This is a genomic window from Pseudomonas sp. H26/SER47-MNA-CIBAN-0231 (assembly GCF_040310465.1).
In the GTDB taxonomy this organism is placed as follows: Bacteria; Pseudomonadota; Gammaproteobacteria; order Pseudomonadales; family Pseudomonadaceae; genus Aquipseudomonas; species Aquipseudomonas atacamensis.
Genome location: NZ_JBEOPW010000008.1, coordinates 168,760 through 267,750 on the forward strand (window position 1 = coordinate 168,760; position 98,991 = coordinate 267,750).

The following is a 98,991-nucleotide window of genomic DNA, read 5'->3' on the forward strand; positions in this document are numbered from 1 at the left end:
GGTGCCCTCTTCTTTCAGGCTTCAGCGAAGCGCTGCAATTGCATCTCCTGCAAACGGCTGAGGGTGCGGCGGAACGGGAATTCCAGATAACCCTCGGTGTACAGCGCATCCATTGGCACGCGTGCTTCTACATAGAGCGGCACTTTGCGGTCGTAGCATTCGTCGACCAGCGCGATAAAGCGGCGAACGCCGTCGTCATGCACCGACAACTGCGGCAACTCGCGATCACCGGCCACTACGCGCTCAGCGCCATCTTCGGTACCGCGTGCAATACGTCCTTCGCGTTTTTGTGCGCTGAGGTTCGGTACTTCGCTCAACAGAATAGCCCGGTAGCGATCGCACAGGGCAATGAAGTCCATGGCGGCGAAAGGTTGCTCGCACAAATCGCTGTAGCGGCACCACAGCACGGATTCGCTGGCTTGCACCACGTTGAGTGTGCGATGGCCCACGGCGACGGGTTCCTCGCTGACAGTCTCATCTGCAGCCTGCGATTTGAACACGGCCTCCAGTGCGCTCGGTAAATCATCCGCGCGAACAAAATAACGCTGCTCGATTGCCCCCGGATGCAAGCGATGATCCTCGGCGCCATTCACCGCCACTACGGTCATGTGTGCCTTGATCGCCGCAATCGCCGGCGTGAAACGGTCGCGGTTGAAGCCGTCGGCGTATAGATCATCGGGCGGCAGATTGGAGGTGCAGACGATCACCACACCTTCATCGAACATCACCTGAAACAGCCGGCCGAGAATGATCGCGTCGCCGATGTCATTGACGAACAGCTCATCGAAACAAAGCACGCGCACTTCGGCGGCCAGCTCTTTGGCCAAGGCGCGCAACGGATCGGCGATGCCACTGAGTTGGAACGAACGCTGATGCACCCAGCCCATGAAGTGATGAAAGTGTTGACGCCGCGCTGGCACCCGCAGGCTCTGATAGAACTGATCCATCAGCCAGGTCTTGCCGCGCCCGACCGGCCCCCACAGGTACACGCCGCCGACCGAGCGGGCGCCGGCGTGCAAGGCTTCATGGCATTTTTGCAAGGCCCAGACCGCGTGCTCCTGGGCTTCATCCTGGATGAATCCCTTGTGGTCGACTGCGTATTGCCAGGCACTGAGGGGGGAGTCGAAAGTCATGCGCGGGAGTATGCCACGGGCGCTTTTCCATTGCTGGTCGAGGCACGCTTGATCATTCCCGCGCTCTGCGTGGGGATGCCTCAAGGGACGCTCCGCGTTCCAGCTCTGGAAGGGACGCGGAGCGTCCCGGGCTGCATTCCCATGCGGAGCATGGGAACGATCAGAACAAGGGAGAGGCAGTAAAACCTGACCTTTCAGGCAGTTATTGCTCGTTGCCCTCGCCGCCCTCTTCCGGCATTCTGCGCACCCATTTTCTGACCCGGCCCCGCCTTGCGGCGCGCACCTCATCATGACCGCCTCTGACAAAACCCCGCGCAACAACGACCTGATCTACGGCCTCAACGACCGTCCGCACCTGACCGCCACGGTGTTCGCCGCGTTGCAACACGTGCTGGCGAGTTTCGTCGGCATCATCACCCCGACCCTGATCATGGGCGGCGCCCTCGGTCTGCACAGTGAAATCCCCTACCTGATCAGCATGGCGCTGTTCGTCTCCGGCCTTGGCACCTTTGTCCAGGCCAAGCGATTCGGCCCGGTGGGTTCCGGTCTGCTCTGCCTGCAAGGCACCAGTTTTTCCTTCATCAGCGTGATTCTCAGCGCCGGGTTCATGGTCAAGGCGCGTGGCGGTGGCACTGACGAGATCCTCTCGACGATCTTCGGCGTGTGCTTCTTCGCCGCGTTCATCGAAGTGGTGCTCAGCCAGTTCATCGGCAAACTGCGCATGCTGATCACGCCGGTGGTGACCGGCACGATTATCACGCTGATGGGCTTGTCGCTGATCAAAGTGGCGATGACCGACATCGCTGGCGGCTTCGGCGCCCCTGACCTGGGCGCGGCCAGTCACGTATTTCTGGCGGCGCTGGTGATCGGCACCATCGTTGTGCTGAACCGTGTCGACGTGCCGTTTCTGCGTCTGGGCGCGATCGTCATTGGCCTGACCCTCGGCTACGTAGTGGCATGGCTGATGGGCACGGTGGACTTCGCTTCGATGCCCGAGGTGCCGCTGGTCAGCGTGCCGGTGCCGTTCAAGTACGGTTTCAACTTCGATTGGGTGGCGTTCGTGCCGGTGGCAGTGATTTTCCTCGTGTCGCCGCTGGAAGCGGCCGGTGACCTGACCGCCAACTCGATGATCTCGCGGCAACCGGTGAAAGGCCCGCTGTACATCCGTCGCATCAAATCCGGCCTGCTCGCCGATGGTCTCAACTCGGCCATGGCGGCAGTGTTCAACAGCATGCCGATGGTGACCTTCGCGCAGAACAACGGCGTGATCCAGTTGACCGGTGTGGCCAGCCGCTACGTAGCGTTTTTCATCGCCGGGCTGCTGGTGTTGCTCGGTTTGTTCCCGATGATCGGCGCGGTGCTGCAATTGATGCCGAAACCGGTGCTGGGCGGCGCTGAACTGGTGATGTTCGGCACCGTCGCCGTGGCCGGAATCAAGATCCTCGCCGAAGCCGGCCTGCATCGACGCAACATGCTGATCGTGGCGATTTCGCTGGGCATGGGCCTGGGCATCGCGGCGGTGCCGGAAGTCCTGCGCGAACTGCCGCAAGCGCTGCGCAACATCTTCGAATCGCCAATCACTGTCGGTGCGTTGTGCGCTATCGTGCTGAACATCTTCCTGCCGGAAGAATTCATCGAGCTGGAAGAAGATGATTTCGACCCGGAAGCGTCGATTCTGCAGGTCATGGAAAACCCCGACGTCACCGCCAAAGGTGAACCCGGCCAAGCGGCGGCTGTCGCACAGTTGAACCGCTGACGTCGCGCCTTGGCAAAAAGGACTGCACCGGCAACGGTTCAGCCCTTTTTTGTCGAGAGATTTTTATGCGCCGCGTCCACGCCGTCATCCTGTCGCTTCTGCTGTTGTCGCTCAGTGCCTGCGCACTGTTTCCCAATCGCGACCCGGTGAACATCAACGTGGTCGGCCTCGAACCCTTGCCCAGCCAGGAACTGGAAGTGCGCTTCGCGATCAAGCTGCGCGTACAGAACCCCAATGAAACGGCGATCGATTACAACGGCATCGCCCTGGATCTGGAGGTCAATGGTCATTCGCTGGCTTCGGGTGTGAGCGATCAGAGCGGCTCGATCCCGCGTTTCTCTGAAGCCATTGTCACGGTACCGGTCAGCGTCTCGGCGTTCTCGTTCCTGCGCCAGACATTGGGCCTGAGCCAGACGCAAAGCCTCGATAACCTGCCCTACGTACTGCGCGGCAAACTGGCGGGCGGTTTGTTTGGCACGATGCGCTTTACCGACAGCGGCAAGTTGAGCCTGCCCAAGGCGAGTGCGGCGACTTGGTAAAAAGTTTTCTGATCGGGCACCGATCCCTGTGGGAGCTGGCTTGCCAGCGATAGCGGTGCATCTGCCAAAAAGATGTCGACTGACATGGCCCCATCGCTGGCAAGCCAGCTCCCACAGGTTCAAAACAAGTATCAAGGTCAAGTGTTGAACCGCACCCCCGGCTTCGCACGCTCATCAACGCTCAACTCGAACACATCCGGCCGCGCATAGTGGCCGACCACATCGTAGTCATACCGCGCGCGGATCAGTTCATCGGTGTCGATCTGCGCCGTAAGCAAGCCCGCTTCCCCGCGCAACGGCCCCGCCAGCACATCGCCCATGGGGCCGACGATCACGCTGCCACCGGCAATCAACGGTCGATCACCCGGCCAATTGGCAATCTCCACACCCAACGCATTCGGCGAGGCCTGCACCTGACAGGCGCTGACCACGAAACAGCGGCCTTCGTGGGCGATGTGGCGCATGCTGACCTGCCACATTTCGCGCTCGTCCACGGTCGGCGCGCACCAGACCTCAACACCCTTGGCATACATCGCCGTGCGCAGCAGCGGCATCATGTTTTCCCAGCACACCACCGCGCCAAGCTTGCCGACCTGGGTGTCGAACACTGGCAGCGTCGAGCCGTCACCCTTGCCCCAGATCAGTCGCTCGGTGCCGGTGGGCATGAGCTTGCGGTGTTTGCCGAGCAGCCCGGCCTGGGGATCGAAATACAGCACCGTGCAATACAACGTGCTTCCGGCGCGCTCGATCACGCCGATCACCAGATTGGCCCCGGTGCGCGCTGACAATCCGGCCAAGGCGTCGGTTTCGGCGCCAGGCACATCAATGGCGTTGGCAAAGTACCGCGCGAAGGCCTCGCGCCCCTCGGGCAGTCGATAACCCAACTGGGTGCCGAAACCCTCGCCTTTCGGATAACCACCGAGCAAGGCTTCCGGCATCACCACCAACGCGGCGCCGGATTCGCGGATTGCGTCTTCCCAAGCAAGGATCTGTTCAAGGGTTTCGCCTTTGCCGCCGGGCAAGGCACCGATCTGCAACGCCGCGACTATGGATTTGGCCATCGTGTTTACTCCATCAGGTTCAGGTGTTGCTGATTCTCCAGCGTCACGCGATCATGAATAAAGCCCTGCCCACTGCTGAATGATATGAGTCAAATGAATATCGCCGACATCGACCTCAACCTGCTGAAAGTCTTCGAAGCACTGCACGACGAATCCAGCGCCAGCCGCGCCGCCCTGCGCCTGGGCGTAACGCAATCGGCAGTCAGCGCGGCATTGCGCCGCTTGCGTGAGGTGTATGGCGATCAGTTGTTCGTGCGCACCGGGCGCGGTCTGGCGCCGACACTGCAAGCCAATCAGCTGAAACCGGTGATCAACGATGCCCTGAACAAATGCCGGCAAAGTCTGGCCATGCTTGATCCAGCGACCAATCAGTACGAGGGGCGCTCGGTAGCGATCGGTCTGTCAGATGATTTTGAAATTGCCTACGGTCGCCGCCTGATCGAGGAAATCGCCCGTCGTGCGCCGAAACTGCGGTTGATATTTCGCCAGACCCACAGCCAGATCGTCGCCCGCGCGCTGATGGAACGCAGCATCGACCTGGCGATCACTGCCGGAGGATTTGCCGAGCGCCTGCTCAGCCGTCAGGTGTTGGGCGAAGGTGGCTATGCATGCCTCGTCGATCCAGCCAGTCTCGCGCCAGGCCAACAGCAGATCGCGTTGCAGGAGTTCGTTGAACGCGAGCACATTCTGGTGTCGTCGGGCGGCTTTATCGGCATTACCGATGAAGGATTGGCGGCAGTGGGCTTGAGCCGGCGAGTCTGCGCGTCGACCACGCATTTTGCTGCACTGCCCTTTTTGCTCAAGGGCAGTCAGGCAGTGGCGACGATCCCGGCCCACGCCGCCGCAAGTATCGCGGCGCTGAGCGGACTGGCGCTGCTGCCCTGCCCTTTGGCTTTACCGCGTTATCCGGTGGAACTGGGCTGGCGCACCAGCACGCAGATCGATCCGGTGCTGGTCAAGGTTCGTGAGGCGATTGCCGCCACGTTCAGCCAGGGGTGAAACGGATTATTTGTTCGCCGCCATCAGGCGATTGACTTCACTGCGCACCATGTTGGCGAACTCCGGCGGCGACATGCCGTCCAGCTCGGCGCGGACCCACTCGGCCCATTTGCCCTTGCGCTTGGAGCGCTCCCCAAACAGGCGCGCGGCTTCGCCTTTGGCTTTGCCCAGATTGTTCTGCCAGAGCTCGAACAGACGGGATTTCTCGTCTTCCAGCGCTGCGCGCTCTGCGAGGGATTTGTCGGCCAGATTGAAACTCATGGGGATTTATCCTGCTGCGTAAAATGGCGACATCTTACACGCTCGGCACAAATCTCCGGTGCAGGTTTTTCCCTTGTCCGCGAATGACATGCAACTTTTCGCCTGCCGCTACACTCCATTGGTCACTGTCCATTCACCTGCAAGGAGTCACCCAATGGCCCGTAAAACCGCCTCGCAAGCTGCCGAAGAGCAAATCAAGGATCAAGCTTTCAGCGAGCTTCAGGCTCTGATCGAAGAATCGGACAAACTGCTCAAGAGCAGCGCTTCACTGGTAGGCGAAGAAGCAGAAACGCTGCGCGCACAAATCGCCCAGAAGCTGCAGCTGGCACTGGATTCGGTGTCCAGCGTGCGCGACCGCACCAAACCCGCTGTTGAAGCCACCGAGAACTACATCGGTGGCCACCCTTGGCAAACCGTGGCGGTCTCCGCCGGTTTCGGCCTGGTGGTGGGCCTGCTGCTCGGCCGCCGCTGAGTTCCAGCGCCACAAAAAAAGCGAGCCTTGGGGCTCGCTTTTTTATGCCTTGTGCAAACTCAGTCCCCCGCCAACTCCCGCAACTGCCCCAGCGTCTGTTCATCCAGCGTGATGCCCTGCGCTAATGAGCGGGCACGCTGCAAATGCCGCCGATCCCCCGGCAAACGCTTGAGCCCGACCCCGTGCATCTGCCGTACCAGTTCCTCGCTGCGTTGGGCAAAGCTCTGCCCCGCCGCTTTGCTCGGGTCGATGACGATCAACAGCTGGCCGGTCCATGGCGTCTTCGCGCCAGGATGGTTGGACCAGTCAAACTCGAATGAGAAATTGCCGCCGGTCAATGCCGCCGCCAGCAACTCGACCATCATCGACAGCGCCGAGCCTTTATGCCCGCCGAACGGCAACAACGCGCCGCCTTCGAGAATCGCCTTGGGGTCCTGGGTCGGTTGGCCGAGGCTGTCGACACCCATGCCGGCCGGGAGTTTTTCACCTTTACGGGCTGCAATTTGCACATCGCCATGGGCGATGGCGCTGGTGGCAAGGTCGAACACAATCGGCGCGGCGTTGGCCCTTGGCGCGGCGAAGGCAATCGGATTGGTACCGAACAATGGCCGATCAGCGCCATGGGGCACCACGCAGGTCATGCTGTTGACCACGCTCAGCGCCACCAGACCTTCGTCGGCGAAGGGCTCGACATCCGGCCACAAAGCGGCGAAATGATGCGAGTTGCGGATCGCCAGCACCGCGATCCCGGCATGACGCGCCTTCTCGATCAGCAGTGGTCGGGCCGCTGACAACGCAGGCTGGGCAAAACCGTTGCCAGCGTCAACCCGGACAAACCCCGGCGCGACGTCTTCAACCTGGGGCACCGCATGGCCATTGACCCAACCACTTTTCAGCGTCGAGACATAACCGGGGATGCGAAACACGCCATGACTGTGAGCGCCGTCGCGTTCGGCGTTGGCGCAGTTGGCGGCCAGCACCCGGGCGACGTCGCTGGAAGTGCCGTGGCGCAGAAAAATCGTTTCAAGCAGTTGCGTCAGTGCCTCGAGGGACACTGTGGACGAGCCATGATCGTGTAGCGCAGACATCTGAAGCTCCAGAATGATTATTGGAGGGAACAACAGCGTACGGTCGAATTTGCCCACCGATTAACCGCGCCCGAGCTGCCAGCTGTCAACCCTTCGATTGATCGGCATCCGCTGGCGCGCCCAGATGCACATTTCACGGTCAGCGTGTGCGGTAACTATCTACCGCAAGTGCTCCAGCCTGCGCATCTACTGTTGAGTTCCAGCCCAATGGCGCCCCGTTCAGAGTTGCAATGATGTCCACCCCGACTGCCCCGCTGTTGTTTCCAGTGATATTCGATTCACCCGGCCTGCACGCTGCCCTGGGTCCGGCACACGGTCTCAACAGCAAAGACTTCGACTGGCTCGCCCATGCGCAACTGGCGACGCAATCGCTGCGCAACAAGCAGACCCCACCGATGCTGGCCGAACGCATCCTGCTCAACGCCGAAAAGCAACAGGCCGTGCCGCTGGCGGGCAGCTTCATGCTCAGCGCAGGGCCGGATGACAACGGCGTGTTTCTCTATACGCCCTACGATGGCCTGAAAAAATTCGCTGACCGCCAAGCACTGACGGACGCCCTGCAGACACGCCTCGACAATGCCGGGGAAGCTGATGATCTGCTGGCTTTCCTCTCGGTTTCGCTGCGCAAGGAACTGGTGGAAAAACGCGGGATTACCCTGACCTGCGAAACCATCGAAGGTAATGTGTTCGAGGACCAGCAAGCGGCTATCGGCGAATCCCTGGAGAGGTGCGCCCGTGACCTGCTGGACGAGCTCAAACGACTGCCATCCCTTGCAACGTTGCTGGAAAAGATTCTCGACGAACTGCTCGAAGCGCATTTTGCCGCGTTGCAACAGTCGCTAACCCGGGTCGGTTTCTATTCGGCGACCTCCTCTGCGGACAAACAGTGGGTCGACTCGCTGTCGCTGAGTGACGCGCTGCTGCTGCACTTTCATCGCCAAGGCTGGCCGCACGGTCAGACCGTGGAATTTACCCATCCTGCTCGTTCGGTCAGCGAAGACGATCAGTCTGCCTGGACCCAGGCGATCGAGTGCGCATCGGGAAAATTGACCATGCTGTTGTTTCGGCAGCTTGAGATCTATTGGAATGGCGCCTCATTCGAGGGCTCGCCCAGACGTACTTTCTTCAGCCAGACGCTACAGGATCAAGCGCGAGCCGATCTGATGATCAAGCGCGAAACGCAGATCCTCACTGCCAGCGAATTCGACGCCCTGCACTGTCTGGTCCGTGAGCCAAGCGTTGCAGTGCGGCGGCCAACGTTCGAAACCGTGTGCCTGAGCGAAGAGACAGCCTGTGTCGAGCTGGCCGGTTCGCTGATGATCAATCATGACAAGGCTTATCTCTATACGCCCAGCCAGGGCCTGCAGGTGCTCACCGACTACGCCGACCTCAAACAGACACTGACCGCCAAACTGCGAGCTGCCGGGCACGAAGATGAGCTGTACGGGCTGATGAACCTGCAAGAGCGCAATCGCTACCTTGGCTTCACTAACGCACAGGTATCCGGGGAAAACATTGGCGGTGAGATCATGACGACGCTGTTCGAGACCATCATCACCAAACAACGCCAGAACATTGAATTCGTGTTGCAGCGCTTTCGTCAGAGCAAACGCACCACCGATATCCATGCACTCTTTGATAAGGCATTGGATATCCGCTCAATGATTCATGAACGGCTGCTCAAGCTCGACGTCAATCAGCGCTGGAGTACCCGTCCGTTATTCACCAGCACTCCGCCATCGTCACTCGTGCAAGCGGACAAGGCTGCGCAGCAGGCGACGAGTCTGGGACGGACGCTGGATAATCTGACCAGCCACTTCAAAGACCAGCCGACCGGCCACGGCGGCGAACAGCGGGTCTTTCTCGAGGGCATTCTCTGGAAGCTGGCCCAGGCGTTCGAAGATGGCCTGCGCGGTGAGGCCTACCTGCGCAGTCTCAGCGGGTCATGGCTGGAGGCGGAGCGAAAGATCGTCGACACCGTGTTCGATGCCACGCATCCGACACGCAGGGAGCGCCAGTCACTCAATGGTTTTCGCCCCGATGCATGGTCGCTCACCCTCACCTGTGCCGAGTTCAAAGGTGCGCTGCCGCTCGCTCACTGCGTGCTCCTGACCGAGCGCGGCGGCATGGATGACAAGCATTCCGGACGCGCCATCCTGTGGACACCGGCCACGGGGCTGGAACAGTTCGAGAATATCGCCGTCGCGCAGAAGCAATTGCAACAACGCCTGGATGACAACAACCAGAGTCACACGCTGCTGGAAAATCTGCCAAGAGCTCAACGTCGACTGGACCAGCAATACACCCTGGGCAGTTTTCAATTGATTGAAGACCGGGTTTCCAGTAATCGCATGCAATCGGGCATTGAACACTTCCTGGCCGATTCAGAAGAGCTGCGCGTTTGTATCAAGGACCAGGACAGGTTGCAGACTTACCTTGAGCAAATGAAAAGCGCGGTGATCGATACCAATCTGCGCCGCGCCGTTGACCTTGCACGAACCCTTGCCAGTCATCTGGATTATCCCGACTGGTTGCGCATGGCCTCGGCGACCGAGCAGCGCACGCAACTGGCGTTGCTGGATGAACTGCGCCGCGCGTTCATCGACGGCAAGGATTTCCTCGATGAGGTCCCGGCGCTGGCCACTCATATCGAGCAGACACTCAAGACACTGCTCGATGCGCGATTTCCAGGCAACGGCCTCAAGCCACAGGACATCCGGATCACCCCCAACCTGACACTGGCCGGCCCTGCCTGTGACTTGCTGGAGTTTAGCTTGCATCACTACAACGTCGTGCAGGACAGCGGTTTCAAAGTGGCATCGACAACCGCGACGGCACTACCGAAGGATTTTGGCCAGTCCGCCGTACGGCAACTGCTGCAATCTCTCGACGTTGCCACTACCTACACCGCGAAAGTGACGGAAGCGCTGACAGCTGATAGCGCGTCAGCACGCCTCAGCAAAGAACGATTCTTGCGCCAGCTGCCCTGGCAATTGATGCAGCACGCCCACTCGATGAAGTTGCAACAGCAACTCTCCGATACCGGCTACGACTATATCTGCCAGGTCCTCGATATGCCGGACGGGATAGCGCGGGCGATGGTCGACGGTGCTCACGCCATCGCTTGTCCGCTATCGTTGATCAAGACTTCAGGCGCTGATTGCGTAGATGCGCTCGGACTGTATGTCTTCGGTCCGGGCGCAGGGCAAACAGGTCCCCGGGTCCTTTATGCGCCTTACTCAAGATGGATATTTCGCGAGTTCGAGAACGAAGCGCAGTTGATCGAGGCACTCAATACCCCCGGCCACTTTCAGGACTTGCTCATCCGGCGTCTGCCTGACGCGCAGCAGGCCGTATTCAAGAGCCTGCTGAAAACAACGATCGGCAAAAACAGTGAAATCACCCTTCATGACTCCCCCATAAAGGGCAACGTGCTCGAGCGGTTGCACAAAGACACCCTGAGTCTTCTGCCACAAATGCTGCGCAGTCAGCCACAGATCAATGCCCAGGCAGATTGGGAAGCAGTGAAGTTTCTGTTCAGCCACGGCGTCCGCCTGGTGCCGCACGTGTTGCCGGGCAAACTCGCCTGCGGATTTTTCCTTTGGCGCAGCTATCAGGATTTCAAGGCCTCCGCTGAAGGCCTGCAGGATCACCACTGGGCGAACGCCCTGAAAAGCTTCATTGCAGGGGCGATTACCCTCTTCAGCCTGGGACGTCTGTCGTGGGAAAGCGAGGCAGAAACGGTCAGTACCGAATTCGCCGCAGAGGCGCACGCACCTGAGGGTACAGCCACGACGGTGCAAGCAGCCTCTCGCTGGGCAAAAGTGTCACCGGTAACGCCCGCCCGCGTGGATCTGCAGCCCTTCGAAAGCAGCACGGCACTGGAAAGCCTCAAGCTCGATGCCAATAAGCTGGTCTATGGCGATTCGTCGACGACGCAGAAATACGCCGCCATTGCCGGCAAGGTGTATCCGACGGTCCAGGTCGAAAAGACCTGGTATTTGCGCAAAAAAGACGGCAGCCCGGGGCCGGCACTCGAGGAGAAAAACTCCCGTCTGGTCGTCGCAAGCACCGGCCAGCAGGTGTATCGCTGCCGGTCAAAAAAACGTGACCCTGTGCAACACGAAGTCGAGGAAAACCGTTCCATAGAAATGTATATCCAGGCCAGAGGCATGGCCCAGATCAACCGTCGCTATCCGGCTAGGGCGTTCGTGATACAGCAAGCGGTAAATCGTGCAAGAGAATACGCAGTCAATTGTCTGCATAACTACGTTACACAGCGCGACAACCTTACGGGCACGCGGTTAGAGACGGTTTTGAAGAAGTTCTTCGAGGTGTCGGTAATAACGCCTACGCTGCTCAGGAAATTCGAGAAGGTGATTATTCCTGTTTGCCGAGAACTGACGAACCCGAAAGACGATCTGCTCTACACCGAACGCTTTTTTACTGGTCTGAACGGGCCTGGCAGCGGCAATACCGTGGCATTCGTTTTCAAACAGGACAAACGAAAAATCATTCATCTCACTGAGCTGTTTTTCAACCCGGGACTGGATAAATACACTGCGCATTTGCCTCCTCGGTTCAATGTTGATTCCCATGCCCGCGCTGTAACGCTGATCCATGAGCTCTCGCATCTGGTTTGCGACAGCGACGATATTGTCGCCGTGCAGGCCATGGCGCCTTATCTGGACCTCATCGACACGAGGACGACCTCGGGCAAACATGCCAAGGAATCTATTGAACGTCATCGCAGCTTATTGTCGCGCTACGGCAAGCACTTGTTTGCGGAGAAGACCGGCAAACAGGTCTGGACCGACCTGGACAAAGTGCCGGCGCATGCCGGCAATTACCAAAAAATCCTCAGCCTTACCAACACCACAAACCTAGCAGATGCACGCCTGGCGTTTTGCCGCCCTGATTCTGCAGATGCAAGGATTGACGTCATGCTCGCCAACGCCGATTCGATCGCGTTGCTCATCAGTGAACTGGGCCGCCAGCTCGACCCGCTTCCCGCCCCTCTATCGTCAGCGGCGCCGGGGTCGGATCAGGCAGGAGCCTCGCAAGCGCTGCCGTGAAGACAAAAAAATGCGCTGACGTCGCGCCAGCGCATTGTTCAACACAACAATCAGCGGTGTTTATGCTGGGTTAATCCTTCTGGTCCCGCAGTACATTGCCCGAGGCGCCGTCGATGCGGAACTCATAGACACTGCCATCGGCCTTGCGCCCTTCGCCTTCCCAGTAGCCGTCATTGTCGGCGCCGATCTCATAGACCTCGACATAGCCGGCCTTGGTCTTGGCGACCTCGATGGCTTTTTCGATGGTGATCCAGCCTGCGCCCGGCTTGTCCGCCAGAGCGGCACCGGCGCTGAGCAAACCGGCGGTGGCAATCAGGGCTGCGAATGTCTTTTTGATCATTTTTTCACTCCATTTATGGATAGTAGGCAGTTGCTTCCTGTTTTTTTGGGCGCCACAGGGAAAAATAAGTTCCACGTTGATGGGTAAATGCCATGACGGATGTTCTCGGCAGCCTGCCGGCGAGGTTAGAATGAGCGAAATCAGGACGAGTCAATGACCCAAGACACTCTCTCGGAAGCCGAATACGATGCGATCACCGATGCCGCCGCGCACTGGTGCATGCGTCTGCACGCCGCTGACTGCACGGACGAGGAGCGTCGCGCATTTGAAGACTGGCACGAAGCCCATCCGCTGCATGCCTTTGAATACGAAGCCATGCAGGAAATCTGGGAAGTCGCCGGAGATCTGCCTCGAACCGAACCCGAGGCGCTCGCGGCGCAGCGCAAACCCTTGCGTTCGTGGCGCAAGTTCGCGGTCATCGCCGGCGCCTGCGCTGTCGGCTTGCCGCTCGCGGCCTACAGCGGCTGGAGTCTGGGCTGGGTGCCCAACAGTTATCAGCATTACGCCGCCACCGACAGTGTGCGTCAGATCACCCTGAGTGACGGCAGCCAGCTGGAACTCAACCTGAACACCGACCTGACTTTCAGCAATTACAAGAATGAACGTCGCGCGACTCTGAACAAGGGCGAGGCGTTTTTTAATGTCAGTCATGACGCGTCTCATCCGTTTGTGGTGCGCGCCGGCGATGGCAAGATCCGCGTAACCGGTACCCGATTCAATGTGTGGATGTATGAAGATCAGGTTCGGGTCAATCTGGTCGAGGGTTCGGTGCTGGTCAGCAGCAATCGCGATCTTCCGGGCGACGGCCTGCGTCTGAGTCCATCGATGCAGGCACGCTACCGACATGGCGATTACACCCCGCAAATCAGTCAGACCTACCCCGGCGATACCTCGCTGGCGTGGCGCAGCGGCCGACTGATTCTGGACAACCTTGCGCTGCACGACGCCCTGCCGCTGATCAACCGTTACCTCGACAAGCCGTTGATGCTGGCCGACACCAGTACCGGCGCGATCCGCGTGGGCGGTGTCTACAACATCAAAGAGATGAACAACCTCGCCAACAGCCTGCCAAAAGTGCTGCCGGTCTACCTGACCCGCAACAAGGAAGGCAACCCGGTAATCAATTCGATGCCGCAGCGCCCGCCGAAAAGCTGAAGGCCGCGTCCCTTGCGGGAGGCGGCCTTCGTTTGTTTCAGGCGACGACTGTTTACTGCGCTGCCACCTTCCCTGCCTGATCCTGCTTGATCGTCTGCACCTGATATTGCGGATCCGCCTGGATCTGCTGCTCAGTGAATGGCAGGACACTCCACTGTTTCTTCGAAAACGCCTCGGTCTGATCGCGTGAATATTTCGACGCCGGATCACTGGATAACGAGAACGCCAGCAGCCCTTGGGCATGCGGGCCTTTTTCGTCGAAGCTCACCACTTGCAGATAGCTGGTGCCGCTGACCACCTCAAGTTTGCCGTCATCACGGGGCACGCTCTGCATTGCATTGTAGATGCCCAACGTACCCGGCCCGCCATGAATCGGCGTTTGCCGCCCGCCACTGCTGACCACCTGGATATCACCCCAGCGCGTTTCAGGTTTCAGGCCCATTTTTGCGACCCGCTCGACCGACGCCAGCATCGCTTCACGCAGCGCCTTGGCCACGGCCGGTTGTTCGAGCGCCAGGCCGTGCGGAGTGTGTTGCGCATCGGCCGGATTGAATGCAACACGCCAGATATCCGGTGATTCAAGCAGCGCCTGCATGATGTTCTGGAAGTGCACCAGACCGATCCCGGAATCCAGACTGGCACGACCATCCCAGGCTTCGAGGCTGGCGCAGACCGGCTTCAGCGTGGCCGCATCGCTGCCCAGATCGGCGCCGCAGAACTTCAGCAGATCGGGCATGACCTGCGCGGCCAGATAGACCTGATCGTCCATGACCATGTGCTGCAGATCCTTGACCGCCAACGGGCCTTTTTTGCTCAGCTCAGCCAAACGATCAAGCGCAAATCGCGAGCGCAGGCCCAGCGGTTGTCCGTCCTGACTGATCAGCGGTGAATAGCCAGTGAGCGGTTGCGCCGGGTTGGCCAGCCACGCTGAATCGTTGGAGTGCTGAACGAAATCCTTGCGCAGCAATTGCGGTAACTGGCTGGAGGCGAAGATGCCCTGCTGCGCCGCTTGCGGATCGACATCCCAGGCACAGCCGCTGTTGGCACCGTCCAGGACAATCATGCGCAGACCGAGGCGTGGATCGCTGCACTTGGCCAGTTTTTCCGCGCTGACATTCGGCACCACCGACAGGTTCATGTACAGCGTCTGGCCCTTGTCATCCACCGCCAGAGTGTTGACCCACGGGATGCCCTGGATCTTGTGCACGGCGTCTTGCAGATCCTTGAGATTGCTAGCCTGGTTCATTGCGTACCACTGTTTGAGCACGCGATCGTTGTCGAGGTTGGCATCGCGCAAGCTGTAGGCGTACTGCTTGTCCCAATCGAGCTTGCCCGGCCATTGCACGATCGGGCCGAACTGCGAACTGTAGATATCGCGTTTCACCGGCACGACCTGGCCGTCAGCCTGCTTGACCTGCACGGTAACCGTCTGTTTGTTCAGCGGCAGCGACTTGCCATCGAGCAAATACCGGGTCGGATCCTTTGGATCGAGTTGCAGGCGATACAAGGTGAAGTGTTTCGACGAGTCGACAGTGTGGGTCCAGGCCAGATGCTGGTTGAAACCGATGTTGATCATCGGCAGACCCGGCAATGCCGCGCCCATGACATCGAGCTTGCCGGGGATGGTCAGGTGCATCTGATAAAAGCGCATCCCCCCGACCCATGGGAAATGCGGGTTGGCCAGCAACATGCCGCGGCCGTTGAACGAACGCTCGCTGCCGACTGCCACGGCGTTGCTGCCGCGATCCAGGGCGAAACGTTGCTGACGGGCGTCGGCCAACTGGAACGCCTCGGCATCGTGCTTGACCTGTGCGGTCGCTTGCGGCGGCGTGGCGCCGGCCAGAGCCTCGGCGAACTGCCCTACCCCGCCTTCCACCAACAGGCGCCGTGTCAGTTTGACCAGATCCTCGGCACTGATATCACGTACCCACTCGCCCTGGCATTGCTGCGGCAATCCTTGCTGGCGCCGTTCGGCCAGATAGCGGTTGTATCCGGCGGCATAACCCTCGACCAGGTCGCGGACCTGCGTCGGTTGCGCCTGCCAGAAGGTTTCGACCGCTTCTGGAGTATTGAGCCAGGTGAAGAACACATCACTGACGCGGTTTTCCCGTTGTTCGACAGTGAACTGCTCCGGGCCGAAGTAGCGTGAGCGCTCGCCGTTGACCGTCACAATCTCGTTGGCCAGCAAACACAGGTTGTCCTGGGCATAGGCGTAACCGATGCCGAAACCCAGCCCGCGTTCGCTCTCGGCGCGAATGTGCGGCACGCCGAAACTGGTGCGGCGAATATCGGCGCTGGTTTGTGCAGACGGGCTCAGTGCATGGGCCGACAGGCTCAGTCCGAACAAGGTGCTGGCGAGGGCCAGCCCGGTGAGTTGCCTGGAAATAATCACGCTTGCTCCTGATCGAAAGGTCGATTGCCCCTGCGTCCACGCGCAATGAGCCTGACGAAGAAACGAAGCGGAGGAAAAAAATTTAGCGGGCAATTCTTCGGGACGAGGCCGGCATCACAAGGCCGAGACGAATTTGCGACGAAATTTCTACATCTTTTCTTTCATGATTTGTCGTGCTGAAACGTCTTGTTTAGAGAGCGCAACAAAACCTTTCCCGATCTGGCTCTGAAAAGGAGTAATCGCATGTACAACTCGCAACTACCATCGGACGGTAGCCAGACGCCACAGGGCGTTTCCATGGGTTCGCACACCGGCAATTTCACCCAGCGCGGCGAGCGTCCGGGCAACGAGCGTATTCGCGTGCTACTGAAGAGTTTCGGCCTGCGCACCAGCCTGATTCGTCTGAAAGTCATCGACGCCCTGCTGGTGGCCGCACAGAGCAATCGTCGCCTGGGCGTCCGTGGCGTGCATAGCCAGTTGCTCGATCTGGACGTGCCGTTGTCCTTTCTCAGCGTGCGCGAAGTGCTGAAACGCTTGTGCGCGGAAGGCGTGATCACCTTCAACGCCGACAAGAGTTACAGCCTGCACCCGCAGGCTGCAGCGGTCCTCAACCACGAATGAGGCAACGGGTGCTCGCCGTTACGGCTTGACCTTGCGGCGCATCACGCCATTGATCACCACCACAACCACGGCCACGCCGATCGCGACGTACTGGAAAGTTTTCTCGGTGATCATGCCGGCGTTTTGCAGCCAGGACAGGCCCAGCATGATCGCCAGTACCGACAGAGCGATCAGAATCGAATAAATCAAGCGTTGCTTCTGGGTCATTGCGGTTTCCTGAAACGTTGGTATGTATGCGTTTGCAAGCCATACGCTTGCCGAATTACGGGGGCGTGCCGGGGCAAACGGAGTGCCATGTTACAGCCGCGGAAGATTTTTCGCTGCATCGCCGCCCAACCTGGAAGCGCGGTACGCCCGGTCGATTTACCGCAAACAATGCCCGCCCTGTCGCGGGCATTGTTGTTTCTGCCGCAATGGCATCCAGCTGAACATGTTTGCGTTCCGCCCGCCCTTTAAACATGCCGTAAGTTTTTGAAATCTGCTGACGCAGCAAACGGCTAGGTCTGCTGTGCGGCTGCGCCTAGGCTCTGCGAACTTCCTACCACTCATAAAACAGGGATGTTCATGCAGAGAACACTTATAAATATCGGCCCCAGGCAGGTTGCCGGTTTCTGTCTCGCGCTGACCGCTTTCGAACTGCTCACTTACATGGCCAGCGACGTGATCATGCCAGCGATGCTGGACGTCACTACCGACCTCGAAGCGGACGCGCGGCATGTTCCCCATGCATTCAATCTGTATCTGTTGGGTGGCGTCTGCCTGCAATGGCTACTGGGTCCCTTGTCCGATCAATTCGGGCGCAGGCCACTGTTGTTGATCGGCAGTGCACTGTTCGGTGTGTCGTGCGCGGCAGCTTTCAGCACTGACAGCATTGAAGCGTTCAACCTGTTGCGTCTGTTGCAGGGCATGGGGCTGGGATTCGTCGTCGCCGTGAGTTACCCGGCATTGCAGGAGGTTTTTTGCGAAGCCGACGCCGTCAGGCTGATGGCGTTGCTCGGCAATGTTGCGTTGTTATCGCCGTTGCTCGGGCCGCTGCTTGGCATCCTGCTGCTGGAATGGCTGAGCTGGCGGGAAATTTTTCTGCTGCTGGGATGCACAGCAGCGCTGGTCTGGCTCGGCCTGTTGCTGTGGATGCCGGAAACCGTGGGCGTCGAGCGCCGCGACGGTCAACAAACTCGCCGGGTGTCCTTCTCCTGGCGCCTCATTTGTCGGCGCTACGGTGCGCTGTTGGGCAATCCGCGTTTCCTCTGCGCAAGCCTGGCGCTCGGCCTGATGAGTCTGCCGCTGATCGCCTGGATAGGCCTGGCGCCATTGCTGCTGGTGCGGGTACTGGAAATGCCGCCGCTGGAATATGGCCTGTGGCAGATACCGGTGTTCTCGGCAGTCATCGCCGGCAATCTGATTCTTGACCGCTTGCTGCAGACTCATTCGCTGACGCAATTGATTCAACTGGCGCTCTGGCCGTTCTGTCTGGGCCTTCTGTTTCTGGCCGCGTGCGCATTGCTCGGTGCGGGGCTTGGACCGGTGGTGGCGAGTCTGTCGCTGTACGCCGTCGGGCTGGGCATGAGCAATGCGGCGGTGTATCGCCTGGCACTGTTTGCCAGCGACGACAGCAAAGGTCTGGTGTCGGCGCTGACCGGCATGATTTCGATCGCCGTCATGGGCCTTGGCGGTTCGCTGATTGCTGCCATCGGTGGCGGCAGCCGTCTTGAATACTTCGCTCTCTGGGCCGCATTCGGCGGGCTGATGTGCCTGCCCATGGTTTACCGGCTCCTGCAAACCACCACATCTGATGTGGCCTCGCCTCAGTAAGGAACACTGATGACTCACCTACCCTATGCCGACGCGCTGTGCGCGTTGACGCAACCCTATTGTGCGGATTCAGCCGCGCCTGATCTGTTTGATCGGGCGATGACTGAAATCAGCCGCTTTCATTGCGAGCACACTCCGGGTTACGCCCATTGGCTAAACGCCCATGGACTGACGCCGCAGGACCTCGACAATCTCAATGACTGGTCGCGTCTGCCGCCGATCTTTGCCAGTTTCTTCAAGCAACACCTGCTGCTGAGCAGCACCGGCGCAGACGCCCTGGAACTGACTTCGTCGGGCACCAGCGGGCAGAAAAGCCGGATGCGTTACGACGAACGCAGCCTGGCTCGCGCGCAGTTCATGGTTGCGCAGATCTTCCGCCATTACGCCTGGGACACTCCCGATAGTCCGTGCAACTACCTGCTGTTGAGCTACGAACCCGAAGGACGCATTACCTTGGGCACCTCGTTTACCGACCAGTTTCTCTGTCGGTTTGCCCCGGTCAATCGCGTGGTCTACGCCTTGCGTAACACTGGTCGCGGCCATCAGTTCGATGTATTCGGCGTGATCGCCGCCTTGCAGTCATTCGCTGAAGAAGGCTTGCCGGTACGGATTTTCGGCTTCCCGGCGTTTCTCTGGCAGACCCTGCAACGCATGCAGGCTACCGCTGTGCAGGATGTGCAATTGCCCGCCGGTTCGCTGGCCTTTTTTGGCGGTGGCTGGAAAACCCAGGCCGCGGAGGAAATTCCCAAACAACAGTTTTACGCCCATATCCATCGGCAACTGGGCATCGAACCGGCCCGCTGCCGCGACGGTTACGGTGCTGTCGAGCACGCCGTGCCTTACATCGAATGCGCCCGTCACCGCTTTCATGTGCCGGTTTATTCGCGAGTGCTGATTCGCGATCCGGCGGATTTTTCCCTGCTGCCCTTTGGCCAACAAGGCCTGCTCGGCTTCGTCTCGCCTTACATCTCCTCCAGCCCGGCCCACGCCGTGGTCATGAGCGACCTTGCCACGCTGCACCCGGGCGCAAGTTGCGGCTGCGGGCTGACCAGCGACTGGTTCGAACTGCACGGCCGCGCCGGGACCACAGCGGGCAGAAGCTGCGCAATGGCCGCCGCCGAATTACTGGGAAGTCACTGATATGTATTTGATCAATGGACAACTGCACCACGCTTATAACCTCGACCAAGCATTGCAAGACCTGCAACAGGCGTTGCCGCAACACTTGGCGAGGGCGCTCGACAGCCGCACAGTCATCGACGCAGTCGCGGGATTTGCCCGGCAGCTGCATGACGCGCACACGGATCTGCCCCTCGACAACGAGCAGCGGCAGGCCCTGATCGATTTCTGCCAACCCGAAGCGCTAGCCTACAAACGCCAGCGTGAGTTGGGCGCCGAAGCCGATTGCCTGCGTCGTTTCGATTATCGCCAGCCACGCTTCGAAGCCTGGCGCCCACTCGGGCTGGTGGTGCACATCACTCCGGCCAACGCGCCGCTGCTGGCCTTTTGCGCGGTGGTGGAAAGTCTGCTCGCCGGCAACGTCAACTGGTTGCGCCCCAGCCGCAGCGATCAAGGCCTGACGGCGCAACTGCTGCGCGCGTTGGTCGACTGCGATGCCAGCGGACAACTGGCCGGACATGTGGCGGTGATTCCAGCGAGCACCGAGCAGATCGGCAAGCTGTGTAAACCCGCCAACGGGGTTGCAGCGTGGGGTGGCGAAGCGGCCCTGCAAGCGATTCGGCAACAGTTGGTGCCGGGTTGTCGCTGGATCGATTGGGGGCACCGCATCAGCTTCGTCTATCTCACCCCGGAATCGTCTACGCCGGAGGCGCTTGATGCCGTCGCCGACGAAGTCTGCCGACTGGATCAGCAGGCCTGCTCCAGCCCGCAATGGCTGCTGGTGGACAGCGATGATCCGCAGGTTTTGCGCGATATCGGTGAACGCTTGGCGCAGGCCCTGCAACGACGCGCCACGCAATGGCCGGCTCTGGTACCGACAATTCAGGAAGCCTCGCAAATTACCACGCACACGCAGATGGCCCGCCTCGGCCAGAGTTTCGCCGGTCATACCGGGCAAGTGTGGAGCGCCCCGGGCTGGCGGGTGATATGGAGCCATGATCGGCAACTCGCGCCTTCACCGCTGTTTCGCAGCGTACTGCTGCACCCGCTGCCGCAGGCACTGCTGACAGCCACCCTGCTGCCGTGGCGCAACGTCCTGCAAAGCTGCGCGCTGATGTGTGCGCAACCGCGCATTGCCGAGCTTACCCATGCGTTGATCGCTGCCGGTGTCACGCGTATTGCACCGATCGGCAGCATTCACGACGGTTACGCAGGCGAACCCCATGATGGCGTCTATGCGCTGCAACGCTTGAGTCGGCGGGTATCGGTGAGTCTGGCGGCCACGCAACTGCCGAATCAGGCCAGTCTCGATTCACCGCCACTCGCGGCGAAGTCGTGCGCTGCGATCATGAACAAAGAGGCGTTCGTCGCCCAGCCCATCAACGATCAGGCGCAGTTGTATTTCCGCTCCGGAGGCAGCAGCGGCACCCCTGCTCTGGCCGGCTACAGCTATCGCGATTTCGATCGACAGATGCGCGCAACCGCTGACGGTCTGTTCGCCGCTGGTCTTGATCCGGCGCGGGATCGGGTCATGAACCTGTTCTTCTGTGGCGGGCTGTACGGCGGTTTTCTCAGCTTCAGCAAAGCGCTGGAATTGCTTGAGGTGACGCACCTGCCCATGGCCGCCCCCGCTGATGACAATTATCGGGAGATTGCTCAATTGATCATCGACCAACGGGTCAACGTGCTGGTGGGAATGCCCGCCACAGTGCATCGCCTGTTTTTGAATGAGCAGCAGCGGCTGCGCGCTTATGGCGGGGTTGAAAAAGTCTTTCTGGGTGGCGAGCACCTGAGCGAGCAGAACCGTGCATTGCTGCGCAGTTGTGGCGTGTCGAGCATTCGCTCGGCGATCTACGGCAGCGTCGATGCCGGCCCGCTAGGCCATGCCTGCAGGGCTTCGGCGGATGGGGTTTTCCATCTGATGAACGTGATCCAGCACTTGGAAATCGTCGCGTTCGATGAGGATGTGCCGGTGGTCGAGGATCAAGTCGGTCGGCTGCTGGTCACCTCGCTCGCCCGTGAAGGGGGCCAGCGCGTGCAGCGTTATGAGATTGGCGACACCGGGCGCTGGCTGCCGGGCGTCTGCGCCTGCGGGCTGACGTCGCCACGCTTCGAGCTGTTGCAACGCCACGGCAAGCTGTTGCGCATCGGCACTGACTTCATCTCCCTGAGCGAATTGGCGTCGCGGCTGCAAGTGCCGTTTCAGTTGCAGCTGGACCACAGCGCCGAGGGCGTGGAGCGCATGCAACTGCACTGTGAACTTGCAGCCGACATCGCTAAACACCGTCTCGCCGATTACCTGACCCTGACGACCGTCATCGACAGCGGATTGCTGGTGCTGCAGATCGAACAATGCCCGCCCGAGCACTTCGTTCAAAACAAACACAGCGGCAAGACGCCGCTGGTCATTGACGCCCGCCGCTGACGCTTGCCGTGAGCTGGCTCATTCGAATCAAGAAGAATACACCGTGAAAACAACCGACCCGATTAGCGAATTGATGGGTTTTGCCCGCAAGCATTCGCCCTTCTACAGGAACAGCCTCGCCGATATTCCCGAGGCAATAAGCTCGCTGTGCGAACTGCCACTACTTGATCCGGCAGACTTCTGGAAAGACAGCGCGGATCTGGCGCAATGGCCGGTTCTGACCGCCCCGATTGCCCACGCCTTGGTCTTCAAGACTGGTGGCTCAACCGGCGGCGGCAGGCTCTCCGTATATGCCCGCACGGAATGGCAACGCACAGTGGAAGCTTTCGGTCGCAGTCTGAGCGAGCAATTCAGCTCCGGCGACCGTGTCGCCAATCTGTTCTTCGCTGGCGACCTCTACGCCAGTTTCCTGTTTATCCACGATTCACTGGCCCATGTGGAAACGGCTATTACCGAGTTTCCGTTTACCGGCGAAGTCGACCCGCCAATGCTGGCCGATGCCATCGTGCAACACCGGATCAACGTGTTGGCTGGCTTGCCTGCGCAACTTTTGACCTTCGCCAGTTGGCTCCAACACCGCGGCCTTGCGCTGCCCTTGGTTGATACCGTGCTTTATGGCGGGGAGAGTCTGTTTGCCTCACAACGCCAGCTCCTTGAGCAAGTGCTGCCCAACGCGCGCATTGCCTCGATCGGCTACGCCAGTGTCGATGGCGGATTCATTGGTGCCAGTCATCGTGACTGCATCGAAGGAGAACATCGCACACCTGACGGCCACGTGCTGCTGGAGATTGTCGATCAGCACAGCGGCGCAACGATCGAGGCCTGCGATCAAACCGGTCTGCTCGTATTGACCAATCTGCATCGCCGCTTGATGCCGTTGATCCGCTATCCCGTCGGAGATCTTGCGTGCTGGCGAGAGCCGTCGGGCACTGCGCAACGCAAATTCGCCCTGCGCGGGCGCAGCGGCAGCAGCCAGCGTGTGCGGGTCGGCATTCTGTCGCTGATGACCGATGAAATCAGCGAAAGCGTACGGAGCATCACTGGCAGCAACGATTGGCAGTTATTGATCGAACACGACGACGGCAGGGATCTGTTGACGGTGAAATACGTAGTCAACGAAGGATCGACCCGCATCAAGGACAGACTCGAGGCCCGCTTGATCGAACTGTATCCGCAGATACCACAACTGCGAGGCGCCGGGTTATTGCAGCTGCGTATACAGAGCTGCCGCTTCGAGGACCTTGCGCGCCATCCTCGCGCAGGGAAAAGCCTGCGGATCGTCGATTTACGCTGCTACGACCGACATGACAGGGAGGTGCGTGATGGAAGCGTTGATCCTGCGCAATTACCGTGACACCGACGCCACGGCAGTCAGCCAGCTGTTTCGCGAGGTCTATGGCGATCATTACGTGCAAAGCGACGTCTACCTGCCCTGCCTGATCAATCAGAACCACGCAGCCAAGCGCTGGCACTCACTGGTTGCGGTCGAGGGTGAACGGATTCTTGGCCATGCCACTTTGTATCGGCAGAGCGAAAGCTCGCACGATGCCGAACTGGCCTTGAGCGTCGTACATCCCGATACCCGCGGAAAGAACATTGCCACGCGCCTGGGCGCGCAACTGCTGACTCATGCACAGGCGTTGGGTTGTCGCAGCGTTTCGATCAAACAGGTCACCCACCACCCCTATACCCAACGCATGGCTATCGGTCTCGGTTTTCATAACACCGGACTGTTGCCGGACTATGTCCGCTCACCCTTTGGCGGCAAAACACCGGAGTCGATCGTCTTGGGTGTCCGCGCCATAGACGGCTATCAGCGTCCGCTGCCGGAGCAGCCGTGGCCAACCCGCTACCGTGCGTTCATGGAGCGTATGACGGCGGCGTTTGGCTGTTCGCCCAGCGCAGCATGCTGGCGCGGGCCCTCGGTTCAAGTTGAACAACACGGCAATCGCCATGAAATGCTCGTGGAAAAACTCGAACCGGAACTGCTCGATCAGTTGCGAACGCTGCCCGGGCATTGGCTGATTTCGATTCGTTTGCAGCTGTCTCGACAGTTTGCCGTGGATCTGCACAGTCTTAACGCCATCGGTTTTGCTTTCACCGGTCTGGCGCCTGCGCAAGACAATCGAGGAGGCTGGCTGACGTTGTTTCATCGCGGTTACCGCACGCGCAAGCTGACATTGCATTGCCCGCACATGCAGCAGTTACACGACCAGGCACAACGTCAAACCACCGGGCGAGCCATGGCTGCGGTGTAAACAGCCCGAGCCCGCACACGGATGAGCGGGCTTCACCAGCCGATGTCAGGCCTTGGCTGTCAGGCCTTTGTCGGACGGAACTGCCGCATTGCCTTCACCATAGGTCTTGAGATTCTGCAGGACGTAAATGGCTTTCTTGAATTCGGGGATCAGGCTCTTGCCGTAGTAATTGCCATTGAGACTGTTGGTCTGGATGGCATCGAGCTGCGTGGCGAAATATTCCAGCGCGTTGAACTTGGCGTCGGGGTCTTTCTGCACACCGAAGCGGTCGAATTTGTCGCCGGCATTGAGCAAGGTGATTGAGGTGATCTCGGAAATCAGGCCGCGCCCGCGCAGGAATTCGCTGAGGTTGCCCAACTGCTTTACGGAGACGTTGGCTGGATCAAAGCCCTTGATCTGCTTGCGCAAACCCTGTTTGTCCATCTCCGCGACGTTAAGCGCATTCGGATCGTTGCCGACCAGGGTCAGCATCTGCTGCACCTTGACGCTCTGCGAAACCTGCTTTTTCGCGCCGGTATCACGGACCATTACGCCCGCCTTGCTTTCCCAGGCGCCGGTATAGCCGATCGTCATGCGAGGATTCCTTGTGCAATGAGCATGAAATGTCCTTGTTCCAACCAATTGAATGGGCGCGAGTATCGGCCGCTTCGCCTGATCCAACCAACCCTTTTGTGCGCTTTTTTACAAATCTCGTACATTCATGACACTGAGCTTAAGGCCCGCAAACATTGCTTCAGAGCCGTCATCAGGATGTAACAACTGTGGCGATTGCGGGGGATGTACCAATCCCGATACCAACCGGTCATCGCCCTGAGTTCTTTCGGCACGCAAGTACCTAAAGCTTCCGCCCGTAACGACGATACGCTGTGATACCCGCCCTGTTTTATTCCTGCCCTCCAACAAAAAGCCGCTCAAGGATCAGTTCCATGCCCGCACTGCGCACTATTCAGGCTCGCTACACGCTGTTTCTGATTCTGTTCATCCTGTTGTTGTCCGTGCTGACCGTGGTCGGCATCAGCCAACTGGTCGCACCGACCCTGCGCGATACCGAAGAGAAGGTCGTGCTCAACCGCATCGCCGAAGTCGCCGTGCAGATTCAGGGCGAACTGAACAAGGTGCAGGCGCAGCAACGCAGCATCACCCAGACCATCCCCCTGCTCGACAGCGCCGCCATCGACGTGGTGCTGCCAGGACTGGTGGATCAGTACGGCGAACTGAAAGTCTTTGGCGGCGGTATCTGGCCGTTGCCGGGCCAGCGCGAAGCCGGGCGCAACAAGTTCAGCACCTTCTGGCACCGCGATGCCTCGGGTCAGCTCAAGGTCAATACCTTCTGGAACAGCGACGCCGCACCGAACTACTACGACCAGAGCTGGCACAAGGGCGGCATGGCCACCCCGCGCGGCCAGTGCGCGTGGGCCGCTGCCTATAAGGACGACGCCAGTGCCGAGCCGCGCACCAACTGCGCCATGGCGATCTACAAGAACGGCAGTGCCTGGGGTGTTTCGACCATCGACGTGACCCTGGGCTTCTTCAACGATTTGGTAGCGCGCAAGGAAAAAGACCTTAACGCCGAAATGCTCATCGTCGAGGCTGACGGCAAGATCATCAGTAACAGCTCGCGCATCAGCGGCCCGATCGTGTTGAAGAACATCAGCGAACTGGCGGCCAGCTCGACCTTCATCAATCAGATCAAGAACGGCCTGCAGAACCGCGATAAAGCGCAACGCGTCGAGTTCGACAACAACGGTGAAGACGCCACCTTCTTCATGCGCCCTATCGAGGGCACACCGTGGTTCCTCGCCACTGCCCTGCCGACCAAGATGCTCACCGCCCAGCGTGACGATGTGCTCAACAGTCTCAGCCTGATCCAGATTCCGCTGGTGATCCTGCTGGTGCTGTTGCAGGTTTACGCGATTCGCAAACTGGTACAGCGCATGAAGGCTCTGAAAGCCAACATCGATTCACTGTCCAGCGGTGACGCCGACCTGACCCGTCGCATCACCATTCGCGCTGAGGACGAACTGGGCGCCATCGGCCATTCGGTCAACACCTTCATCGTCTATTTGCAGAACATGATCGGCGAAGTCACCCAGGCCACCGGCGCCATGGCTTCCAGCCTCGACAACCTGCAGCGCACCTCGGCACATACCGGCCAGATTCTGCTGCGTCACGCTTCGGAAACCGATCAGACCGTCACCGCCATCAACGAAATGAGCTCGACTGCTGAAAGCGTCGCGCAAAACGCCGCTGAAACCGCTGCGTTCACCCAGCGTGCCAATGAGAACGCAGACCGCTCGCGCGTTGTCGTCGGGGAAGCGACCAACAGCGTGGTCGCGCTGATCGACGAAGTGGCCAGCGCTACACACAAAGTTGAAAACATGCAGCAGGACGCACAGCGCATCACCGAAATCCTCGGCGTCATCGGCGCGATTGCCGGGCAGACCAACCTGCTCGCCCTCAACGCCGCGATTGAAGCGGCCCGGGCCGGTGAACAGGGGCGCGGCTTTGCGGTGGTGGCGGATGAAGTCCGCGCCCTCGCCGCCCGCACTCAGGCCAGCACTTCGGAAATCAACGAAATGTTGACCCGTCTGACCCAAGGCGTGAGTTCGTCGGTCAGCGCCATGGAAAACACCCAGGCCAGTTGCCAGTCCGCCGCTGACGCCACCGCCCGAGTCAACTCGGGGCTGGACGAAATGGCCGGTTCGGTCAGCCACATCAACAGCCTCAGCACGCAGATCGCCACCGCCGCCGAACAACAAAGCGCGGTCACCGAAGAGATCAACCGCAGCATGGTGCAGATTCGCCACATGGTCGATGAACTGGTGCAGAGCGGCCACGCCAGCGAGCTAAATACCCGCCAGTTGCTCGAAGCCAACAGCCGCGTGAGCGCGATCATGGGGCGGTTCAAGGTCAGTTAAGCCAACCGCGACCACGGGGTTTTGGCCTTTACGCCAGTCCCCTGTGGGAGCGAGCCTGCTCGCGAAAGCGATTTTTCAGTCACTGTTTCTGCGGCTGGTCGACCGCATTCGCGAGCAGGCTCGCTCCCACATTGGTTCGGCTGTCTTGTAGCAACTGGAAACACTCAGTTGATGCCGGGATGGAAAAACCGGTCAAAATGCGTTCTTGCTGACCTTCACCGAGTCGAGAGCCCATTCCCATGCGAAGCCAACTGCGTCTGCTCACCCTGAGCGCCCTGTTCATCTCCTCCCTGGCGCAAGCCGCCGAGCTGATCCCGATCGAAGTGCACCGCGATGCCAATTGCGGCTGCTGCAAAAAGTGGATCAGCCATCTCGAAGCCAATGGCTTCAAAGTCGAAGATCACGTCGAAAGCGACATGAGCAGCTTTAAACAGCAGCACGGCGTACCACCGCGTCTGGCGTCCTGCCACACGGCGATCATCAATGGCAAATTCGTCGAAGGCCATGTGCCGGCCGATCAGGTGCTTGCGTTGAGCAAGCGCGACGATCTGCTGGGTGTGGCTGCACCGGGCATGCCAATGGGCTCGCCGGGCATGGAAATGGACGGCATGAGCGATGCGTACCAAGTGATCGGCCTGAAGAAGGACGGCGCTGACGTGGTAGTGGCGGACTACCCGGCCCGTTGATGGGGGCAGCCTACTTCGGCCTGTTCTTTGCTGCGTTTGGCGCGGCGACATTGTTGCCGTTGCAGTCCGAGGCGCTGCTGGTCGGCCTGATCGTCAGCGAGCGTTACTGGCTGTGGGGTTTGCTCGCGGTAGCGACGCTGGGCAACGTGCTCGGTTCGCTGGTCAACTGGTGGCTGGGCCGTGGCATCGAGCGCTTTCAGGATCGACGCTGGTTCCCGGTCAGCCCAAAGCATATGGCCAAGGCGCGCAAGCACTATGAGCGCTATGGGCATTGGTCGCTGCTGCTCAGTTGGCTGCCGGTGATCGGCGATCCGCTGACCTTGATAGCAGGCGTCATGCGCGAACCGCTCGGGCGCTTTCTGTTGATCGTCACCCTGGCCAAAGGCGCGCGCTATGGCGTGCTGGCCTTGCTGACCCTAGGCTGGCTCGGTTGAACCAACCCTCAGTGTGATTGCCTTTGTTTAACGTCGGCGTAATCCCGACCTTCCAGAGTCGGCCAATTTTCAAGGAGTTTGTGCTTATGTCCGTCACGCTTTCCCGCTGGCTGCCCGGCCTCGTCCTCAGCGCTGCCTTGCCGTTAATGGCGCAAGCGGCCACTGAAACCGCCCCCGTCGAAGGGCCTGCCTACGGCCCGGAGCTGCAGGGTTTCCAATATCCCTACACGCTTAAACATTTCGTCTTCGAATCCCAGGGTCAGAAACTGCAAATGGGTTACATGGACGTCGCCGCCAATGGCAAGGCCAACGGCCGCACCGTGGTGCTGATGCACGGCAAGAATTTCTGCGCAGCGACCTGGGACAGTTCGATCAAAGCCCTGAGCGATGCCGGCTACCGCGTGATTGCGCCGGATCAGATCGGCTTCTGTACATCCAGCAAACCTGAGCACTATCAGTACAGCTTCCAGCAACTGGCGACCAACACCCAGCAATTGCTCAAGGCGTTGGGCATTCAGAAAGCCACTGTGCTCGGCCACTCCACCGGCGGCATGCTCGCCACCCGTTATGCGCTGCTGTTCCCGGAGCAGGTCGATCAATTGGCGATGGTCAACCCGATCGGTCTGGAAGACTGGAAAGCCCTCGGCGTTCCCTATCGCACCGTCGATCAGTGGTATCAGCGTGAGTTGAAAGTCACGGCCAAGGGCATTCGCGACTATGAGCGCACCACTTATTACGACGGCCGCTGGAAGCCGGAATTCGATCGTTGGGTCGACATGCTCGCCGGCCTGAGCAAAGGTCCGGGCAAGACCCAGGTCGCGTGGAACTCGGCGCTGATCTACGACATGATCTTCACCCAGCCGGTGTACTACGAGTTCAAGGACCTGAAGATGCCGACCCTGTTGCTGATCGGCACCTCAGACACCACCGCCATCGGCAAGGACCTCGCACCGCCGGAAGTGAAAGCGAAAATCGGCCACTACGAGGTGCTCGGCAAACAGGTCGCCAAGCTGATTCCGCAGTCGACGCTGATCGAATTTCCGGGCATGGGTCATGCGCCACAAATGGAGGAACCGGAAAAATTCCATCAGGCGCTGCTCGGCTGGCTGGGCAAGACTCCTTCCGCTCCATGATGAGGCAAGCCGATGACGGTGCAGATTGCAGTGATCGATGACTGGCAGGACGTGGCACGCGACGTGGTCGACTGGTCCGTGCTGGAGAGCATCGGTGAAGTGACCTTTGTGCATGATTACCCGGCCGACAACGCGGCACTGGCCGAGCGCCTCGGCCAGTACGAGGTGATCTGCGTCATGCGCGAACGCACGCGCTTCGACGCCGACTTGCTCGGGCGCTTGCCCAATCTGAAGTTGCTGGTCACCGGCGGCATGCGCAATGCCGCGCTGGACATGCCGGCCGCTGCAGCGCTGGGCATCAAGGTCTGCGGCACTGACAGCTACAAACACGCCGCGCCGGAACTGACCTGGGCGCTGATCATGGCGGCCACCCGTGATCTGGTGAAGGAAGCCAATGCCCTGCGCGCCGGCCATTGGCAACAGGGCCTCGGCGGGGATCTGCACGGCAAGACCCTGGGTATTCTCGGTTTGGGCAGCATCGGCCAGCGGGTCGCGCAATTCGGTCAGGTGTTCGGCATGCGGGTGATTGCCTGGAGCGAAAACCTCACGGCCGAACGCGCTGAACAGGCCGGCGTGACGTACGTCAGCAAGCAGCAATTGTTCGAGCAGGCCGACGTGCTGTCGGTGCATCTGGTGCTCAGCGAACGCAGTCGCGGTCTGGTTGATGCGCAAGCGCTGGAGTGGATGAAACCGAGCGCGCTGCTGGTTAACACTGCTCGCGGGCCGATCGTCGATGAAGCGGCGTTGATCAAGGCGCTACAGAAACGGCGCATTGCCGGGGCAGCGCTGGACGTGTTCGAGCAAGAGCCTTTGCCGGCCCTGCACCCGTTTCGCACGCTGGACAATGTCCTCGCCACGCCCCATGTGGGCTATGTCAGTCGGCAGAATTACGAGCAGTTCTTCCGGCAGATGATCGGGGATATTCAGGGATGGGCAGCCGGGGAGCCGGTGCGTCTGTTGAATTGAGTCCATCACTTTAAAGTTGAGTTGCTGCAACAGGCCTCTTCGCGAGCAGGCTCGCTCCCACAGGTTGTACGCGTTCCAATGTGGGAGCGAGCCTGCTCGCGAAGGTCTCATCTCAGATACCGCTCTGAAATACCCTCGCACCACAACGGTGCAACCGGCCCATCCCCTAGCGCAAAACCGTGACTACCCAGTCACCGTTTTGGCCCACTTCGACCGAAAAACATGCCCTTCGTCGGAGCGTTTCCCCTCCTGAACCCTCGCTTACATTCCGACACAACCGATTGTCGAACAATTTACCCATTTGCCCCGACCCGCTCTAGGATCTGGCCTAGACTGATTTTTCAGTGGCCAAACCACTCGGTCATACCGACGAAAAAAAGTCGAAACTTTTGCTTCACGCCACAGGTCATCAGAACAACTGGGCGAAAGCGACTGGTGTAATCCTTGCAACGGCCTCACCACCCATTCTGCTTGCGCGTGTTGGGTCAGCATTTGCTCACCGATGCGTGGCGCCTTTGCGCCCGGCCACAGGACTTGGCCACGAAACAGCTTGTTCGAGACAAGAATCAGATCACACACGGGAGATACATATGATCAGTGCGGCATTGGATATTCAGGGAGAGCGTGCTCACCAGTCGCTTGGAGAATCGAGCACCATCAGTGTTCCCGGCAGCCGACAGATCAACGTACCCGGCACCAAGACGCTTGCTCCGGTAGCAAGCCAGAATCCCAACAAGAAAAAAGTGTTGTTTGTGACTTCGGAAATCGCCGATCTGGTCAAGACCGGCGGCCTCGGTGACGTCTCCGCCGCCCTGCCCCGGGCCATGGCCCATCTGCATGATGTGCGGGTGCTGATCCCCGGTTATCCGCAAGTGGTGCACAGCGAAAACCCGATTCACATCATCGGCGAGCTGGGTGGCCACGCTGCGCTGCCACCTTGCAAGATCGGACGCATGGACATGCCCGATGGCCTGGTGATCTACGTGTTGATCTGCCCTGAACTCTACGAGCGTGAAGGTGGCCCTTACGGCGCCAACAACGGTCGCGACTGGCCGGACAACCATATCCGCTTCGCCCGTCTCGGCCTGGCCGCTGCCGACATCGCCGCCAATCTTGCGCAAATTCACTGGCGCCCGGATCTGGTGCACGCCCATGACTGGCCGGCTGGCCTCGCGCCCGCTTACATGCACTGGCGCGGGCAGCGCACGCCAACGCTGTTCACCATTCACAACCTCGCCTACCAGGGCGTGACCAGCCTCGGTTCCTGCCCGGAGCTGGGGATTCCCACCCATGCCCTGCAACAGGAAGGCATGGAGTTCTACGGCAAGATGTCGTTCCTCAAGGCCGGCATGGCCTATTCGAGCCACATCACCACCGTCAGCGCGACGTATGCGCAAGAGATCACCACCCCGGACTTCGGCTGCGGCCTCGACGGTTTCCTTGCCGCCAAGACCCAGCAAGGCCTGCTCAGCGGTATCCCGAACGGCATCGACGAGAGCTGGGATTCGGCGACCGACCCGCACCTGTTTGCCCCGTTCGCCATCGGCGACTGGGAAGGCAAAGCGGTCAACGCCGCCCACGTCCGTGAGCTGTTCGGCCTGAATGACTCTACCGGCCCACTGTTCGCCGTGGTTTCGCGCCTGGTCTATCAGAAAGGTCTCGACCTCACCGAAGCGGTGTCCGAATTCATCGTGCAGAACGGTGGTCAGATCGCGATCATTGGTCGCGGCGAGCCGGAAGAAGAGCAAGCCATGCGTGAACTGGCCCTGCGCTTTCCTGGCCAGATCGGCGTACGCATCGGCTTCAACGAAACCGATGCCCGACGCATGTTCGCCGGCAGCGATTTCCTGCTGATGCCGTCGCGTTACGAACCATGCGGCCTGAGCCAGATGTACGCCCAGCGTTTCGGCTCGCTGCCGGTCGCGCGCAACACCGGCGGTCTGGCCGACACCATCGAAAACGGCGTCACCGGTTTCCTCTTCGATGAGTCCACCGTTGATAGCTATAAAGAAGCCCTGAGCCGCGCGTTCAAGGTCTTCGCCTTCCCGGAACTGCTCAATGCCATGCGCTGCCGCGCCATGGCTGCACCGTTCAACTGGAGCAAAGCGGTTGAACCGTACGCCGAACTTTACGAACAACTGGTCGCCAAGGCGTTGGGTAAAGCCAGCCACAAATAACCAGGGAGTTGCAGAAAATGCCGTCAAGGACCCAAGAAACCTGGCCCCACGGCGCGATCATGCTGGATGCCGAGCACACGCAATTTGCGTTGTGGGCGCCTGACGCGTTCTACGTCAGTGTGGAACTGGAGGATGGAAAATCGTTGCCCATGCTGCCTCAGGGCGACGGTTGGTTTGTAATCAAGGCCAATTGCCCGGCGGGCAGTCGCTACCGTTACTGCATCGATGGCGAACTGGAGGTGCCGGACCCGGCCTCCAGAGCGCAGGATGGTGACCTTGACCGCCACAGCGTGGTGGTCGACCCCCATGCCTATCAATGGCGGCACACGACCTGGAATGGTCGGCCGTGGAGTGAGGCGGTCATTTACGAGCTGCACGTCGGTGCGCTCGGTGGATTTGCCGAAGTCGAACAGCATCTGGCGCGGCTGGTGGCGCTGGGCATCACCGCCATCGAACTGATGCCGCTGGCGCAATTCCCCGGTGATCGCAACTGGGGCTATGACGGGGTGCTGCCCTATGCACCGCAAGCCTCCTACGGCACACCGGAACAACTCAAACACCTGATCGACACCGCCCACGGCCATGGCCTGGCGGTGATTCTCGACGTCGTCTACAACCACTTCGGTCCCGATGGCAACTACCTGCATCGTTACGCCAAAGGCTTTTTCCGCGAGGACAAGCACACGCCATGGGGCGCGGCGATCGATTTCCGCCGTCCGGAAGTGCGTGAGTTCTTCATCGAAAACGCATTGATGTGGCTGCTCGAATACCGCTTCGACGGCCTGCGTCTGGATGCGGTGCACGCGATTGAAGATCCCGACTTCCTCAGCGATCTGGCCCGACGCATTCGCCAGCAGATAGACCCGACCCGGCACGTCTGGCTGACCGTCGAGAACGAGCTGAACCAGTCGAGTCTGCTGGAAAACGATTACGACGCGCAGTGGAACGACGACGGTCATAACGCGTTGCACGTGCTGCTGACCGGCGAAACCGACGCCTATTACGCTGACTATGCTGCGCAGCCCACCGAGCAACTGGTGCGCTGCCTGAGTCAGGGCTTCGTGTTCCAGGGCCACATCACTCGCCATGGCGAACCTCGCGGCGAGCCGAGCGAACATCTGCCCTCCACTGCTTTCGTGCTGTTCCTGCAGAACCATGACCAGATCGGCAACCGTGCCTTTGGCGAACGCCTGCATCAGCTCGCCGACCCGCGTGCGGTACAAGCGGCGACGGTGTTGTTGCTGCTGTCGCCGATGATTCCACTGATGTTCATGGGCGACGAGTTTGCCGCCGAGCAACCGTTCCTGTTTTTCACCAGTCACCACGGTGAACTGGCGGAACTGGTGCGTGAAGGTCGGCGCAACGAGTTCGCCGCATTCAGTGCCTTTACCGATCCGCACAAGCGCGAACAGATCCCCGATCCGAATGCCGAAAGCACTTTCCACGCTTCGCAGCCGCGATTGTCCGGCAGCGGCACGCCATTGCAACAGCAGACCCAAGAGCTCTATCGGCAACTGCTCAAGTTGCGGCACCAATACATCATTCCCAACCTCTCCGGGACCCAGGCTCTTGGCGCGCAGATGCTCGGCTATGGCGCGGTCAGCGCACGCTGGCGACTGGGCAACGGCAGTGAGCTGCGAATTGACCTGAACCTCAGTGACACGCCAGTGGTCAACCCTGCACAGACCGATACCGAGTGGCTGTTTCAACAGCCAGCCGCGATCGAGCTGTCGGACCCGAACCAACTGCCGGCGTACACCGCGCTCGTCAGCCTCACGGCCGCACCCGTTATGCACCCCCTGGATGGAGAGCGCCTATGAGCGATGCGCAACTGGAAATACTCGCCAGTCGAGCCGGCCTTGCCGTCGACTGGATCGACGCCAACGGGCGTCAGCAAAAAGTCGCTCCCGCTGTGTTGCGCAATGTCCTGATCGGACTCGGCCACCCCGCCAGCACCGCGCAAGAAATCGATGCCAGCCTGCTGGAATTGCAAGAAGTCCAGCAAGACCGCCATTTGCCACCCCTGCTGACCTGCGACGTGGGCGTTGCCCTCGACCTGAGTCGCTACTTCTCACCGGAAACCCCCTGCGAAATCCATCTTGAAGACGGCTCGCAGATGAACCTGAAGCTGGACAACGAAGCCATGTTGCCCGGCTTGATTCCGGTCGGTTACCAGCAAGTGCATATCGCCGATCAGTATTTCACGCTCGCCGTGGCGCCTGAACGCTGCTTCAGCGTCGCCGATGCGGTCGATAGCCCGATCCCGCGCGCCTGGGGTCTGAGCGCCCAGTTGTATTCGCTGCGCCGTCCGGGTGACGGTGGTTTTGGCGACACCCAGGCGCTGGAGGAACTGGTTCGTGTAGCGGGCGAACGTGGCGCCGATGCGCTGGCGATCAGTCCGATGCACGCGATGTTCAGCGCCGACAATGGCCGCTACAGCCCCTATTCGCCGTCCAGTCGTTTGTTTCTCAATTCACTGTATGCCGCGCCGGGGAGCATTCTCGGCGAACGCGCGTTGCGTGATGCAATTGATGCCAGTGGCCTGGCCGCGCAGTTCGAGCAGCTGGAAAATCTCAAGCTGATCGACTGGCCGACCGCTGCCGAAGCCAAGCAGAAACTGCTGCAAGCCTTGTATGACGGTTTCGTCGCTGGCGAGCATCCGCTGCACGCCGACTTCGCCAGTTTCCGCCATGCCGGTGGCGAAGCGCTGGAGAACCATTGCCGCTTCGAAGCGATTCAGGAAATGCGCGCTGCTCGTGGCGAAAGCCTCGACTGGCGCCAATGGCCAGAGCACTGGCACGACCCACGCGGCGCGGCGCTCGGCGCGTTTGCCGAGGAATATGCCGAGCGCATCGGTTATTTCGCCTTCTGCCAATGGCTGATCCATCGCTGCCTCGAACGCGCCCAAACTGCTGCGCGCAGTGCTGGCATGGGGATCGGTCTGATCGCCGACCTCGCGGTCGGTGCTGACGGTGCTGGCAGTCAGGCCTGGAGTTTCCAGGACGAATTGCTCGCCTCGCTGACCGTAGGCGCACCGCCGGACATCCTCAATCGCAGCGGCCAGGGCTGGGGCATTTCCGCGTTCTCGCCGGAAGGGCTGATCCGCAACGGTTTCCGCGCCTTCATCGACATGCTGCGCGCCAACTTCGCCCACGCCGGTGGCTTGCGTATCGACCATGTCATGGGCCTGCAACGCCTGTGGGTGATTCCCAACGGCGCCGCTCCGGCGGATGGCGCCTATCTGTATTACCCGTTCGACGACATGTTGCGCCTGCTGACCCTGGAATCCCATCGGCATCAGGCCATTGTGCTCGGCGAAGACCTCGGCACGGTACCGGAAGGCCTGCGGGAAAAACTCGCCGCGCGTTCGATTCTGGGCATGCGCGTGTTGTTGTTCGAACAGGACAACACCCGTTTCAAACCGATTCTTGACTGGCCGGATGATGCCTTGGCGACCACCAGCACCCATGACCTGCCGACACTTAATGGTTGGTGGCATGGTCGTGACATCGACTGGAATGCACGCCTGGGTCTGGTCGATGCCAACGGCGAAATCGACTGGCGTCGGCATCGTGAGCGTGAACGCGAAGGCCTGCGCGATGCGCTGCGCCAGGATCCGCAGAACTTCCGCGAAGAGTCCCACGAAGCCGATCAAGTGGTCGATGCCAGTGTGCGTTTCCTCGGCCACACCCGCGCGCCGCTGGTCCTGCTGCCGCTGGAAGATGCCTTGGGTATCGATGAACAGCCGAATCTGCCTGGCACCACCGATTCACATCCGAACTGGTCGCGACGTTTGCCCGGTCCCAGCGAAGCGTTGCTGGACGGCCCCGATGCCGCCCGCCGCCTGGAACTGCTGGCCTGCGCGCGCCTTCAAGCCTCTGAGCGTGACCAATGAATCAACAGCAAATCCAGCCACTGCGCGCCACCTTGCGCCTGCAATTTCATAAGGGTTTTACCCTCGAACAAGCGGTGCCACTGGTGCCGTACTTTGCCCGCCTCGGCATCAGCCATATCTACGCCTCGCCCCTGCTGGCGGCGCGCGCCGGTTCCATGCATGGCTACGATGTAGTCGACCCGACCCAGGTCAACCCTGAGCTGGGCGGCGAGCCGGCATTGCGCCGACTGGTCAGCACCCTGCGTGAACACAACATGGGCCTGATCCTCGACATCGTTTCCAACCACATGGCCGTGGGCGGCAATGACAACCCGTGGTGGCTCGACCTGCTCGAATGGGGACGCCTGAGCCCGTACGGCGAATTCTTCGACATTCAGTGGCACTCGCCGGACCCGTTGATGGAAGGCCAGTTGCTGCTGCCGTTCCTTGGCAGTGATTACGGCGTGGCGTTGCAGGAAGGCACGCTGAAGCTGAAATTCAACGCGCAGACCGGGACTTTTTACGTCGAGCATTACGACCACCATTTCCCGATCTGCCCGAACAACTATGGCGAGCTGCTCAAGTCCGACGACACGCTGAAGTCTCTGGCAGATCGCTTCAGCACACTCAGCTACCAGACCGACGCACATTCGCTGGCGATGCCGCTCAAGCAGGAGCTGCGCGAGCTGGCAAGCGATCCGCGTGTTTTGGCCACCATCGAAAGCAATGTTGCTCAATACGATTCGACCACCGACGAGGGCTTCCACAAGCTCCATGAGTTGCTCGAGCGGCAAAGCTATCGCCTGGCCAGTTGGCGCACGGCGGCGGACGACATCAACTGGCGGCGCTTCTTCGATATCAACGAGCTTGGCGGCCTGCGCGTCGAGCGTCCGGCGGTGTTCGAAGCGACCCACGGCAAAATCTTCCAATTAGTCGAAGAAGGTCTGGTCGACGGCTTGCGCATCGACCACATCGACGGCCTCGCCGACCCGCGTGGCTACTGCCGCAAATTGCGCCGTCGCCTTGATCACTTGGCGCCGGGGCGTCATCTGCCGATCTATGTCGAGAAGATCCTCGGCGAGGGCGAAACCCTGCGCCGCGACTGGAGCGTCGACGGCACCACCGGCTACGAGTTCATGAATCAGCTGTCGCTGCTGCAACACGACCCGGACGGCGAACACGTGCTCGGCGAACTCTGGCAGCGCCGCACTGAGCGCCCGGCTGCGTTCATGGAAGAAGCGCAACTGGCCCGTCAGCAGATCCTCAACGGCTCGCTGGCCAGCGACTTTGAAAGTGTCGCGCAAGCCCTGCATCAAGTCGCACGGGATGACTTGATGACCCGCGACCTGACCTTGGGCGCGATTCGCCGCGTGCTGCATGCGCTGATCGTGCACTTCCCGGTTTATCGCACTTACATCAGCGCCATGGGCCGGTCCGAGCAGGACGAAGCGATTTTTCAGCATGCCATGGACGGTGCGCGGCAAACCCTCAGCGAAGCCGACTGGCCGGTGCTCGACTCGGTCGCCAGCTGGCTCGGCGGCACGCCATGGCGCCGCAAGCCGCGTGGGCGCTCGCGCAAGATCCTCAAGCATGCCTGCGTGCGTTTCCAGCAACTGACTTCGCCGGCGGCGGCCAAGGCCGTGGAAGATACCGCGCTGTATCGCTCGGCGGTGCTGCTGTCGCGCAATGATGTCGGTTACAACACCGAGCAGTTCAGCGCGCCGGTCAGCGAGTTCCACGAAGTCAATCAACAGCGCATGGCCGAGTTTCCTGACAACCTGCTCGCGACTGCCACCCATGACCACAAGCGCGGCGAAGACACCCGCGCCCGGTTGGCCGTACTCAGCGAGCGCAGCCATTGGTACGCCGATCAGGTCGAACTGTGGCGCGCCCTCGCCCGCCCGGTGCGCATCGAAGATGACGCGCCTTCCGCTGGCGACGAACTGATCCTCTATCAGGCATTGCTCGGCAGTTGGCCGCTGGACCTGCAGGACGATGACCAGGCCGGTTTCGCCGATTACGCCAAGCGCATCTGGCAGTGGCAACAGAAAGCCCTGCGCGAAGCCAAGCTGCAGAGCAGCTGGAGCGCGCCGAACGAAGCTTATGAAAACGCAGCACAGGCGTTCACGGAAAAGCTGCTGACCGGTGAAGAAGGCGAGTTGCTGCGTGCGGCGCTGAGCAAGACCGTCAACAGCATCGCCGCTGCCGGCGCGCTCAACGGGCTGGCGCAAACCTTGCTGCGCATGACCGTACCGGGTGTGCCGGATCTGTACCAGGGCAACGAGTACTGGGACTTCAGTCTGGTCGACCCGGACAACCGCCGCCCGGTGGATTACGCCGCTCGCGAGCAAGCGTTGCAGGCATCCGTGCCGGGTACCGAACTGCTCAAGGATTGGCGTGACGGGCGCATCAAACAGGCGCTGATCAGTGAGGTGTTGAACCTGCGCAAGGAACACAGCGAGTTGTTCCGTCGTGGCGATTACCAGCCATTGGAAGTGCTGGGCAGTCAGGCGCACAACGTCTTGGCATTCGCGCGTGAACACGAAGGCGTGCGGGCCATTGTCGTAGTGCCGGTGCGTTGCGCGACGTTGCTGGAAAACAGTGCCATCCCGCAGGTCGATGCGCTGCGCTGGGGCGATACGCGGGTGGTTTTACCGTCTGCCGCTTCGGATGCAAACCTGAAGGGACTTTTTGCAAGCAGCGTAGTCACACAAAACAGGGAGCTGAATGTCAGCGAAGCGCTGGGGGATGTCCCGGTCAATCTCTTTATCCAACACTTAACACAAGCATGAGTTCAGTTCAGGAGCATTGCGATGAGCACCGACGATAAACGCATTCGCGAATTCGCCTATCAGATCTGGGAGTCGGAAGGGAAACCTGAAGGCCACGAAGAACGTCATTGGGAAATGGCGCGCAAGCTGGCCGAGGCCGAAGCGCTGGCACCGAAGAAGCCACCGAAAGCGGCGGGCAGCAAAGTGGCTGGCAAGACTACAGCCGCAGCAGCGAAAAGCACCGACGGCAAGACTCCGGCAACCGCCAAAGCCAAACCGGCAACGAAAGCCAAGCCGGCGGCCACGCCCAAAGTAGTCCCGCCGGGCGAAAAGGCTGCCGAGAAAAAGCCGCGAGCCGCGAAGAAGCCTCCGGCGAACTGACCCGATCCATTTTTGAACTGAATGACTGTGTGGCGAGCGTGCTCGCCACAAGGGGTTCTTGCGCCCCGAAGAAAGCCCCTTATTGGGAAAAACACACAATCCTGTGGGAGCGAGCCTGCTCGCGAAAGCGCTAGGTCAGTTCCCGAAGATGTCGGATATGCCGGCGCTTTCGCGAGTAAGCTCGCTCCCACCAGGAAATCTCATTGCCTGAACTGTCCCGTTTTTTGCAGGAGCAATCATGACCCGTCCAAAGAAAGCCGAACCCGCTGCGCACGCCGAGCCGTCGAGAATCCGTGAAGGCCTGCCCTTCCCGCTCGGTGCGACCTGGGATGGTCTGGGGGTGAACTTTGCTCTGTTTTCCGCCAACGCCACCAAGGTCGAGCTGTGCATTTTCGACGATGCCGGCGAGGTCGAGCTCGAACGCATCGAGCTGCCGGAATACACCGATGAGATCTACCACGGCTACCTGCCGGATGCGCATCCTGGCTTGATCTACGGCTACCGCGTATATGGTCCTTATGACCCGGCCAATGGTCACCGCTTCAACCACAACAAACTGCTGATCGACCCGTACGCCAAGCAATTGGTCGGCGAGCTGAAATGGTCGGAGGCGCTGTTCGGCTACACCATCGGCCACCCCGACGCCGACCTCAGTTTCGATGAACGGGACAGCGCGCCATTCGTGCCCAAGTGCAAGGTCATCGACCCGGCGCACACCTGGGGCAACGACCATCGCGTCAGCGTGCCGTGGGACAAGACCATCATCTATGAAACCCACGTGCGCGGCATCAGCATGCGTCACCCGTCGGTGCCGGAAAACCTGCGTGGCACTTTCGGCGGTCTGATGGTCGACGACGTGCTCGAGCACATTCGCAAGCTCGGTGTTTCGTCTGTCGAATTGCTGCCGATCCATGCTTTCGTCAACGATCAGCATCTGCTGCAAAAGGGCATGACCAACTACTGGGGCTACAACAGCATCGCGTTCTTCGCTCCGGACCCGCGTTATCTGGCCAGTGGCAAGATTGCCGAATTCAAGGAAATGGTCGCGCATCTGCACGATGCCAACCTCGAAGTGATTCTCGACGTGGTCTACAACCACACCGCCGAAGGCAACGAGCAAGGTCCGACCCTGTCGATGCGCGGTATCGACAACGCCTCCTACTACCGCTTGATGCCCGACGACAAGCGCTACTACATCAACGATTCCGGCACCGGTAACACCCTGGACCTGAGTCACCCATGCGTGCTGCAAATGGTCACCGACTCCCTGCGCTACTGGGCCAGTGAGATGCACGTTGACGGTTTCCGCTTCGACCTGGCAACCATTCTTGGCCGTTACCACGATGGTTTCGACGAGCGCCACAGCTTCCTCGTCGCCTGCCGTCAGGACCCGGTGCTGCGTCAGGTGAAGATGATCGCTGAGCCGTGGGACTGCGGTCCCGGCGGTTATCAGGTCGGCAACTTTCCGCCGGGCTGGGTTGAGTGGAACGACAAATTCCGCGACACCGTGCGTGCGTTCTGGAAAGGTGACGACGCTCAGCTTGCCGATTTCGCCAGCCGCATGACCGCTTCCGGCGAGATGTTCAACCAGCGCGGGCGCCGGCCGTATTCGTCGGTGAACTTCATCACCGCCCACGACGGTTTCACTCTCAACGATCTGGTGTCGTACAACGACAAGCACAACGAAGCCAACGACGAGAACAACCAGGACGGCAGTAACAACAACCTGTCGTGGAACCACGGCGTCGAAGGCCCGACCGACGATCCGGAAATCAACGCACTGCGTCATCGGCAGATGCGCAACTTCTTCGCCACCCTGCTGCTGGCCCAAGGTACGCCGATGATCGTTGCCGGTGACGAGTTCGCCCGCACTCAGGACGGCAACAACAACGCCTATTGCCAGGACAGCGAGATCGGCTGGGTCAACTGGGACCTGAGCGAGGACGGCAAGGCCCTGCTCAAGTTCGTCAAACGCCTGATCAAGCTGCGCCTGACTTATCCGATCCTGCGTCGCGGACGCTTCCTGGTCGGCGAGTACAACGAAGACATCGGCGTCAAGGACGTGACCTGGCTGGCACCGGACGCCACCGAGATGACCACCGAGCACTGGCACGATGCGCACAACCGCTGCCTCGGGATGCTGCTCGACGGTCGCGCGCAGGAAACCGGCATCCGCCGCAAAGGCGCCGACGCGACCCTGTTGCTGGTGGTCAACGCACACCACGACATCGTCATCTTCACCCTGCCGGAAGTGCCGGATGGCGGCTTCTGGACCTGCATGATCGACACCAATCAGCCGTCGATTCGCGGCCAGGAGCGCTTTGACTTCGGCCATGAATATTCGGTGACCGGGCGTTCGTTGCTGTTGTTCGAACTGCAACGTGACGAAGAAGATTGATATGGACTTTCAACATTATCTGGCCCGCCGTCCGCCAGATTACGCCGACACCAACGCCCTCGGCCGTTGCCTGCGGGCAATGGTCGAGGCCGGCCTCGACCGCTTGCCGTTGCCCGGCAGCGGTCACACGCTGGAGCGCTTTCAGCGTCTATCGGAAGTCGGTGGACACGATTTAGGCCTGTGCAAACTCTATGAGGGCCACACCGACGCGCTGGCGATCATCGAGCAATTGGGCGGTACGCCAACCCCGGGCAGTACGTGGGGCATGTGGGCCGCCGAACCGCCGCAGGCACGGGTGAAAGTCACGCCGGCCGGGCATATGGTGACGCTGAACGGGCGCAAGGCCTGGTGCTCTGGCGCTGCGGTGCTCAGCCACGCCTTGCTTACCGCATGGGACGCGGACGGTCAGCAGCAATTGGTTGCAGTCGCACTCGATCAACCTGGCGTGACCATCACCGATCAAGGCTGGCAAGCGGTGGGCATGGCGGCCACCGGCAGCGTTGAAGTGCTGTTCGACAACGCCGAAGCGCAGGCCATTGGCAACCCCGGTGATTACCTGCAACGGCCGGGGTTCTGGCAGGGCGGGATCGGTATCGCCGCTTGCTGGTACGGCGCTTCACGGCGGATTGCCGAAGGGCTGCGTCAGCATTGCGCGCAACGCGATGAACCGCACGCCCTCGCCCATCTCGGTGCGACTGACACAGCACTGCAAGCGGCAGCCGATGTGTTGCGCTTCAGCGCGCTGCAAATCGATGCGCAACCCGAGGCCGACGCTGAATTGCTTGCTCGTCGCGCCCGCGCGGTGGTCGAACAGTCTGCCGAACAGGTGATGCGCGAAGTCGGCCGGGCGCTGGGTGCCGGGCCGTTCTGTCAGGATCGGCATTTCGCCAGGTTGAGTGCCGACCTGCCGGTGTTTCTGCGCCAGAGTCATGCCGAACGCGACCTTGCTGCACTGGGCCAGCAGATTGCTGGTCAGTCCTGCGAGGTCTGGGCGCTATGAAGGACAACCCGATCGTCGGCCAAGGCACTTCATTGCAGCAATGGCAGGCTTCGCGGCGTCTGGCCGAGCTGCCGGCCATCGACATTCTTGACTTGGTACCGCTGGGCTCGCGAGCGGTGATCATCGCGCCGCACCCGGATGACGAAGTGCTCGGTTGCGGCGGCATCATGCAGTTGCTGGCGGCAGCCGGACGGCCGTTGCAGTTGATTTCGGTCACCGATGGCAGCGCCAGTCACCCCGGCTCGCAGCGCTGGACAGTCGAGCGATTGAGCGTGGTGCGTCCGCAGGAATCAGCCGAAGCCCTGCGGCGCCTCGGCTTGCCGATGCACAGTCTGAAATGGCTGCGCGGCGGTTTTACCGATACCCAAGTGGCGGCGCAGGAAACCGAGTTGAGCGAATTCATCGCCGGTTATCTGCATGCCAGTGATGTGGTTTTCACTACCTGGCGCCAGGACGGTCACAGCGATCACGAGGCCGTCGGCCGCGCCAGTGTCGAGGCGGCGCGACGCGTCGGTGCGACCTGCCATGAACTTCCGGTCTGGACCTGGCACTGGGCAACCCCGGAAGACGCCTCGGTGCCATGGGAACGCGCGCGCAAGATTCTTCTGTCACCCACGCACATCGCGCGCAAACGCCACGCGGCCCACGCGTTCGCCAGCCAGCTGGAAGGCGACCGCGACGTCGGGCTCGGGCCGGTGCTCGCTCCCTATGTGCTTGATCGTTTGCTGCAACCTTTTGAAGTGGTGTTCCTGTGAGCGTCGATGACCGCTATTTCGACGGCCTGTTCGCGGGCAATGACGACCCATGGGCGTTCCGCCAGCGCTGGTACGAACAGCGCAAGCGCGCAATCACCCTCGCCGCCCTGCCGCGTCCGCGCTACAGGTCGGTGTTCGAACCGGGTTGCGCCAACGGCGAACTGAGTGCAGAACTGGCTCCGCGCTGCGACCGCCTGTTGTGCTGCGACACGGCGAGCGCGGCGGTGAAGCTGGCGCGTACGCGCTTGAGCGTGTTCGAGCATGCCGAAGTCCGTCAGGGCCGCCTTCCGGCTGACTGGCCCGAGGAAAAATTCGACCTGATTGTATTCAGCGAAGTCGGCTACTACCTCGACGAAAAAGATCTGACAGAAATGATCCGCCGGATCAGTGAATCGCTGACCGCCGACGGCCAATTGCTGGCCTGCCACTGGCGCCCGCCGATCGAGGGCTGTCCGTTGAATGCACGGCAGGTCCACGATCAGATCCACGATCAGTTGGCTTTGCCGCGTCTTGTGCTGCATCAGGAAGCGGATTTCATTCTCGAACTGTGGAGCCGCGAGCCACGCTCGGTGGCGGCCCTGGAGGGCTTGCGTTGATCGGTATCGTGATTCCCGCGCACAACGAAGAGGCGCTGCTTGATGAATGCCTGCATGCAGCGTTGCGCGCCAGCCAGCATGCACAACTGGCCGGCGAGCCGGTGGAAATACTGGTGGTGCTCGACAGTTGCAGCGATGGCTCGGCGCAGATCGTCAGCGCTTATCCAGTGCTCAGCTTGCAGATCGATGCGCGCAACGTTGGCGAAGCCCGCGCCACCGGTGCGCGCCTGTTGCTCGAGCGCGGTGCCCGCTGGATCGCCTGCACCGACGCCGACAGCCGCGTCGCCGATGACTGGCTGGTGGCGCAACTGGGGCTGGAGGCTGATGCTGTGTGCGGCACGGTCACTGTCGAGCACTGGCACGAATCGATCGATGAGGCGGCGCAGATTCGCTATCACCATCACTATCAGGCCCGCGATGGCCATCGGCACATTCACGGCGCCAACCTCGGTGTCAGTGCCGAGGCTTATCGTCTGGCCGGCGGTTTCAAACCGCTGACCTGTGACGAGGATGTGCAACTGGTGCGTGCGCTGGAGCGCAGCGGCGCCAATATCGCCTGGAGTCACCGTCCGCAAGTGCACACCAGCGCCCGTCTCGACAGTCGGGCCAAGGGCGGGTTCGGTGACTTTCTGCGCAATCTGGCACAGCTGGAATAAAAAATTACGGATCAGATTGATCTGTGACGCGACGAATCGGCTGTCTTGAGCAATACTCTGCCTCGCAGTAATCCAAGGGTTGGAGCGCTGCACCGTTGCTATTCATTTGCCTTCACGGGCCGCGATCAGCGTTGGCTGCTCACGACTGAGGGCGAGATACCACAAGGACGTCGCACTCATGAAATCGTCATTACTCAACGAACACGGCCTGCCGGCACAGATCTGGAACAGCGCGCCGCAACTCGACAATATTCCCGTCATCAACACCCACAGCCTGGTACCCGCCGGCGCCCGCGCCGTGGTCATCGCGCCGCATCCGGGCGACGAAGTGGTCACTTGCGGCGGTCTGCTGCAATTGCTCTCCAGCCTTGGCCATCCCCTGCAATTGCTCTCGATTACCGACGGTAGCGCCAGCCACCCCGGCTCGCGCCAGTGGTCGGAACAACGTCTGAGCGTGTTCCGCCCGCAGGAAAGCGTCGAAGCCCTGCGCCGCCTCGGCCTGCCCATGCACAGCCTGAAGTGGGTGCGCGGCGGCTTTACTGACAATGCACTGAGTGATCAGCAAAGCCAGCTCACCGAGTTCATCGGCCGTTACCTGCGACCGGGCGACGTAGTGTTCAGTACCTGGCGCAAGGACGGCCCGCCGGATCACGAAGTGGTTGGCCGCGCCAGTTTCGACGCGGCGCAGAAGGCCGGGGCGACCTACCACGATGTGCCGGTGTGGGCCTGGCACTGGCCGGAGCGCGAGCAGCAAATGATTCCCTGGGAACGCGCGCGCAAGCTGCGTCTTGACACCTGGACAGTCGCGCGCAAGAGCCACGCCACCCACGCTTACGCCAGCCAGCTCAAGGGCGAACCGGCCATCGGCATCGCCCCGCTGCTGCCGCCGGTGCTGCTGGAGCGGATGCGCTTGCCGTATGAAATCGTCTTCTTCTGAACGGCGGAAGCTCAACATACCTGTGGGAGCGAGCCTGCTCGCGAAAGCGGTGTGTCATGTGTCAGATGTATTGAACGTGATGAAGTCTTCGCGAGCAGGCTCGCTCCCACATTGGCCCAGCAGTGAATCATCGGAAGGAACTGCCACCCCCTCAAACCAGTCGCATGAACAGGCATGGCCCAATTCAGAGGAGTGAACGTGTCCAGCGATCCCAAGCGTCAAGCGGTCGACGCGCCAGTCATTCATCGCCTGCGGGTACTCACGGTCAACACCCACAAGGGCTTCACCGCGCTGAATCGGCGGTTCGTTCTACCGGAGCTGCGCGAAGCGATGCGCAGTACCTCGGCCGATCTGGTGTTTCTGCAGGAAGTGGTGGGTGAGCACGAACGCCATTCCAGTCGTTACAACGACTGGCCGCAGACGTCGCAGTACGAATTCCTCGCCGACAGTATGTGGAGCGATTTTGCCTACGGGCGCAACGCCGTTTACCCGGATGGCCACCACGGCAACGCGCTGCTGTCGAAATACCCGATCCGCGAATATCGCAACCTCGACGTGTCGATCACCGGGCCTGAACGGCGCGGGCTGTTGCACTGCATTCTTGATGTGCCTGGGCATGCCGAGGTGCATGCAATCTGTGTGCATTTGAGTCTGCTGGAAAGCCATCGGCAATTGCAGTTGCAGCTGCTTTGCCAGTTGCTTGAATCACTGCCCGACGATGCGCCAGTGATTATTGCCGGCGATTTCAATGACTGGCAGTTGCAAGGCAACGCCGCCCTCGCCCGTCGCGATTATCTGCATGAAGCCTTTGAGCGCCATCATGGGCGCCCGGCGAAAACCTATCCCGCGCGGTTTCCCTTGCTGAGGCTTGACCGGATCTACTTGCGCAATGCCAGTAGCCACGATCCAAGGATTCTTGGCAACAAGCCGTGGACGCATCTTTCCGATCACTTGCCGTTAGCAGTTGAAGTACACCTGTAGCTGCGTTTTTGACAGCAATTAAATGACAGGCCTTCCCGGCAACTGACGCTCGGGAGGACCTTTCGTCGGCGGCAAAAAACCGTCAGCCGCCTGCTTCGCAAGCGTTTTTCCATGCAAACAAACACTTAGTTATGTGCAGAAAAACAAACGCTTGCAAAGGCTGATTTAAGCGCGCCATTCATCGTGCATTTTCTTGACGCGCAGGCGTCACTCTTCTTATCTCTACCTTACTACCCCCGGAATCACTACTGGGGCTGACCTTCCGGCACTCGCGAAATCGAGCAGCCGCGGTTCGCCCCGCTCTATTCGGTCGCCCCTCGTTCGGGGTAGGAGAGACGCCAAACACGAGATGACGCATGCGCTTGCAAGGTAGACCTCCATGAAAACTTCACTGACCCCACACGAACTGAAAATCACCCTTTGCACAGTGTCAGGTTCACTGTTGCTGTGTTCGTCCATGGAGGCGCATGCGGAATTTTCGGCGGATGAACCCGCGTGGTATCGCGCCGATGTCCCTGTGATGACCTTGCCAGTGACCGTGATAACGCCCGGACCGCTGCCATTGAGTCAGCAGAGTTCGCGCCTGATCACCGAGGATCTCGCGCCCTCCGCATGGGATGAGCTGTACGGCAGGAGCGCTCGGCGCGCGCAGACTGATGCGCTGTCCTCCGGTTACGCGATGCCCGGTAGCGAGTTCAAAGGCCCGGCGGTGGTTACCTTGAAAAGCAGCAACGGCGCCACCCAGACCCTTGGCCTGATCGGTGGCGATAATCAGATTCAGTTGAATGCCGATGGTGCGCTGACCCGACGTGCCCTCGCCGACCGCAACACTGACAGCCTCAACCTGCAAGGCCAGAGCCTCGGCGCCTATTACAGTCTGGTGGGTGCGCAAGGCTGGCACGTCGACCTGTCGGCCAGCGGCGGTCGGGTCAGCGGTTTCAGTCGGACCGCGCAAGGTAACCGGCAAGCCACCGAAGGCAATGCGATGACCTTTTCCGTCGAAGGCGGTTACCCGATCGGCTTGAGTGAAAACTGGGTGGTCGAGCCGCAGGCACAACTGATCAACCAGCGCATCAGTCTCGACGCGCCTTATGCCGGCTCGGGTAATGCTTCTTCCACCGACCTGACCGCGTGGAGTGGCCGCGTCGGTGCGCGATTGAAAGGCAGTTATGACTTGAACGGGTTGCCTGTCGAACCCTACGTGCGCACCAACCTTTGGCACACCGTTTACACCGGCAGCACGGTGACGCTCGATCAGGTCGACAAGATCAGCAGCAGCCGCAAGTCTTCAACAGTGGAGTTGGGTTTGGGCCTGGTGGCGCGGGTCACACCGGCGGTAAGCCTGTACATGAGCGCCGATTACAGCAGCGATGTGGATGACAATGACCTGAACGGCATTATCGGCAGTCTCGGCGTGCGGATGCGCTGGTGATCTCCAGACTACCGAAAACCCTGTGGGAGCTGGCTTGCCAGCGATGGCGGCGTGTCAGTCAACAAAGATGCTGAATGTGACGGCCTCATCGCGGGCAAGCCCGCTCCCACAGTTTTACTGTTCCTGGATCAGCCCTGCGGCTTGAGAATCAACACCGCCAACGGCGGAAGATTCAGTTCCAGCGACAACGATTGACCATGGCTTGGCACTTCTTCGGTCAACGCTCCGCCGCCATTGCCATAGTTGGAGCCGGCGTAAATGTCGGCGTCACTGTTGAACAGCTCGGTCCAGCGCCCGGCAAACGGCACGCCGACCCGATACGCCTGGCGCGGTACCGGGGTGAAGTTGGCAACCACCAGCACTGGCGAGCCATCCTTGCTCCAGCGCAACCACGCGTAAACGCTGTTGATCGCATCATCGCCAATCAACCACTGGAAGCCCTGCGGCGCATCGTCCTGATCGTGCAGCGCCGGCTCTTCGCGATACAGCCGGTTGAGATCGCCAACCAGTTTCTGCACACCTTTGTGCTCGGAGTACTGCAGCAGGTACCAGTCCAGTTGCTGATCGTGGTTCCACTCGCGCCATTGGCCAAACTCGCAGCCCATGAACAGCAGCTTCTTGCCCGGATGCGTCCACATGAAGCTCAGATAAGCACGCAGGTTGGCGAACTTCTGCCAACGGTCGCCAGGCATCTTGTCGATCAACGAGTGCTTGCCGTGCACCACTTCGTCGTGGGAAATCGGCAGGATGAAGCGTTCCGACCAGGCGTAGACCAGACCAAAGCTCAACTCGTTGTGGTGATGGGCGCGGTACACCGGGTCCTGCTGGATGTAGTGCAGCGAATCGTGCATCCAGCCCATGTTCCATTTGTAGGAAAAGCCCAATCCGCCCTGCTGGGTGCTCTGGCTGACGCCCGGCCATGCGGTGGACTCTTCGGCAATCACCAGCGCACCCGGCGCTTCCAGTTCAACCACGTCGTTCAAATGACGCAGGAAGTCGATGGCCTCCAGGTTCTCCCGCCCGCCGTGGCGGTTCGGCACCCATTCGCCAGCCTTGCGCGAATAGTCGCGATACAGCATTGAGGCCACCGCATCGACACGCAGGCCGTCGATATGGAAGTGTTTCAGCCAGTGCAGCGCCGAGGCCAGCATGTATCCGTGCACTTCCGTGCGACCGAGGTTGTAGATAAGGGTGTCCCAATCCTGATGGAAGCCTTCCAGCGGATTGCCGTACTCGTACAGCGCGGTGCCGTCGAACTGCGCCAGACCGTGGGTATCGGTAGGGAAATGCGCCGGTACCCAGTCGAGGATCACACCGATGTCGGCCTGGTGACAGGCATTGACGAACGCGGCGAACTGATCCGGCGTGCCATAACGCGCGCTCGGTGCGAATTGCGAAAGCAACTGATAACCCCAGGAACCACCGAACGGGTGCTCCATGATCGGCATCAATTCGATATGGGTGAATCCCAGCTCTTTCACATAAGGAATCAGCCGCTCGGCCAGTTCCGGCCAGGTGTACTGGCGCGCAACCTCGCCGAGATCATCCAGCTCGCACTGCCAGGAGCCGGCGTGCAACTCGTAGATCGACAAAGGCTTGGAACGCTGCTGGCGATCCTGACGGGACTTCATCCACTCGTGATCCTGCCAGTCGATTTGCAACGGCGAGGCGACTTTCGAGGCGGTGTCCGGTGGCAGGCTGGTGGCCAGCGCCATCGGGTCGGCCTTGAGCGGCAGAATGCCGTGAGCGCCGAGGATTTCGTACTTGTACAACTCCCCCGCTTGCAAACGCGGAATGAACAGCTCCCACACGCCCGAAGGATGGCGCAGGCGCATCGGGTGACGACGACCGTCCCAGACGTTGAAATCGCCAACCACCGACACACGGCGGGCATTCGGCGCCCACACGGCAAAGCGCACGCCGTCAACGCCATCAACGGTTTTCAGCTGTGCACCGAGGCAAGCGCTGAGGTCACGGTGATTGCCTTCGGCGAACAGGTACAAATCCATTTCGCCCAGCAGCTGGCCAAAGCTGTACGGATCTTCGGCAACCTGCTCGCCACCGGCCCAGCGCGTGCGCAACAGGTACGGTCGCGCCTGATCGAAATGGCCGACAAACAGCCCCGGCGTCTCGGTCATCTCCAGCGGGCCAAGCTCTTCGCCGCTGTCCTTGTCCAGCACCGCCACACTCAGCGCACCGGGCAGATAAGCGCGGATGAATTGCCCACCGCCGCCATCGCCGTGTGGGCCGAGAATGGAAAACGGGTCCTGATGTTCGGCGCGTACCAAGGCATCAATGTCGCGTGCCGAGGGTAACAATGCTTCCTTTACCACACCCTGTTCCTTGTTCGAGAAACTCATGACTACTCTCCACCAAGATCGGAAAAGGGTTTAAGCCCTGTCAATAATCCATACAAGCCGTGCAATGGCACGGGCAGCCACGTTGGGCGGTTTTCCGCCTCGTAGGCCACTTCATAAGCGGCTTTTTCCAGGCCGAACAACGCCAGCGCGGCGTCGGCACCCTGAGGATCCTGCCAGGCATGCTCAAGACTAGCTGCTGCCTCGCGGTATGCCTGGACAAATGCCTCGCGTGCTTCGCGCAGATAACGCTCGGCGACCCGTTTACGCGCCGCTTCGGCTTCGACGCTGTTGTCGACGTTGTGCACATTGATGGTCATCGCCGCTGCGTAATCGAACGAACGCAGTACGCCGCTGACATCCTTGTACGGGCTGTGCTTGCCGCGACGCTCACTCAACGGCCGCGCAGGTTCGCCCTCGAAGTCAATCAAGTAGGCATCGCCCTTGATCACCAGTACCTGACCCAGGTGCAAGTCGCCATGCACCCGAATGCGCAAGCCGCCAGTGGCTTTCTTCGCCAGATCCTGCACATGGGCAAGAATGGTTTTCTTCTCGTCGAGCAGGCGCTTGACCAGTTTCTGATCCGCCGCGTTCAACTCGCCTTGATGCTGCTTGAGCAGTTTCAAGGCATGTTCGACCTGGGCGGTGACATCCTTGGCCGTCGCGGCCATGTCCTTGCTCGACGACACTTGCGGCGCAAAGTCGGTGTTCTCGGTCGGCGCAGCGAGCACCTGATGCATCTCGCCCAGACGCTGACCGAGCATGCCGGCGAAGTCTCTCAGCTCGCCGAGGGCGTTGTAATGCTGCTCCTGCTCGGACATGGCGTCGGCCAGTTCATCACGGAGCGCCCGTTCCAGGTTGTTCTGCGTCCATTCCCATGCATCGCCCTGATTGCTCAGATAGCCCTGAGCGATCATCAGCAGATTGTCTTCACCCTGCGCATCGCGGCGAATCACCGAACCGAGCAGTGGCGAGATATTGGCAAACCCGGCCTCGGTCAGGTAAGCGCTCATCTCCAGTTCCGGGTGTACGCCAGAAGCCACTTTGCGTATCAGCTTAAGCACCAGGCTGTTGCCGACAACCACGGAGCTGTTCGATTGCTCGGCCGACAGGTAGCGCACATCCGACTCGGCGCCGAGGCCGAGTTTTTCCAGATGATCTGTCTGTTCGAAGCGGATTTCGCCTTCGATCGATTCCAGTACGGTGTTGTTCTGCATGCCTTGCAGAACGGCGCGGACGAAAGTCTCCAGGCTGAACGCATCAGTAATCAGACCGACCTGACGCACACGGCGTACACGCGATAGCGCCAATTGCTGCGGCAACGGCGGGCCGACATGGTCTTCGCCAATGAAGCCGAACGGCAGTTGATAACGGTTGGTCTGGCCACCGCTGGTAACTTCGATTTCGCTGAGCAGCACTGGATGCTGGGCATCACCGAAACGCACGCCATAAGCCAGATTAACCTTCTCGATCGCCGCGTCCTTGCCGGCGAACCAGCGACGGTTCTGCAGCCAGCTCGGCAGAATGCTTTGTTCCAGCGTCGTACGCGACGGCGCTTCGAGCAGCTCTTCCATGCGTTTTTTCAGTACCAGCGTGGTGAAATCCGGCAGGCTCTGCGCCGGTTCGACGTGCCAGCTCGGCATCTGGTTTTCCGCCGCGAGTGCGAACCAATAGAAGCCATAAGGCGCCAGGGTCAGAAGGAAATTCAACTGACCGATCGGCGGGAACGCGTTACCGCCGAGCATTTCCACCGGCACCATGCCGACGTACGCCGACAGATCCAGCTCCACTGCTTGCGCACTGCGCGAGACGTTGGCCACGCACAGGATGATTTCGTGCTTGCCATCGACATCGGTGTATTCGCGGGTATAAGCCAGCACGCGACGGTTGGCCGGCGAGAGCATTTTCAACGTGCCACGGCCGAACGCTTTCGATTGCTTGCGCACGGCCAGCAGGCGCCGCGTCCAGTTCAACAGCGAATGCGGATCGCCGGACTGGGTTTCGACGTTAACCGACTGATAGCCATACTGCGGATCCATGATCGGCGGCAGTACCAGACTGGCCGGATCGGCGCGGGAGAAACCGCCGTTGCGGTCGATCGACCACTGCATCGGCGTACGCACGCCGTCGCGGTCGCCGAGGTAGATGTTGTCGCCCATGCCGATTTCGTCGCCGTAATACAGGGTCGGCGTGCCGGGCATCGACAGCAGCAGACTGTTGAGCAGTTCGATGCGGCGACGATCGCGTTCCATCAACGGTGCGAGACGACGGCGAATACCGAGGTTGATCCGCGCGCGACGGTCAGCCGCGTAGTAGTTCCACAGGTAATCGCGCTCGCGGTCGGTGACCATTTCCAGGGTCAGCTCATCGTGGTTGCGCAGAAAAATTGCCCACTGGCAATTGGCCGGAATTTCCGGGGTCTGCCGGAGAATGTCGGTAATCGGGAAGCGATCTTCCTGCGCCAGCGCCATATACATGCGCGGCATCAGCGGGAAGTGGAAGGCCATGTGGCATTCGTCGCCATTGACGCCAGCGGCATCGGTGTCACCGAAATACAGCTGAGTGTCTTCCGGCCACTGATTGGCCTCGGCCAGCAGCATCCGGTCGGGGTAGTTGGCGTCGATCTCGGCACGGATCTGCTTGAGGACGTCGTGGGTCTCGGGCAGGTTTTCATTGTTGGTGCCGTCGCGCTCGATCAGGTACGGAATCGCGTCAAGGCGCAGGCCGTCGATGCCCATGTCCAGCCAGTAGCGCATCACCGACAACACGGCTTTCATGACTTGCGGGTTATCGAAGTTCAGATCCGGCTGGTGCGAATAGAAGCGGTGCCAGAAGTACTGACCGGCGACCGGGTCCCAAGTCCAGTTGGACTTCTCGGTGTCGAGGAAGATGATTCGCGTGCCGTCGTACTTCTGGTCGTCATCGGACCAGACGTAGAAATCCCGCGCCGCCGAACCCGGCTTGGCTTTACGTGCACGCTGGAACCACGGGTGCTGGTCGGACGTGTGGTTGATGACCAGTTCGGTAATCACCCGCAGCCCGCGCTTGTGCGCTTCGGCAATGAAGCGCTTGGCGTCGGCCATGGTCCCGTAGTCGCTGTGCACGCCACGGTATTCGGCGATGTCGTAACCGTCGTCGCGACGTGGCGAGGGATAGAACGGCAGCAGCCAGATGGTGTTGACGCCGAGGTCGGCAATGTAATCGAGTTTGGCGATAAGCCCGGGAAAGTCGCCGATCCCGTCATTGTTGGAGTCGAAAAACGATTTGACGTGAACCTGATAGATCACCGCGTCCTTGTACCAGAGCGGGTCTTTGATGAAGGCGGCTGCCTTGGGTTTCTTCGCCATGTGGAACTCCTGTTGAATACTTTATGGGCGTCCCACGACGATCGTTCCCACGCTCTGCGTGGGAATGCCGCCATGGACGCTCTGCGTCCGCTTTGGGACGCGGAGCGTCCCGGGATGCATTCCCACGCAGAGCGTGGGAACGATCATTACGTGGCGCTGATCCGCCAAATCCCGAACGGCTGATACGCCGGGTCAATACGCATGAACTGATATTTGCCGTGCCAGTCCCAGCGATGGCCGTTCATCAAATCTTCGCCATGGGTGGTGGCATCGTCCGGCAGGCCCATTTCCCACAGCGGCAGTTCGAAATTCGCTTCCTGCACGTTATGCGGATCGAGGCTGACCGCGACCAGAATGAAATTGCTGCCATCGGCGCTGCGCTTGCCGAAGTACAGAATGTTGTCGTTCCAGGCGTTGTAGATTTTCAGCCCCAGATGCGTGTGCAGCGCCGGGTTCTGCCGACGGATACGGTTGAGCTGGGCGATTTCGGCAATGATGTTGCCGGGTGCGGTGAAATCGCGGACGCGGATTTCGTATTTCTCCGAATCCAGATACTCCTCTTTGCCCGGTACTGGCGCCGATTCGCACAATTCGAAACCGGAATACATGCCCCACAGCCCCGAACCCATAGTCGCCAGCGCCGCGCGAATGAGGAAACCGGGACGCCCCGACTCATGCAAAAACGCCGGGTTGATGTCCGGGGTATTGACGAAGAAATTCGGCCGGTAGCATTCGCGCCACGGTGACTGATTCAGCTCGGTGAAATATTCCGCCAGTTCGGCCTTGGTATTGCGCCAGGTGAAATAGGTGTAGCTCTGCGAATACCCGACCTTGCCCAGACGCGCCATCATCGCCGGCGTGGTGAAGGCCTCGGCGAGGAAGATCACTTCCGGATACAGCGTGCGCACATCGGCGATCAGCCATTGCCAGAACGGCAGCGGTTTGGTGTGCGGGTTGTCAACGCGGAAGATTTTCACGCCTTCCTTGACCCAGCCGACGACGATGTCGCGCAACTCGACCCACAGACTCGGAATCGCGTCCGGCGCATAGAAGTCGACGTTGACGATGTCCTGGTATTTCTTCGGCGGGTTTTCGGCGTATTTGATCGTGCCGTCCGGGCGCCAGTTGAACCAGCCCGGATGCTCTTTGAGCCACGGGTGATCCTGAGAACACTGGATGGCGAAGTCGAGAGCGATTTCCAGACCGTGATCGGCGGAGGCAGCCACCAGGCGGCGGAAATCTTCACGGGTGCCGAGTTGCGAATGTATCGCCTCGTGACCACCCTCCTCGCTACCGATCGCGTACGGACTGCCCGGATCGTCCGGGCCAGCGGTCAGGGAATTGTTGCGGCCCTTGCGGTGGGCACGGCCGATCGGATGAATCGGCGTGAAGTACAAAACATCGAACCCCATGTCCTGAATCATCGGCAGTCGCGAGTGCACGTCGTTGAAAGTGCCGTGACGCTGGGGATCGTCGGTGATGGAGCGCGGAAACAGCTCGTACCAACTGGCGAACTCGGCGAGTTCGCGCTCGACGTCCATGGGAAATTCGGCGCTGACGCTGAGGTAGGCGCGGTGATCGGCCTGAGCCATCAGCTCTGCACTGCGCGAGTGCAGAAACAGCGCAACCTGCTCGGTTTCGAGCAGGCCGGACAATTCATGGTGCAGCGCGGCGAGCTGCTCGCTGAGCTGCCCTTCGCTGCGTTCGGCGGCCTGTTGCACCATCGTGCGGCCTTCCTGCAACTCCAGAGAAACCGGCACCGCCGCGCTGTGCTTCTTTTCCAGTTCGTACTGGAAGCTGGCGAAATGGTCGATCCACGCTTCGATGCAATACAGGTAGCGGCCCTGCTCCTCAGGGCGGAACTGGCCTTGCCAGGTGTTATTGCCCTGATCGGACATGACCTCGGTCTGCCAGGTTTCCTGGCCTTCCTCGCGCCAGCGGATGCGCACGGCGAGCTTGTCATGGCCGTCGGCAAAGACTTTGCTGGTCACCACCACTTCGCGCCCGGCAATCGATTTGGCGGCGAACTGGCCGCCGTCGAGAGTCGGCACGGTGTTTTCGATGACGATACGTGGCAGCAGCAACGCCTGCGACAATGGCATGTGCGGGTTGTAACTCAGCTCTGAAGGTCTTTCAGCAGTCATTGAGCATCTCTCCTTAACGCCCCAAGGACGCTCTTGTGCCGGAACAGTATTCGCGACAAAGCGCCGGCCCTGTCATGAACTCACTTAGGTTCCGAGCAACCGGCGCGGGGAAAAGTTCAGATGAAATTAACAAGACAAATCTGCGGATCGAATTTGTCGTGGCCGGGTCAACTCACTTAAGCACGTCCCACGCCATGTGCCATACGGAGGTCACCTGATGAGCATCCCGATCCCGGCGGAAACGCCCGATCCGAACATCGACAAACCCACCCTGCCGGACACCGAACCGCCACCGGTGCCCGAGCAAGAGCCGCCAGGCACCACGCCACCACCGAAAGAAGAGCCACCGAGCACGATGCCGCCGGTGATCGTCTGAACCCTGCCTCCTGATCGTCCCCATGCTCCGCGTCTGATCTGATCGTTCCCACGCGCAGCAAAGGAATGCAGCCCGGGACGCTCCGCGTCCCATCCAGAGCCGAACGCGGAACGTCCGTTGAGGCATTCCCACGCGGAGCGTGGGAACGATCAGGCAACGATCATCAGACGGCGGAGAGTCAGAGGTGGTCGTTCTTGTCGACATCCTTTTCGAACACTCTCACCACGTAAGGCATCACGCTGAAAATCGCCAGCGCCAGAATGGTACTGAGCAATGCCGTCGCTTCCTTGCCCAGCCCCGCCGCCACGCCGATCGCCGCCGTCATCCATAAACCCGCCGCCGTGGTCAGGCCTTTGACATGCGCCTCGTCACCCTGCTGATTTTTCAGTATGGTGCCGGCGCCGAGAAAGCCGATCCCGGCAATCACGCCCTGCAAGACCCGACTCATCGCATCGGATTCTGCGCCCGAGGTCTGTGGCACCAATACAAACAACGCCGCGCCCAGCGCCACCAGCATGTGCGTGCGCACGCCCGCTGCCTTGCCTTTATGTTCGCGCTCGAAACCGAGTATCCCGCCGAGAATTGCCGCCATCACCAGGCGTACGGTGATCCGGGTCATTTGCGAGGCGTCGCCGATATCGGCAAATTCGGCTTGCATCGTGGCCCACACTTCATCCCACCAGTCTTCCATCGTGCCTCCCTTGTTATTGGTTAGATAAACGATGGACAACAGCGACCATTAATCGGTTGCGCAGAACGATCGGCGCGCTGCGCTTCCTAATATGCAGACCTCCCTGGAACAAGGACTGCCGCCATGCCCGTGCGAATCGATGAATCCAACCCCGAGCAGAAAGTGTGTTTTTTTACCGTCGAGCATGGTGAGGAAATTCGCATCTGCGACACCCTTGAAGTCCTGACCGACAGTGACAAAGCCATGTCGTTCGTGGAAATCGAAGGCAAGCGCACCTACATCACCGAAGCAGAAGCCGATGCCTTGACCGTCGCCGGGGCCAAGGACGGGCGCAAACATCTGAAGGCCGACGACAGTGATTCGGTGGTTTGATTGATCTCGATCAACACCCGACGCAGACGCCTGCAATAGGCGTTTGCGCCTTGCCTGTCAGGTTGCTTCACGTTGTCGCAGGCATTGCGTCAAACCTCATCTGATCCGCTTTTTATTGCCAAACCTGAGTCTGTTCTGCAAACAGATCGGCGCTCATAGTGCATCGGCCTGATGGAGGCTGATGAGCGAACGAACATGAGCGAGCAAATCCCCGTCCGAACCGTAGAAGCATCGCCAACAATAAAAAGCGTACCCGCGCGCCCACTGAAGGCGACTGCCGGATCCACCGACAAGCAGATCCACACCCGCAGTTTCACCGGCCTGTTCCGCAACCTGCGTATGAGCGGTGCCGGACTTCTGTTCGTGCTGTTTTTCGGCACCGTGTGGCTGAACTGGGGCGGTCGGCAGGCGGTGCTGTGGGATCTGGCGGAAAGCAAATTCCACATCTTTGGCGCGACGTTCTGGCCGCAGGATTTCATTCTGCTCTCAGCGCTGCTGATCATCGCTGCGTTCGGACTCTTCGCCATCACCGTGTTTGCCGGTCGCGTCTGGTGCGGTTACACCTGCCCGCAGAGCTCGTGGACGTGGATCTTCATGTGGTGCGAGAAGATCACCGAAGGCGAGCGCAACCAGCGCATCAAACTACAAGCGGCGCCATGGAGCCTGAACAAACTGGCGCGGCGTGCCGCCAAGCACACGCTGTGGCTGGCAATCAGCGTGATCACCGGCCTGACCTTCGTCGGCTATTTCACCCCGATCCGGCCGCTGGCCGAAGAACTGCTGACCCTGCAGATCGGTGGGGTCAGTCTGTTCTGGGTGCTGTTTTTCGCCGCCGCGACCTACATCAACGCCGGTTGGTTGCGTGAGGCGGTGTGCATGCACATGTGCCCGTATGCGCGGTTCCAGAGTGTGATGTTCGACAAAGACACGCTGACCATTGCCTACGACGCCGCCCGCGGCGAAAACCGGGGTCCGCGCAAGCGTGATGTGCGCCCGGTAGAAGCCGGCCTGGGTGATTGCATCGACTGCCAGTTGTGCGTGCAGGTCTGCCCGACCGGCATCGACATCCGCGATGGCTTGCAAATGGAATGCATCGGCTGCGCAGCATGCATCGACGCCTGCGATTCGATCATGGACAAAATGCATTACCCGCGCGGCCTGATCCGCTACAGTTCCGAGCGCGAATTGCAGGGCGGCAAGACTCATCTGCTGCGTCCGCGTTTGATTGGCTACACGGCGGTGTTGCTGGTGATGATCGGCGCGTTGGCGCTGGCATTGATCGAGCGGCCGATGGTGTCGCTGGACGTGACCAAGGATCGTGGGCTGTTCCGCGAGAACGCTCAGGGGCAGATCGAGAATATTTATTCGCTGAAAGTGATCAACAAGACTCAACAGCGGCAGGAGTACCGCTTGAGTCTGGTTGATGGCGACGGATTTGAGTTGCAGGGCAAAACGGCACTGAGCCTGGCGCCCGGGGAGATTGTCGATGTGCCGGTGTCGGTGGCGATGACCACCGAGCGCCCGGCGAGCAGTTCGCAGACGTTGAGTTTCAGGATTGAAGACAGTGACGAGCCGCAGGTATACAGCGTGGCGAACAGCCGGTTTGTGGCGCCGATGAATCGTTGAGGAGCTGGCATTGCTGCCCTCACCCCAGCCCTCTCCCGGAGGGAGAGGGAGCCGACCGAGGTGTCTGTCGCTATGCATCGACCTGAAAGACCGAGTCGATTATGGATTCGGCAAAGCAGTGTCAGGTCGGCATATTTCATCAGCATCCTCCAATCAGTCCCCTCTCCCTCTGGGAGAGGGCTAGGGTGAGGGCTCCTTCCCTGACACCCCACAAAATCAAGTCCACCAAGGCCCACCGATGAAACGCTACGAAAAATTCGCCGACGACATCGCTGAACTGATCCGCTCCGGCGTCCTCGGCCCTGGCCAGCGGGTACCGTCGGTGCGCTATGCCAGCCAGGCTTACGGGGTCAGCCCGTCGACCGTGTTCCAGGCCTATTACCTGCTCGAACGCCGCGGCCTGATCCGCGCCCGGCCGCGCTCCGGTTACTTCGTCAACGCCCATACACCGAGCACATTTTCCGAGCCGGTGATCAGCAGCCAGGTCAACGAATCCACCGAAGTCGACGTCAGCGAACTGGTGTTCTCGGTACTCGATTCGATCAAAGACCCCAACACCGTGCCCTTCGGCTCGGCCTTCCCCAGCCCGACGCTGTTCCCGCTGCAACGCCTGTCGCGCTCCCTGGCCAGCGCCGCGCGGGAGATGGACCCGCGCATGGTCGTCACCGATATGTCGCCGGGCAACCCGCAACTGCGCCGACAGATTGCCCTGCGCTACATGGTCGGCGGGCTGATGCTGCCGATGGAAGAGCTACTCATCACCAACGGCGCTCTCGAAGCGCTGAACCTGTGCCTGCAAGCAGTGACCGAGCCCGGCGATCTGGTGGCCATCGAGGCCCCGGCGTTTTATGCCTGCCTGCAAGTGCTGGAGCGCCTGAAGCTCAAAGCCGTGGAAATCCCCGTGCACCCGCGTGACGGCATCGACCTCGGCGTGCTCGCGCAAACTCTGGAACGCCATCCGATCAAGGCCTGCTGGTGCATGACCAGTTTCCAGAACCCAATGGGCGCGACCGTGCCCGAGGCGAAGAAACAGGAACTGGTCGAACTGCTGCGTCAGCATCAGGTACCGTTGATCGAAGACGACGTCTACGCCGAGCTTTATTACGGGCAACAGGCGCCAAAACCGGCCAAGGCTTTTGATACCGAAGGATTGGTCATGCATTGCGGCTCGTTCGCCAAAAGTCTCGCGCCCGGTTATCGCATCGGCTGGGTGGCGGCCGGGCGTTTCGCGCAGAAGATCGAGCGACTGAAGCTGATGACCTCGCTGTGCGCTTCGATGCCGGCGCAAGCGGCAATTGCCGATTATCTGCAACACGGCGGCTACGATCGGCATCTGCGCAAACTGCGTTATGCCCTGGAAGAACAGCAGAGCGCGATGCTCGCGGCGATTGCTCGGTATTTTCCGGCGCAGACCCGGGTCAGCCAGCCGGCGGGCGGCTACTTTCTGTGGCTGGAATTGCCGGAGCAGATGGATTCGCTGAAGCTGTTTCAAATGGCATTGGCGCAAGGCATCAGCATCGCGCCGGGGCCGATATTCTCGCCGACCCAGCGTTTCAGGAACTGTATTCGATTGAATTACGGCAGCCCGTGGACCGAGGAATCGGAAAAGGCCATGGAGACGTTGGGGCGGATTGTGCGGTCGTTCTGAGGGATAGATGTTGTCTGGACTGGCCCCTTCGCGAGCAGGCTCGCTCCCACATGGGGTCTGTATTCACAAATCCACTGTGGGAGCGAGCTTGCTCGCGAAGAGGCCGGTATTAACGACAAAAAGCTCAAAGCCCTACCGCCCGCCCCCCAAATCAACAAACGTCCCGGTCGCATACGAAGCCTTGTCCGACAGCAGCCAGACAATCGCCTCCGCCACTTCATCCGGCCGCCCGCCCCGGGCCATGGGAATCGCCGATTCGAGCTTGCTGACCCGATCCGGGTCGCCGCTCAGCGCATGGAAGTCGGTGTAGATGTAACCCGGACGCACGGCATTGACGCGAATGCCCTCGCCCGCCACTTCTTTCGACAGACCGATAGTGAAGGTGTCGAGCGCGCCTTTGGATGCGGCGTAATCAACGTACTCGTTCGGCGAACCGAGGCGTGCCGCGACCGAGGAGACGTTGACGATGCTGCCGCCCTGCCCGCCGTGTTTGGGCGACATGCGCAGGATCGCGTGTTTGGCGCAGAGGATCGGCGCCAGCACGTTGGTTTTCATGATTTTGAGGATGCGGAATTCGGACATTTCATCGACTCGCGACTTCTGCCCGACGGTGCCCGCGTTGTTGACCAGCGCGGTGACCCGGCCCAGTTCGGTGTCGACGCGCTGAAACATCGCGATCACTTCGTCTTCGATGCTGACATCGGCGCGAACCGCGATGGCCTGTGCGCCCAAGGCTCGAACCTGTTCGAGTACGCTGTGTGCGGCCTGCTCATCCGACTGATAGTTGATGCAGATCCGGTAGCCCTGTTCGGCTGCCAGCAATGCCGTAGCCGCGCCGATTCCGCGCCCGCCACCGGTGATGACAATGACTTTATCCATGCTGGCCTTCCCCCACGTGCACACGTAACAGTCGGGGGAAGAATAACTGCGATTGGCGGGTTTTGCATGTGGCGCCTATTCGGGCGCCTTCGCGAGCAAGCTCGCTCCCACAGGGTCTCTCAGACCACCGCCAGCCGTTGCCCACGCACGATGTCCTGCATGAAGCGCTCCGCCGGCATCGGATGGCCGAGCAGATAGCCCTGCAGCGAGTCACAGCCCAGTTTGGTCAGGAAATCCTGTTGCGCGCCGGTCTCGACACCCTCGGCGACAATCCGCAGATCCAGGGCCTGCCCCAGCGCAACAATCGCCGAGACGATCGCCGCATCATCGCTGTCGTGCTCCAGATCACGGACGAAACCGCGGTCGATCTTCAATTCATTGGCCGGCAGGCGCTTGAGGTACATCAGGCTGGAATAACCGGTGCCGAAGTCGTCGATCGACAGGTCGACGCCCATGTCCGACAGCTCTTGCAGGACGGTCATGCTCGCGTCAGCGTCGCTCATCGCTGTGGTTTCAGTGATTTCCAGGGTCAGGCTGTTGGCCGGCAAATGGTGGGTCGCCAGCGCCTTGGCCACGCTTTGCACCAGCCCGGCATGGCAGAACTGCAAAGCCGAGAGGTTCACGGCAATGCGCCAGTCGGTGTAACCGAGCACGTACCATTCGCGCATCTGCCGGCAGGCTTCGTTGAGCACCCATTCACCCATCGGAATGATCAGCCCGGTTTTCTCCGCCAGATCGATGAACTTGTCCGGCATCAGCATGCCATGCAGCGGATGCTTCCAACGCAGCAGCGCTTCGGCACCGACGGGGCGACCGTTGGCGGCGTCGAATTTGGGCTGGTAATGCAGGCAGAACTGGTTGTGCTCAATGGCCGCGCGCAGGTCCTGCAACAGTTGCAGTTGTTTGCGCGCGTTGGTGTTCATCGACGCATCGAAGAAGCTGTAGCCGTTCTTGCCGCCACCCTTGGCGTGGTACATCGCGGCGTCGGCGTTCATCAGCAGTTCCTGGGCGTTGGCGCCGTTGCCCGGATACAGGGCAATGCCGACACTGGCGGAAATCTGCAGATCATGCTCGGCGACGCGGAACGTGCGACCGATCAGGCCGACCTGACGCGCGGCCAGGCTCAAGGCGTCATTGGGCTCGCTCAAGCGCACCAGCAAAACGAACTCATCGCCGCCGATTCGCGCCAGGGTGTCCTGGCTGCGCAAGTCTTCACGCAGACGCGCGCCGACCTCACGCAGCAATTGGTCGCCCATGTGATGGCCGAATGCGTCGTTGACCGGTTTGAAACCGTCGAGGTCGATGAACATCAAGGCGAAGCAGCCGCCCTGCTCTTCAACTTTTCTGATCGCCTGATTGATGCGGTCGTCGAGCAACATGCGATTGGGCAGACTGGTCAGCGGATCGTGCAAGGCCAGTTGGGTGAGTTCGCGGTTGGCTACGGTCAACGAGTGCGCCAGATCAGCGGTGCGCGCTTCGAGGCGGGCATCGAGAATCGAGGTCAAAAGGGCAATCGACAGCACCGCCAGCGTGGTGACCACGACCAGACTGTCGAGGCCATTGCCCTTCAAGCCATTGAGCGTCGCGCCGCAGAAACTGCCGTCAGGAAATTGCGCCGCCGCCATGCCGGTGTAGTGCATGCCGACAATCGCCACACCCATGATCACCGCCGCGCCGGCACGAATCAGCCGCACATAGGGCGAATGCTGGCGCAGGCGAAAGGCAATCCACAACGCCGCTGCCGAGGCGCCGACGGCAATCAGCAGGGAGGCGCTGAACAGGGTCGGGTCGTAATCGATGCCCGGGGTCATGCGCAGCGCGGCCATACCGGTGTAATGCATGGCGCTGATGCCCGCCCCCATGATCAACGCACCGAAGGCCAGTTGCGCCAGGGGCAGCTTCGGCTGGCTGACCAGCCACAAGGCGAAACCGCAGGACAGCACCGCGATCAGCAGCGACAGCGCAGTGAGGGCGAAGTCATAGCCCAGGTCGATCGGCAATTTGAAGGCGAGCATGCCGATGAAATGCATCGACCAGACGCCAACGCCCATCGCCAACGCCCCGCCCGCCGTCCAGAAATGCACGGCCCGGCCTTTCGCCGTGGCGATGCGCCCAGTCAGGTCGAGCGCCGTGTAGGAAGCCAGAATGGCCACGCACAGCGAGATGAAAACCAAAGTGAAGGAATAGCTGCCGATGAGCATGGACGTTCTCGTGACAAGCCGAAACCGTACTGCTTCCATTCTCGGTCGGGCAAATGCGGCGATTGTACTGATTGCGCGGAAGAACGCACTGACAAAGTAACCAAATTGCCATCAAGCCGATGAAACGCTTGTTCGATCGTCCTATAAGGCTCTGTGGCGGGCTTTAACCTAAGCAGAACTGGCTGATGACGATCGTTCCCACGCTCTGCGTGGGAATGCAGCCGGGGACGCTCCGCGTCCCTTTCAAAGCTGAACGCGGAGCGTCCGGTGAGGCATTCCCACGCAGAGCGTGGGAATGATCATCGGGTGTTGTCGCTGACATCCAGTTGGCCGTCCCAGCCGCCGCCCAGTGCGGCGATCAGTTGCACGCTGGCAATCAATCGACTCTGCAGAATATTAAGCACACTACGTTCGTTACTCAGCGCCGTGGCCTGCACCACTACCACATCGATATAGGCAATCAGTCCGGCCTTGTACTGGTTTTCCGTCAGGCGCAGGGAATCGCGAGCGGCATCCAGCGCTTCCTGGCGTACCGCCGCTTCGTCCTCATACACCTTGAGCTGGACCAGGTAGTTTTCCACTTCGCGGAAACCGTCGAGCACAGTCTGGCGGTAGCGCGCGACGGTTTCGTCATAGGCTGCCTCGCTGCGGTCAACCTCGGCCGAACGAATGCCACCATCGAAAAGAGGTAACGACAGCTGCGGGCCGACCGACCAGAAGCGGTTCGGCAGGCTGATCAGGTTTTTCGAGGTACTGCTGCTGTAGCCGCCGCTCAGGCTCAGGGTCAGATCTGGGTAATACGCGGCTTTCGCCACGCCGATATTGGCATTGGCGGCAATCACCGAGCGTTCGGCCGAAGCGATGTCAGGACGGCGTTCCAGCAGTTGTGAAGGCAAGCTCAGCGGTACCTGCGGCAGATTCGGGATGCTCTGGCTTTCGGCAATGCTGAAGTTGGCCGGTGCTTCGCCGGTCAGTACGGCAATAGCGTTTTCGAACTGTGCGCGCTGCCAGATCAGGTCGACGAGATCGGCCTGGGTGCTTTTCAACTGGGTTTGCGCCTGCGCCACCGCATCGCGCCCGGAAACCCCGGCGCGGTACTGGTTCTGGGTCATTTTCAGCGAACGCTCATAAGCGGCAACGGTGGCCTCAAGCAAACGCTTCTGCTGATCGATCACGCGCAGTTGCAGGTAGTTCTGCACCAGTTCCGATTGCTGACTCAGACGCATCGCTGCCAGATCGGCAAAACTCGCCTGGGCGTTGGCCTCATCCGCCTCCAGCCCACGGCGCAGCTTGCCCCAGACATCGGCTTCCCAGCTGACGCCCAGTTGCGCGGTGTAGGTATCACGAATACCGCTTGAGGAACTGCTCAGGCTCGAACTGCTGCTGCCGGTGCCCTGACTGGAGCGGTTCTTGCCCAGACTCAGGTCGACGCTGGGGTAAAACGCCCCACGCGCGCTGCGCACCAAAGCCTGCGCCTGCCGAAACTGCGCTTCGGACTGGGCGACGGTCTGGTTGGAGCTGTTGAGTTTTTCGATCAAGGCGTTGAGCTGTTGGTCGCCGTACAACTCCCACCAGGCGCCACGGGCCAGCGAGTCGCTGGGATTGGCCTGACGCCAGCCTTCGGCTTCCTTGAACTGAGCGATTTCGGCGGTTTGCGGGCGCTGGTAGTCCGGGCCGACCGCGCAAGCGCTGAGCAGCGCCACGCACAGTGACAGGCTCAACAGGCGCGAGCCGCGGACGGTGGCCAATTGGAGAAGCGAACGGTCAGTCATAGCGGAGTTTCCAGAGCGGCGTCAGTGCGCACGCCGCGCCATTTGTTGAAGCGATGGCGCAGCTTGTCGAGATAGAGGTAAACCACCGGAGTGGTGTAGAGGGTCAGGACCTGGCTGAACACCAGACCGCCAATGATGGTCAGGCCCAGCGGCTGGCGCATTTCCGCACCCTCGGCACGGCCGAGCAGCAAGGGCAAGGCGCCGAGGATCGCCGCCAGCGTGGTCATCAGGATCGGCCGCAAGCGTTGCAGACAGGCGCTGCGGATCGACTCCAGCGGCGACAGGCCCTCATGCCGCTCCAATTGCAGCGCAAGGTCGATCATCAGGATGGCGTTTTTCTTCACCACGCCGATCAGCAGGAATATCCCCAGCAGGGAAATCAGGCTGAACTCGCCCCCCAACGCATAGATCGACAGCAACGCGCCAACCCCGGCCGAGGGCAATGTCGAAAGAATGGTCAGCGGGTGGATGTAGCTTTCATACAGCACGCCGAGCACCAGATACACCGCCAGCAATGCACCGAGGATCATAAATGGCTGGCTCTTCTGTGTGGCCGCGAAAGCATCAGCGGTGCCGGCCATTTTCGCAATCACATCCTCCGGCAGGCCGACCTTGGCGATCGCCCGTTCAATGGCGGCACTGCCCTGCTCCACGGTCACGCCTTCGGCCATGTCAAAGGAAATGCTTTCGGACGCGAACTGGCCTTCATGACTGACCCGGTCGTTTTCCAGGCTGTTTTCGTAATGGGCGAACGTCGACAGCGGCACCCGCGCACCGTCAGCGGTAATCACCTCGACCTGCTTGAGCGTCACCGGATCCTGGGCGTATTTCGGATTGACCTCCATCACCACCTGGTACTGGTTGAGGCTGTCGTAGATCGTCGAAATCTGCCGCTGGCTATAGGCGTTGTTAAGCACGGCGGTGACCATGTTCATGTCGACCCCCAGGCGTTTCGCCTGATCACGATCGACAATCAGCGTCACCTGCTGCGCCCCGGCACCTTCGCGGGCGTCGATGGCGGTCAGCTCGGGCAAGGCACGCAACGCGGTGACCACTTTCGGGAACCACTTGCGCAGCTCGGCGAGGTCGCCGCTTTGCAGGATGTAGGTGTACTGCGAACTGGTCTGCTCGCGGCCGCCACCAAACTGCAGATCCTGGTCGGCCATCAGCATCAACTGCGCCCCGGGCACCTTGGGCATTTCCTTGCGCAGACGTTCGATGACTTTCTGCGCCGACAGCTGGCGTTCCTTGATCGGCTTCAGGCGCACGATCATGAAGGCGTTGTTGGTGCCGTTGTTGCCGCCGATGAACCCGGCCACGCTTTCCACCGCTTCATCCTTGAGCACGGCGCGGCGGAAGGTTTCCATTTTCGGCTGCATGACGTTGAACGACAGACCATCGTCGCCTCGCACGAAACCAATCAACTGGCCGGTGTCCTGCTGCGGCAGGAAGGTTTTCGGCACCACCACATAAAGCGCGATGTTGACACCAACGGTGAGCAGCAGACTGAACAAGGTCAGACGCCGATGACGCAATACCCAGTCGAGGCTGGTGGCGTATTTGCCGACCATCCAGTCGTTGGTCTTGTGGCTCCAGCGTTGCAAGCGGTTTTCCTGGCCTGGGGTGTGCGGCTTGAGCCAGCGCGCGCAGAGCATCGGTGTCAGCGTCAGGGACACCACCAGCGACACCACGATTGCCGCCGCCAGGGTAATGGAAAATTCGCGAAACAAGCTCTCGACCAGCCCGCCCATGAACAGGATCGACAGGAACACCGCCACCAGCGAGACGTTCATCGACAGCAGGGTAAAGCCGACTTCCTTGGCCCCGAGGTACGCCGCCTGCATCGGCTTGACGCCTTCGTCGATGTGCCGGGAAATGTTTTCCAGCACCACGATGGCGTCGTCCACCACTAGACCCGTGGCGAGAATCAGCGCCATCAGCGACAGGTTGTTCAGCGAGAACCCGTACAGGTACATCACCGCAAAGGTACCGACCAGCGACACCGGCACCGCCAGGGTCGGGATCAGCGAGGCGCGGAAGTTACCCAGAAACAGGTACACCACCAGCACCACCAGGGCGACGGCGATCAGCAAGGTCATCTCGGCTTCATGCAGCGTGGCCTTGATCACTGGCGAGCGATCCATGGCCAGATTGAGTTTGACGCTGGCCGGCAGCACCGCTTGCAGCGCGGGCAACTGCGCCTTGATCTCGTTGACCGTCTCGATGATGTTGGCGCCGGCCTGACGGTTGATCACCAGCAATACCGCCGCGTCGTCGTTGAAGAAACCGCTGTTGTAACGGTCTTCGACGCCATCGCTGACTTTCGCCACATCCTTGAGACGCAATGCGGCGCCGTCGGCGTAGTGAATGATCAGCGACTCGTAATCCTTGGCTTTCTCCAACTGGTCGTTGGCCTGGATCTGCCACAGGCGCTCGCCGTCCTCGACCGAGCCCTTGGGCCGGCGCACGTTAGCGTCGGCGATGGTCTTGCGCACATCGTCGAGGGCCACGCCGTACTGGTTCAGCGCCTGCGGTTCGAGCTCGATGCGCACCGCCGGCAGCGAACTGCCACCGATCTGCACTTCACCGACGCCCTGCACCTGCGACAGGCTTTGCGAGAGGATGGTCGAGGCCAAGTCGTAGAGCTGGCCTTTTTCCAGCACGTCCGAGGTCAGCGACAGCACCATGATCGGCGCCTGCGACGGGTTGACCTTTTTATAGGTCGGCATGCTACGCATCCCGCTTGGCAGCAGATTGCGCGAAGCATTGATCGCCGCCTGCACTTCCCGCGCCGCGCCGTTGATGTCGCGGTCGAGGTCAAATTGCAGAATCACCCGCGTCGAACCCTGACTGGAGCGGCTGCTCATGGTATTGACGCCGGCAATCGCACCGAACGAACGCTCCAGCGGCGTCGCCACCGTTGAAGCCATCACCTCGGGACTGGCGCCCGGCAGACTGGCCTGAACCACGATCACCGGGAAGTCCATCTGCGGCAATGGCGATACTGGTAGCAGACCGAAACTGACCCCACCGAGCAACATGATTGCCAGCGAGAGCAGCATGGTTGCCACGGGGCGTTTGATGAAGGGACCTGAAAGATTCATGCGCTCCAGCCCCTACCGCCGAACCCTGTGGGAGCGAGCTTGCTCGCGAATGCGGTATTACATTCAACATTGAAAGTGACTGACCCACCGCTTTCGCGAGCAAGCTCGCTCCCACAAGGGATATGTGCTGATTGCGGGGTCATACCGCGACCTCGTCACCTTCGGCTTTGGCTTTGCCAAAGCGCCTTCCGAGGCGGTCGAAGTACAGGTAAATCACCGGCGTGGTGAACAGCGTCAACACCTGGCTCACCAGCAAACCGCCGACCATCACCAGACCCAACGGCTGACGCAATTCAGCACCAGACCCCGTGGCCAGCATCAGCGGCACTGCGCCGAACAACGCCGCCAGCGTGGTCATCAGAATCGGCCTGAAGCGCAGCAGCGCCGCTTGATAGATCGCCTCTGCCGGGGCCATGCCCTGGGTGCGTTCAGCGTCGAGGGCGAAGTCGATCATCATGATCGCGTTCTTCTTGACGATACCGATCAACAGAATGATGCCGATGATCGCGATCATGCCCAGGTCGTTGCCGCTGAGCAGCAACGCCAGCAAGGCACCGACTGCGGCGGACGGCAAGGTCGAAAGAATGGTGATCGGGTGGATGTAGCTCTCGTAGAGCACGCCGAGGACGATGTACATGGTCACCACCGCCGCCAGAATCAGCAGCAAGGTGCTCGACAGCGAAGCCTGGAACGCCTGCGCCGCGCCCTGGAACTGAGTCTGCACGCCGACCGGCATGCCGATGTCCTGCTGCACCTGCTCGATGATGTCCACGGCATGCCCCAACGCCACGCCCGGCGCGAGGTTGAACGACATCATCACCGCCGGGAACTGGCCGATGTGAGTGATCGCCAATTGCGCCTGACGCTCTTCAACATGCGCCAGACTCGACAGGCGTACCTGCGCGCCGTCGGTGGTCTTGACGTGAATCTGATCCAGCGCCTGCGGGCCGATCTTCTCCCCGGCCTGGGCTTGCAGCACCACGCGATACTGGCTGGCCTGAGTATAAATGGTCGAAATCTGCCGCTGGCCGAACGCGTCGTACAGCGCATCGGTGATATTCGCCACCGACACTCCCAAGCGCGATGCGGCGTCACGGTCAATCACCAGATAGACCTGCAAGCCTTTGTCCTGCAGATCACTGGCCACGTCGGTCAACTCCGGACGCTGCGCCAGGGCTTCGACCAGACGGCCACTCCACTGGCTGAGCAATTCCGAGTCCGGCGAGGACATGCTGAACTGGTACTGGGTGCGGCTGACCCGATCCTCGATGGTCAGGTCCTGCACCGGCTGCATGAACAAACGAATGCCGACCAGTTTGTCCAGTTGCGGTTGCAGGCGAGCGATCACTTCGCTGGCCGTCAGATCGCGCTCGCCGTGGGGCTTGAGGTTGATCAGCAAGCGGCCGCTGTTGAGCGTGGCGTTGTCGCCGTCGACGCCAATGTAGGACGACAGGCTCTGCACCGCCGGATCTTCAAGAATGATCTTCGCCAGTTGCTGCTGCCGCTCGCCCATCGCCGCGAAGGAGATCGACTGCGGCGCTTCGGAAATGCCCTGAATCACGCCGGTGTCCTGCACCGGAAAGAAACCCTTCGGCACGATGACGTAAAGGAATACGGTCAACGCCAGTGTGCCGATGGCGACCAGCAAGGTCAGCGGCTGATGCTTGAGCACCCAGCGCAGCATCCGCCCGTATTCCTTGATCATCCAGTCGATGAACGCACCGCTGGCGCGGTAGAAACGGCCTTGCTCGTGCTCCTGCGGTTCACGCTTGAGCAGGCGCGCGCACATCATCGGCGTCAGGGTCAGCGACACCACCAGGGAAATCAGGATCGCCACCGCCAGGGTGATGGCGAATTCGCGGAACAGGCGCCCTACCACGTCGGCCATGAACAGCAGCGGAATCAGGACGGCGATCAGCGACAGGGTCAGGGAAATCAGGGTGAAGCCGATCTGTTTCGCGCCCTTGAGCGCGGCCTGCATCGGGCTGTCACCCTCTTCGATGAAGCGCGAAATGTTCTCGAGCATGACGATGGCGTCGTCGACGACGAAACCGGTGGCAATGGTCAGCGCCATCAGCGTCAGGTTGTTCACCGAGAACCCGGCGAGGTACATCACGCCAAAGGTGCCGATCAGCGACAGCGGCACGGCCACCGAGGGAATGATCGTCGCACTGGCGCGACGCAGAAACAGGAACGTGACCATGACCACCAGTGCGATGGCGATCAGCAATTCGTGTTGCACGTCGGTGACCGAGGCACGGATGGTCTGGGTGCGATCCGTCAGCACCGTGACGTCGAGGCCGGCCGGCAGGTTGTCGGTGATACTTGGCAGCAAGGCCTTGATACGGTCGACCACTTCGATAACGTTGGCGCCTGGCTGACGCTGGATATTCAGCAGCACCGCCTGATTCTGGTTGGCCCACGCGGCCAGACGCTCGTTCTCGGCGCCATCGACGATTTCCGCGACGTCCTTGAGCCGCAACGGCGCGCCGTTCTTGTAGGTCAGGATCAGATTCGCGTAGTCCTCGGGCGAGGTCAGTTGGTCGTTGGCATCGAGCATCGACACCCGGGTCGGGCCATCGAAGTTGCCTTTCGGCTGGTTGACGTTGGAGGCGCCGATCAGCGTGCGCACGTCCGACAGGTTGAGGCTGTTGGCCGCCAGCGCTTCGGGGTTGACCTTGATCCTCACGGCCTGACGCTGGCCACCAGCGATGCTGACCATGCCGACGCCGCTGATCTGGGCGATCTTCTGCGCCATGCGCGTATCGACCAAGTCATTGAGCTTGGGCAGCAGCATGGTTTTCGAAGTGATGGCCAGGGTCAGCACCGGGGTGTCCGCCGGGTTGACCTTGTTGTACACCGGCGGCGCCGGCAGGTCGGTGGGCAGCAGGTTGGTCGCCGCATTGATCGCGGCCTGAACCTGCTGTTCGGCGACGTCCATGTTGATGTCGAGGCTGAAACGCAGGGTCAGCACCGAAGCGCCGCCGGAGCTGGTCGAAGCCATTTGCGTCAGGCCCGGCATCTGCCCGAACTGGCGTTCAAGCGGCGCGGTGACGGCGCTGGTCATTACGTCCGGACTGGCGCCGGGGTACAGGGTCATGACGCGGATGGTCGGGTAATCGACCTGCGGCAAGGCCGAAACCGGCAGCAGGCGATAAGCGATCAGGCCGGCCAGGACAATGGCCAGCATGCTCAGGGTGGTGGCTACCGGACGGAGGATGAACAGCCGCGAAATGTTCATGCGCCCTTCTTGGCCTTGTCAGCGATGGTCGCATCGGGATTGGCGGCAGATTTGCCTTGCAGGTGTTCGGTCGGCGAGGTCGGCACTTCGCTGCTGTCATTGACAACTTCGACTTCGCTGCCCTCCTTCAGGCGATCGGTGCCTTCGAGCACCACGCGATCACCCGCGGCGAGGCCTTCGGTGACCACGGTGTTGTCACCGTCGCTGGCACCGATTTTCAGTTGGCGAATGGTGACTTTCTTGTCGCCGTCCAGCGCATAGACAAAGGTGCCATTGGTGCCGAACTGGATCGCAGCCGACGGCGCCAGCACTACACCTTTGAGCGTGTCTGCCAGCAAATGGACGTTGACGAACTGGTTGGGAAACAGGGACTGGTCGCGATTGTCGTAGCGAGCCTTGAATTTCAAAGTGCCGGTAGCGACGTCGATCTGGTTGTCGAGGCTTTGCAGCACGCCAGTGGCTTGCAGCTTGGTGTCGCCGCGATCCCACGCTTCGGCAGGCAACTTGGCGCCGCTGCGGTAACGGGCGAGCACGGTGTCGAGGCTGTTCTCCGGCAAGGTGAAGGCCACGCTGATCGGTTGTGTCTGGGTGATCACCGCGAGGAACGTCGTGTCATTAGCGGCGACGAGGTTGCCGACGTCGACCTGACGCAGACCGACGCGACCGGCAATCGGCGCGCGGATCTTGGTGAATTCGAGATTGAGCTTGGCATCGTTGACCGCTGCCTGATTGGTCTTGACCGTGCCCAAGTATTGGCCGACCAGCGCTTCGGCGGTGTCGAGGGTCTGTTTGGCGATGCTGTCTTCTTTATACAGCCCACGATAACGCTCAACGTCGACCTGGGCGTTTTTCAGTTGCGCCTGATTCTGCAGCAGCGTGCCTTCGGCCTGGAGCAAAGCATTCTGGTAAGGACGCGGATCGATCTCGGCCAACAGGTCGCCCGCCTTGACCATCTGCCCTTCTTCGAAATGAATCTTCACCAGTTCGCCGCCCACCCGGCTGCGCACGTTGATGGTATTGAGCGCGGTGACCGTGCCCAGTGCCTTGTAATACAGCGGGAAGTCGCCCTTCACCGCCGGCGCCACACGCACCGGAATCGGCCCGGTACCGCCGCCGAAGCCCGGCCGCATCATTCCCGAGCGCCCGGTGTGCCCAGCGGCCGCTTTGTCGCCGCCCGCCTTGTCAGCAGAGCCGGCGGGCCAGAATTTCCAGCACAGGACAGCGATGACCAACAGGACCAGCAGGCTGATCAGCCAGCGACGGGATTTGCGGGGGGACGATTGCATGGAGTTATTGACCATTGGGCGCGTGGGCTTCTATTACGGGAGGCTGAACGATAAGCACTGAGTGGATTTAAGCAAAGCAGCTTTACCGGCAATTTACCTTCCACTTACGTTTCAAGGTGTGAGGCAAAACCCTGATACACAAATGAAAACGGCCTGGACAGGGCCAGGCCGTTAACAATTGTAAAAGCCTTACTTGAGAACGGACAGTGCCGCTTCGTAGTTAGGCTCCTCAGCGATTTCCTTGACCAGTTCGCTGTGCAGGACGGTGTCGTTTTCGTCCAGCACCACAACGGCGCGAGCGGTCAGGCCTTTCAGCGGGCCGTCAGCGATGGCCACGCCATAGTTTTCGATGAACTCGCTGCCGCGCAGGGTCGACAGGTTCTGTACGTTTTCCAGACCTTCGGCGCCGCAGAAGCGCGCCTGGGCGAACGGCAGGTCAGCGGAGATGCACAGCACCACGGTGTTGCTGATGTCGTTGGCCTGGGCGTTGAACTTGCGCACGGAGGTGGCGCAGGTCGGGGTGTCGACGCTTGGGAAAATGTTCAGGACTTTGCGCTTGCCGGCGAAGTCTTTCAGGGTGACGTCGGACAGATTGCCGGCTACCAGGGAAAAGGCTGGCGCCTTGGAACCGGCTTGTGGCAACTGGCCGTTGACTTGAACCGGATTGCCTTTGAGGGTGACTTGAGCCATGACTTGAGTCCTTCTGTTTTTTGATTGGAAAGCATGCAAGAGGCGGAAGTTAACCACGAAATCGGCTGACGACCTATGCCCCGTAGGAAATTGTTGGGCGCTCCAGGCGAGATTGTATACAACACCCTGTGCGAGCGAGCCTGGTCGCGAAATCAGGTATCGATATCAGAAACGTGTGTCAACTGGACTACCGCTTTCGCGAGCAGGCTCGCTCCCACAGAAGTTTGCAGTGCCGCCCCAACCACCTTCGATTCAGCCCGGCTCCGACCATTAGAGGTGTGATGTGTGCACCCCGCCGCCCGCACCAACGAATTAATTTTTTCGACTGGCTAACCCCCGATTAGCTGCTAGTTTCAGAAGGACGTGTCCTACAGGCTTGATAAGCAAAGGGATAACGCAGTAGCGGCGCGACAGTGCTCAGTTGTCCGGAAAAACACCATGGAATCGGGAATGATCTGCAGTCGACCCGGGAATAGAGGATTTCTGCCGGGGCCGGGTGGCGCGGCGTTCGCCATGCTCAAGCCACGGAGCGGGCGTCTCCTCCTCTTGCTGTGCCTGGGCGTCAGTCCATCGCTGTTCGCCGCAGAAGGTGGCGTCGGCCGGCCGATCACGGGCCAGCAAGTGTTCGCCAATGCCGGCATCGTGCCGCCGGAGCCGGGTTGGGTAATGTCGTTGACCAGCATCTGGTACGACGGCTCGCTCAAGGGCAGCGACGGCGCACCGATTTCCGGCGCGATCAGTGGCGGGATCGACATGAAAGTCTCCTACACCATGGCCAACTTCACCCATGTCTGGAACACCGGCAAGGGCCGCTGGAATTTCGCTTCGGCAATGGGCCTGCCGGTGCAATACACCGACATCAGGGCGAGCATCACCGGCCCGCGCGGGCGCACTTTGGGTGACAGCGATTCCGGCACGCAGTTTGCCGATGCGCTGATCACCCCGCTCGCCGCCGGTTATCACTTCGACGAACTCAATCATCTCTCGCTGTCGCTACCGATCTACGTGCCGACCGGCGCCTATAACAAGGATCGCCTGGCCAATCCCGGACAGAACAATTACACGTTCATGCCGACCGTGGCCTTTACCCACCTCGACGGCAAGGGCGGCGGGTTCACTTTGTCCAGCGGGCTGGAGTTCTACACCGAGAACGACGCTACCGATTATCGCAACGGCAACATCTTCACCCTCGACGCCCTCTGGACTCACGGCTTGGGCAATGGCTGGAACGCCGGACTTGCCGCTGGCTACGTGCAGCAACTGACTGACGACAAAGGCCAGACCGCCGATGTCTTCAACGGCTATCGCGGCCGTTCGGTCGGCGCCGGCCCGGTAATTGGCTGGGCCGGAAAATTCGCCGATGCCCAGGCCAATATCAGCGCGCGCTGGGTGCCGGAGTTCGACACCAAGAACCGCCCCGAAGGCAATGGCTTCAGCGTCAATCTGACCCTGGCGTTTTTCTAGACCCGGACACAAAGGACTGCCCATGACAGCGCTCACCGACCTCAACGCCCTGCAAGCCAGCATCGCCGAAGCGGTGCTCGGCCAGGATCAAGTCATCCGGCAGATTCTGCTCGGGCTGTTGGCCAATGGTCATTTGCTCCTGGAGAGCCTGCCCGGGCTGGCCAAGACACGCACGGTCAAGGCACTGGCCAAACACCTTGATGCCAAGATGAGCCGCATCCAGTTCACCCCCGACCTGTTGCCCTCGGACATCACTGGCGCCGAGGTGCTGCACCAGGTCGAGGGCAAAAACGAGATCCGATTCCAGCCCGGCCCGCTGTTCGGCAATCTGATCCTCGCCGACGAAATCAACCGCGCCCCGGCCAAGGTCCAGGCGGCGCTGCTCGAAGCCATGGAGGAACGCCAGATCACCGTCGCCGGCAACAGCCATGCGCTACCGGAGCTGTTCATCGTGGTGGCGACGCAGAACCCGATCGAGCAGGAAGGCACCTACCCACTGCCGGAAGCGCAGATGGACCGTTTTCTGATGAAGGTGCTGCTCGATTACCCCAGCGCCGAAAACGAAAGCCAGATGCTGCGCCTGCTGCGCAACGAAGAGTTTGCCCAAGGTGCGAGCACCACGCCGGTGAAGAATTTCACTTTGCCGCAGGAGGTGATTTTTGCTGCGCGCAAGGAAGTCAGCGCGGTGCACGTTTCACCGGCCATCGACACGTACCTGATCGACCTGATCAACGCTACCCGCCACCCCGCCGACTACGACGAAGACCTCGCACGCTGGATCGCCATTGGTGCCAGTCCCCGTGGCGGCATTGGCCTGGACCGCTGCGCCCGAGCCGATGCGTGGCTGCAGGGGCAGGATTTCGTTTCGCCGGACAACGTCCGCGCGGTGGTCCATCCGGTGTTGCGCCATCGTTTGCAGCTGAGTTACGACGCCGTAGCCGATGGCGTCAGCGCCGATCAGGTGCTCGACCGGATTCTCGACAAAGTGGCGATTCCCGCATGAAGGACGAAGGTCTGGTCTACGTCTCTCTCGCGCAATTGATGGCGCTGGAGTTCAAGGCCCGTGACCTGAGTTTTCTTGCGCGGCAGCCGCAGGGCAGCATACTCGCCGGCAACCACGCCTCGCGGCTGCGCGGTCGCGGGCTGAATTTCGACGAGTTGCGCCGCTATCAACCGGGCGATGACCTGCGCCACCTCGACTGGCGCGCTTCGTTGCGTACCGGCAAACCGGTGGTGCGCACTTTCACCGAAGAACGCGACCGCCCGGCCCTGATCGTGGTCGACCAGCGCATGTCGATGTTCTTCGGCTCGCAGCGCAGCTTCAAATCGGCAGTCGCCGCCGAACTCGCCGCGCTGGCGGCGTGGATGGTTTTTCACGCCGGGGATCGGGTCGGCGGTCTGGTCTTCAACGACCAGCGTATCGACAGCATCGCGCCGTTGCGCAGTCGCAAGCGTGTCGAAGCGCTGCTCAGCCGCGTAGTGCAGCAAAACCGCGCGCTGAACGCCGGTAATCCCGACGCCGAAGATGAAGACCAATTGGACAAGGCCTTGCAGCGTTGCCTCGGTGTGGCCGGGCACGACCACTTGATCTGCATCGTCAGCGACTTTGCCGGCGCCGGTGAACGCACCTTGCAATTGATGCGGCAGCTGTCGGCGCACAACGATGTGATTGCCTTGCAGGTCTATGATCCGCTGGCGCTGAAACTGCCGAACAACGGTCGCCTCCTGGTCACCCAGGGCGAGTTGCAGGTCGAACTGGCGATCGAGAAACGTAACGTGCATCAGCCGCTGGGGGATTTTCTCAGCGGGCGGCTCAAGGACGTCGCCACCCTGCTGCGCCGCAGTCAGGTGCCGCTGATGATGATCAGCACCGCCGAGGACGCCCATGGGCAACTGCGCGCCGAACTGGGCAAAAGCGCCGGGGGCGCGCGATGAACCCGAATATCCCCAGCATCGATCAGCTCAAGGAGCTGGCCCTGCCCGCGCCCGTCAGTTATGCGCCGCAAACCTGGGGCTGGTGGCTGTTGCTGGCGGTGCTGATATTCGCCGCGCTGTTGCTCGGCCTGCGCAGATACTGGCAATGGCGCCGCGACCGCTATCGCCGTGAAGCCCTTGCCCGACTGGCACAGTTGCGCAGCCGCAGTGACGACCTCAACGCCCTGCGCGAATTGCCTGAACTGCTCAAACGCACGGCCCTCTCCATGCCCACTCGATCGCGGCGCTGGAATGCATTCCCTGTGGGAGCGAGCCTGCTCGCGAAGACGTCAGCGCATGCAATACCTCGATCCACTGACACGGCGCTTTCGCCAGCAGGCTCGCTCCCACAAGGGCCGGCGGCGCTTGGCAGAGATGACTGGCAGGAATTTCTACAACGGCATTGCAAAAACAGAATGCCCGCCGACTTCAGCACTCAACTCGCCCAACTCGCCTACGCGCCGGACCCCGTATTGCGCGCCCTCCCCGCAGCGCAACGGCAAATGCTCTTCGACAGCTGCCAATACTGGGTGGAGCATCACCATGTGGCAGCTTGATTACCCCTGGTTGTTACTCCTGCTGCCGCTGCCCTGGCTGGCTTACCGTTTTTTGCCCGCCTACAACGAAGCCCGCAGTGCCGTGCGCGTACCGTTTTTCGGCGCGATGAGCCGCGCGGTCGGCGAAGCGCCAGGCACCGAGGGCAGTCGGCGCAATCGCTGGCAACTGCTGCTCAATGTGCTGGTGTGGGCGCTGATCCTGCTGGCCGTGTCGCGCCCGGTGTACGTCGAAAAGCCGATCGAACGCCAGCAACCGGTGCGCGACCTGATGCTCGCCATCGACCTTTCGCAGTCGATGGAAACCGAGGATTTCACTAACGCCCAAGGCGAAAAAATCAATCGCCTGGCGGCGGTCAAAGGCGTGGTGCAAGGCTTCATCGACAAACGCAAGGACGACCGCATCGGCCTGATCGTATTTGGCAGCGGTGCCTACCCACAGGCCCCGCTGACCCTCGATCACGCCAGCCTGTCGTTGTTGCTGGCCGATACCGGGATCGGCATGGCCGGCCCCAACACAGCGATCGGCGATGCGATCGGGCTCAGCCTGAAATTGCTCGACAAGGCCCATGAGCAGGAAAAAGTCCTGATTCTGCTGACCGATGGCAACGACACCAGCAGCGCGATCACCCCGGATCACGCCGCCAAAATGGCGGCCAACAAAGGCGTGGTCATTCATACCATCGGCATCGGCGACCCCGACGCTTCCGGCGAAGCGAAGGTCAATCTGCAAGGCCTCGAACAGATCGCCAATACCACCGGCGGCCGCTTCTTCCGCGCCGAAGACCGCGCGGCGCTGGATCAGGTCTACACCACCCTCGACCAGCTCACTCCGCATCAGGTAAAAACACTCAGCCATCAGCCGCAACGGGAATTGTTCTACTGGCCGCTGGGCGCAGCATTGCTGCTGTTGGCGCTGTATCAGCTCGGCGCCCTTTTACGCCCGAACCTGACGGTTGCGCGGCAGCGGCAGGAGGCCTGAAATGGAGATCAACCTCAGCGATTTCCACTTTCTGCGCCCGCTGTGGCTGTTGCTTGCGCTGTTCGGCGCAATGCTGCCACTGATCTGGCGTCGCAGCCGCGACCTGCAAAAACGCCTGCGCGGCAATATCGCCGAACACTTGCTGCCGCACTTGTTGATCACCCCGCAGGATCACCAGCGCTGGCGCCCGGTGCACCTGCTCTGTGCGCTGCTGATCCTCGGCGCAATCGCCGCGGCCGGGCCGACGTGGGAACAGGATCGCCCGGACTTTCTCGAGAACCGCGCACCACTGATCGTTGCCGTCGACCTTTCGCCGTCGATGGACGCCAACGATGTGCAGCCGACGCGGCTGGAGGCGGTCAAGCACAAGCTGCATGAGCTGCTTCAACGTCGCGCTGCTGCGCGGACCGCACTGATCGCCTATGCCGGCAGCGCGCATCTGGTGTTGCCACCGACCGACGATCCGGCGCTGCTCGACAGTTTCATCCAGGCCCTGGGCACGGGCTTGATCGACAAACCCGGCAAAAACGTCGCCGCCGTGATCGATCAAGCGAAACGCTTGCTCAGCGCCGAGAACACCCCGGGCAGTCTGCTGCTGATGACTGATGGGGCCGATACCACGCAACTCGATGATCTGCAAAAACACCTCGACGGCAGTGCCTTGCAGGTTCTGGTTCTGGCGGTGGGCAGCGAAGACGCGGGCGTCATCACTACCGCCAGCGGCCAGCCGAAAATCGACAGCAGCGGACGACCGGTGCTCGGCAGTTTCGATCAGGCGGCCCTCAAGCGATTGGCCTCGGCCGTCGACGCGCCGCTCGGCAGCCTGACCCTCAATAACGATGACCTGGAGTGGATCGAGTTGCACGCCCGCCAACACTTCCAGAGCGCCAGCGCCGAACAGCGCGAATTGCACTGGAAGGACGCCGGATACTGGCTCTGCTGGCCGTTGCTGTTACTGGCGCTGTTCAGCGTACGCAAAGGCTGGAGCGTCAACTGGATGCCGGCGCTGTTTTTGGCCGTAGGGTTGGGCTGGCCTGCGGCGCCGGCGCAGGCCAACGCCCTCACCGATGCGTTTTTCACCCGCGACCAACAAGGCCGCTGGGCGTTTGAGCATGATCGTTTGCCCGAAGCCGCGGCGCTGTTCGTCGACCCGTACTGGAAAGGCGTCGCGGCCTATCACGCTGCCGATTACGACTTGGCTATGGCGACCTTTGCCCGCCTGGACACGCCGCAGGCGTATTTCTACCTGGGCAATATTTACGTGCGCCGCTTCAAGTTCGATCAGGCGATTGCCGCCTACAGCGAGGCGTTGAAACTGCAGCCGCAATTTCCCGAAGCGAGCGCCAATCTGGCCTTGGCTCAGGCACTGCTCAAGGACACCGAAAGCGCAGAGAAAAACGCTCCGCAAACCAAACCCGATGAAGTCAAATTCGACAAGGCACCCGGTAAAGGTCAGAGCAAAAAAGTCGAGACCCAGCAGGCGGCGTCCGACGCGCTGTGGCTGGAGAACCTGACCACCTCGCCGGCGAAGTTTCTAAGGCAGAAATTCAGCTTGCAGGATCAGCAGGGAGATCGGCCATGAACCTCCGGCACCTGAGCGCCGCCATCGCTGGCAAGCCAGCTCCCACAGGGAATTTCTGTGTAGTTGCAAACTTTTTGAAGATTGCTGTGATTTTTGGGAGCTGGCTTGCCAGCGATGGCGGCAGAACAATCAGCGCGAAACTCAGCGCACTGCTGCTGACCAGCCTGCTGTCTCTGAATGTTTTTGCCGCCCCAGCGCAACTGAAAGTCCAGGCTCACCTCAACCCCAGCGAAGGCGCGATGGTCGGCGGTCTGGTCGAACTGCAACTCGACGTGCTCACCGATACCTGGTTCACCAGCGCCGCCGCCCTGCCCGATCTGCAACTCGACGGTGCGCTGGTGATGCCGCCGAACGGCCAGGCGCAGCATCTGAACCAGACCATCGATGGCCAATCGTTCAATGGCTTGCGCTATAGCTATCTGATCACGCCCAACGTCGCGCGCAGTTTCGATATCCCGGCGCTGACCGTACGCGCCAGACTGGGCCAGGCCACTGAAGAAATCAGCGCACAAAGCCAGCCGCTGAGTTTCAGCGCCGCCCAGCCGCCCGGCTTCGCGCCCGGGGAGACGCCTCTGGTCGCCAGTGGGTTGCGCTTGAAACAGATCGTTACCAATTCGGCCACGCCACTGAAAGTCGGCGACAGCATCACCCGTGAGCTCACCCTGCAAGCCGATGGCGCGCTGGCGATGGCCCTGCCGATTCCGACTTTCAGTGATGTCGCCGGCTTGAGCCGCTACGCGAAGACGCCACAAGTCAAAGCGCTGGATGACGGTCGCGGCAATATTCTCGGCGGCCAACGTATCGACAGCGCCAGCTATCGCATCGACAGCGCCGGCACTTTCACGCTGCCAGCCATCCGCGTGAAATGGTGGGATTCCGCTGCGAAGCAGATCCGCAGCGCTGAGGTGCCGGCCGTGAGCTTCGAGGCCGCAGCCAACAACGCCTATAAACCGGTGTTTTCGCTCGCCGAAGACCTCAGGCAACTGCAACAGAATCACTTGCACTTCTCCAGCCGCTGGCTGCTCTGGCTGGCGCTGGCGGTCGGCCTCGCCGTCGGTGTGTACTTGCTGCGGCCCGTCGCCGTTCGCGCCCATCAACGCTGGCTCGCACATAAACGGGCGAAGCAATTGGCCTGGCAGCATTCGCCCGCTTTCGCCTGGCAACAGATCGCCCCGCAACTGCAAGCCAGGCCGGCGCAACTGACCGCGCTGTACTTGTGGCTACGGCGCAGTCGTCTGGGCTTGAAACTCACGGGCGCCGGGCCACGTTTGCAGGGTTTGTTACGCGGGCTTTACGGCCGTCAGTCTGCCGTCGAGCAAACACTTGTTCAGATTCGCCAATCGTTGGCTACGCTTCAAAGTCAGGTCGCCCGCCAACAGGCGAAACCCGCACCGGCCCTGCGCCCGCTCAACCCTGTGCATGAGAAGGATTTCACATGATCAACCCGTTGCTGCGTCGCCAACGTTTCGGTCTCGCCCTGCTGTTGACACTGGTTCTGCCCCTGCTGGCACAGGCGAATGAACCGCTGCCGTCATGGAACGACGGCCCGGCCAAAAAGAGCATTATCGAGTTCGTCCAGGCCGTGACCGACCAGAGCAGCAAGGACTTCGTCAAACCGGCCGATCGCATCGCCGTGTTCGACAATGACGGCACCTTGTGGAGCGAACAACCGGCGTACTTCGAATTGCTGTTTGCCTTCGACGAGGTCAAGCGCACGGCCGCACAACACCCGGAATGGAAAACCACCCAGCCGTTCAAGGCGGTGCTGGAAAATGATCACAAGGCCCTCGCCGCGTCGGGGATGGAAGGCTTGCTGAAGATCGTCGGCGCCACTCACGGCGGCATGACCACCGAAGCGTTCGATGACTACGCGAAAACCTGGCTCAGCCAGGCACGCCACCCGAAAACCGGCAAGCCCTACACGGAAATGATCTTCCAGCCGATGCTGGAAATGCTCGACTACCTGCGCAGCCAGAACTTCAAGACCTACATCGTTTCCGGTGGCGACACCGGCTTCATGCGCGCCTTCGCCGAGAAGGTCTACGGCATCCCTCCGGAACAGGTGATCGGTACCACGTTCGTCACTTCGTACCAGTTCAAGGACGGTAAAGCGTCGATCGTGCGCACGCCGAAAGTTGCGCACAACGACGACGGGCCGGGCAAACCGGTCAGCATCGATGCGGTCATCGGTCGGCGGCCGATCCTCGCCTTTGGCAACTCCGACGGCGACCTGCAGATGCTGCAGTGGACCGCCGCCGGGCCGGGCAAGCGCCTGATGGGGCTGGTGCACCACACCGATGCCAAGCGCGAGTGGGCTTATGACCGGCAATCGAATATCGGCCGACTCGACAAGGCCCTCGACGAAGCGAATTCCCGTGGCTGGACGGTGGTGGACATGGCGTCGGAATGGCGCCGGATCTATCCGTTCGATCCGCCGGCAACCGAGCAGGTGCAATAAGAAAGCGTGATGCAGGAGAGCAATAAACGTTTGTCGCAAAAAACGACCCCCGCGCAAAGGAGCAAGTCAGATGACTCGCATACGCAAGTGGCTACCGAAACTCGCCCTGGTGGCAACCTCGGTGATGGCGCTGTCGGCAACCGCCACAGCGGCTGAAAAACCCAACATTCTCGTGATCTTCGGCGACGACATCGGCCAGACCAACATCAGTGCCTATTCCATGGGCGTGGTCGGATACAAGACGCCGAATATCGACCGTATCGCCAAAGAAGGCATGATCTTCACCGATTACTATGCCGAAAACAGTTGCACGGCCGGGCGCTCGTCGTTCATTACCGGGCAGACACCTTTGCGGACAGGCTTGTCCAAGGTTGGCATGCCGGGGGTCCCGGTGGGCTTGCAGGCACGCGATGTGACCATTGCCCAAGCGCTGAAAGCCCAGGGCTATGCCACGGGCCAATTCGGCAAGAACCACTTGGGCGACAAAGACGAATACCTGCCGACCAACCATGGTTTCGACGAGTTTTTCGGCAACCTGTATCACCTCAACGCCGAAGAGGAACCGGAGCGTCCCTACTGGCCCAAGGATGATGCCGAGTTCGTCAAGGCCGCCTCGCCTCGTGGCGTGATCCACAGTTTTGCCGACGGCAAGATTGAAGACACCGGCGCGCTGACCAAGAAACGCATGGAGACCATCGACGACGAAACCACTGCCGCAGCGCAAGCGTTCATCGAGAAACAGGCCAAGGCGGACAAACCGTTCTTCGTCTGGATGAACACCACACGCATGCATGCCTTCACTCACGTGCGCGAATCCATGCAAGGCCAAAGCGGCATGGTCGGCAACGAATATGCCGATGGCATGCTCGAGCATGACGGCGACGTCGGCAAGCTGCTCAAGACACTGGATGACTTGAAGCTGACCGAGAACACCATCGTCGTCTACACCACCGACAACGGCCCGAACCAATGGTCGTGGCCCGACGCTGCAACGACGCCGTTCCGCAACGAGAAAAACTCGAACTGGGAAGGCGCCTATCGGGTCCCGGCGATGATCCGCTGGCCGGGCAAAGTCAAGGCCGGCGAAGTCTCCACGCAAATGTTCTCCGGTCTGGACTGGTTCCCGACTCTGCTGGCCGCCGTGGGCGATACCGACATCAAGGACCGCTTGCTCAAGGGCGCCGACATCGGCGGCAAGAACTTCAAAGTGCACCTGGACGGCTATAACCAGCTGGACTACCTGACGGGTAAAACCGACAAGAGCGCGCGCAAGGAGTTCTACTACTTCAACGATGACGGTGCGTTGGTCAGCATGCGTTTCAACGATTGGAAACTGGTGTTCTGTGAGCAACGCGCGCCCGGCGGACTGCAGGTGTGGAGCGAACCGTTCACCTGCCTGCGTGTGCCGAAAATGTTCAACCTGCGCATGGACCCGTACGAACGCGCCGATGTCGTGTCTGACCAGTACTATGACTGGCTGACGAAAAACGACTATCTGATTTTCGACGGTACCCGCCGCGCGGCGAAGTTCCTGCAGACCTTCGTTGACTATCCACCTAGCCAGCGTCCGGCGAGCTTCAGCATCGACCAGATCCGCGAGGACGTGGACCGCCGTATCGAAGAAAAAATGAAGAAAGCCCAGTAATAGCGCTGTACCGCCGCTCGCCTTCATCGGCGGGCGGCCCTGTTTTCAACAAGCGACCGGGTCGGTTTCGTTCGCGAGCAGGCTCGCTCCCAAAAGGTTTTCTGCGATCGTTCCCACGCTCTGCGTGGTAACGCAGCCCGGGACGCTCTGCGTCCAATGCCGAAGCGGACGCGGAGCGTCCAGTGAGGCATTCCCACGCAGAGCGTGGGAACGATCAACATCAGCCAATCCATAACAAGGCTCACCGCATGTCCTCACGTATCGCCAGCAAGCCGTCGGCCATACCCGTTCCGCAAGCCGCGTCCACCACCTCAATGATCCCTGCCCTGCTGCTATGCATCTCCGGCGCGGCAGCGTTGGTTTATCAGGTGTTGTGGATCAAACAGCTGTCACTGGTGGTCGGTGTCGAGGTTTACGCGATCACCACCGGCATCAGCGCATTTTTCGCCGGGCTCGCGCTTGGTGGCTGGTTGTTCGGGCGCTGGGCCGATCGCTTGCAACAGCCGGTTCTACTCTATGCCGGGCTGGAAGTGCTAGTGGCGATTCTCGGTGTTGGCGCGACAGTGGCCATGAGTCTGGCGGCCAGTCCTTTCGCCTGGTTGCAAGTTCATGTCGGCGTCCTGGCGTGGCTGTTGCCGTTTGCGCTGGTAGGCATTCCGGCGGTGTTGATGGGCGGGACGCTGCCGGTGCTGGTGCGCTCACTGGCGGCTGAGCCGGGCAAGGCCGGCGGTCAGTTGTATGCGGCGAATACGCTGGGCGCGATCATTGGCACTTTGCTCGCCGCGTTCGTACTGATCGCCAGCCTCGGGGTGCGCGGCAGTGCGCTGTTCGCCGCGATGCTCAACCTGCTCGCCGCGGCCGGTGCGCTGTGGTTGCAGCGCCAGCAGCCAGTGGCGCTGGCCACGCCGGTCAGACACGGCAACGCCAAAGCAGCCGACCGCACAGCGCTGTGGCTCTACGCAGTCGCCGGGGGCGTGGCGTTGGGTTATGAGGTGGTCTGGTCGCAATCGATCGTGCAGTTCATGAGCACGCGCACCTATGCGTTCGCCGTGGTGCTGGCGACTTACCTGACCGGGCTGTTTATCGGCAGCGCCCTGCTCGCCCGTCGCGTCGAGCGCATTCGCGACCCATGGGGCGTATTCGGCTTGTTGATTGGCGGTGCAGGTCTGATTGCGCTGCTGGAGATCGCCGTGCTGGGTCGTTGGCTGGTGCTCGCGCAGAGCCATGCGGAAACCTGGCTGCTGAGTCTGGGCGTCAGCGAGCTGGCCGGCATGAGCGCGCGCTTTGCCGTGGCGGCGCTGAGCATCGTGTTTGTGCCGACCCTGCTGCTCGGCGCGGCGTTTCCTCTGGCGTTGCGCCTGAGTGTCGGCAGCGAGCGTGTGGGCCGCGATGTCGGCGCCGTTGTCGCGTTCAACACCCTGGGCGGGATCATCGGTGTGATGCTTTGCGGCTTCGTATTGATTCCTTTGTTGGGACTTGTGCGCACCCTCGGTCTACTGGCGCTCGTCGCAGCGACAATCGGTTATCTGGCGGTGCGCAAGGGCCATGGCGTGGCGAAAGGTCGGCGCCAGGCCGTGGTCGCATTGGGTCTGGTTTGCGTAGCGGTCGCGGTACTGACCCCAGCCGACAAACTGGCCAGCCTGTTGCCCGGCGCACGCAATGGCACGCTGGCCTTCTACGAGGAAGGACGCGGCGGCACGGTCGCGGTGGTCACTCAGGGACGTGGCGAAAACAGCTTCCACCGTTTGTACATCCAGGGCGTGTCGAACACCGGCGATGCCATGCCGTCGCTGCGTTACATGCGCATTCAGGCGCTGCTGCCGCTGCTGATCCACAACGGTGAACCGCGCTCGACGCTGGTGATCGGCTTCGGCACCGGCATCACCGCAGGCGCCATGCTGCGCTATCCGGGGCTGGAACATCGCGTGGTTGCCGAGTTGCTGCCATCGGTGGTGAAAGCAGCGCCCTTGTTCAAGGGCAACTTCAATGCCGCCAGCGATCCCGGCATCGACGTTCGCCTGCGCGACGGTCGCCAGGAACTGCTGCGCAGTGCACAGACCTACGACGTGATCACCCTGGAACCGCCACCGCCCTCCGCTGCCGGCGTGGTCAATCTGTATTCGCGGGACTTCTACCAGCTGGCCGCCAGTCGCTTGCAGGACCAGGGCATCGTCGCCCAGTGGCTGCCGCTGCCGACGCAGAATATCGACGACTCGCGCTCACTGGTGCGCAGCTTCCTCGATGTCTTCCCGCATGCCTCGCTGTGGACCAGCGAGTTCCACGAAATGCTGCTGGTTGGCTCAATGAAACCGATGCAACTGGACGCCGCGAAAATCGCCGCGCGCTTCCAGCAGGACAGCGTACGCAACACCCTGCAGGACGTCGGCATCGGCTCGGCGGCGGCGCTGCTGGCCACCTGGGTCACCGATCGCGCCGGCCTGGAGCGCTTCGCCGCCGACGCGCCGGCAGTGACCGATGATCAGCCGCGCATCGAATACGCGCCGTGGGTACGCAGCAAGGAAATCACCCGCGTGCTACCGGCGCTGCTGGACTTGTATCAGCCACCGACACTGGTCAATGCCGATGCCGGGTTCAGTGAACGCATGGAAACGCATCGGCAGCGGTTGATGCAGTTTTATCGGGCAAGCCTGCACGCCTACGACGGCGATCGGGACGCCTGGGGGCGGGATATTCGGGAAGTGATGCAAGGGGATCGGGCGAACCCATATTTTCGCTGGTTTGTCGGGCAGTAAGGCGGGGGCTGACAGGGTGCCTTCGCGAGCAGGCTCGCTCCCACAGAAAAGCAGAGCAGCGCAGCTGCCCGCGGCGAAGCCGCCCCACTCAGCAATGAGCGTTAGCTCGAGTGCTTTTGATCTTGATTCACCGGCGACGTCGGAAGGCTGAGTGGAGGGATTGATCCGGGGGTGGGAGCGCAGCGACCGTCTGGCGCAGCCAGACACAGCGGAAGGAGGTGCAGCGAAGCAAACCGTAGCCGCTGCGCCCGGATCAGTCCCGGAGCGAAGGAACCCGAGCCTGCGAGGGCCGAACGTAGGAGCAAGCCTTTTGGGTTACCTTTTTGCTGGGCCGGCACTCCGGCGTTTGAAAAAGGTGATTCGCCGTAAGGGCGAAACCGTAATCAGCAACACCCGCAGCAACGGATATGTACCCAAAAAACCAGGAGGCAGGCCCCGCCAAAATAGCGGGAGCCAGCCTGCTCGCAAAGAGGCCCCAAGCCTCACGACATCACTTGGCCTCGGACTTGAGCTTCAGATACGTCTGATGCATGTCACTCGCCCAACCATCGATCACCGCTTTGACGTCAGTGGCCTTCATCACCTGCGAGGAATTTTCCAGCGGCTGACCGGTACCCTTGCGCACCACTTGAGCCACCACCTTGTTACTGCTGCCATCAAGGAAAACCGCCTCGGTGGCCAACGTGGTTTCCTGATCGCGAATACCAGTGGCCGTACTCACCGCAGCAGCCACCAAGGCAATTGGAATCACCTCATACACATGCAGGCCCTCGGTCTTGCTGCTCACCGCAGTGATCGCCGGCCGGATCACGATGACGCCAGGCCCCGGGCCGGTGGCCAGCGGCAGCGACTTGCTCAGCTCACGCTTGAGCGCCTGATCGTAATAACTGGTGATGCCATTGAGGGTCTGCTGGGGGATTTTTTCCGTCGCTTGCGGCTTCGGATACAACTGGCTCGGTTCGACATAGACGCTGCTGAATTTGTTGATATCGAGTTTCGGGTCCATCCAGCGCATCACCTCGGCACCCGACGGTGATTTGGTCTCCTTCAGTTGACTGTAATCCTTGAGAAAACCGGAGTACTGGTCTGGCTCGACGGTTTTGCTGGAACAACCCACCACACCCAGGGTGGCGATGCACAGCGTGCCCATCATTGCGGCTAGCTTCATGCTGTAACTCCTGTCAGAAGGCCAAATCGTTTGCATAGGGGGAGTTACAGGTATAGCTAAAACCGCAGCAATTGCGATTGCAAATTACAAAATTCACACGGCGCTGCGCAGCAAGTCACAGCGCTTATTTGACAGACGCGCTGCATGCGGCAAAGCTGCATCCAGATGTATGCACGCCAGAAGGCCAACGCACCGGACTACGGAAGTCGCAATGCCCAAGCACAAAAACAAAGCGGTGCAACCTGAACCTGACGCATCACCCTCCTCTTTTTCACGTTACCTGTTTCCAATCACCATCGGTGTGCTGCTGGCGGCCGTGGCGGGCATTGGCTGGTTCCTGTTCAGCCCGGCGCCCGCCCCCGTCAAACCCGCAGCGATCAGCACGCCTGTAGCACCGCCAGCCAAGCCGCAACCGACTGTGGCAAGCAAACCGGCCAGCATGGTCGATGAGCAGCAATGCCAGGGCTGTCACAGCGAACAGGTCAAGGACTGGCAAGGCTCGCATCACCAATTGGCCATGCAGCCAGCGACCGCCGAAACCACCCTCGGCGACTTCAACAACGTGACCTTCAAGGCCGAAAACGAGACCACAAAGTTCACCCGCAAGGGCGATGAATTCTGGGTCAATGCGCCCGGCGTCGACGGCAAGAATGCCGACTTCAAAGTGGCGTACACCTTCGGCATCGCGCCGCTACAGCAATATCTGATCGAGGTGGGTCAGGGGCGTCTGCAAGCCCTCGGCGTGGCGTGGGATACCGAGAAAAATCGCTGGTTTCATCTGTACGCCGGCCAGGGCGTGAACTTCAAGAATCCGCTGCACTGGAGCAAACCGAGCCAGAACGCCAATTTCATGTGCGTCGAATGCCACACCACCGGTTTCAAGCGCAATTTCGATGCGCAGAGCAACCGCTTCAACAGTCAGTGGAACAGCCTCGGAGTCGGCTGTCAGGCCTGTCATGGCCCGGCGTCGAATCACCTGGAGTGGGCGCAGAAAAAAGACGATTTGATCCATAAGGGCTTCGACGTCGATCTCAAGGACAGGAACGCCACGGTAGAAATCGAAACCTGCGCGCGCTGCCATTCTCGCCGCGCGCCGCTGGGCGATGGCTTTACCGTCGGCAAGCGGCTGATGGACGATTACCTGCCCAGCGCCCTGACCCGCGAACTCTATGCGCTGGACGGCAAAATCAAGGACGAAGTGTTCGAACATGGCTCGTTCCTCCAAAGCAAGATGTTCGACAAGGGCGTGCGTTGCAGCAATTGCCATAACCCGCACAGCAACGAACTGAAGGCACCGGGCAACGCCGTGTGTCTGCAATGCCACAACACGGCGGGCAAGACCTCGGTCGCCGGCGTCGACGGTACGGGTCTGCAAGCGAAGAATTACGAATCCATCGAACACACCCGCCACGCCATGGGCCAGCCCGGCTCGCAGTGCGTCGATTGCCACATGCCTGGCAAGTTCTACATGGGCAACGACTTTCGGCACGACCACAGTTTCAGCATTCCCAACCCGGAGCGTGCGCAAAAACTCGGCACCCCAGACGCCTGCCTGACCTGTCACCAGGGCAAGGCCGGCGACAAGGTCACTGCGCAGTTCAAATTGTGGAACGCCACCGCCTCCCCGGCTCAGCAGGCGCCACGTTATGACGAGAGCCTGTGGCTGATCCGCAATGGCCAGCCCGGAGCCGCCGACGCGCTGTACCAACAATTGCAGCGCAGCAACCTGCCGGCGATCCAGCGCGCAACGTTGCTGGCGGAATTGCCGCTGTACCCGAGCGAACAGGCGCTGAAACTGGCCACTCAGGATCTCAAACATCCAGAGCCACAGGTGCGTGACAGCGCGGTGCGGGCAATCAGCGCATTCCTGCCACCGCCGGAGCGTGCGCCGTTATTGGCGCCGTTGCTCAATGATCCAGTGAAAGCCGTGCGCATCGTCGCCGCGCGGGATCTGCTCGGTGCCTCGCGCAACAATGGTCTGGGGGCGGTGCAAGCCAGCTGGAACGCGGCGATCGCCGAATATGAAGCCGTGCAGAAAAGCTTGCTCGAACGTGCAGAAGCCAATCTCAATCTGGCGATGCTGTACCAGGCCAGCGGGCGCAGTGCCGAGGTCGAACCGTTGCTGCGCAGCGCCCTGCAACGTGACTCGGACTTCTACCCGGCGCTGGTCACGCTGGCACAGTGGCTGGAAGCGAATGGTCGCGCCACCGAAGCGCAGAAGCTGTTGGATGACAGCCTCAAGCAGCATCCGGATGCGGCGCTGTTGCAGCACACGCGCGGGTTGTCGCTGATCCGTGCCGGCCAGTCCGCCGACGCCATGTCCTACCTGCGCAAAGCCGCGCAACTGGAACCGGAGAATGCGCAATACGGCTATGTACTGGCGGTGGCGCTGCATGAGAGCGGCAAGGTTGATGAGGCGTGCGCGATTCTGGAAAGTTTGCTCAAGGTACAACCGGCCAACCGCAATGCGCGGCTGTCGCTGATTCAGTACTACCTCGATAGCGGCCAGGAACCGAAGGCGCAAGTGCTGTTGCAGGGCTGGAAGAAAATGAATATGGGGGATCCGGCGCTCAAGTGATCGATGGGATGCCCCCCCGATCACCTGTGGGAGCGAGCCTGCTCGCGAATGCAATCTGTCAGTTACATCGCAGTCGGCTGACGTAGCGTTTTCGCGAGCAGGCTCGCTCCCACAGGGCTACCACCGCGCTTGCTTCACCAGGACGATGTTTCGCCACTGCGCAAAGCCATTTCCCGCCGGCTATTGGCGCGCATCGCCTTGATCAGCGACACCGTACCCACCAGCAGAATCGCCGCACCAAACAAAAAGTCGATGTTGTATAGCTGGAAATCTTCCACCGGCCCGATCAGCAATGTGCGCACCACCGCAATCCCCACCAGCGTCGCGAGAAAGTCGATCCCCGGTTCATCGCGGTAGAACACCAGCATCAGCGGCAGGCACAGCACCAGCAGAAGCAACAGCACCACCACCTTGAACGAGCCTTTGCGCTCGACGCTGAACGCGCACTCATGCGCGCCGTAAGGCTTGTAGTCCTCATCGCGGATCATCGAGTTTTTCTCGTTGATGTAGTCGGCGCGGTTGTACTTCTGGATTGGCGTGAAGGTGTTGGACATCTCCATCAGCGTGGTGATGTTCTTGAAGCGCAAGTCGATGCGCTCGCTGCCCTTGAGGTAATACAGCACCGGTTTGTAGCCGTAGCGATAAGTGTCGAACGGGAACGCCGCGGTCCGAGCGTGCACACCGATTGCGCGAGGCTCAAGTTCGGCGAAGGCGCTTTTATTGGTCGACGAGAGGTTGCGGCTCAGCGGCTGCACCTTGACCTGCTCGAGGAAGATCGGCGTCACGCCGAAAGACCACTGCAACGGTTCCAGACGCAGGCGCAGTTCGTTGCGGCCCACGTCGTAGCGGTTGAAGGTACGTTCGGAAACCACCAGCGAACCGCCGACCATGAACTCGCCGCGCAGGTTGTTGGTGACGCGCAAGGTCAGTTGATCCTTGCCCAGCAACGCCGCTTCCGTGGTCGGTGGCGTGCCGCACCACGCGGTGCTTTCGCCAACGCCGCCGAGCTGGCCGTCGCGGTTTTCCTTGAATACGTAAAAGTAACTGGCCCACAGCGTCAGCAGCAAAAGCGACGCCGTGAGACCGAGGATTTTTTTGCCCGGACTCACTGATCAGACTCCCTTCTTCGGTTCCATCGTCCAGCCGAAAACCCGCTGGCGACGGCGACTCTACCAAAAGGCCATCAGTGACCCAAGGGAAAATGCCGGATTGGCACCGGACCTAAGGGTTTCCCCGGTACTCGCCTCACCCCCCCAAGGAGCGAGCCTGCTCGCGATAGCGGTGTTTGATCGTTCCCACGCTCTGCGTGGGAATGCAGCCCGGGACGCTCTGCGTCCCAATCTAGGTGCGATCGCGAGGAATCAGGCTTTGCAGTTGCTGCGCCAGAAAATTCGCATCAAACGCAAACGTATCCGGATCCTTCAAGCCATTGGTCTTGCGCCACTGCCACGCACCATCCGCCAGGCCAACCAGGGAAATACTCCCGTACCGCGCCGCCGTCAGCCCCATCACTGCCAGGGAAATCTGCCCGCCGCTGCCCATCACATCCGGCACAAACTCCACCGGTTTGCCGGCAATCACAATGCTCAACTTCTCAGTCTTGAACGTCGAGGTCTCCACCGGCACGCTCGGCCCGGACGCGACATACGCCTCGCGACTCACCTCCAGCAGATTCGGCGCCTTGACCGGTTCAAGCCATTGCTCGATCTGGTCGAACAGCGCGCCAATCCGAGCCGCCCAAGCGGCCGATTGGGTGGTGAACAGTTGCTTCTTGTGCGCTTCGCTTTCGGCATAGTGGCGAAGCATCTCGCCCAGTTGCTGTACGTCGTTCATTGCGGTGTTCCTCGGAAAGGACCTGCGAAGGGTGATAGTGGCAGATCCCCGGCGCGGCGTACGTTTAGTTCTTGCAGATGCACAGTTGCGCGAAAGATCGGCGGTACAGTCAGTCGGTACTGGCGTCGAGTCTCGAACAGAAGGTAACTTCGGGCAGACCTGAATGCTCGACACTGACATTTGCTTGAGGAAATCCAATGCGCACCATCGGCCTTATCGGCGGCATGAGCTGGGAGTCCAGCGCCGAATACTATCGCCTGATCAACCAACAGGTCCGCGAGCGCCTCGGCCCTTTGCGTTCGGCGCAGTTGCTGATGTTCAGCGTCGACTTCGGCCCGGTCGAACAGGCCCAGCACGCCGGGCGCTGGGACGATGCAGCGGCGATTCTGGTGGATGCCGCACGCAGGCTTGAAGCTGGCGGCGCCGATTGCGTGGTGCTGTGTACCAACACCATGCACAAGGTCGCCGAGCAGATTCAGGCCGCGATCAGCATTCCGTTCCTGCACATCGCCGAACCCGCCGCCCAAGCTGCATTGGAAATCGACGCGCGCACGGTCGGGTTGCTCGGCACCGCGTTCACCATGGAGCAGGACTTCCTCAAGCAGCGTCTGATCGCCCAAGGCCTGACCGTACTGGTGCCGGATGATGCCGAACGCAAACAGGTGCACCGGATCATCTACGACGAACTCTGCGTGGGTGTGATCAGTGAACAATCGCGAGAAATCTATCAAAGCGTTATCGAATCCCTGACCGCCCGTGGCGCCCAGGCGATCATCCTCGGCTGCACCGAAATCGGTCTGCTGATCAAACCCGAACACAGCGCCCTGCCCCTGCTTGACACCACCGAGCTGCATGCGCAGTCGGCGGTGGCGTTTGCACTGGGCGAATGACTCAAGGTTTCGACGAACCGCGCAGACGGGCCATGCTCAACGTATCGACCCACTGCCCGTCGCGCATTGAAGCGTCGACTGGCAGATTGCATTCGCGAGCAGGCTCGCTCCCACATTTTAATCCGGCCCTGGCACAACCCCTGTGAGCACTGAAGATTCCTGTGGGAGCGAGCCTGCTCGCGAAAGCGACCTCACAGCCAACACCTGCTTCCCGACGCTACCGTGCTGTTGCCAATTTTTGCCTTTTAAACGCCGCTGTTTAAAAGACACCTCCAGACACGCCTTCCAGGCTACAAATTCTTGCGCCATTGCCTACAGCTACGCCAGAATCCGCCGGCTTGTGCGCCTAGGGGGCGGATTCTATTGTGGTGCGGTCGCTGACGAATCAGCGATCGGGTCTCGCAGCCCGTCGATCTCTGGACGCACAACACCCGCTGTTTTTATGGCGGCTGTACGTGGGAGACCTTAGGGTCTGCCGGTTCTAGAGTCCCGGTCTGCGACCCGCGTACAGCTGCCACCAACCATTTCGTATCGCAGCGAAAGTTGGCAGCTCCGTCGACTCTAGGAGCTTCACCATGATCAAACCAACACCCAACCCACCCGAATCCGACCCTATCTCACCTTACGAATCCCTCGACTCAAAAAAACTTCACCAAGCCGCCGACCGCGCCCTCGACCACTACCTCTGCCCACCCGGCTCGACCCCACCGCCGTTCAGCCCCCGCGCCATGTACGCGGTCACTGCCGACACCAAAAACGAAGACCTGCTGGCCAACGCCTGCGAAACCCTCGCCTCAGCGAAAACCATCGCCCAGGAATTCGCCGGGCTGGTAAAGCCATCGCAGCGGCGGACGCTGATGGGGATTGCGCAGTTGATCATGCTCGGCGAACTGGCGGTAAATCGGGTGCTGGATAATCTGGAGTTACCGCAGTAGCGGGTCTCGCGGCGGGCTCTGAATAAGGCGCCGGCAGTGCTGACGCCTTCGCGGGCAAGCCCGCTCCCACAGGGGATTTGTGTAGCTCACGCGGCTGCGGTTACAGCGCTGAATTTGTGGGAGCGAGCCTGCTCGCGAAAGCGTCGGAGCAGTCAGCATTGCAACCGAACATTACGACAAATTCGCAAGCAGGCTCGCTTCCGCAACTGCCGCGCGGACAAGATCCGGCAAGACCGTTCGTCTGAATACCGTCTGCACCTGTCAGATCTGACAGGTGTGCTTTTTTTCAAACTGGAGTGAGATGGATCCCATTCAATGCACGGCACGGCACGGCAAAATTCTCAGGGAGCGCTTCCATGGATATCCAGTCTTCGATTTTCAACGAGCTGTTTGTTTTGTATCCAGTCATCATCCAAGGCTGGGTCACACCGGTTAAGCCGGAAGGCATTGCCCAGGGCGGGATACCCAAGGCGCTTTATGATGGCCAGACGCAAGGCCTGGAATGTCTGATAGATCCGTGGACGGAAATGCAGCTCGCTTCCTGGACCATGGCCGCTGATGACCGCGTCGACCTGTACGTCAACGACAACCCTACTCCCGTAACGGGCAAGACCGTTGCCCCGGGCGAAGAACAACAGCGGGTGCGCTTGTACTTGCCCCACGGCTGGCTCAACCAGGGCGTCAACCGCTTGTATTACAAGGTCACGCGCGTAGGAGGTAACGATGAATCGTCTCGGGACATGCTAGCCCTCTACCATTTGCGTCTGCCGGAAGCTCTGGATCTGATCATTCCGCTGGATGTAGTACGTGAAGGCGTGGGGCCGGAGCTAGCCGCACGAGGTGTGACATTTGCGTTTACTTACACCAACCGACGCCGCTTCGACACCATAGCGTTTGCGCTCGGCGATACCACCGTGCGATTCGATGTGCCCGAAGCGCCGGCCCCGATCAACCTGACGCTGTTCACCGATACCTTCCAGCGCGCCGGTGACAACCCGAATGCGGTGGCAGAATTCAAAGTATTTGACCAATTGGGCAATGCCGTCATGTCAGGTGAAAAGCGCGTGGACATTCACCTCGGTCGCCTTTCTCTGCTGGCACCCACCATTCAAGGCATGAACGGCAATCAGTTCAGTCCGACCACCCCGGAAATCAGAGTCCTCGTACCGCAGGGTTCGTTACTGCCCACCGACACGTTGTGGGTGAACTGGCAAGGCGCGACGGCTGTCCCTGAAGGCTCCTACTCAAGCTCGCCTCGGCTGGTCAGTGCCGGCCTGGAGATTGCGGTACCGCGTTCGGTGCTCGCCTACAGCCTGAGCCAAAGGGTTTCAGTCAGTTATTTTATCGAGCGCGACGGCAAAACCGTGGAGTCGGCTGTGTTGCTGCTGGACATTCTGCCGCTGCCGGCGACCGCTTTGAACGCCCCGAAAATTGTCGAGGCCGATGCCAATAATTTTCTCGATGTCACGGCGCTTGACACCAAAAACGCAACTATTCATGCGCTGCTGCATACCTTGATTGAAGCCGAACAGCCCTGCTGGCTGCGGCTGGAGGGCAAGAAGGCTGACGGCACTGCACATGACTTGACTCTCTGGGCTGGGTTGCCAGCTAGAGTCAACAGCACTTGGATCAACCAGGGATTCTGGCCACAGGCGCTGGCGAACAGTTATCTCGTTCAATTGGGGCATGGCACGACGCTGACGCTTAAATACCTGGTGGCGCTGGACAAGAGCAATATCGAAACGAACGCAGTGAAATTTCCGGATCGGGTTTACACGATCAAGGCCGCGCCGGAATTGGTCATTGATGATTCGCCGATGCACTTGCATGCGGAGAAGCTACTTCAAAATTATGGCTGGGGTAGCAGGGAAGTCCCTGGCAATGTTCAGACTCGACAGCCCACCGGAGGTACCCACCTTACACTTTCCAGTCGGATGATCTAGCAGTGGCTTCAGTTAATTCGGTCGGAAAAGTAACCGGGTTGAAAAACGGACAAACAACAGTCCGTGTCTGCGATCAGTCTGGATCGACAGTGTCGTTTGTGGTGGATGTAAGAAATGTTTTTCGAGTGATCAGAGGTACTGCAACTTATCCTGGCAACGTGCAAGGGGATAAAGATGCACAACTATGGGTGCGCAGCCAACGCGGTGTTCGCTTGCCTAGTAATTCGTATCAGCAAACACTATCGGCCAATTTCACCAATGTATATCAAGACTTTTTTGAGGGAATCTCCGTCTTTCTTCCAAGAGGACAATGCTGCGTTGTGGCTCAAGATCCCCCTACGCCGTATCTCGGAACTTGGATAGGGATTCGTTCCGACGGTACATTTTCTTATTCGAACGGATCACCGTCAGTGTCGACACGAGCAATCGCGTTTGTACCCACTTGAACTTTACAAAGAGTAAAACACAAGCTGGATTTCCCACAAATTGACTGGCAGGGCAAAGTTTCTAGCGAGCCCACCGCATTAGTCGCCCGAGTGGGTATCAAGGCTGAAGACTCGCTCCCACTATCGATACGGTTTGTTCAGTTACGAGTGTGGTGTCTGGGCTGGCGAGAGTACAAAGGCGACGATTTATTTGACGAGCGGTTTAAACAGCAGGGCGTGATCGAGGCTTTTCTTCTGATCGCGAAAGGCCCACCACGTTTGGCGCAATGCTTTGATTTAAACGATGGCGTTTAAAAGAAACTCACTGACACGCCTTCCAGGCTACAAATTCTTGCGCCATTGCCTACAGCTACGCCAGAATCCGCCGGCTTGTGCGCCTAGGGGATGGGTTCTATTGTGGTCCGGTCGCTGAATGTTCAGTGATCGGGTTTAGCAGCCCGGGTTATCTCTAGACGCACAAGGCCTTGCCGTTATGGCGGCTTTGCGTGGGGCACTTCGGTGCGCCGGGTTCTAGAGTCCTGGTCTGCTAACCCGCGTACAGCCGCCACCTCCTTCGTTAGCAGCGAACGGTGGCAGCTTCACCACTCTAGAGGCTTCACCCATGATCAAACCAACACCCAACCCACCCGAATCCGACCCCACCTCCCCCTACGAATCCCTCGACTCAAAAAAACTTCACCAAGCCGCCGACCGCGCCCTCGACCACTACCTCTGCCCACCCGGCTCGACCCCACCGCCGTTCAGCCCCCGCGCCATGTACGCGGTCACTGCCGACACCAAAAACGAAGACCTGCTGGCCAACGCCTGCGAAACCCTCGCCTCAGCGAAAACCATCGCCCAGGAATTCGCCGGGCTGGTAAAGCCATCGCAGCGGCGGACGCTGATGGGGATTGCGCAGTTGATCATGCTCGGCGAACTGGCGGTGAATCGGGTGCTGGATAATCTGGAGTTGCCGCAGTAGCGGGCCTTTGATGATCGTTCCCACGCTCTGCGTGGGAATGCCTCAAGGGACGCTCCGCGTTCCAGCTCTGGGGGGACGCAGAGCGTCCCGGGCTGCAACCCCACGCGGAGCGTGGGAACGATCAACGCGTAAGCAGTGAAGATTCTTGTGGGAGCGAGCCTGCTCGCGAATGCGGTTTGTCAGTCACTGTGGCTTCGACTGGCGGATTGCTTTCGCGAGCAGGCTCACTCTTACATGGGGATCGCGTCAAGGCTGGAACCATTCGTGGCGTTCGTTGAAGGTTTTGATGATCGTTCCCACGCTCTGCGTGGTAATGCCTCAAGGGACGTTCCGCGTTCCAGCTCTGGGGGGACGCAGAGCGTCCCGGGCTGCATTCCCACGCGGAGCGTGGGAACGATCAACGGCGTAAGCAATGAAGATTCTTGTGGGAGCGAGCCTGCTCGCGAATGCGGTTTGTCAGTCACTGTGGCTTCGACTGGCGGATTGCTTT

71 protein-coding genes and 2 pseudogenes are annotated in these 98,991 nt (G+C 60.6%); 51 read left to right on the top strand and 22 right to left on the bottom strand.

Going from position 1 to position 98,991, the window contains the following annotated elements; all coding sequences use genetic code 11:
- Positions 1 to 14: 14 nt before the first annotated feature.
- Positions 15 to 1,133 carry a cell division protein ZapE gene (gene zapE, locus AAEZ10_RS14980; protein WP_350569832.1) on the bottom strand — a complete coding sequence of 373 codons (1,119 nt, stop codon included), beginning with the start codon at positions 1,131 to 1,133 and terminating at the stop codon, positions 15 to 17.
- Positions 1,134 to 1,422: 289 nt separating this feature from the next.
- On the opposite strand from zapE, the gene AAEZ10_RS14985 reads away from it, so the two are divergent.
- Both AAEZ10_RS14985 and AAEZ10_RS14990 read left to right on the top strand, forming a co-directional pair.
- Entirely contained in the window at positions 1,423 to 2,889 is a 1,467-nt protein-coding gene (locus AAEZ10_RS14985) for a nucleobase:cation symporter-2 family protein (protein ID WP_110645241.1), read from the top strand.
- Between the two features lie 65 nt (positions 2,890 to 2,954).
- Positions 2,955 to 3,428: an LEA/WHy family protein gene (locus AAEZ10_RS14990; protein ID WP_073474543.1), complete on the top strand. Its 474-nt coding sequence runs from the start codon at positions 2,955 to 2,957 to the stop codon at positions 3,426 to 3,428.
- A 137-nt stretch (positions 3,429 to 3,565) separates the two neighbouring features.
- On the opposite strand, the gene AAEZ10_RS14995 is transcribed toward AAEZ10_RS14990, so the two are convergent.
- Positions 3,566 to 4,489, bottom strand: a complete 924-nt coding sequence (locus AAEZ10_RS14995; protein WP_350569834.1) for a carbon-nitrogen hydrolase family protein — start codon at positions 4,487 to 4,489, stop codon at positions 3,566 to 3,568.
- An 84-nt stretch (positions 4,490 to 4,573) separates the two neighbouring features.
- Here AAEZ10_RS14995 and AAEZ10_RS15000 point away from each other — a divergent pair, with 84 nt between their 5' ends.
- On the top strand, positions 4,574 to 5,488 hold the full coding sequence (locus AAEZ10_RS15000; RefSeq protein WP_350569836.1) for a LysR family transcriptional regulator: 915 nt from the start codon (positions 4,574 to 4,576) through the stop codon (positions 5,486 to 5,488).
- Positions 5,489 to 5,494: 6 nt separating this feature from the next.
- On the opposite strand, the gene AAEZ10_RS15005 is transcribed toward AAEZ10_RS15000, so the two are convergent.
- Positions 5,495 to 5,749, bottom strand: a complete 255-nt coding sequence (locus AAEZ10_RS15005; protein WP_003224595.1) for a hypothetical protein — start codon at positions 5,747 to 5,749, stop codon at positions 5,495 to 5,497.
- Between the two features lie 154 nt (positions 5,750 to 5,903).
- Here AAEZ10_RS15005 and AAEZ10_RS15010 point away from each other — a divergent pair, with 154 nt between their 5' ends.
- Positions 5,904 to 6,221: an ElaB/YgaM/YqjD family protein gene (locus AAEZ10_RS15010; protein ID WP_024012897.1), complete on the top strand. Its 318-nt coding sequence runs from the start codon at positions 5,904 to 5,906 to the stop codon at positions 6,219 to 6,221.
- Positions 6,222 to 6,280: 59 nt separating this feature from the next.
- Here the strand turns inward: AAEZ10_RS15010 and AAEZ10_RS15015 are convergent, their stop codons facing one another.
- Entirely contained in the window at positions 6,281 to 7,309 is a 1,029-nt protein-coding gene (locus AAEZ10_RS15015) for an Ldh family oxidoreductase (protein ID WP_110645238.1), read from the bottom strand.
- 395 nt (positions 7,310 to 7,704) lie between these two features.
- Between AAEZ10_RS15015 and AAEZ10_RS15020 the strand changes: the two genes are divergently transcribed.
- Positions 7,705 to 12,384 (top strand): dermonecrotic toxin domain-containing protein, encoded by a 4,680-nt coding sequence (locus AAEZ10_RS15020; protein ID WP_350569839.1) that lies wholly within the window; start codon positions 7,705 to 7,707, stop codon positions 12,382 to 12,384.
- 70 nt (positions 12,385 to 12,454) lie between these two features.
- Here the strand turns inward: AAEZ10_RS15020 and AAEZ10_RS15025 are convergent, their stop codons facing one another.
- The gene (locus AAEZ10_RS15025; RefSeq protein ID WP_071172382.1) at positions 12,455 to 12,724 is read right to left on the bottom strand and encodes a PepSY domain-containing protein; all 270 of its coding nucleotides are present in this window, start codon (positions 12,722 to 12,724) and stop codon (positions 12,455 to 12,457) included.
- Positions 12,725 to 12,877: 153 nt separating this feature from the next.
- Here AAEZ10_RS15025 and AAEZ10_RS15030 point away from each other — a divergent pair, with 153 nt between their 5' ends.
- Entirely contained in the window at positions 12,878 to 13,879 is a 1,002-nt protein-coding gene (locus tag AAEZ10_RS15030; RefSeq protein ID WP_350569842.1) for a FecR family protein, read from the top strand.
- 52 nt (positions 13,880 to 13,931) lie between these two features.
- On the opposite strand, the gene pvdQ is transcribed toward AAEZ10_RS15030, so the two are convergent.
- Positions 13,932 to 16,271 carry a bifunctional acylase PvdQ gene (pvdQ, locus tag AAEZ10_RS15035; RefSeq protein ID WP_350569844.1) on the bottom strand — a complete coding sequence of 780 codons (2,340 nt, stop codon included), beginning with the start codon at positions 16,269 to 16,271 and terminating at the stop codon, positions 13,932 to 13,934.
- Between the two features lie 243 nt (positions 16,272 to 16,514).
- Between pvdQ and AAEZ10_RS15040 the strand changes: the two genes are divergently transcribed.
- The gene (locus AAEZ10_RS15040; protein WP_071172379.1) at positions 16,515 to 16,892 is read left to right on the top strand and encodes a fe2+ zn2+ uptake regulation protein; all 378 of its coding nucleotides are present in this window, start codon (positions 16,515 to 16,517) and stop codon (positions 16,890 to 16,892) included.
- Positions 16,893 to 16,910: 18 nt separating this feature from the next.
- Here AAEZ10_RS15040 and AAEZ10_RS15045 read toward each other — a convergent pair whose 3' ends face one another.
- A complete protein-coding gene (locus AAEZ10_RS15045) occupies positions 16,911 to 17,099 on the bottom strand; it encodes a hypothetical protein (RefSeq protein ID WP_016770563.1) in 189 nt (62 codons plus the stop codon).
- Positions 17,100 to 17,456: 357 nt separating this feature from the next.
- Here AAEZ10_RS15045 and AAEZ10_RS15050 point away from each other — a divergent pair, with 357 nt between their 5' ends.
- From AAEZ10_RS15050 to AAEZ10_RS15075, 5 genes are read left to right on the top strand one after another with little or no spacing between them, the layout of a single operon-like run.
- Positions 17,457 to 18,704 (top strand): MFS transporter, encoded by a 1,248-nt coding sequence (locus AAEZ10_RS15050; RefSeq protein ID WP_350569846.1) that lies wholly within the window; start codon positions 17,457 to 17,459, stop codon positions 18,702 to 18,704.
- Between the two features lie 9 nt (positions 18,705 to 18,713).
- Entirely contained in the window at positions 18,714 to 19,844 is a 1,131-nt protein-coding gene (locus tag AAEZ10_RS15055; RefSeq protein WP_350569848.1) for a LuxE/PaaK family acyltransferase, read from the top strand.
- A gap of 1 nt (position 19,845) precedes the next feature.
- Positions 19,846 to 22,248 (top strand): acyl-CoA reductase, encoded by a 2,403-nt coding sequence (locus tag AAEZ10_RS15065; protein ID WP_502947695.1) that lies wholly within the window; start codon positions 19,846 to 19,848, stop codon positions 22,246 to 22,248.
- Between the two features lie 43 nt (positions 22,249 to 22,291).
- A complete protein-coding gene (locus AAEZ10_RS15070; RefSeq protein ID WP_350569850.1) occupies positions 22,292 to 23,602 on the top strand; it encodes a phenylacetate--CoA ligase family protein in 1,311 nt (436 codons plus the stop codon).
- A complete protein-coding gene (locus AAEZ10_RS15075; RefSeq protein ID WP_350569852.1) occupies positions 23,571 to 24,506 on the top strand; it encodes a GNAT family N-acetyltransferase in 936 nt (311 codons plus the stop codon). Before AAEZ10_RS15070 ends, AAEZ10_RS15075 begins: the two co-directional genes overlap by 32 nt.
- 45 nt (positions 24,507 to 24,551) lie before the next feature.
- On the opposite strand, the gene AAEZ10_RS15080 is transcribed toward AAEZ10_RS15075, so the two are convergent.
- Positions 24,552 to 25,079, bottom strand: coding sequence for a hypothetical protein (locus tag AAEZ10_RS15080; RefSeq protein ID WP_071172374.1), 528 nt, complete (start codon positions 25,077 to 25,079; stop codon positions 24,552 to 24,554).
- Positions 25,080 to 25,432: 353 nt separating this feature from the next.
- Between AAEZ10_RS15080 and AAEZ10_RS27980 the strand changes: the two are divergent.
- The 19 genes and pseudogenes from AAEZ10_RS27980 to AAEZ10_RS15170 form a co-directional block, all read left to right on the top strand.
- Positions 25,433 to 26,563 (top strand): annotated as a pseudogene (locus tag AAEZ10_RS27980) (HAMP domain-containing protein); the annotation flags it as partial.
- Positions 26,564 to 26,896: 333 nt separating this feature from the next.
- Positions 26,897 to 27,424 (top strand): annotated as a pseudogene (locus tag AAEZ10_RS27985) (methyl-accepting chemotaxis protein); the annotation flags it as partial.
- 239 nt (positions 27,425 to 27,663) lie between these two features.
- Positions 27,664 to 28,110, top strand: coding sequence for a DUF411 domain-containing protein (locus AAEZ10_RS15090; RefSeq protein WP_016774649.1), 447 nt, complete (start codon positions 27,664 to 27,666; stop codon positions 28,108 to 28,110).
- Entirely contained in the window at positions 28,110 to 28,544 is a 435-nt protein-coding gene (locus tag AAEZ10_RS15095; protein ID WP_071172371.1) for a YqaA family protein, read from the top strand. Before AAEZ10_RS15090 ends, AAEZ10_RS15095 begins: the two co-directional genes overlap by 1 nt.
- Before the next feature lie 86 nt (positions 28,545 to 28,630).
- Complete coding sequence (locus tag AAEZ10_RS15100; protein WP_071172370.1) at positions 28,631 to 29,677, top strand: alpha/beta fold hydrolase; 1,047 nt, start codon at positions 28,631 to 28,633, stop codon at positions 29,675 to 29,677.
- A 12-nt stretch (positions 29,678 to 29,689) separates the two neighbouring features.
- Positions 29,690 to 30,643: a D-2-hydroxyacid dehydrogenase family protein gene (locus AAEZ10_RS15105; RefSeq protein ID WP_073474567.1), complete on the top strand. Its 954-nt coding sequence runs from the start codon at positions 29,690 to 29,692 to the stop codon at positions 30,641 to 30,643.
- A 590-nt stretch (positions 30,644 to 31,233) separates the two neighbouring features.
- A complete protein-coding gene (gene glgA, locus AAEZ10_RS15110; RefSeq protein WP_016774645.1) occupies positions 31,234 to 32,820 on the top strand; it encodes a glycogen synthase GlgA in 1,587 nt (528 codons plus the stop codon).
- A gap of 17 nt (positions 32,821 to 32,837) precedes the next feature.
- Entirely contained in the window at positions 32,838 to 34,640 is a 1,803-nt protein-coding gene (treZ, locus tag AAEZ10_RS15115; protein WP_122612248.1) for a malto-oligosyltrehalose trehalohydrolase, read from the top strand.
- A complete protein-coding gene (gene malQ / locus AAEZ10_RS15120) occupies positions 34,637 to 36,715 on the top strand; it encodes a 4-alpha-glucanotransferase (protein WP_122698339.1) in 2,079 nt (692 codons plus the stop codon). The genes treZ and malQ overlap by 4 nt, the downstream gene beginning before the upstream one ends.
- Positions 36,712 to 39,486: a malto-oligosyltrehalose synthase gene (locus AAEZ10_RS15125; RefSeq protein WP_350569859.1), complete on the top strand. Its 2,775-nt coding sequence runs from the start codon at positions 36,712 to 36,714 to the stop codon at positions 39,484 to 39,486. Before malQ ends, AAEZ10_RS15125 begins: the two co-directional genes overlap by 4 nt.
- Positions 39,487 to 39,507: 21 nt before the next feature.
- Entirely contained in the window at positions 39,508 to 39,846 is a 339-nt protein-coding gene (locus AAEZ10_RS15130) for a DUF2934 domain-containing protein (protein WP_130929880.1), read from the top strand.
- A 238-nt stretch (positions 39,847 to 40,084) separates the two neighbouring features.
- A complete protein-coding gene (gene glgX, locus AAEZ10_RS15135; protein ID WP_350569861.1) occupies positions 40,085 to 42,244 on the top strand; it encodes a glycogen debranching protein GlgX in 2,160 nt (719 codons plus the stop codon).
- Position 42,245: 1 nt separating this feature from the next.
- Positions 42,246 to 43,244, top strand: coding sequence for an acyl-CoA dehydrogenase family protein (locus AAEZ10_RS15140; RefSeq protein WP_024012877.1), 999 nt, complete (start codon positions 42,246 to 42,248; stop codon positions 43,242 to 43,244).
- A complete protein-coding gene (locus tag AAEZ10_RS15145) occupies positions 43,241 to 43,999 on the top strand; it encodes a PIG-L deacetylase family protein (RefSeq protein WP_073474580.1) in 759 nt (252 codons plus the stop codon). The genes AAEZ10_RS15140 and AAEZ10_RS15145 overlap by 4 nt, the downstream gene beginning before the upstream one ends.
- Complete coding sequence (locus AAEZ10_RS15150) at positions 43,996 to 44,595, top strand: class I SAM-dependent DNA methyltransferase (RefSeq protein ID WP_071172362.1); 600 nt, start codon at positions 43,996 to 43,998, stop codon at positions 44,593 to 44,595. Before AAEZ10_RS15145 ends, AAEZ10_RS15150 begins: the two co-directional genes overlap by 4 nt.
- Complete coding sequence (locus tag AAEZ10_RS15155) at positions 44,592 to 45,251, top strand: glycosyltransferase family 2 protein (RefSeq protein ID WP_071172361.1); 660 nt, start codon at positions 44,592 to 44,594, stop codon at positions 45,249 to 45,251. Before AAEZ10_RS15150 ends, AAEZ10_RS15155 begins: the two co-directional genes overlap by 4 nt.
- 178 nt (positions 45,252 to 45,429) lie before the next feature.
- On the top strand, positions 45,430 to 46,188 hold the full coding sequence (locus tag AAEZ10_RS15160) for a PIG-L deacetylase family protein (RefSeq protein WP_016774638.1): 759 nt from the start codon (positions 45,430 to 45,432) through the stop codon (positions 46,186 to 46,188).
- 198 nt (positions 46,189 to 46,386) lie between these two features.
- On the top strand, positions 46,387 to 47,169 hold the full coding sequence (locus AAEZ10_RS15165) for an endonuclease/exonuclease/phosphatase family protein (protein ID WP_016774637.1): 783 nt from the start codon (positions 46,387 to 46,389) through the stop codon (positions 47,167 to 47,169).
- Positions 47,170 to 47,548: 379 nt separating this feature from the next.
- Entirely contained in the window at positions 47,549 to 48,601 is a 1,053-nt protein-coding gene (locus AAEZ10_RS15170; RefSeq protein WP_350569864.1) for an autotransporter domain-containing protein, read from the top strand.
- A 128-nt stretch (positions 48,602 to 48,729) separates the two neighbouring features.
- Here AAEZ10_RS15170 and glgB read toward each other — a convergent pair whose 3' ends face one another.
- From glgB to AAEZ10_RS15185, 3 genes are all read right to left on the bottom strand, one after another.
- Positions 48,730 to 50,961 carry a 1,4-alpha-glucan branching protein GlgB gene (glgB, locus tag AAEZ10_RS15175; RefSeq protein ID WP_350569866.1) on the bottom strand — a complete coding sequence of 744 codons (2,232 nt, stop codon included), beginning with the start codon at positions 50,959 to 50,961 and terminating at the stop codon, positions 48,730 to 48,732.
- 2 nt (positions 50,962 to 50,963) lie between these two features.
- Positions 50,964 to 54,305 (bottom strand): maltose alpha-D-glucosyltransferase, encoded by a 3,342-nt coding sequence (treS, locus tag AAEZ10_RS15180; RefSeq protein WP_350569869.1) that lies wholly within the window; start codon positions 54,303 to 54,305, stop codon positions 50,964 to 50,966.
- A 146-nt stretch (positions 54,306 to 54,451) separates the two neighbouring features.
- The gene (locus AAEZ10_RS15185; RefSeq protein WP_350569871.1) at positions 54,452 to 56,449 is read right to left on the bottom strand and encodes an alpha-1,4-glucan--maltose-1-phosphate maltosyltransferase; all 1,998 of its coding nucleotides are present in this window, start codon (positions 56,447 to 56,449) and stop codon (positions 54,452 to 54,454) included.
- A 217-nt stretch (positions 56,450 to 56,666) separates the two neighbouring features.
- On the opposite strand from AAEZ10_RS15185, the gene AAEZ10_RS15190 reads away from it, so the two are divergent.
- The gene (locus AAEZ10_RS15190) at positions 56,667 to 56,825 is read left to right on the top strand and encodes a hypothetical protein (RefSeq protein WP_163012245.1); all 159 of its coding nucleotides are present in this window, start codon (positions 56,667 to 56,669) and stop codon (positions 56,823 to 56,825) included.
- 178 nt (positions 56,826 to 57,003) lie between these two features.
- Here AAEZ10_RS15190 and AAEZ10_RS15195 read toward each other — a convergent pair whose 3' ends face one another.
- On the bottom strand, positions 57,004 to 57,516 hold the full coding sequence (locus AAEZ10_RS15195; RefSeq protein ID WP_016774631.1) for an MgtC/SapB family protein: 513 nt from the start codon (positions 57,514 to 57,516) through the stop codon (positions 57,004 to 57,006).
- A 123-nt stretch (positions 57,517 to 57,639) separates the two neighbouring features.
- Here AAEZ10_RS15195 and AAEZ10_RS15200 point away from each other — a divergent pair, with 123 nt between their 5' ends.
- The 3 genes from AAEZ10_RS15200 to mapR all read left to right on the top strand — a co-directional run bounded on the left by AAEZ10_RS15200 (position 57,640) and on the right by mapR (position 61,162).
- Positions 57,640 to 57,888 carry a DUF3203 family protein gene (locus AAEZ10_RS15200; RefSeq protein WP_016774630.1) on the top strand — a complete coding sequence of 83 codons (249 nt, stop codon included), beginning with the start codon at positions 57,640 to 57,642 and terminating at the stop codon, positions 57,886 to 57,888.
- 195 nt (positions 57,889 to 58,083) lie between these two features.
- Positions 58,084 to 59,514 carry a cytochrome c oxidase accessory protein CcoG gene (gene ccoG, locus AAEZ10_RS15205; protein WP_350569874.1) on the top strand — a complete coding sequence of 477 codons (1,431 nt, stop codon included), beginning with the start codon at positions 58,084 to 58,086 and terminating at the stop codon, positions 59,512 to 59,514.
- A gap of 238 nt (positions 59,515 to 59,752) precedes the next feature.
- Positions 59,753 to 61,162: a GntR family transcriptional regulator MpaR gene (gene mapR / locus AAEZ10_RS15210; RefSeq protein WP_071172353.1), complete on the top strand. Its 1,410-nt coding sequence runs from the start codon at positions 59,753 to 59,755 to the stop codon at positions 61,160 to 61,162.
- 132 nt (positions 61,163 to 61,294) lie between these two features.
- Here the strand turns inward: mapR and AAEZ10_RS15215 are convergent, their stop codons facing one another.
- The 7 genes from AAEZ10_RS15215 to tpx all read right to left on the bottom strand — a co-directional run bounded on the left by AAEZ10_RS15215 (position 61,295) and on the right by tpx (position 74,335).
- A complete protein-coding gene (locus AAEZ10_RS15215; protein ID WP_071172352.1) occupies positions 61,295 to 62,041 on the bottom strand; it encodes an SDR family oxidoreductase in 747 nt (248 codons plus the stop codon).
- 119 nt (positions 62,042 to 62,160) lie between these two features.
- Positions 62,161 to 64,242: a putative bifunctional diguanylate cyclase/phosphodiesterase gene (locus AAEZ10_RS15220; protein WP_016774626.1), complete on the bottom strand. Its 2,082-nt coding sequence runs from the start codon at positions 64,240 to 64,242 to the stop codon at positions 62,161 to 62,163.
- 299 nt (positions 64,243 to 64,541) lie between these two features.
- Positions 64,542 to 66,014 (bottom strand): efflux transporter outer membrane subunit, encoded by a 1,473-nt coding sequence (locus AAEZ10_RS15225; protein WP_130929874.1) that lies wholly within the window; start codon positions 66,012 to 66,014, stop codon positions 64,542 to 64,544.
- Positions 66,011 to 69,118, bottom strand: a complete 3,108-nt coding sequence (locus tag AAEZ10_RS15230) for an efflux RND transporter permease subunit (protein ID WP_041480999.1) — start codon at positions 69,116 to 69,118, stop codon at positions 66,011 to 66,013. Before AAEZ10_RS15230 ends, AAEZ10_RS15225 begins: the two co-directional genes overlap by 4 nt.
- A 139-nt stretch (positions 69,119 to 69,257) precedes the next feature.
- Positions 69,258 to 72,359, bottom strand: coding sequence for an MdtB/MuxB family multidrug efflux RND transporter permease subunit (locus AAEZ10_RS15235; RefSeq protein WP_122507275.1), 3,102 nt, complete (start codon positions 72,357 to 72,359; stop codon positions 69,258 to 69,260).
- Positions 72,356 to 73,660 (bottom strand): MdtA/MuxA family multidrug efflux RND transporter periplasmic adaptor subunit, encoded by a 1,305-nt coding sequence (locus tag AAEZ10_RS15240; protein ID WP_339099938.1) that lies wholly within the window; start codon positions 73,658 to 73,660, stop codon positions 72,356 to 72,358. Before AAEZ10_RS15240 ends, AAEZ10_RS15235 begins: the two co-directional genes overlap by 4 nt.
- A 174-nt stretch (positions 73,661 to 73,834) precedes the next feature.
- Positions 73,835 to 74,335: a thiol peroxidase gene (gene tpx, locus AAEZ10_RS15245; RefSeq protein WP_016774621.1), complete on the bottom strand. Its 501-nt coding sequence runs from the start codon at positions 74,333 to 74,335 to the stop codon at positions 73,835 to 73,837.
- 513 nt (positions 74,336 to 74,848) lie between these two features.
- Between tpx and AAEZ10_RS15250 the strand changes: the two genes are divergently transcribed.
- The 10 genes from AAEZ10_RS15250 (at position 74,849) to AAEZ10_RS15295 (ending at position 87,747) form a co-directional block, all read left to right on the top strand.
- Entirely contained in the window at positions 74,849 to 75,799 is a 951-nt protein-coding gene (locus AAEZ10_RS15250; protein ID WP_350569879.1) for a SphA family protein, read from the top strand.
- A 22-nt stretch (positions 75,800 to 75,821) separates the two neighbouring features.
- Positions 75,822 to 76,802 (top strand): AAA family ATPase, encoded by a 981-nt coding sequence (locus AAEZ10_RS15255; protein WP_350569881.1) that lies wholly within the window; start codon positions 75,822 to 75,824, stop codon positions 76,800 to 76,802.
- On the top strand, positions 76,799 to 77,734 hold the full coding sequence (locus tag AAEZ10_RS15260) for a DUF58 domain-containing protein (RefSeq protein ID WP_110645211.1): 936 nt from the start codon (positions 76,799 to 76,801) through the stop codon (positions 77,732 to 77,734). The genes AAEZ10_RS15255 and AAEZ10_RS15260 overlap by 4 nt, the downstream gene beginning before the upstream one ends.
- Positions 77,731 to 78,330, top strand: a complete 600-nt coding sequence (locus AAEZ10_RS15265; protein ID WP_110645210.1) for a DUF4381 domain-containing protein — start codon at positions 77,731 to 77,733, stop codon at positions 78,328 to 78,330. Before AAEZ10_RS15260 ends, AAEZ10_RS15265 begins: the two co-directional genes overlap by 4 nt.
- Positions 78,317 to 79,309: a vWA domain-containing protein gene (locus AAEZ10_RS15270; protein WP_243243064.1), complete on the top strand. Its 993-nt coding sequence runs from the start codon at positions 78,317 to 78,319 to the stop codon at positions 79,307 to 79,309. The genes AAEZ10_RS15265 and AAEZ10_RS15270 overlap by 14 nt, the downstream gene beginning before the upstream one ends.
- A gap of 1 nt (position 79,310) precedes the next feature.
- Positions 79,311 to 80,891: a VWA domain-containing protein gene (locus AAEZ10_RS15275; RefSeq protein WP_282386590.1), complete on the top strand. Its 1,581-nt coding sequence runs from the start codon at positions 79,311 to 79,313 to the stop codon at positions 80,889 to 80,891.
- On the top strand, positions 80,888 to 82,330 hold the full coding sequence (locus tag AAEZ10_RS15280) for a hypothetical protein (RefSeq protein ID WP_282390405.1): 1,443 nt from the start codon (positions 80,888 to 80,890) through the stop codon (positions 82,328 to 82,330). The genes AAEZ10_RS15275 and AAEZ10_RS15280 overlap by 4 nt, the downstream gene beginning before the upstream one ends.
- On the top strand, positions 82,327 to 83,349 hold the full coding sequence (locus tag AAEZ10_RS15285; RefSeq protein WP_282386811.1) for an HAD family hydrolase: 1,023 nt from the start codon (positions 82,327 to 82,329) through the stop codon (positions 83,347 to 83,349). The genes AAEZ10_RS15280 and AAEZ10_RS15285 overlap by 4 nt, the downstream gene beginning before the upstream one ends.
- A gap of 70 nt (positions 83,350 to 83,419) precedes the next feature.
- Complete coding sequence (locus AAEZ10_RS15290) at positions 83,420 to 84,994, top strand: arylsulfatase (RefSeq protein ID WP_024012862.1); 1,575 nt, start codon at positions 83,420 to 83,422, stop codon at positions 84,992 to 84,994.
- Between the two features lie 248 nt (positions 84,995 to 85,242).
- On the top strand, positions 85,243 to 87,747 hold the full coding sequence (locus AAEZ10_RS15295; RefSeq protein WP_350569885.1) for a fused MFS/spermidine synthase: 2,505 nt from the start codon (positions 85,243 to 85,245) through the stop codon (positions 87,745 to 87,747).
- Between the two features lie 490 nt (positions 87,748 to 88,237).
- Here AAEZ10_RS15295 and AAEZ10_RS15300 read toward each other — a convergent pair whose 3' ends face one another.
- A complete protein-coding gene (locus AAEZ10_RS15300; RefSeq protein WP_024012860.1) occupies positions 88,238 to 88,915 on the bottom strand; it encodes a DUF3313 domain-containing protein in 678 nt (225 codons plus the stop codon).
- 211 nt (positions 88,916 to 89,126) lie between these two features.
- Here AAEZ10_RS15300 and AAEZ10_RS15305 point away from each other — a divergent pair, with 211 nt between their 5' ends.
- Positions 89,127 to 91,493: a tetratricopeptide repeat protein gene (locus AAEZ10_RS15305; protein ID WP_350569887.1), complete on the top strand. Its 2,367-nt coding sequence runs from the start codon at positions 89,127 to 89,129 to the stop codon at positions 91,491 to 91,493.
- Between the two features lie 134 nt (positions 91,494 to 91,627).
- Here the strand turns inward: AAEZ10_RS15305 and AAEZ10_RS15310 are convergent, their stop codons facing one another.
- Positions 91,628 to 92,602 (bottom strand): hypothetical protein, encoded by a 975-nt coding sequence (locus AAEZ10_RS15310; RefSeq protein ID WP_350569889.1) that lies wholly within the window; start codon positions 92,600 to 92,602, stop codon positions 91,628 to 91,630.
- Between the two features lie 232 nt (positions 92,603 to 92,834).
- Entirely contained in the window at positions 92,835 to 93,326 is a 492-nt protein-coding gene (locus tag AAEZ10_RS15315; RefSeq protein ID WP_281119602.1) for a hypothetical protein, read from the bottom strand.
- A 197-nt stretch (positions 93,327 to 93,523) separates the two neighbouring features.
- On the opposite strand from AAEZ10_RS15315, the gene AAEZ10_RS15320 reads away from it, so the two are divergent.
- The 5 genes from AAEZ10_RS15320 to AAEZ10_RS15340 all read left to right on the top strand — a co-directional run bounded on the left by AAEZ10_RS15320 (position 93,524) and on the right by AAEZ10_RS15340 (position 98,501).
- Positions 93,524 to 94,216 (top strand): aspartate/glutamate racemase family protein, encoded by a 693-nt coding sequence (locus tag AAEZ10_RS15320; RefSeq protein ID WP_350569891.1) that lies wholly within the window; start codon positions 93,524 to 93,526, stop codon positions 94,214 to 94,216.
- Between the two features lie 575 nt (positions 94,217 to 94,791).
- Positions 94,792 to 95,151: a DUF6124 family protein gene (locus AAEZ10_RS15325; protein ID WP_282387619.1), complete on the top strand. Its 360-nt coding sequence runs from the start codon at positions 94,792 to 94,794 to the stop codon at positions 95,149 to 95,151.
- A gap of 356 nt (positions 95,152 to 95,507) precedes the next feature.
- The gene (locus tag AAEZ10_RS15330) at positions 95,508 to 97,094 is read left to right on the top strand and encodes a hypothetical protein (RefSeq protein ID WP_350569893.1); all 1,587 of its coding nucleotides are present in this window, start codon (positions 95,508 to 95,510) and stop codon (positions 97,092 to 97,094) included.
- 2 nt (positions 97,095 to 97,096) lie between these two features.
- Positions 97,097 to 97,540, top strand: a complete 444-nt coding sequence (locus AAEZ10_RS15335; protein WP_350569895.1) for a hypothetical protein — start codon at positions 97,097 to 97,099, stop codon at positions 97,538 to 97,540.
- 601 nt (positions 97,541 to 98,141) lie between these two features.
- Positions 98,142 to 98,501: a DUF6124 family protein gene (locus AAEZ10_RS15340; RefSeq protein ID WP_024012116.1), complete on the top strand. Its 360-nt coding sequence runs from the start codon at positions 98,142 to 98,144 to the stop codon at positions 98,499 to 98,501.
- Positions 98,502 to 98,991: the final 490 nt, after the last annotated feature.

Excerpts from the sequence above, each read along its gene's own strand:
- zapE (WP_350569832.1), bottom strand. The coding sequence starts at position 1,133 with ATGACTTTCGACTCCCCCCTCAGTGCCTGGCAATACGCAGTCGACCAC.
- AAEZ10_RS14985 (WP_110645241.1), top strand. The coding sequence starts at position 1,423 with ATGACCGCCTCTGACAAAACCCCGCGCAACAACGACCTGATCTACGGC.
- AAEZ10_RS14990 (WP_073474543.1), top strand. The coding sequence starts at position 2,955 with ATGCGCCGCGTCCACGCCGTCATCCTGTCGCTTCTGCTGTTGTCGCTC.
- AAEZ10_RS14995 (WP_350569834.1), bottom strand. The coding sequence starts at position 4,489 with ATGGCCAAATCCATAGTCGCGGCGTTGCAGATCGGTGCCTTGCCCGGC.
- AAEZ10_RS15000 (WP_350569836.1), top strand. The coding sequence starts at position 4,574 with ATGAGTCAAATGAATATCGCCGACATCGACCTCAACCTGCTGAAAGTC.
- AAEZ10_RS15005 (WP_003224595.1), bottom strand. The coding sequence starts at position 5,749 with ATGAGTTTCAATCTGGCCGACAAATCCCTCGCAGAGCGCGCAGCGCTG.
- AAEZ10_RS15010 (WP_024012897.1), top strand. The coding sequence starts at position 5,904 with ATGGCCCGTAAAACCGCCTCGCAAGCTGCCGAAGAGCAAATCAAGGAT.
- AAEZ10_RS15015 (WP_110645238.1), bottom strand. The coding sequence starts at position 7,309 with ATGTCTGCGCTACACGATCATGGCTCGTCCACAGTGTCCCTCGAGGCA.
- AAEZ10_RS15020 (WP_350569839.1), top strand. The coding sequence starts at position 7,705 with ATGCTGGCCGAACGCATCCTGCTCAACGCCGAAAAGCAACAGGCCGTG.
- AAEZ10_RS15025 (WP_071172382.1), bottom strand. The coding sequence starts at position 12,724 with ATGATCAAAAAGACATTCGCAGCCCTGATTGCCACCGCCGGTTTGCTC.
- AAEZ10_RS15030 (WP_350569842.1), top strand. The coding sequence starts at position 12,878 with ATGACCCAAGACACTCTCTCGGAAGCCGAATACGATGCGATCACCGAT.
- AAEZ10_RS15040 (WP_071172379.1), top strand. The coding sequence starts at position 16,515 with ATGTACAACTCGCAACTACCATCGGACGGTAGCCAGACGCCACAGGGC.
- AAEZ10_RS15045 (WP_016770563.1), bottom strand. The coding sequence starts at position 17,099 with ATGACCCAGAAGCAACGCTTGATTTATTCGATTCTGATCGCTCTGTCG.
- AAEZ10_RS15050 (WP_350569846.1), top strand. The coding sequence starts at position 17,457 with ATGCAGAGAACACTTATAAATATCGGCCCCAGGCAGGTTGCCGGTTTC.
- AAEZ10_RS15055 (WP_350569848.1), top strand. The coding sequence starts at position 18,714 with ATGACTCACCTACCCTATGCCGACGCGCTGTGCGCGTTGACGCAACCC.
- AAEZ10_RS15065 (WP_502947695.1), top strand. The coding sequence starts at position 19,846 with ATGTATTTGATCAATGGACAACTGCACCACGCTTATAACCTCGACCAA.
- AAEZ10_RS15075 (WP_350569852.1), top strand. The coding sequence starts at position 23,571 with ATGGAAGCGTTGATCCTGCGCAATTACCGTGACACCGACGCCACGGCA.
- AAEZ10_RS15080 (WP_071172374.1), bottom strand. The coding sequence starts at position 25,079 with ATGACGATCGGCTATACCGGCGCCTGGGAAAGCAAGGCGGGCGTAATG.
- AAEZ10_RS15090 (WP_016774649.1), top strand. The coding sequence starts at position 27,664 with ATGCGAAGCCAACTGCGTCTGCTCACCCTGAGCGCCCTGTTCATCTCC.
- AAEZ10_RS15095 (WP_071172371.1), top strand. The coding sequence starts at position 28,110 with ATGGGGGCAGCCTACTTCGGCCTGTTCTTTGCTGCGTTTGGCGCGGCG.
- AAEZ10_RS15100 (WP_071172370.1), top strand. The coding sequence starts at position 28,631 with ATGTCCGTCACGCTTTCCCGCTGGCTGCCCGGCCTCGTCCTCAGCGCT.
- AAEZ10_RS15105 (WP_073474567.1), top strand. The coding sequence starts at position 29,690 with ATGACGGTGCAGATTGCAGTGATCGATGACTGGCAGGACGTGGCACGC.
- glgA (WP_016774645.1), top strand. The coding sequence starts at position 31,234 with ATGATCAGTGCGGCATTGGATATTCAGGGAGAGCGTGCTCACCAGTCG.
- treZ (WP_122612248.1), top strand. The coding sequence starts at position 32,838 with ATGCCGTCAAGGACCCAAGAAACCTGGCCCCACGGCGCGATCATGCTG.
- malQ (WP_122698339.1), top strand. The coding sequence starts at position 34,637 with ATGAGCGATGCGCAACTGGAAATACTCGCCAGTCGAGCCGGCCTTGCC.
- AAEZ10_RS15125 (WP_350569859.1), top strand. The coding sequence starts at position 36,712 with ATGAATCAACAGCAAATCCAGCCACTGCGCGCCACCTTGCGCCTGCAA.
- AAEZ10_RS15130 (WP_130929880.1), top strand. The coding sequence starts at position 39,508 with ATGAGCACCGACGATAAACGCATTCGCGAATTCGCCTATCAGATCTGG.
- glgX (WP_350569861.1), top strand. The coding sequence starts at position 40,085 with ATGACCCGTCCAAAGAAAGCCGAACCCGCTGCGCACGCCGAGCCGTCG.
- AAEZ10_RS15140 (WP_024012877.1), top strand. The coding sequence starts at position 42,246 with ATGGACTTTCAACATTATCTGGCCCGCCGTCCGCCAGATTACGCCGAC.
- AAEZ10_RS15145 (WP_073474580.1), top strand. The coding sequence starts at position 43,241 with ATGAAGGACAACCCGATCGTCGGCCAAGGCACTTCATTGCAGCAATGG.
- AAEZ10_RS15160 (WP_016774638.1), top strand. The coding sequence starts at position 45,430 with ATGAAATCGTCATTACTCAACGAACACGGCCTGCCGGCACAGATCTGG.
- AAEZ10_RS15170 (WP_350569864.1), top strand. The coding sequence starts at position 47,549 with ATGAAAACTTCACTGACCCCACACGAACTGAAAATCACCCTTTGCACA.
- glgB (WP_350569866.1), bottom strand. The coding sequence starts at position 50,961 with ATGAGTTTCTCGAACAAGGAACAGGGTGTGGTAAAGGAAGCATTGTTA.
- treS (WP_350569869.1), bottom strand. The coding sequence starts at position 54,305 with ATGGCGAAGAAACCCAAGGCAGCCGCCTTCATCAAAGACCCGCTCTGG.
- AAEZ10_RS15185 (WP_350569871.1), bottom strand. The coding sequence starts at position 56,449 with ATGACTGCTGAAAGACCTTCAGAGCTGAGTTACAACCCGCACATGCCA.
- AAEZ10_RS15190 (WP_163012245.1), top strand. The coding sequence starts at position 56,667 with ATGAGCATCCCGATCCCGGCGGAAACGCCCGATCCGAACATCGACAAA.
- AAEZ10_RS15195 (WP_016774631.1), bottom strand. The coding sequence starts at position 57,516 with ATGGAAGACTGGTGGGATGAAGTGTGGGCCACGATGCAAGCCGAATTT.
- AAEZ10_RS15200 (WP_016774630.1), top strand. The coding sequence starts at position 57,640 with ATGCCCGTGCGAATCGATGAATCCAACCCCGAGCAGAAAGTGTGTTTT.
- ccoG (WP_350569874.1), top strand. The coding sequence starts at position 58,084 with ATGAGCGAGCAAATCCCCGTCCGAACCGTAGAAGCATCGCCAACAATA.
- mapR (WP_071172353.1), top strand. The coding sequence starts at position 59,753 with ATGAAACGCTACGAAAAATTCGCCGACGACATCGCTGAACTGATCCGC.
- AAEZ10_RS15215 (WP_071172352.1), bottom strand. The coding sequence starts at position 62,041 with ATGGATAAAGTCATTGTCATCACCGGTGGCGGGCGCGGAATCGGCGCG.
- AAEZ10_RS15220 (WP_016774626.1), bottom strand. The coding sequence starts at position 64,242 with ATGCTCATCGGCAGCTATTCCTTCACTTTGGTTTTCATCTCGCTGTGC.
- AAEZ10_RS15225 (WP_130929874.1), bottom strand. The coding sequence starts at position 66,014 with ATGACTGACCGTTCGCTTCTCCAATTGGCCACCGTCCGCGGCTCGCGC.
- AAEZ10_RS15230 (WP_041480999.1), bottom strand. The coding sequence starts at position 69,118 with ATGAATCTTTCAGGTCCCTTCATCAAACGCCCCGTGGCAACCATGCTG.
- AAEZ10_RS15235 (WP_122507275.1), bottom strand. The coding sequence starts at position 72,359 with ATGAACATTTCGCGGCTGTTCATCCTCCGTCCGGTAGCCACCACCCTG.
- AAEZ10_RS15240 (WP_339099938.1), bottom strand. The coding sequence starts at position 73,660 with ATGGTCAATAACTCCATGCAATCGTCCCCCCGCAAATCCCGTCGCTGG.
- tpx (WP_016774621.1), bottom strand. The coding sequence starts at position 74,335 with ATGGCTCAAGTCACCCTCAAAGGCAATCCGGTTCAAGTCAACGGCCAG.
- AAEZ10_RS15250 (WP_350569879.1), top strand. The coding sequence starts at position 74,849 with ATGCTCAAGCCACGGAGCGGGCGTCTCCTCCTCTTGCTGTGCCTGGGC.
- AAEZ10_RS15255 (WP_350569881.1), top strand. The coding sequence starts at position 75,822 with ATGACAGCGCTCACCGACCTCAACGCCCTGCAAGCCAGCATCGCCGAA.
- AAEZ10_RS15260 (WP_110645211.1), top strand. The coding sequence starts at position 76,799 with ATGAAGGACGAAGGTCTGGTCTACGTCTCTCTCGCGCAATTGATGGCG.
- AAEZ10_RS15265 (WP_110645210.1), top strand. The coding sequence starts at position 77,731 with ATGAACCCGAATATCCCCAGCATCGATCAGCTCAAGGAGCTGGCCCTG.
- AAEZ10_RS15270 (WP_243243064.1), top strand. The coding sequence starts at position 78,317 with ATGTGGCAGCTTGATTACCCCTGGTTGTTACTCCTGCTGCCGCTGCCC.
- AAEZ10_RS15275 (WP_282386590.1), top strand. The coding sequence starts at position 79,311 with ATGGAGATCAACCTCAGCGATTTCCACTTTCTGCGCCCGCTGTGGCTG.
- AAEZ10_RS15280 (WP_282390405.1), top strand. The coding sequence starts at position 80,888 with ATGAACCTCCGGCACCTGAGCGCCGCCATCGCTGGCAAGCCAGCTCCC.
- AAEZ10_RS15285 (WP_282386811.1), top strand. The coding sequence starts at position 82,327 with ATGATCAACCCGTTGCTGCGTCGCCAACGTTTCGGTCTCGCCCTGCTG.
- AAEZ10_RS15290 (WP_024012862.1), top strand. The coding sequence starts at position 83,420 with ATGACTCGCATACGCAAGTGGCTACCGAAACTCGCCCTGGTGGCAACC.
- AAEZ10_RS15295 (WP_350569885.1), top strand. The coding sequence starts at position 85,243 with ATGTCCTCACGTATCGCCAGCAAGCCGTCGGCCATACCCGTTCCGCAA.
- AAEZ10_RS15300 (WP_024012860.1), bottom strand. The coding sequence starts at position 88,915 with ATGAAGCTAGCCGCAATGATGGGCACGCTGTGCATCGCCACCCTGGGT.
- AAEZ10_RS15305 (WP_350569887.1), top strand. The coding sequence starts at position 89,127 with ATGCCCAAGCACAAAAACAAAGCGGTGCAACCTGAACCTGACGCATCA.
- AAEZ10_RS15315 (WP_281119602.1), bottom strand. The coding sequence starts at position 93,326 with ATGAACGACGTACAGCAACTGGGCGAGATGCTTCGCCACTATGCCGAA.
- AAEZ10_RS15320 (WP_350569891.1), top strand. The coding sequence starts at position 93,524 with ATGCGCACCATCGGCCTTATCGGCGGCATGAGCTGGGAGTCCAGCGCC.
- AAEZ10_RS15325 (WP_282387619.1), top strand. The coding sequence starts at position 94,792 with ATGATCAAACCAACACCCAACCCACCCGAATCCGACCCTATCTCACCT.
- AAEZ10_RS15330 (WP_350569893.1), top strand. The coding sequence starts at position 95,508 with ATGGATATCCAGTCTTCGATTTTCAACGAGCTGTTTGTTTTGTATCCA.
- AAEZ10_RS15340 (WP_024012116.1), top strand. The coding sequence starts at position 98,142 with ATGATCAAACCAACACCCAACCCACCCGAATCCGACCCCACCTCCCCC.